The 112,598-nt window shown below is 71.5% G+C and carries 108 protein-coding genes (2 of these 108 running past the window's edge); 45 read left to right on the top strand and 63 right to left on the bottom strand.

Going from position 1 to position 112,598, the window contains the following annotated elements:
• Together AB0B50_RS04845 and AB0B50_RS04840 are read right to left on the bottom strand one after the other, a co-directional pair.
• On the bottom strand, positions 1-937 hold the 5' portion of the coding sequence (locus AB0B50_RS04845; protein ID WP_362325641.1) for a phenylacetate--CoA ligase family protein. It extends 440 nt beyond the left edge of the window; only the first 937 of its 1,377 coding nucleotides appear in the window; it begins with the start codon at positions 935-937; its stop codon lies beyond the left edge, outside the window.
• Complete coding sequence (locus tag AB0B50_RS04840) at positions 934-1,581, bottom strand: TetR/AcrR family transcriptional regulator (RefSeq protein WP_362325638.1); 648 nt, start codon at positions 1,579-1,581, stop codon at positions 934-936. The genes AB0B50_RS04845 and AB0B50_RS04840 overlap by 4 nt, the downstream gene beginning before the upstream one ends.
• 96 nt (positions 1,582-1,677) lie before the next feature.
• On the opposite strand from AB0B50_RS04840, the gene AB0B50_RS04835 reads away from it, so the two are divergent.
• From AB0B50_RS04835 to AB0B50_RS04820, 4 genes are all read left to right on the top strand, one after another.
• Entirely contained in the window at positions 1,678-2,712 is a 1,035-nt protein-coding gene (locus AB0B50_RS04835) for an Rv2578c family radical SAM protein (protein WP_362325635.1), read from the top strand.
• A 161-nt stretch (positions 2,713-2,873) separates the two neighbouring features.
• On the top strand, positions 2,874-4,433 hold the full coding sequence (locus AB0B50_RS04830; protein ID WP_362325632.1) for an alpha/beta hydrolase: 1,560 nt from the start codon (positions 2,874-2,876) through the stop codon (positions 4,431-4,433).
• Positions 4,430-4,828, top strand: a complete 399-nt coding sequence (locus AB0B50_RS04825) for a RidA family protein (protein ID WP_362325629.1) — start codon at positions 4,430-4,432, stop codon at positions 4,826-4,828. Before AB0B50_RS04830 ends, AB0B50_RS04825 begins: the two co-directional genes overlap by 4 nt.
• A complete protein-coding gene (locus AB0B50_RS04820; RefSeq protein WP_362325626.1) occupies positions 4,829-5,350 on the top strand; it encodes a GNAT family N-acetyltransferase in 522 nt (173 codons plus the stop codon). It abuts the gene before it with no gap.
• A 12-nt stretch (positions 5,351-5,362) separates the two neighbouring features.
• On the opposite strand, the gene AB0B50_RS04815 is transcribed toward AB0B50_RS04820, so the two are convergent.
• The gene (locus AB0B50_RS04815) at positions 5,363-5,932 is read right to left on the bottom strand and encodes an adenylosuccinate lyase (RefSeq protein WP_362325623.1); all 570 of its coding nucleotides are present in this window, start codon (positions 5,930-5,932) and stop codon (positions 5,363-5,365) included.
• A 357-nt stretch (positions 5,933-6,289) separates the two neighbouring features.
• Here AB0B50_RS04815 and AB0B50_RS04810 point away from each other — a divergent pair, with 357 nt between their 5' ends.
• The 9 genes from AB0B50_RS04810 to pssA all read left to right on the top strand — a co-directional run bounded on the left by AB0B50_RS04810 (position 6,290) and on the right by pssA (position 17,181).
• The gene (locus AB0B50_RS04810; protein ID WP_362325620.1) at positions 6,290-8,071 is read left to right on the top strand and encodes a 3-hydroxybutyryl-CoA dehydrogenase; all 1,782 of its coding nucleotides are present in this window, start codon (positions 6,290-6,292) and stop codon (positions 8,069-8,071) included.
• A gap of 94 nt (positions 8,072-8,165) precedes the next feature.
• Complete coding sequence (locus AB0B50_RS04805) at positions 8,166-8,990, top strand: TetR family transcriptional regulator (RefSeq protein WP_362326802.1); 825 nt, start codon at positions 8,166-8,168, stop codon at positions 8,988-8,990.
• Between the two features lie 428 nt (positions 8,991-9,418).
• Positions 9,419-10,756 carry a crotonyl-CoA carboxylase/reductase gene (gene ccrA / locus AB0B50_RS04800; RefSeq protein WP_362325617.1) on the top strand — a complete coding sequence of 446 codons (1,338 nt, stop codon included), beginning with the start codon at positions 9,419-9,421 and terminating at the stop codon, positions 10,754-10,756.
• Positions 10,757-10,777: 21 nt separating this feature from the next.
• Complete coding sequence (locus AB0B50_RS04795; RefSeq protein ID WP_362325614.1) at positions 10,778-12,826, top strand: protein meaA; 2,049 nt, start codon at positions 10,778-10,780, stop codon at positions 12,824-12,826.
• Complete coding sequence (locus tag AB0B50_RS04790) at positions 12,823-13,788, top strand: CoA ester lyase (protein WP_362325611.1); 966 nt, start codon at positions 12,823-12,825, stop codon at positions 13,786-13,788. The genes AB0B50_RS04795 and AB0B50_RS04790 overlap by 4 nt, the downstream gene beginning before the upstream one ends.
• A gap of 5 nt (positions 13,789-13,793) precedes the next feature.
• Positions 13,794-14,306: a MaoC family dehydratase gene (locus AB0B50_RS04785; protein ID WP_362325608.1), complete on the top strand. Its 513-nt coding sequence runs from the start codon at positions 13,794-13,796 to the stop codon at positions 14,304-14,306.
• A gap of 2 nt (positions 14,307-14,308) precedes the next feature.
• The gene (locus AB0B50_RS04780; RefSeq protein WP_362325606.1) at positions 14,309-15,514 is read left to right on the top strand and encodes an acyl-CoA dehydrogenase family protein; all 1,206 of its coding nucleotides are present in this window, start codon (positions 14,309-14,311) and stop codon (positions 15,512-15,514) included.
• Positions 15,515-15,683: 169 nt separating this feature from the next.
• Positions 15,684-16,340 carry a phosphatidylserine decarboxylase gene (locus tag AB0B50_RS04775; protein ID WP_362325603.1) on the top strand — a complete coding sequence of 219 codons (657 nt, stop codon included), beginning with the start codon at positions 15,684-15,686 and terminating at the stop codon, positions 16,338-16,340.
• Positions 16,327-17,181 carry a CDP-diacylglycerol--serine O-phosphatidyltransferase gene (gene pssA / locus AB0B50_RS04770; protein ID WP_362325600.1) on the top strand — a complete coding sequence of 285 codons (855 nt, stop codon included), beginning with the start codon at positions 16,327-16,329 and terminating at the stop codon, positions 17,179-17,181. The genes AB0B50_RS04775 and pssA overlap by 14 nt, the downstream gene beginning before the upstream one ends.
• A 54-nt stretch (positions 17,182-17,235) precedes the next feature.
• Here the strand turns inward: pssA and AB0B50_RS04765 are convergent, their stop codons facing one another.
• Positions 17,236-18,252 (bottom strand): zinc-binding dehydrogenase, encoded by a 1,017-nt coding sequence (locus tag AB0B50_RS04765; RefSeq protein WP_362325597.1) that lies wholly within the window; start codon positions 18,250-18,252, stop codon positions 17,236-17,238.
• A complete protein-coding gene (locus AB0B50_RS04760) occupies positions 18,249-19,418 on the bottom strand; it encodes an LLM class flavin-dependent oxidoreductase (RefSeq protein WP_362325594.1) in 1,170 nt (389 codons plus the stop codon). The genes AB0B50_RS04765 and AB0B50_RS04760 overlap by 4 nt, the downstream gene beginning before the upstream one ends.
• A 137-nt stretch (positions 19,419-19,555) precedes the next feature.
• Between AB0B50_RS04760 and AB0B50_RS04755 the strand changes: the two genes are divergently transcribed.
• Positions 19,556-20,383, top strand: coding sequence for a PaaX family transcriptional regulator C-terminal domain-containing protein (locus AB0B50_RS04755; protein WP_362325591.1), 828 nt, complete (start codon positions 19,556-19,558; stop codon positions 20,381-20,383).
• Position 20,384: 1 nt separating this feature from the next.
• Here AB0B50_RS04755 and AB0B50_RS04750 read toward each other — a convergent pair whose 3' ends face one another.
• Genes AB0B50_RS04750 through AB0B50_RS04730 form a run of 5 tightly spaced genes read right to left on the bottom strand, consistent with a single transcriptional unit; the run spans position 20,385 to position 25,254 of the window.
• Entirely contained in the window at positions 20,385-21,653 is a 1,269-nt protein-coding gene (locus tag AB0B50_RS04750; RefSeq protein ID WP_362325588.1) for an ABC transporter substrate-binding protein, read from the bottom strand.
• The gene (locus tag AB0B50_RS04745; protein ID WP_362326799.1) at positions 21,650-22,723 is read right to left on the bottom strand and encodes a branched-chain amino acid ABC transporter permease; all 1,074 of its coding nucleotides are present in this window, start codon (positions 22,721-22,723) and stop codon (positions 21,650-21,652) included. The genes AB0B50_RS04750 and AB0B50_RS04745 overlap by 4 nt, the downstream gene beginning before the upstream one ends.
• A 25-nt stretch (positions 22,724-22,748) precedes the next feature.
• Complete coding sequence (locus AB0B50_RS04740) at positions 22,749-23,639, bottom strand: branched-chain amino acid ABC transporter permease (protein WP_362325585.1); 891 nt, start codon at positions 23,637-23,639, stop codon at positions 22,749-22,751.
• Positions 23,636-24,439 (bottom strand): ABC transporter ATP-binding protein, encoded by an 804-nt coding sequence (locus AB0B50_RS04735; RefSeq protein WP_362326796.1) that lies wholly within the window; start codon positions 24,437-24,439, stop codon positions 23,636-23,638. The genes AB0B50_RS04740 and AB0B50_RS04735 overlap by 4 nt, the downstream gene beginning before the upstream one ends.
• Positions 24,440-24,441: 2 nt before the next feature.
• On the bottom strand, positions 24,442-25,254 hold the full coding sequence (locus tag AB0B50_RS04730; RefSeq protein WP_362325582.1) for an ABC transporter ATP-binding protein: 813 nt from the start codon (positions 25,252-25,254) through the stop codon (positions 24,442-24,444).
• A 262-nt stretch (positions 25,255-25,516) separates the two neighbouring features.
• Here AB0B50_RS04730 and AB0B50_RS04725 point away from each other — a divergent pair, with 262 nt between their 5' ends.
• Positions 25,517-26,764 (top strand): helix-turn-helix domain-containing protein, encoded by a 1,248-nt coding sequence (locus AB0B50_RS04725; protein ID WP_362325579.1) that lies wholly within the window; start codon positions 25,517-25,519, stop codon positions 26,762-26,764.
• Between the two features lie 27 nt (positions 26,765-26,791).
• Here AB0B50_RS04725 and AB0B50_RS04720 read toward each other — a convergent pair whose 3' ends face one another.
• From AB0B50_RS04720 to AB0B50_RS04705, 4 genes are all read right to left on the bottom strand, one after another.
• Complete coding sequence (locus tag AB0B50_RS04720) at positions 26,792-27,547, bottom strand: hypothetical protein (protein ID WP_362325576.1); 756 nt, start codon at positions 27,545-27,547, stop codon at positions 26,792-26,794.
• Positions 27,544-28,143, bottom strand: coding sequence for a hypothetical protein (locus tag AB0B50_RS04715; RefSeq protein WP_362325573.1), 600 nt, complete (start codon positions 28,141-28,143; stop codon positions 27,544-27,546). Before AB0B50_RS04715 ends, AB0B50_RS04720 begins: the two co-directional genes overlap by 4 nt.
• Before the next feature lie 119 nt (positions 28,144-28,262).
• The gene (locus tag AB0B50_RS04710; RefSeq protein WP_362325570.1) at positions 28,263-28,769 is read right to left on the bottom strand and encodes a carboxymuconolactone decarboxylase family protein; all 507 of its coding nucleotides are present in this window, start codon (positions 28,767-28,769) and stop codon (positions 28,263-28,265) included.
• Positions 28,770-28,856: 87 nt separating this feature from the next.
• Positions 28,857-29,981, bottom strand: coding sequence for a glycerate kinase (locus AB0B50_RS04705; RefSeq protein ID WP_362326793.1), 1,125 nt, complete (start codon positions 29,979-29,981; stop codon positions 28,857-28,859).
• 241 nt (positions 29,982-30,222) lie between these two features.
• Between AB0B50_RS04705 and AB0B50_RS04700 the strand changes: the two genes are divergently transcribed.
• Positions 30,223-31,947 (top strand): BCCT family transporter, encoded by a 1,725-nt coding sequence (locus tag AB0B50_RS04700; protein WP_362325567.1) that lies wholly within the window; start codon positions 30,223-30,225, stop codon positions 31,945-31,947.
• A 25-nt stretch (positions 31,948-31,972) separates the two neighbouring features.
• Here AB0B50_RS04700 and AB0B50_RS04695 read toward each other — a convergent pair whose 3' ends face one another.
• Positions 31,973-32,191: a hypothetical protein gene (locus tag AB0B50_RS04695; RefSeq protein ID WP_362325564.1), complete on the bottom strand. Its 219-nt coding sequence runs from the start codon at positions 32,189-32,191 to the stop codon at positions 31,973-31,975.
• A gap of 118 nt (positions 32,192-32,309) precedes the next feature.
• Between AB0B50_RS04695 and AB0B50_RS04690 the strand changes: the two genes are divergently transcribed.
• Positions 32,310-33,398 carry an ADP-ribosylglycohydrolase family protein gene (locus AB0B50_RS04690; protein WP_362325561.1) on the top strand — a complete coding sequence of 363 codons (1,089 nt, stop codon included), beginning with the start codon at positions 32,310-32,312 and terminating at the stop codon, positions 33,396-33,398.
• Positions 33,399-33,417: 19 nt separating this feature from the next.
• A complete protein-coding gene (locus AB0B50_RS04685; protein ID WP_362325558.1) occupies positions 33,418-33,918 on the top strand; it encodes an NUDIX hydrolase in 501 nt (166 codons plus the stop codon).
• Positions 33,919-33,957: 39 nt separating this feature from the next.
• Here AB0B50_RS04685 and AB0B50_RS04680 read toward each other — a convergent pair whose 3' ends face one another.
• From AB0B50_RS04680 to AB0B50_RS04650, 7 genes are all read right to left on the bottom strand, one after another.
• The gene (locus AB0B50_RS04680) at positions 33,958-34,461 is read right to left on the bottom strand and encodes a methylated-DNA--[protein]-cysteine S-methyltransferase (protein ID WP_362325555.1); all 504 of its coding nucleotides are present in this window, start codon (positions 34,459-34,461) and stop codon (positions 33,958-33,960) included.
• 32 nt (positions 34,462-34,493) lie between these two features.
• Positions 34,494-35,975: an AlkA N-terminal domain-containing protein gene (locus tag AB0B50_RS04675; RefSeq protein WP_362325552.1), complete on the bottom strand. Its 1,482-nt coding sequence runs from the start codon at positions 35,973-35,975 to the stop codon at positions 34,494-34,496.
• Between the two features lie 89 nt (positions 35,976-36,064).
• Positions 36,065-36,604 (bottom strand): O-acetyl-ADP-ribose deacetylase, encoded by a 540-nt coding sequence (locus tag AB0B50_RS04670; RefSeq protein ID WP_362325549.1) that lies wholly within the window; start codon positions 36,602-36,604, stop codon positions 36,065-36,067.
• A complete protein-coding gene (locus AB0B50_RS04665) occupies positions 36,601-38,013 on the bottom strand; it encodes an NAD(P)/FAD-dependent oxidoreductase (RefSeq protein ID WP_362325547.1) in 1,413 nt (470 codons plus the stop codon). The genes AB0B50_RS04670 and AB0B50_RS04665 overlap by 4 nt, the downstream gene beginning before the upstream one ends.
• Before the next feature lie 89 nt (positions 38,014-38,102).
• Positions 38,103-38,930, bottom strand: a complete 828-nt coding sequence (locus AB0B50_RS04660) for an inositol monophosphatase family protein (protein ID WP_362325544.1) — start codon at positions 38,928-38,930, stop codon at positions 38,103-38,105.
• 90 nt (positions 38,931-39,020) lie between these two features.
• Positions 39,021-40,868: a gamma-glutamyltransferase gene (locus tag AB0B50_RS04655; RefSeq protein ID WP_362325542.1), complete on the bottom strand. Its 1,848-nt coding sequence runs from the start codon at positions 40,866-40,868 to the stop codon at positions 39,021-39,023.
• Positions 40,869-41,003: 135 nt separating this feature from the next.
• Positions 41,004-41,975 (bottom strand): MerR family transcriptional regulator, encoded by a 972-nt coding sequence (locus tag AB0B50_RS04650; protein ID WP_362325539.1) that lies wholly within the window; start codon positions 41,973-41,975, stop codon positions 41,004-41,006.
• 99 nt (positions 41,976-42,074) lie between these two features.
• Here AB0B50_RS04650 and AB0B50_RS04645 point away from each other — a divergent pair, with 99 nt between their 5' ends.
• Positions 42,075-42,719 (top strand): sigma-70 family RNA polymerase sigma factor, encoded by a 645-nt coding sequence (locus AB0B50_RS04645; RefSeq protein ID WP_362325537.1) that lies wholly within the window; start codon positions 42,075-42,077, stop codon positions 42,717-42,719.
• Positions 42,720-42,746: 27 nt separating this feature from the next.
• Positions 42,747-43,400, top strand: a complete 654-nt coding sequence (locus AB0B50_RS04640) for an SDR family NAD(P)-dependent oxidoreductase (protein ID WP_362325534.1) — start codon at positions 42,747-42,749, stop codon at positions 43,398-43,400.
• 46 nt (positions 43,401-43,446) lie between these two features.
• On the opposite strand, the gene AB0B50_RS04635 is transcribed toward AB0B50_RS04640, so the two are convergent.
• Positions 43,447-44,820, bottom strand: a complete 1,374-nt coding sequence (locus AB0B50_RS04635; RefSeq protein WP_362325531.1) for a deoxyribodipyrimidine photo-lyase — start codon at positions 44,818-44,820, stop codon at positions 43,447-43,449.
• Between the two features lie 351 nt (positions 44,821-45,171).
• Between AB0B50_RS04635 and AB0B50_RS04630 the strand changes: the two genes are divergently transcribed.
• Positions 45,172-46,236 (top strand): biotin/lipoate A/B protein ligase family protein, encoded by a 1,065-nt coding sequence (locus AB0B50_RS04630; RefSeq protein ID WP_362325528.1) that lies wholly within the window; start codon positions 45,172-45,174, stop codon positions 46,234-46,236.
• A 72-nt stretch (positions 46,237-46,308) separates the two neighbouring features.
• Here the strand turns inward: AB0B50_RS04630 and AB0B50_RS04625 are convergent, their stop codons facing one another.
• The 3 genes from AB0B50_RS04625 to AB0B50_RS04615 are packed head-to-tail and all read right to left on the bottom strand — an operon-like array spanning position 46,309 to position 48,781.
• Positions 46,309-46,980 (bottom strand): DUF4232 domain-containing protein, encoded by a 672-nt coding sequence (locus AB0B50_RS04625; RefSeq protein ID WP_362325525.1) that lies wholly within the window; start codon positions 46,978-46,980, stop codon positions 46,309-46,311.
• Positions 46,981-47,030: 50 nt separating this feature from the next.
• A complete protein-coding gene (locus tag AB0B50_RS04620) occupies positions 47,031-47,699 on the bottom strand; it encodes a response regulator transcription factor (protein WP_362325522.1) in 669 nt (222 codons plus the stop codon).
• The gene (locus AB0B50_RS04615; protein WP_362326790.1) at positions 47,696-48,781 is read right to left on the bottom strand and encodes a sensor histidine kinase; all 1,086 of its coding nucleotides are present in this window, start codon (positions 48,779-48,781) and stop codon (positions 47,696-47,698) included. The genes AB0B50_RS04620 and AB0B50_RS04615 overlap by 4 nt, the downstream gene beginning before the upstream one ends.
• Before the next feature lie 406 nt (positions 48,782-49,187).
• Here AB0B50_RS04615 and AB0B50_RS04610 point away from each other — a divergent pair, with 406 nt between their 5' ends.
• From AB0B50_RS04610 to AB0B50_RS04595, 4 genes are read left to right on the top strand one after another with little or no spacing between them, the layout of a single operon-like run.
• Positions 49,188-50,186 carry a class I SAM-dependent methyltransferase gene (locus AB0B50_RS04610; RefSeq protein ID WP_362325519.1) on the top strand — a complete coding sequence of 333 codons (999 nt, stop codon included), beginning with the start codon at positions 49,188-49,190 and terminating at the stop codon, positions 50,184-50,186.
• A 60-nt stretch (positions 50,187-50,246) separates the two neighbouring features.
• On the top strand, positions 50,247-50,903 hold the full coding sequence (locus AB0B50_RS04605; protein ID WP_362325516.1) for a TetR/AcrR family transcriptional regulator: 657 nt from the start codon (positions 50,247-50,249) through the stop codon (positions 50,901-50,903).
• A 12-nt stretch (positions 50,904-50,915) separates the two neighbouring features.
• A complete protein-coding gene (locus AB0B50_RS04600) occupies positions 50,916-51,515 on the top strand; it encodes a DUF2867 domain-containing protein (RefSeq protein ID WP_362325513.1) in 600 nt (199 codons plus the stop codon).
• 10 nt (positions 51,516-51,525) lie between these two features.
• Positions 51,526-52,350: a helix-turn-helix domain-containing protein gene (locus AB0B50_RS04595; RefSeq protein WP_362325510.1), complete on the top strand. Its 825-nt coding sequence runs from the start codon at positions 51,526-51,528 to the stop codon at positions 52,348-52,350.
• Between the two features lie 143 nt (positions 52,351-52,493).
• On the opposite strand, the gene AB0B50_RS04590 is transcribed toward AB0B50_RS04595, so the two are convergent.
• The gene (locus AB0B50_RS04590) at positions 52,494-53,738 is read right to left on the bottom strand and encodes an MFS transporter (protein WP_362326787.1); all 1,245 of its coding nucleotides are present in this window, start codon (positions 53,736-53,738) and stop codon (positions 52,494-52,496) included.
• A gap of 124 nt (positions 53,739-53,862) precedes the next feature.
• On the opposite strand from AB0B50_RS04590, the gene AB0B50_RS04585 reads away from it, so the two are divergent.
• Positions 53,863-54,771 (top strand): PfkB family carbohydrate kinase, encoded by a 909-nt coding sequence (locus AB0B50_RS04585; RefSeq protein WP_362325507.1) that lies wholly within the window; start codon positions 53,863-53,865, stop codon positions 54,769-54,771.
• On the opposite strand, the gene AB0B50_RS04580 is transcribed toward AB0B50_RS04585, so the two are convergent.
• The 7 genes from AB0B50_RS04580 to AB0B50_RS04550 form a co-directional block, all read right to left on the bottom strand.
• Positions 54,746-55,252 carry an NUDIX domain-containing protein gene (locus AB0B50_RS04580; RefSeq protein WP_362325504.1) on the bottom strand — a complete coding sequence of 169 codons (507 nt, stop codon included), beginning with the start codon at positions 55,250-55,252 and terminating at the stop codon, positions 54,746-54,748. The genes AB0B50_RS04585 and AB0B50_RS04580 overlap by 26 nt on opposite strands.
• Positions 55,253-55,293: 41 nt before the next feature.
• Positions 55,294-56,589 carry a UbiD family decarboxylase gene (locus tag AB0B50_RS04575; RefSeq protein WP_362325501.1) on the bottom strand — a complete coding sequence of 432 codons (1,296 nt, stop codon included), beginning with the start codon at positions 56,587-56,589 and terminating at the stop codon, positions 55,294-55,296.
• Positions 56,586-57,452, bottom strand: a complete 867-nt coding sequence (locus AB0B50_RS04570) for a phosphoribosyltransferase family protein (RefSeq protein ID WP_362325498.1) — start codon at positions 57,450-57,452, stop codon at positions 56,586-56,588. The genes AB0B50_RS04575 and AB0B50_RS04570 overlap by 4 nt, the downstream gene beginning before the upstream one ends.
• On the bottom strand, positions 57,449-58,606 hold the full coding sequence (locus tag AB0B50_RS04565; RefSeq protein ID WP_362325495.1) for an IMP dehydrogenase: 1,158 nt from the start codon (positions 58,604-58,606) through the stop codon (positions 57,449-57,451). The genes AB0B50_RS04570 and AB0B50_RS04565 overlap by 4 nt, the downstream gene beginning before the upstream one ends.
• An 18-nt stretch (positions 58,607-58,624) precedes the next feature.
• Positions 58,625-59,269, bottom strand: a complete 645-nt coding sequence (folE, locus tag AB0B50_RS04560; RefSeq protein ID WP_362325492.1) for a GTP cyclohydrolase I FolE — start codon at positions 59,267-59,269, stop codon at positions 58,625-58,627.
• Positions 59,269-59,877 carry a 7-carboxy-7-deazaguanine synthase QueE gene (locus AB0B50_RS04555; RefSeq protein WP_362326784.1) on the bottom strand — a complete coding sequence of 203 codons (609 nt, stop codon included), beginning with the start codon at positions 59,875-59,877 and terminating at the stop codon, positions 59,269-59,271. Before AB0B50_RS04555 ends, folE begins: the two co-directional genes overlap by 1 nt.
• Positions 59,878-60,052: 175 nt before the next feature.
• Positions 60,053-60,460 (bottom strand): 6-carboxytetrahydropterin synthase, encoded by a 408-nt coding sequence (locus tag AB0B50_RS04550; protein ID WP_362325489.1) that lies wholly within the window; start codon positions 60,458-60,460, stop codon positions 60,053-60,055.
• Between the two features lie 527 nt (positions 60,461-60,987).
• Here AB0B50_RS04550 and AB0B50_RS04545 point away from each other — a divergent pair.
• From AB0B50_RS04545 to AB0B50_RS04525, 5 genes are all read left to right on the top strand, one after another.
• On the top strand, positions 60,988-61,311 hold the full coding sequence (locus tag AB0B50_RS04545; RefSeq protein WP_362325486.1) for a helix-turn-helix transcriptional regulator: 324 nt from the start codon (positions 60,988-60,990) through the stop codon (positions 61,309-61,311).
• Positions 61,311-61,991, top strand: a complete 681-nt coding sequence (locus AB0B50_RS04540) for a hypothetical protein (protein WP_362325483.1) — start codon at positions 61,311-61,313, stop codon at positions 61,989-61,991. The genes AB0B50_RS04545 and AB0B50_RS04540 overlap by 1 nt, the downstream gene beginning before the upstream one ends.
• Before the next feature lie 2 nt (positions 61,992-61,993).
• Positions 61,994-62,179, top strand: a complete 186-nt coding sequence (locus tag AB0B50_RS04535) for a hypothetical protein (RefSeq protein WP_362325480.1) — start codon at positions 61,994-61,996, stop codon at positions 62,177-62,179.
• Positions 62,180-62,181: 2 nt separating this feature from the next.
• Positions 62,182-62,490 carry an SDR family oxidoreductase gene (locus tag AB0B50_RS04530; protein WP_362325478.1) on the top strand — a complete coding sequence of 103 codons (309 nt, stop codon included), beginning with the start codon at positions 62,182-62,184 and terminating at the stop codon, positions 62,488-62,490.
• A 92-nt stretch (positions 62,491-62,582) separates the two neighbouring features.
• The gene (locus AB0B50_RS04525; RefSeq protein ID WP_362325475.1) at positions 62,583-62,906 is read left to right on the top strand and encodes an antibiotic biosynthesis monooxygenase; all 324 of its coding nucleotides are present in this window, start codon (positions 62,583-62,585) and stop codon (positions 62,904-62,906) included.
• A gap of 180 nt (positions 62,907-63,086) precedes the next feature.
• On the opposite strand, the gene AB0B50_RS04520 is transcribed toward AB0B50_RS04525, so the two are convergent.
• The 7 genes from AB0B50_RS04520 to AB0B50_RS04490 form a co-directional block, all read right to left on the bottom strand.
• Positions 63,087-65,300, bottom strand: a complete 2,214-nt coding sequence (locus tag AB0B50_RS04520; RefSeq protein WP_362326781.1) for an MMPL family transporter — start codon at positions 65,298-65,300, stop codon at positions 63,087-63,089.
• Between the two features lie 201 nt (positions 65,301-65,501).
• The gene (locus AB0B50_RS04515; protein ID WP_362325472.1) at positions 65,502-66,521 is read right to left on the bottom strand and encodes a TIGR03842 family LLM class F420-dependent oxidoreductase; all 1,020 of its coding nucleotides are present in this window, start codon (positions 66,519-66,521) and stop codon (positions 65,502-65,504) included.
• 36 nt (positions 66,522-66,557) lie between these two features.
• Positions 66,558-67,961: a dihydropyrimidinase gene (gene hydA / locus AB0B50_RS04510; protein WP_362325469.1), complete on the bottom strand. Its 1,404-nt coding sequence runs from the start codon at positions 67,959-67,961 to the stop codon at positions 66,558-66,560.
• A 132-nt stretch (positions 67,962-68,093) separates the two neighbouring features.
• Positions 68,094-69,377, bottom strand: coding sequence for an aspartate aminotransferase family protein (locus tag AB0B50_RS04505; protein WP_362325466.1), 1,284 nt, complete (start codon positions 69,375-69,377; stop codon positions 68,094-68,096).
• The gene (locus AB0B50_RS04500) at positions 69,374-70,216 is read right to left on the bottom strand and encodes a nitrilase-related carbon-nitrogen hydrolase (RefSeq protein WP_362325463.1); all 843 of its coding nucleotides are present in this window, start codon (positions 70,214-70,216) and stop codon (positions 69,374-69,376) included. Before AB0B50_RS04500 ends, AB0B50_RS04505 begins: the two co-directional genes overlap by 4 nt.
• A gap of 202 nt (positions 70,217-70,418) precedes the next feature.
• Positions 70,419-71,720 (bottom strand): hypothetical protein, encoded by a 1,302-nt coding sequence (locus AB0B50_RS04495; RefSeq protein WP_362325460.1) that lies wholly within the window; start codon positions 71,718-71,720, stop codon positions 70,419-70,421.
• A gap of 530 nt (positions 71,721-72,250) precedes the next feature.
• Positions 72,251-72,502: a helix-turn-helix transcriptional regulator gene (locus tag AB0B50_RS04490; protein ID WP_362325457.1), complete on the bottom strand. Its 252-nt coding sequence runs from the start codon at positions 72,500-72,502 to the stop codon at positions 72,251-72,253.
• Between the two features lie 48 nt (positions 72,503-72,550).
• Here AB0B50_RS04490 and map point away from each other — a divergent pair, with 48 nt between their 5' ends.
• Both map and AB0B50_RS04480 read left to right on the top strand, forming a co-directional pair.
• Complete coding sequence (gene map / locus AB0B50_RS04485; protein ID WP_362325454.1) at positions 72,551-73,318, top strand: type I methionyl aminopeptidase; 768 nt, start codon at positions 72,551-72,553, stop codon at positions 73,316-73,318.
• Between the two features lie 46 nt (positions 73,319-73,364).
• Entirely contained in the window at positions 73,365-75,242 is a 1,878-nt protein-coding gene (locus AB0B50_RS04480; protein WP_362325451.1) for a hypothetical protein, read from the top strand.
• Between the two features lie 70 nt (positions 75,243-75,312).
• Here the strand turns inward: AB0B50_RS04480 and ggt are convergent, their stop codons facing one another.
• Positions 75,313-77,121: a gamma-glutamyltransferase gene (gene ggt, locus AB0B50_RS04475; RefSeq protein WP_362325448.1), complete on the bottom strand. Its 1,809-nt coding sequence runs from the start codon at positions 77,119-77,121 to the stop codon at positions 75,313-75,315.
• 105 nt (positions 77,122-77,226) lie between these two features.
• Here ggt and AB0B50_RS04470 point away from each other — a divergent pair, with 105 nt between their 5' ends.
• From AB0B50_RS04470 to AB0B50_RS04460, 3 genes are all read left to right on the top strand, one after another.
• Positions 77,227-77,982 carry a hypothetical protein gene (locus AB0B50_RS04470; RefSeq protein ID WP_362325446.1) on the top strand — a complete coding sequence of 252 codons (756 nt, stop codon included), beginning with the start codon at positions 77,227-77,229 and terminating at the stop codon, positions 77,980-77,982.
• A 188-nt stretch (positions 77,983-78,170) separates the two neighbouring features.
• Positions 78,171-79,304 carry an Ig-like domain-containing protein gene (locus AB0B50_RS04465; protein WP_362325443.1) on the top strand — a complete coding sequence of 378 codons (1,134 nt, stop codon included), beginning with the start codon at positions 78,171-78,173 and terminating at the stop codon, positions 79,302-79,304.
• A 127-nt stretch (positions 79,305-79,431) separates the two neighbouring features.
• On the top strand, positions 79,432-81,027 hold the full coding sequence (locus tag AB0B50_RS04460; RefSeq protein ID WP_362325440.1) for a CocE/NonD family hydrolase: 1,596 nt from the start codon (positions 79,432-79,434) through the stop codon (positions 81,025-81,027).
• Positions 81,028-81,063: 36 nt separating this feature from the next.
• Here the strand turns inward: AB0B50_RS04460 and AB0B50_RS04455 are convergent, their stop codons facing one another.
• The 5 genes from AB0B50_RS04455 to AB0B50_RS04435 form a co-directional block, all read right to left on the bottom strand.
• Positions 81,064-81,933 (bottom strand): amino acid ABC transporter permease, encoded by an 870-nt coding sequence (locus AB0B50_RS04455; RefSeq protein ID WP_362325437.1) that lies wholly within the window; start codon positions 81,931-81,933, stop codon positions 81,064-81,066.
• Positions 81,930-82,574 (bottom strand): amino acid ABC transporter permease, encoded by a 645-nt coding sequence (locus tag AB0B50_RS04450; RefSeq protein ID WP_055697800.1) that lies wholly within the window; start codon positions 82,572-82,574, stop codon positions 81,930-81,932. The genes AB0B50_RS04455 and AB0B50_RS04450 overlap by 4 nt, the downstream gene beginning before the upstream one ends.
• Before the next feature lie 9 nt (positions 82,575-82,583).
• Complete coding sequence (locus tag AB0B50_RS04445; RefSeq protein ID WP_362325434.1) at positions 82,584-83,504, bottom strand: glutamate ABC transporter substrate-binding protein; 921 nt, start codon at positions 83,502-83,504, stop codon at positions 82,584-82,586.
• Between the two features lie 15 nt (positions 83,505-83,519).
• Complete coding sequence (locus AB0B50_RS04440; protein WP_362325431.1) at positions 83,520-84,263, bottom strand: amino acid ABC transporter ATP-binding protein; 744 nt, start codon at positions 84,261-84,263, stop codon at positions 83,520-83,522.
• A gap of 144 nt (positions 84,264-84,407) precedes the next feature.
• Positions 84,408-84,854 carry a DUF6278 family protein gene (locus AB0B50_RS04435; RefSeq protein WP_362325428.1) on the bottom strand — a complete coding sequence of 149 codons (447 nt, stop codon included), beginning with the start codon at positions 84,852-84,854 and terminating at the stop codon, positions 84,408-84,410.
• A gap of 261 nt (positions 84,855-85,115) precedes the next feature.
• Here AB0B50_RS04435 and AB0B50_RS04430 point away from each other — a divergent pair, with 261 nt between their 5' ends.
• Genes AB0B50_RS04430 through AB0B50_RS04420 form a run of 3 tightly spaced genes read left to right on the top strand, consistent with a single transcriptional unit; the run spans position 85,116 to position 86,395 of the window.
• A complete protein-coding gene (locus AB0B50_RS04430; RefSeq protein WP_362325425.1) occupies positions 85,116-85,262 on the top strand; it encodes a hypothetical protein in 147 nt (48 codons plus the stop codon).
• A 42-nt stretch (positions 85,263-85,304) separates the two neighbouring features.
• Positions 85,305-85,925: a PRC-barrel domain-containing protein gene (locus tag AB0B50_RS04425; protein ID WP_362325423.1), complete on the top strand. Its 621-nt coding sequence runs from the start codon at positions 85,305-85,307 to the stop codon at positions 85,923-85,925.
• Positions 85,925-86,395 carry a hypothetical protein gene (locus AB0B50_RS04420; protein WP_362326778.1) on the top strand — a complete coding sequence of 157 codons (471 nt, stop codon included), beginning with the start codon at positions 85,925-85,927 and terminating at the stop codon, positions 86,393-86,395. Before AB0B50_RS04425 ends, AB0B50_RS04420 begins: the two co-directional genes overlap by 1 nt.
• Here AB0B50_RS04420 and AB0B50_RS04415 read toward each other — a convergent pair.
• The gene (locus tag AB0B50_RS04415; protein ID WP_362325420.1) at positions 86,370-87,230 is read right to left on the bottom strand and encodes an ABC transporter permease; all 861 of its coding nucleotides are present in this window, start codon (positions 87,228-87,230) and stop codon (positions 86,370-86,372) included. The two genes, AB0B50_RS04420 and AB0B50_RS04415, sit on opposite strands and share 26 nt — an antisense overlap.
• Positions 87,227-88,138, bottom strand: coding sequence for an ATP-binding cassette domain-containing protein (locus AB0B50_RS04410; protein WP_362325417.1), 912 nt, complete (start codon positions 88,136-88,138; stop codon positions 87,227-87,229). Before AB0B50_RS04410 ends, AB0B50_RS04415 begins: the two co-directional genes overlap by 4 nt.
• A 132-nt stretch (positions 88,139-88,270) precedes the next feature.
• On the opposite strand from AB0B50_RS04410, the gene AB0B50_RS04405 reads away from it, so the two are divergent.
• From AB0B50_RS04405 to AB0B50_RS04395, 3 genes are all read left to right on the top strand, one after another.
• Positions 88,271-89,632: a histidine kinase gene (locus tag AB0B50_RS04405; RefSeq protein ID WP_362325414.1), complete on the top strand. Its 1,362-nt coding sequence runs from the start codon at positions 88,271-88,273 to the stop codon at positions 89,630-89,632.
• Complete coding sequence (locus tag AB0B50_RS04400) at positions 89,629-90,291, top strand: response regulator transcription factor (RefSeq protein WP_362325411.1); 663 nt, start codon at positions 89,629-89,631, stop codon at positions 90,289-90,291. Before AB0B50_RS04405 ends, AB0B50_RS04400 begins: the two co-directional genes overlap by 4 nt.
• Before the next feature lie 235 nt (positions 90,292-90,526).
• Positions 90,527-92,299, top strand: coding sequence for an SGNH/GDSL hydrolase family protein (locus AB0B50_RS04395; protein WP_362325408.1), 1,773 nt, complete (start codon positions 90,527-90,529; stop codon positions 92,297-92,299).
• A 24-nt stretch (positions 92,300-92,323) separates the two neighbouring features.
• Here AB0B50_RS04395 and AB0B50_RS04390 read toward each other — a convergent pair whose 3' ends face one another.
• The 5 genes from AB0B50_RS04390 to AB0B50_RS04370 all read right to left on the bottom strand — a co-directional run bounded on the left by AB0B50_RS04390 (position 92,324) and on the right by AB0B50_RS04370 (position 99,778).
• Positions 92,324-93,103 carry an exodeoxyribonuclease III gene (locus AB0B50_RS04390; RefSeq protein ID WP_362325405.1) on the bottom strand — a complete coding sequence of 260 codons (780 nt, stop codon included), beginning with the start codon at positions 93,101-93,103 and terminating at the stop codon, positions 92,324-92,326.
• Between the two features lie 30 nt (positions 93,104-93,133).
• Positions 93,134-93,802, bottom strand: a complete 669-nt coding sequence (locus AB0B50_RS04385; RefSeq protein ID WP_362325402.1) for an MBL fold metallo-hydrolase — start codon at positions 93,800-93,802, stop codon at positions 93,134-93,136.
• 12 nt (positions 93,803-93,814) lie between these two features.
• Positions 93,815-95,110, bottom strand: a complete 1,296-nt coding sequence (gene pcaC / locus AB0B50_RS04380; protein WP_362325399.1) for a 4-carboxymuconolactone decarboxylase — start codon at positions 95,108-95,110, stop codon at positions 93,815-93,817.
• A gap of 148 nt (positions 95,111-95,258) precedes the next feature.
• On the bottom strand, positions 95,259-97,343 hold the full coding sequence (locus tag AB0B50_RS04375; protein ID WP_362325397.1) for a tetratricopeptide repeat protein: 2,085 nt from the start codon (positions 97,341-97,343) through the stop codon (positions 95,259-95,261).
• On the bottom strand, positions 97,340-99,778 hold the full coding sequence (locus AB0B50_RS04370; RefSeq protein ID WP_362326775.1) for an FxsB family cyclophane-forming radical SAM/SPASM peptide maturase: 2,439 nt from the start codon (positions 99,776-99,778) through the stop codon (positions 97,340-97,342). Before AB0B50_RS04370 ends, AB0B50_RS04375 begins: the two co-directional genes overlap by 4 nt.
• Positions 99,779-100,134: 356 nt before the next feature.
• Here AB0B50_RS04370 and AB0B50_RS04365 point away from each other — a divergent pair, with 356 nt between their 5' ends.
• Positions 100,135-100,686, top strand: a complete 552-nt coding sequence (locus AB0B50_RS04365; RefSeq protein ID WP_362325394.1) for a GNAT family protein — start codon at positions 100,135-100,137, stop codon at positions 100,684-100,686.
• 57 nt (positions 100,687-100,743) lie between these two features.
• Here the strand turns inward: AB0B50_RS04365 and AB0B50_RS04360 are convergent, their stop codons facing one another.
• Positions 100,744-101,067 (bottom strand): hypothetical protein, encoded by a 324-nt coding sequence (locus AB0B50_RS04360; protein ID WP_362325391.1) that lies wholly within the window; start codon positions 101,065-101,067, stop codon positions 100,744-100,746.
• 275 nt (positions 101,068-101,342) lie between these two features.
• Here AB0B50_RS04360 and AB0B50_RS04355 point away from each other — a divergent pair, with 275 nt between their 5' ends.
• Together AB0B50_RS04355 and AB0B50_RS04350 are read left to right on the top strand one after the other, a co-directional pair.
• Entirely contained in the window at positions 101,343-103,352 is a 2,010-nt protein-coding gene (locus AB0B50_RS04355) for a TerD family protein (protein WP_362325389.1), read from the top strand.
• Between the two features lie 32 nt (positions 103,353-103,384).
• Positions 103,385-104,359: an ornithine cyclodeaminase family protein gene (locus AB0B50_RS04350; RefSeq protein WP_362325387.1), complete on the top strand. Its 975-nt coding sequence runs from the start codon at positions 103,385-103,387 to the stop codon at positions 104,357-104,359.
• Between the two features lie 14 nt (positions 104,360-104,373).
• On the opposite strand, the gene AB0B50_RS04345 is transcribed toward AB0B50_RS04350, so the two are convergent.
• The 8 genes from AB0B50_RS04345 to AB0B50_RS04310 form a co-directional block, all read right to left on the bottom strand.
• Positions 104,374-105,567, bottom strand: coding sequence for an MFS transporter (locus AB0B50_RS04345; protein ID WP_362325384.1), 1,194 nt, complete (start codon positions 105,565-105,567; stop codon positions 104,374-104,376).
• Between the two features lie 33 nt (positions 105,568-105,600).
• The gene (locus AB0B50_RS04340; RefSeq protein WP_362325381.1) at positions 105,601-106,206 is read right to left on the bottom strand and encodes a TetR family transcriptional regulator C-terminal domain-containing protein; all 606 of its coding nucleotides are present in this window, start codon (positions 106,204-106,206) and stop codon (positions 105,601-105,603) included.
• A 59-nt stretch (positions 106,207-106,265) separates the two neighbouring features.
• Positions 106,266-107,945 carry an ATP-binding cassette domain-containing protein gene (locus AB0B50_RS04335; RefSeq protein WP_362325378.1) on the bottom strand — a complete coding sequence of 560 codons (1,680 nt, stop codon included), beginning with the start codon at positions 107,943-107,945 and terminating at the stop codon, positions 106,266-106,268.
• A 67-nt stretch (positions 107,946-108,012) separates the two neighbouring features.
• Positions 108,013-109,326, bottom strand: coding sequence for a sulfite oxidase (locus tag AB0B50_RS04330; RefSeq protein ID WP_362325375.1), 1,314 nt, complete (start codon positions 109,324-109,326; stop codon positions 108,013-108,015).
• Between the two features lie 129 nt (positions 109,327-109,455).
• Complete coding sequence (locus tag AB0B50_RS04325; RefSeq protein WP_362325373.1) at positions 109,456-110,058, bottom strand: sugar kinase; 603 nt, start codon at positions 110,056-110,058, stop codon at positions 109,456-109,458.
• Positions 110,059-110,062: 4 nt separating this feature from the next.
• The gene (locus AB0B50_RS04320; protein ID WP_362325370.1) at positions 110,063-111,220 is read right to left on the bottom strand and encodes an ROK family glucokinase; all 1,158 of its coding nucleotides are present in this window, start codon (positions 111,218-111,220) and stop codon (positions 110,063-110,065) included.
• A gap of 188 nt (positions 111,221-111,408) precedes the next feature.
• Entirely contained in the window at positions 111,409-112,200 is a 792-nt protein-coding gene (locus AB0B50_RS04315; protein ID WP_362326772.1) for an ATP-binding cassette domain-containing protein, read from the bottom strand.
• A gap of 20 nt (positions 112,201-112,220) precedes the next feature.
• Positions 112,221-112,598, bottom strand: partial view of an ABC transporter permease gene (locus tag AB0B50_RS04310; RefSeq protein ID WP_362325367.1) — the 3' portion only. 696 nt of this gene lie beyond the right edge of the window; 378 of the gene's 1,074 nt are visible here — the last part of the coding sequence; its start codon lies beyond the right edge, outside the window; it ends in the stop codon at positions 112,221-112,223.

Below are 112,598 nucleotides of genomic sequence, written 5' to 3'. Positions count from 1 at the left end.
TGAGCAGGACGGTGTGCGAGAACCGTCCCGGCGGGGTGGGGCTGTGGTCGGCCTCGACCGGTTCGAGGACGGCCCAGTCGCTGTTGACGTGGTACCAGCCCTCGGCGCAGCTGTTGCTGAGGTAGGTGCACTCGGTCGCGCCGTAGATCGTGCGGACCGTGCTGCCGAAGGCGTTAGCGATGCGGGCGGTGTCCTGCGCGGTCATCGTCTCGCCCGCGGGCTGGATCAGCAGCGGGTCGATGCGCAGGCGGCCCGCCTCCCGCTCGGCGGCGAGCAGCGTGATCACGCCCGCGTAGCCGATGAGGACGGCGGGGCGGTAGGCGTTGAGGCGGGCGACCAGCTCGGGCATCGGCACGTGCACCGAGAAGGCGCGGACCAGCTTGCCGCGCACGGCGGACTCGCGGACCGTGCGGGAGTACCCGGCGTAGCCGACGTAGTGCCCGCCGGTGGCCACGAGTTGGGCGAAGCGCCCGCCGCGGACGGCGGCCCTCAGGGTGCCTGCCGTGCCCAGGCAGGAGGTGAGGGCGCGGGTGCCGAGCGCGGCGCCCACGTTCATGGACCGGTCGTCGAGCACGAACAGGCCGCGCCGTCCGCTGGTCCCCGAGGTGGTGGCCACCAGGTACTTGCCGAGGAATCGCTGTCCGATGAGGTCGGGGTCGCCGGTGAAGGCGCGCACCTTCTGCAGGGTGATGTCGCGGTCGGTCGCCCAGTCGTCGAAGTGCTCCATCAGCCGCTTCTTGTCGGTGACGGGTAACAGCGCCGGGTCCGTCACCCGCTCGGGCAGGCCGCGGTACAGCTCGCGACAGTGGGGCGACGCGGCGCGCGCGTGGGCGACGAGGTGGGCGAGGCGCTCGCGCTGCCGCCGGGCGATCGCGGGCATGCCTTCCTTGCGGGCCAGTCGGATGTCCCGGCCCAGCCACGACATGGTGTCGGTCATCGTTGCGCACTCCTTCGGGTGGCGGGCCCCGCCGACAGGCCGACCTGCCCGAGGACCGCGTGGAAGTAGGCCTCGATCTCGTCCGCCCCTGTGGTGTCGGGGCGGGAGGCGAGGTGCTGCAGTGCCGCGCCGCTGAGCATCTGCCGCAGGACCTCGGGGTCGCTGCCCGGGGGCAACTGCCCGGCCGCGCGGGCGCGTTCGAGGGCGGTGAGCACCGCCGTGTCGCGGTGGCGGCCGTGGGCCTCGTGGTATGCGCGCAGCAGTTCGGGGAGGTCGTCCACCGTGCCGTAGAGGCGGCGGATCAGGCGGCGGGCCCGGGGGTTGCCGAGGTGTTCCGCCCACTCCGCGACCATGCCGTCGAGGTCGGCCCGGTCCAGCGAGTCCGCGGCCACGTCCCGGTACTCCCACTCGATCGCCCGCACCAGCAGGTCGGTCGGGGTCGGGAAGCGCCGGTACACGGTCGCGCGGGTGACCCCGGCGCGGCGGGCGACCTGCTCGATGCTGAGGAGCGCCGCGCCGCGCTCGATGAGCAGGTCGAGCGCGGCGGCGAGGATCGCCTCGTCCGCCTCTCGACTGCGGGGGCGGCCCGGGGGTCGCGTGGCGGTGCGGCTCTCGTCGCCATTTTCATCTCCGTCGAGCGTCACCCGAAAAACAATACGACACAGCTCTGTATTGTATCTAGCCGCACGATCAAGTGAACACGTGTTCTATTCTGTGGTCGGAGCTACAGAGGAGGCGTCATGCGCTGGGAGAATCTCTCCGACGGGCCGCGTCAGGGCACCACGGACGCCGCGCTCTTCGGCGCGGACGTGGTCACCACGCGAACGTTCGACACCCCTGAGTTCAGGGGGATCACCTTCCACGAGATCCGTGCCAAGTCGATCGTGAACCGTGTGCCGGGGGCGTCCCGCATGCCGTTCGAGTGGACGGTCAACCCCTATCGGGGGTGCACGCACGCGTGCGTCTACTGCTTCGCGCGCAAGACGCACAGCTACCTCGACCTGGACACCGGCCTCGGCTTCGACAGCCAGATCGTCGTCAAGGTCAACGCCGCCGAGCTGCTGCGGCGCCACCTCGCCTCGCCGCGCTGGCACGGCGACCACATCGCCATGGGCACGAACGTGGACTGCTACCAGCGGGCGGAGGGCCGCTACCGCCTGATGCCGGGGATCATCGCGGCGCTGCGCGACCAGGGGAACCCCTTCTCGATCCTGACCAAGGGCACGCTGATCCTGCGCGACCTCGACCTGCTGCGGCAGGCGGCCGCCGTGACCGACGTCGGGATCTCCGTGTCCGTGGGCTTCACCGACCACGAACTGTGGCGCACCGTCGAGCCGGGCACGCCCGCCCCCGAGCGCCGCCTGGACGTCGTACGCACCCTGACCGAGCACGGCATCGGCTGCGGGGTCCTGATGGCGCCCGTCATCCCCTTCCTCGGCGACCACCCCGACCAGTTGCGCGCCACGGTGCGGGCCGTCGCCGCGTCGGGCGCCACCTCGGTGACGCCCCTCGTGCTGCATCTGCGGCCGGGCGCACGCGAGTGGTTCATGGCGTGGGTCGCACGGCACCACCCCCATCTGGTGCGGCGGTACGAACGGCTGTACGCGGAGGGCGCCTACGCCCCCAAGTGGTACCAGCGCCGCATCACCCGCCATGTGCACGAGCTGGCCGAGGAGTTCGGCATCGGCCCCACGCGCGCGGGTGCCGCGCGGCGGATCCGCGTCCGCGAGGAACCGGAGCCCGCGGCGGGCCCCACCCAGCTCACGCTTCTGTAGGCCGCCCGACGGATCTCCCCGTGAACCTCCTCCGGAAGCGCTTCCCCTTTCGGGTCATCCCTCGGCCGAACCCGCCCTCCCCCGCCGGGCTTCCGGAACGATGCGTCCGGGGTCGTGGCAGGCACGTGCCCCGCCCCGTAGCCCCAGCCCCGGGAGGCCGGATGAAGAAGCGCGCCGTCGCACTCGGCTCGGTCGCCGCCGTGGTGGCCGCGGCCCTCACGGCGGTGCCGCACGCCGCTTCCGCCACGAGCACCGCGCTCACGTGGAAGAAGTGCGCCACCAAGGACCGACCGACGCTCCAGTGCGCGTCGTTGGAGGTCCCGCTGGACCACGACCGTCCGCACGGCGAGCGGATCGCCCTCGCCCTGTCCCGCGTCCCGCACACCGCGAAGACCTTCCAGGGGCCGCTCCTGGTGAACCCCGGCGGACCCGGCGGCAGCGGCCTGGCCATGGCGGGACCCTTCGCCGACGCGCTGCCGAAGAAGGTCGCGGCGCAGTACGACGTCATCGGCTTCGACCCCCGCGGCGTCGGAAAGAGCGAGCCCGCGCTGAACTGCCGCCCCGGGCACTTCTCCCCCACACGCCCCACCACCGTCCCGGCCACGCCCGCCCTGGAAGAGGCCAACGTCGACAGGGCACGGGCGTTCGCGCGGGCGTGTGCCGCGAAGTACGCGGATGTCCTGCCGTTCATCGACACCGTCAGCGCGGCGAAGGACCTGGACGCCATCCGCACCGCACTGGGCGCACGCCGCATCAACTACTTCGGCTACTCGTACGGCACTTACCTGGGCGCGGTCTACGCCAAGCTCCACCCGCACCGGGTGCGCCGCATGGCACTCGACTCCCTGGTCGACCCGACCGGCACCTGGTACGCGAACAACCTCCGCCAGGACTATGCCTTCGACGCCCGCCACAAGGCGCTCATGGCCTGGATCGCCCGCCACGACACCACGTACGAACTGGGCAAGGACCCCGCGAAGGTCGAGGCCAGGTGGTACGCGATGCGCAAGGCGCTCGCCGAGAAGCCCGCGGGCAGGAAGGTGGGCCCCGCCGAACTGGAGGACACCTTCCTCCCCGGCGGCTACTTCAACGGCTACTGGCCCCACCTGGCCGAGGCGTTCGCGGCGTACGTGAACCGCGGCAAGAGCGCCCCGCTCGTCGAGGCGTACGAGAACCTCGGCGCGGTCGACGCCGCCGGCGAGAACGGCTACAGCGTCTACACGGCCGTGCAGTGCGGGGACGCCGCGTGGCCGCGCGACTGGCGGACGTGGCGTGAGGACAACGACGCGGTGCACGCGAAGGCGCCGTTCTCGACCTGGAACAACGCCTGGTACAACGCCCCGTGCGCGTTCTGGCCCACGCGCGCCCTGACCCCGCCGGACGTCGGCAACTCCGCGCTGCCGCCGGTCCTGATGTTCCAGGCGACCGGCGACCCCGCCACCCCCTACGACGGCGCCCTCACCCTGCACCGCAAGCTGCGCGGCTCCCGCCTGGTGGTCGAGCGGGGCGGCGGCAACCACGGCGTCACGCTGAGCGGGAACGCCTGCCTGGACCAGCACTTGGCGGACTACCTGGCCACCGGCGAGGTACCGGTCGGCGGCGGCGGGATCGACGCGGTGTGCGAGGCGCTGCCCGACCCCGAGCCGCCGAGCGGCAAGGACGGGGCGTCCGGGACCGGGCGCGGGGCACTGTCAGTGCCATGGTCCACCATGGGGGCATGAGCCGACTGACCCACATCAGCGCCCCCGAGGGCGTCGCCCCCGCCACCGCGTACACGCACGTCGTGATGGGGACAGGCCGATTCGTGGCGATATCGGGCCAGTTGGCCCTCGACGAGCAGGGCAAGCCGGTCGGCGTGGGCGACGCGGCGGCGCAGGCCCACCAGGTCTTCGAGAACCTGCGGCGCTGCCTCGCGGCGGCGGGCGCGACCTTCGACGACGTCGTGAAGCTGACGTATTTCGTGACGGACATGGCCCACATGGCGGCGGTGCGCGCCGCCCGGGACGCCTTCCTGGACCCCGAGCGCCTCCCCGCGTCCTCGGCGGTGCAGGTCGCCTCGCTGGTCGCCCCCGAATTCCTGATGGAGATCGAGGCGTTCGCGGTGGTGGCCGAGTAGATGTCCGACCTGCGCATCCGGACGATGACCGAGGCCGACTGCGAGGCCGTGGCCGGACTCCGCGTCCTCGGCTGGCAGTCGGCGTACGCGGATCTGATGCCCCGGTCGTTCCTGGCCGCGCTCAGCGTGGAGGACGGCGCGGCCGACCTGCGCGAGCGGCTCGCGCGGGGCAGCGCCGCCACGGTGGACCTGATCGCCGAGCGGGCGGACCGCACCGTCGGCTGGGCCGCCTTCGGCCCGGCGCGCGACGACGACCTCCCGCCGGGCGAGGCCGAGTTGTACGCGTTGTACGCCCACCCGGAGCACTACTCCACGGGCGTGGGCCGCGCCCTCACCGAGGAGTGCGTGACCCGCTGCACGGCTTCCGGCCACCCGCGGCTGCGCCTGTGGGTCGTCGAGGGCAACGCCCGCGCCCGCCGTTTCTACGAGCGCGCGGGCTTCGCACCGGACGGCGCCCTCGCCCCCCAGACGGTGGGGGACATGCCCGTGCCCGAGCTCCGCTACAGCCGCGACCTGCGCTGAGCCGCGGCCGCCTCACTCCGGCAGCCGCGCCAGCGCCGCCGAGGCCGCGGCCGCGAGACGGGGGTGGGCGCGTGCCGCCGTCAGGACCGGTCTGGCCCGGCCGTCCCCGAGCGCGCCGAGCCCCTCCACGCACGCGAGCGCGATCTTGCCGAAAGGATCGTGCGGCGCGAGCCTGCGCTCCAGCGTGGTGATCAGCGCGGGCACGGACTCCGGGGCACGCAACTCCGTGAGCAGACGCACCGGGTGCAGGGCGTAGGCGACGCGGAGCTCATTGGTCGCGAGGGCGGCCGCCGCGCGCGCCGTGCGCGGGTCGCCGAGCCGCGCCAGGGCGTAGGCCGCGGCGGCGCAGCGCGGCGGATCGCGGTGGTTGAGGAGCAGGACGAGGGCCTCGAAGGCCCTGCGGTCGCCGGCGACTCCGAGCCTGACGGCCGCCAACTCCCGCGCCCACAAGGGCTGCCCGGGCGACACGAGCACTTCGGCGAGCTCGTCGAGGTCGTCGGCGCCGATCAGCCTCTCGTACTCCTTACCCCCTCCCGACTCACCGCGTAAACGTTCCGTCACCGTCCGCAACTCCTGATCCATGGCCGCGAGCCTAAGCCTTACCCAGCGGTCGCGATGTAGATCACAGACATCGGACAACATCGAGGGCTGGCGCGCTCATTACTCGCGGGTTAATCTCAGGTGAGCGGGGCACACTCCCCTCAAGTACTTCCTCGCGACGGCCTGGTGACGCAGCCGTCGCGGATGCAGGTCGGTTCGGTACCTCAGGTACCTCTCAGTACGACATGGCTCCGGGACAGAGCCGGTCGGTTCCTTCACCGGGCGCTGCCCTCGCGCCGCCCGGGGCACGAGACCCACCACTTTCCGCACGCCGCACGGCCGTTGGCCGTCCCGCGTGCGCCCCTCAGTCGTCACCCTCTTCCTTCCTGGAGTCCTCGCATGGACGCTCCCTTGAACACCGTCGCCGTCATCGGCCTGGGCACGATGGGCACCGGCATCGCCGAGGTCCTGGCCCGCGCGGGCCGCGAGGTCATCGGCATCGACATCAGCCAGGCCGCGGCCACCCGGGCGGTCGCCGCCCTGGAGGTCTCGACCGCCCGCGCCGTGCGCCGCGAGCGGCTCACCGACCAGGAGAGGCGCGACACCCTCGCCCGCTTCCGCACCTTCACCGACCTGCAGGCCGCGGCCGACGCCGACCTGGTGATCGAGGTCGCCCCGGAGTCGTACGAGATCAAGCAGCAGATCGTCCGCGAGCTCGACTCGGTCGTGCGCCCGGACACGATCATCGCGACCGGCACCAACGCCCTGTCCGTGACCCGCCTGGCCGCCGAATCGGCCCGCCCCGAGCGCGTGTTGGGCCTGCACTTCTTCAACCCGGCGCCCGCGATGAAGCTCGTCGAGGTCGTCTCGTCCGTGCTCACCGCGCCCACCGCCGTCGCCGCGGTCACCGAGCTTGCCCACGCCCTCGGCAAGGAGCCCGTGGCGGTCGGCGACCGGCCCGGCTTCGTCGCCGACGGCCTGCTCTTCGGCTACCTCAACCAGGCCGCCGCGATGTACGAGGCGAAGTACGCCTCCCGCGAGGACATCGACGCCGCGATGAAGCTGGGCTGCGGCCTGCCGATGGGCCCGCTCGCGCTGCTCGACCTGATCGGCGTGGACACCGCCCGCACCGTCCTGGACGCCATGTACGCGGAGTCCCGCGACCGTCTGCACGCCCCCGCGCCCGTCCTCAAGCAGCTCAGCGAGGCGGGCCTGACCGGACGCAAGTCGGGCCGCGGCTTCTACACGTACGCCGAGCCGGGCAGCGCGGAGGTGGTGCGCGACGCGCTGACCCCGCTGGAGGGCGAGCGGCGCACGCCGGGCCGGGCGGTGCGCGCGGTCGGCGTCGCGGGCTCCGGCACGATGGCGTCCGGCATCGCGGAGGTCTTCGCCAAGGCCGGGTACGACGTGGTGCTCGCCGCGCGCAGCGAGGAGAAGGCGCAGATCGCCAAGTCCCGTATCGGCACGTCGCTTTCGCGCTCCGTCGACAAGGGACGGATGACCGCCGAGTCCGCGGCGGAGACCCTGGAGCGGATCACTCCGGCCGGTTCGTACGACGCGTTCGCCGATGTCGATCTCGCGCTCGAGGCCATCGCCGAGGACCTGGAGGTCAAGCAGCAGCTGTTCGCGACGCTCGACAAGGTCTGCAAGCCGGGCGCGATCCTCGCGACGACGACGTCCTCGCTGCCGGTCGTCGCCTGCGCCCGCGCCACCTCGCGCCCGCGCGACGTGATCGGCATGCACTTCTTCAACCCGGCCCCGGCGATGAAGCTCGTCGAGGTGGTCCGCACCGTGCTGACCGCGGACGACGTGCACGCCACCGTCCGGGAGGTCTGCACGGCGATCCGCAAGCACCCGGTGGACTGCGGGGACCGCGCGGGCTTCATCGTGAACGCGCTGCTCTTCCCGTACCTGAACAACGCGATCAAGATGGTCGAGGAGCACTACGCCTCGCTCGACGACATCGACGCCGCGATGAAGCTCGGCGGCGGCTACCCCATGGGCCCCTTCGAGCTCCTGGACGTCGTCGGCCTGGATGTCTCGCTGGCCATCGAGAAGGTCCTGCACCGCGAGTTCCGCGACCCGGGCCTGGCCCCCGCGCCGCTGCTCGAGCACCTGGTGGCCGCGGGCTGCCTCGGCCGCAAGACGGGCCGTGGCTTCCGCGAATATGCCCGCCGCTGAGCCCTCCGAGGGACTCCTGGGCGTACGGACGGACTGGGGCGGGCTGCTCGATCCCACGGGCGGCCCCGTCCCGCAGGAGCAACGCGGCGCGCATATGCAGTACGTTCATGGCATGTCCAAGGCCGCCAAGTCCTCACGTAACGCCACCCCCGACGCTCCGGAGAGCGCCGCGGGCAGCCGTGCCGCAGCCCAACGGCTCAAGATGCGCCGGGAGCTGGCGGCGGCGGCCATGGAGCTCTTCGCGTCCAAGGGGTACGAGGCGACGACGGTCGACGAGATCGCCGCCGCCGCGGGCGTCGCCCGCCGGACCTTCTTCCGGCACTTCCGCTCCAAGGAAGAGGCGATCTTCCCGGACCACGACGACACCCTGATCCGCGCGGAGGCGGTGCTGAACGCGGCCCCGCCCCACGAGCACCCGCTGGACACGGTGTGCCGCGGCATCAAGGAAGTCATGAAGATGTACGCGGCGCAGCCCTCCGTCTCCGTGGAGCGCTACCGCCTGACCCGCGAGGTCCCCACGCTCCGCGAGCGCGAGATCGCCTCCGTGGCCCGGTACGAGCGGCTTTTCACCCGCTATCTCCTGGGCCACTTCGACGAGCAGGCCCACCACGACGGCAACGACGACCCGCTGCTCGCCGAGGTGGCCGCCTCCGCGGTCGTCACGGCCCACAACCACGTCCTGCGCCGCTGGCTGCGGGCCGGCGGCCAGGGCGACGTGGAGACCCATCTGGACCACGCCTTCGCGATCGTCCGCCGCACCTTCGGCACGGGCATCGGCGCGGGCCGCGACACCTCGCCCACGGCGGCCCCCGCGGCGGTCTCCGCGCAGGGTGAGGTCCTCGTCACCGTCGCCCGCACGGACGCACCGCTGGACGAGGTCATGCGCACCATCGAGAAGGCGCTGCGGGAGCGTTCGTAACCGTCGATCACCGGCTTCGCCGGGTTCGTCCTCAAGCGCTGGACGGGCTGGAATATCCAGCCCGTCCAGCGCTTTTCGCATGCTCGGCAGCGCCACGCGGCGCGGCGCGCAAGGCCCTGACCTGCACTGATCGATCATCGGTCAAAAAATATTGGCACCCAGTGTCTTGCCCACTGGCACGCGGTGCCATACGTTGATGTTGTCCGGGCGGCCGGCGTGCAGAGATCATCCGTACGTCGGCTGTCCCCTCAAGCCACGGCTTGTGCGCCCGGACGCCTGCGTCACAGGCACCTCCCACGCCCCACCAAGGCGTTGCCGAGCACCACCCTTCGCCGAACCGACGGCACACCTCCACAGCACCATCAGCACCCCGACGTAACCCTCAAGACAGCGCTCCCGCAGGGCGCTTCTTCGCCGGAGGCAAAACCGTGAAGGAAATCCTGGACGCGATTCAGTCGCAGGACGCCAAGTCCGCCGACTTCGCCGCTCTCCCCCTGCCCGACTCGTACCGCGCGATCACCGTGCACAAGGACGAGACGGAGATGTTCGCGGGCCTGGACACCCGCGACAAGGACCCCCGCAAGTCCCTCCACCTGGACGAGGTGCCGGTCCCCGAACTCGGCCCGGGCGAGGCACTGGTGGCCGTCATGGCCTCCTCGGTGAACTACAACTCCGTGTGGACCTCGATCTTCGAGCCGCTGTCGACCTTCGGCTTCCTGGAGCGGTACGGCAGGCTCAGCGAGCTCACCAAGCGCCACGACCTGCCGTACCACGTCATCGGCTCCGACCTCGCGGGCGTCGTGCTGCGCACCGGCCCCGGCGTGAACTCCTGGAAGCCCGGTGACGAGGTCGTCGCGCACTGCCTGAGCGTCGAGTTGGAGTCCAGCGACGGCCACAACGACACGATGCTCGACCCCGAGCAGCGCATCTGGGGCTTCGAGACCAACTTCGGCGGCCTCGCCGAGATCGCCCTCGTCAAGTCCAACCAGCTCATGCCGAAGCCGGACCACCTGAGCTGGGAGGAGGCCGCCGCTCCCGGCCTGGTGAACTCCACCGCGTACCGCCAGCTGGTGTCCCGCAACGGCGCCGGCATGAAGCAGGGCGACAACGTCCTGATCTGGGGCGCGAGCGGTGGACTCGGCAGCTACGCAACGCAGTTCGCGCTCGCGGGCGGCGCCAACCCCATCTGCGTCGTCTCCAGCGAGCAGAAGGCAGACATCTGCCGCTCGATGGGCGCCGAGGCGATCATCGACCGCAGCGCCGAGGGCTACAAGTTCTGGAAGGACGAGCGCACCCAGGACCCGAAGGAGTGGAAGCGCTTCGGCAAGCGCATCCGTGAGTTCACCGGCGGCGAGGACATCGACATCGTCTTCGAGCACCCCGGCCGCGAGACCTTCGGCGCCAGCGTCTACGTCACCCGCAAGGGCGGCACCATCACCACCTGCGCCTCCACTTCGGGCTACATGCACGAGTACGACAACCGCTACCTGTGGATGTCCCTGAAGCGCATCATCGGCTCGCACTTCGCCAACTACCGCGAGGCGTGGGAGGCCAACCGCCTGATCGCCAAGGGCAAGATCCACCCCACCCTCTCCAAGGTCTACTCGCTGGAGGAGACGGGACAGGCGGCCCACGACGTCCACCGCAACGCCCACCAGGGCAAGGTCGGCGTCCTCGCGCTCGCCCCCAAGGAGGGCCTGGGAGTGCGCGACCCGGAGACGCGGGCCAAGCACATCGACGCCATCAACCGCTTCCGGAACGTCTGACCCCTCTAGGAGCACCGGAACATGACAGAGCGTCAGAAGGACCGGCCGTGGCTCATGCGGACCTACGCCGGTCACTCCACGGCCGAGGCGTCCAACGAGCTGTACCGACGCAACCTCGCCAAGGGGCAGACGGGCCTCTCGGTCGCGTTCGACCTGCCCACGCAGACCGGCTACGACCCCGACCACATCCTCGCCCGCGGCGAGGTCGGCCGGGTCGGCGTGCCGGTCTCGCACCTCGGTGACATGCGACGCCTGTTCCAGGACATCCCCCTGGAGCAGATGAACACCTCGATGACGATCAACGCCACGGCCATGTGGCTCCTGGCGCTCTATCAGGTGGTCGCGGAGGAGCAGGGCGCGGACATCACCAGTCTCCAGGGGACGACGCAGAACGACATCGTCAAGGAGTACCTCTCGCGCGGGACGCACGTCTTCCCGCCGGGTCCGTCCCTGCGCCTCACCACCGACATGATCACGTACACGGTGGCGAACATCCCCAAGTGGAACCCCATCAACATCTGCAGCTACCACCTCCAGGAGGCGGGGGCCACTCCGGTCCAGGAGATCGCGTACGCGATGTCCACCGCCATCGCGGTTCTCGATGCCGTACGCGACTCCGGGCAGGTCCCCGAGGAGAAGTTCGGGGACGTCGTGGCCCGCATCTCCTTCTTCGTGAACGCGGGTGTCCGCTTCATCGAGGAGATGTGCAAGATGCGGGCGTTCGGGCGGATCTGGGAGCAGATCACGCGCGAGCGGTACGGCATCGAGAACCCGAAACAGCGCCGCTTCCGCTACGGCGTGCAGGTCAACTCCCTGGGCCTGACCGAGGCCCAGCCGGAGAACAACGTCCAGCGCATCGTCCTGGAGATGCTGGCCGTCACGCTCTCCAAGGACGCACGCGCGCGCGCCGTGCAACTCCCCGCCTGGAACGAGGCGTTGGGGCTCCCCCGCCCCTGGGACCAGCAGTGGTCCCTGCGCATCCAGCAGGTTCTCGCCCACGAGAGCGACCTGTTGGAGTACGAGGACATCTTCGCCGGGTCGCACGTCATCGAGAAGAAGGTCGACGAGCTGGTCTCCGAGTCGCTCGCCGAGATCGACCGGATCCAGGAGATGGGCGGCGCGATGGCCGCCGTCGAGTCGGGCTACCTCAAGTCCCAGCTCGTCTCCTCGCACGCCGAGCGCCGGGCCAGGATCGAGGCCGGCGACGAGAAGATCGTCGGCGTGAACGTGTACGAGTCGACCGAGCCGAACCCGCTCACCGCCGACCTGGACGCCGCGATCATGACGGTGGACCACGCGGTCGAGGCGAAGGTCGTGCGGGCCATCGGCGACTGGCGCACCACGCGCCAGGAGTCATCGGACCGGCAGGGCATGGGCGACCCGTACCACTTCCCGACCACCCAGCAGGCCCTGGAGCGGCTCAAGGAGGCGGCCGAGGGGACGGAGAACCTCATGGCGGCCACCCTGGAGTGCGCCCGCGCCGGGGTCACCACCGGCGAGTGGGCGGGGGCGCTGCGCGAGGTCTTCGGCGAGTTCCGCGCACCCACCGGCGTCTCGTCGGCGCCGGTCGCGGTGACCGCCGAGGAGGGCACGCCGCTGGCCGAGGTCCGGCGGAAGGTCGACCGCACGGCCGACGAGCTCGGCGGCAGGCTCCGTCTCCTCGTCGGCAAGCCGGGCCTGGACGGCCACTCCAACGGCGCCGAACAGATCGCCGTGCGGGCCCGCGACGCCGGGTTCGAGGTGGTCTACCAGGGCATCCGGCTCACCCCGGAGCAGATCGTGTCCGCCACGCTCGCCGAGGACGTGCACTGCGTCGGCCTGTCGATCCTGTCCGGGTCGCACGCCGAACTCGTGCCCGACGTCCTGGACCGGCTGCGCGAGGCGGGCGCCACCGACATCCCCGTGATCGTCGGTGGCATCATCCCCAACGCCGACGCCGAGGACCTGAAGCGTGCGGGTGTCGCCGCCGTCTTCACGCCCAAGGACTTCGGCATCACGGAGATCATCGGCCGTATCGTCGACGAGATCCGGAAAGCGAACAACCTCGACCCTCTGGAGGTCCCCGCATGACCGCGCCGATCAACCGCCTTCGCCCGCGACGCTCCTGTCTCGCGGTCCCGGGAAGCAACCCCCGCTTCCTGGAGAAGGCCCAGGGCCTCCCCGCCGACCAGGTCTTCCTGGACCTGGAGGACGCGTGTGCGCCGCTCGCCAAGCCGGAGGCGCGCCACACCATCGTCAAGTTCCTCAACGAGGGCGACTGGACGGGCAAGACGCGGGTCGTGCGCGTGAACGACTGGACGACGGAGTGGACGTACCGCGACGTCGTCACGGTGGTCGAGGGCGCGGGCCAGAACCTCGACTGCATCATGCTGCCGAAGGTCCAGACGGCCGACCAGATCGTCGCCCTCGACCTGCTCCTGACCCAGATCGAGAAGACGATGGGCTTCGAGGTCGGCAAGATCGGCATCGAGGCGCAGATCGAGAACGCGCAGGGCCTCAACAACGTCAACGCGATCGCCGAGGCATCGCAGCGCGTGGAGACGATCATCTTCGGCCCGGCCGACTTCATGGCGTCCATCAACATGAAGTCCCTGGTCGTCGGCGAGCAGCCGCCCGGCTACCCGGCCGACGCCTACCACTTCATCCTGATGAAGATCCTGATGGCCGCCCGCGCCAACAACCTCCAGGCGATCGACGGCCCCTACCTCCAGATCAAGAACGTCGACGGCTACCGCGAGGTCGCGAACCGCGCCGCCGCGCTCGGCTTCGACGGCAAGTGGGTCCTGCACCCCGGCCAGGTCGAGGCGGCCAACGAGGTCTTCTCGCCTTCCCAGGAGGACTTCGACCACGCCGAGCTGATCCTGGACGCGTACGAGTACTACACGTCCGAGGCGGGCGGCAAGAAGGGCTCGGCGATGCTCGGCGACGAGATGATCGACGAGGCGAGCCGGAAGATGGCGCTCGTCATCTCCGGGAAGGGCCGTGCGGCGGGCATGCAGCGCACGTCCAAGTTCGAGGCTCCGGAGGCGTAGGGCACATGCAGTTCGGCCGCACTTACGAAGAGTTCGAGATCGGCGCCGTGTACAAGCACTGGCCCGGCAAGACGGTCACCGAGTACGACGACCACCTCTTCTGTCTGCTCACCATGAACCACCACCCCCTCCACATGGACACCAACTATGCGGAGAAGACGACGGACTTCGGGAAGAACGTCGTCGTGGGCAACTACATCTACTCGCTGCTCCTCGGCATGTCCGTCCCGGACGTCTCCGGGAAGGCCATCGCCAATCTGGAGATCGAGTCGCTCAAGCACGTGGCACCGACCTTCCACGGCGACACGATCTACGGCGAGACGACCGTCCTCGACAAGACGCCGTCGAGGTCCAAGAGCGACCGCGGGATCGTCCACGTGGAGACCAAGGGCTACAAGCAGGACGGCACGCTGGTCTGCGTGTTCCGCCGCAAGGTGATGGTGCCCACCGAGACGTACATCAAGGAGCGCGGCGGCGAACAGCCCGGCCGCCCGGAGCTGAAGCAGCAGGAGAAGTAGCCATGAGCCGACTCGCGCAGACCGCCGGTCTCACCGACATCCAGCAGGAGATCCTGTCCACCGTCCGGGACTTCGTCGACAAGGAGATCATTCCTGTCGCGACGGAGCTGGAGCACCGCGACGAGTACCCGCAGCAGATCGTCGACGGCCTCAAGGAATTGGGCCTCTTCGGCCTGATGATCCCGGAGGAGTACGGCGGCCTGGGCGAGTCGCTGCTCACCTACGCACTGTGCGTCGAGGAGATAGCGCGTGGCTGGATGTCGGTCTCCGGCATCATCAACACCCACTTCATCGTCGCCTACATGCTCAAGCAGCACGGCACGCAGGAGCAGAAGGAGACCTTCCTTCCGCGCATGGCGGCCGGCGAGGTGCGCGGCGCGTTCTCGATGTCGGAGCCGGGGCTCGGCTCCGATGTGTCGGCCATCACGTCGAAGGGCGTGAAGGACGGCGAGGAGTACGTTCTCAACGGTCAGAAGATGTGGCTGACCAACGGCGGCACGTCCACTTTGGTGGCCGTCCTGTGCCGAAGTGACGAAGGACACCCCGAGGGCACGGCGCCGCACAAGTCGATGACCACCTTCCTCGTCGAGAAGGAGCCCGGTTTCGGAGAGGTCCGCCCCGGCCTCACCATCCCCGGCAAGATCGACAAGATGGGCTACAAGGGCGTCGACACCACCGAACTCATCATGGACGGGCTGCGAATTCCGGCCAATCGCGTGCTCGGCGGCGTCACGGGCCGTGGGTTTTACCAAATGATGGACGGTGTCGAAGTCGGCCGCGTCAATGTCGCGGCGCGTGGCTGTGGCGTCGCTCAGCGTGCATTTGAGCTCGGTGTCTCATATGCCCAGCAACGTCACACTTTTGGGAAGCCGATCGCCCAGCACCAGGCAATCCAGTTCAAGCTGGCCGAGATGGCTACCAAGGTCGAGGCCGCCCATGCGATGATGGTCAACGCAGCGCGCAAAAAGGACTCCGGGGAACGAAACGACCTCGAAGCAGGGATGGCGAAGTACCTCGCCTCCGAGTACTGCAAAGAAGTCGTGGAGGACGCGTTCCGGATTCACGGCGGTTACGGCTTCTCGAAGGAGTACGAGATCGAGCGCCTCTACAGGGAGGCTCCGATGCTGCTGATCGGTGAAGGTACCGCCGAGATCCAGAAAATGATCATTGGTCGTCGACTGCTCGAAGAGTATCGATTCCAGGGCTAGATGCCCGGTTTGGGGTGTTTTCTTCGCGAAGAAGATCACACCCTGTCAACACTCTTCGGCCGCCGACTCGGCTTCCTGGCTTGCCCAGTTGTGGCTCGCAACCGATAGCATCCGGAGAAAGCCGCCGTCCCCCGTTCATGCGCGGCATCATCCGCTACGAAGGTCATCCATGCCCCACAGCCAAACCTCTGCACCACGCGACGGCATTCTTAAGGGACGCCTTGCTCGCGGAGCATCGCCGTGGCTCCTGCCGACCGTCGCCACCGCGGCACTCAGCCTCGCCCGCGCGCGCCGCTCCAAGGGCGCCGCGGCCGTTGCCGTACCCGCCACCGCTCTGGCGGCGGGCATGCTGTGGTTCTTCCGCGACCCCGAGCGCGAGATCGCTCAGGGCCGGGTCATCTCCCCCGCCGACGGCGTGGTGCAGAGCATCATGCCGTGGAAGGACGGGCGTACCCGCGTCGCCATCTTCATGAGCCCGTTGAACGTCCACGTCAACCGCGCGCCCCTCGCGGGCACGGTGACGTCCGTGGAGCACGTGCCCGGCGGGTTCGTGCCGGCGTTCAACAAGGAGAGCGAGAACAACGAGCGCGTTGTCTGGCACTTCGACACCGAGCTCGGCGACATCGAGATGATCCAGATCGCGGGCGCGGTCGCGCGGCGCATCGTGCCGTACGTGCCGCAGGGTTCGAAGGTGGAGCAGGGCGAACGGATCGGCCTGATCCGCTTCGGCTCCCGCGTCGACATCTACCTCCCCGAGGGTGTCGAAGTGGACGTCGAGGTGGGTCAGAAGACCGTGGCTGGGGTGACTCGAATTGACCGTGGTTGATCCGGAGACACAGGCCGGCTGGGTGCCGGAGGCGGCGGAGGACGAGGCCGAAGAGGAGATGCCTCTGTCACTGCGCCTCTCAATAGCGGACACCCTCACGCTCGGTAACGCCACGTGCGGGTTCATGGCGGTGTACTTCACCACCACGGGCATCCTCATCCCGCACCTGCAGGGCAGCGAGGAGACCGGCATGGCGCGGCACTCCGCCGCGACCACCGTGATCCTGATGCTCTGCGCGGCCGTCTTCGACCTCTTCGACGGCCTGGTGGCCCGCAAGCTGCGGTCCTCGCCGATGGGTGCGGAGCTGGACAACCTCTCGGACCTGATCAGCTTCGGCCTGGCCCCCGCGTACTTCGTCCTCGTCTACGGCATGGTCGCGAACGACGCGCATCAGCGGGTGGCGGCGGTGGGCGCGATCGTGGTGCTGTTGGCGGTGGTGCTGCGGCTTGCGCGGTTCTCGTGCGTGACCGTGAAGGACGGCACCTTCCAGGGCATGCCATCCCCCTTCGGCGCGCTCACGGTCGTCTCGATCGTGCTTCTGGAGCTGCCCTTCTGGGCGACGCTCCTCGCGATCGTCGGCACGGCATGGCTCATGGTCAGCCGGGTCGAGTACCCCAAGCCGCGGGGTCCCCTCGCGGTGGCCATGCTCTCCTGGATCGTCGCGGCCATGGGGCTGCTCGCGGCCTGGGCGTTCGACGCCCCGGGCGGCCTGCTGCTCCTGCAGACCGGCTGCGCGCTCCAGGTCGTCCTCGGCGCGGTGATCCCCCTCTTCGCCACGGCCCGACGGGTGAACAACTTCCGCGACAACCGTCGCGAGGCCAGGGCGGCGCAGCTTCCCTAGCCTGTTGTACGTAGCTCTGGGGCCCGGACCTGACGGTTCGGGCCCCTTTGTGTTTCACGGGCGCACCAGCACCTTCACGTGGTCATCAGGTGAAGCCAGCATCGCGAAGGCTTCCTCGATCCCGTCGAAGCCCACCTCGCCCGTGATCAGCGACTCCGCGTCCACCCGGCCGTCCGCGATGCGCCGCAGCGTCGCCTCGAACTCCTCCGGCGGGTACGCCATGCACATGGTCACCGTGATGTCCTTGTAGATCCCGACCACGGGACGGAACGTGTCCTCCGTCATACAGGCGCCGATCAGCAGGACCCGTGTGGTGCGCGGGGCGCGGTGGAGGATCGTGTTCAGCATGCCGGGCCTGCCCGAGCACTCGTACACAGTCAGTGACTGGCCGGATCCGCTCGCCTCCCGCCACGCGTCGAAGGGGTCGCGCATGGCCGGATTCACCACCACGTGCGCTCCGAAGCGCTCTGCCAGCTCTCTGCGGCGCCCAGAGGGCTCCGAGACGACCACAGGGGCCACGCCCCGCTCGACGAGCGCTGCCGTGGCGCCCAGGCCGATGGGGCCCGCGCCCAGGACCACGGCGCCCGTGCCGGGGGCAGGGGCCGCGCGGGCGACGTTGCCGAAGCCGACGGCCAGGGGCTCGGTGAGGGCGGCGACGCGTGGCGGGACGTGGTCGGGGACCGGGATCAGGGCGGCCTCCTGGAGAGTCATGCGTTCGCCGAAGCCGCCGGGGAAGCGGGTGGAGTAGCCGATCGTGCGCAGGGTGGCCGCCGGGTCCAGGGCCCAGGGCAGACCGACCACGGTCCTGCCCTGCCACGGGCCGGGGCTCAGCACCCGCGCGCAGAGCTCGTGGCCCATCACCAGGTCCTGGTCCGGGTCGAAGAGGAAGGCCTCCGTGCCCGAGTCGCGCGAGGCCGCGAGGAAGTCGTCCGTGTGGCGGGCCGCCGAGAGGTCCGAGCCGCAGATGCCGGTGGCGAGGGTCTCGGCGAGGAGCTGACCGGGGCCCGGTGCCGGCGGCTCCGGAACCTCGGCCTCGACGAAGCGGCCGCCCCGCAGGACCGCCGCCCTCACCGTGCCTCCCCCGCGTCCCGGACGGCCGCTTCGACCGCCGCCCGCATCGCCCCCACGAAGCGCCCGCTGTTGGCGTGGGCCCACGCCATGGACGCCTCGCGGCCCCGGTTCGCTCCGGTGAAGTGCGGTGTCACGTACTCGGCGAAGAGCTCGTAACTGCGCCGCTTCGCCTCCGGTGTGCCGGTCGGCAGGTCGAGCAGGAGCAGCGTGCCGAAGCCGCCCGAGGCCTCGGCCAGGGCCTCGATGCGGGCGACGGCGTCCGCGGGCGTGCCGATGGTCGCGACGCCGAAGACGGGGAAGCCCTCGCCCGTCCAGCGCTCCAGCGCGTCCGCCGCGGTGCGTCCCCACGGCATCGTCGCGCCGGAGAGGCCCTCGATGTAGCGGACCAGGTGGAGCACGCCGTACGCGGCCTGGGCGCGGGCCTCGGACTCCGTGTCCGCGAGGTGCATCGGCACGACGAGCCGCCACGCGCCCCGGTCGGCGGTGTGGCCGTGCTCGGCGCAGGACTTCTCGTACGCGGACCAGTTGCCGTTCAGCGCGGCGAGCCCCGCGGGGTCGGCGGCCGCGAGGGAGAGCAACCCGATGCCGTGCCGGCCCGCCTGCACGGAGCCGGAGGGGGAGACGGTCGAGGCGACCGCCATCTCGATGCCCTCGGGGCGGCAGGGGCGCAGCTGGAGGCTCGCCTCGGCGAGTTCGAACCAGTCCGTGCGCCGGGTGACGGTCTCGCCGCGCAGGAGGCGTACGACGGCGTCAAGGGCGTCGGCCATCATGGCGCGCTGCCGCATCGGGTCGATGCCCATCATGAACGCGTCCGAGGCGAGCTGGCCGGGGCCGACGCCCAGCATCACGCGGCCCATGGTCTGGTGGTCGAGCTGGAGGATGCGGTCCGCGAGGATCAGGGGGTGATGGTAGGGCAGCGAGTTCACGCCCGTGCCGAGCCTGATCCTGCGGGTGTGCTCGGCGGCCGCGGCGACGAAGACCTCCGGCGAGGCGATCGTCTCGTACCCGGCGGAGTGGTGCTCGCCGATCCACGCCTCGTCGAAGCCCAGCGCGTCGAGGTGGCGCACGAGGTCGAGGTCGCGGCGGATCCGGAGTGCGGGGTTGCCGTCGAGGCCGTGGTACGGGGCGATGAAGGTGCCGAAGCGGGTGGGGCCCTGGTGATCCATGCGTACGCCTTCCGTGGGCGATGACAGGGCGATGACATTGGACGTAACATCGAGCACTCGAATTCTTACGTCCTATACCGGGGCGTCGAAGAGGTCAACAGAGCCGAAGAGGTCAACGGACAGGAGGGGCCCGGACGGTGGAGACGCCGCGCACCCGTCGCCGCACGGACGGTTCGCCCAGCGCGCGGACGCTGGTCCTGACCGTCCTCGGCGAGTACGTCCGGTACGCGGGCGACGTACACGTCTGGTCCCGTGCCGTCGTCGGCGCACTCGCTGCCTGCGGGGTCGGCGAGGCGGCCACGCGGCGGGCGCTCGCGCGGCTCGGGGCGGAGGGCTGGCTGCGGACCGAGCCGGTGGGCCGCTGGACCTGTCTCGTCCTGGAGCCGCGCCTGGTCGCGCTGCTCACGGCGTGGACGCACCGCCTGGAGCGCGCGGTCGAGGAGACGCCGTGGCGCGGCGAGTGGCAGCAGCTGCTGCTGCGCGGGCCCGCGCAAGGCCGGGCGCTGGTCGAGGAGCAGCTGGCGTTCGAGGGGTTCGGGCGGCTCGGCGGCGGAGTGTGGATCGCGGCGGACGCGGGGGGCGTGGGGGCGATCGAGGAACTGCTGCGGGAGCAGGGGCTCGCCGCGGACGCGACGTGGCTGGTCTCGCGCGCCGCCGCCGACGGCGACGCGGAACTGGTCGCCCGCGCCTGGGACCTGGCGGCGGTGCGGGCCGCGCACGAGGAGTTCACCTGGCGGTTCGGCGGGGTGCGTGCCGGGTCGGACAAGGAGGCGTTCGTGCTGCGCACGCGGCTCGTGCACGCGTGGCGCGGCACGTTCGAGCGGGACCCGCGCCTGCCTCAGGAGCTGTTGCCGCCCGGCTGGCCTGGGCTGGTGTCGACGAAGCTGTTCGTCGACACCTGGCGTGCGCTGCGGGGTCCCGCGGACCGCCACTGGCGGGAGCTGTCGCGGGACCCGCGCCCGTGAGTCACTCCCCCGCCGTGTATCCCTGCGCGGCGTCGGCGGCGCCCGGTGCGCGGACGACCTTCATGCCGCCCGTCGCCTTCTTGTCCGGCTTGAGGATCACGCTCTCCTTGGAGGACGGCGCCTTGGGATCGGTGAAGTCCTGGGTGACGCCGAAGCCCGAGTCGAAGTCGTCGATGGTCAGCAGGGCCTTGGCCACGCTCTCGCGCGTGAGGTCCTTGTCCGCGCACGCCTTCTTCAGGGCCTCGCCGAAGACCGAGGCCGCCGTCCAGCCCGCGACGACTCCGTTGTCGAGGGAGTCGTCGGGGTGGGCCTTCTCGTAGTCGGCGACGAGCTTCTTGGCCGCGGCCGTGTCCGCGCCGATGGGCAGGGTGGGCGAGGCGACGTAGTAGTTCTTCTGCAGGGCCGGGCCCGACTGCGTGGCCAGGAGCTGCGGGGCGAACGCCGAGTTGTTGCCGATGACCGGGACGTCGAGGCGTCCGGCCGCGGCGACGCCGACGAGGGAGGCGGCCTGGCGGGGGCCCGCGCTGATCACGACGGCCTTGACGCCCGCCTTCTTCAGGGCGGAGACCTGCGCGGTCATGTCGTTGTCGGTCGGCTTGATCTTCTGCTCGACGACCGTGAGGCCCGCCTCGTCGGCCATGTGCTTCGAGCCCTTGAGGGCGTTCTCGCCGTAGTCGCCCTCGAAGTAGACGTGGCCGAGCTTGTCGCCCTTCCTGAGGCCCTTCTCCTTCATCAGGAAGTCGATCGCATTGATCGTCTCCAGGTCGTACGTCGATCCGACGACGCGCACGTACGGGCTGCCCAGGAGGTTCGCCGACCAGGCCTGCGGCAGGACGAGGCCCTTGTCGGCGTCGACGCGCTTCTCGACGGCGGCGACGAACGGGGAGCCGATGAACTGGGCGAAGCCGAGGACCTTCGGCTCCAGTTCGGTGTACGCGGCGACGGCCTTCTGCGGGTCGTAGCCGTGGTCGCGGACGGTGAGCTTCAGCTTGCGGCCGCAGATGCCGCCGCCCGCGTTGACCTGGTCGACGTAGAGCTGCTGGGCCTGGGTGACGCTCTTGCCGAGGGTGGCGTAGACGCCGGTCATGTCGGTGAGCACGCCGAGCTCGATGGTCTCGCTCGTCACGCCGTCGCCGGTCTTCACCCCTCCCGCGCCCTTGCCGCCCTCGTCGTCGTTCTTCGCCTTGGAGCTGCACGCGCTGAGCGCGAGGAGCGCGGCGAGGGCGGTGGCGGCCGCCGTGGCTCTGGTCAGCGAATGGATGGATCTCATGCTTCCTCCCCTGGAGTGCCTGGACGTGGCCTGTTGCGCCGGGCGGCGATCCTCACCAGGCCGCCGGGCAGGAAGAGCACCACCGCCACGACGGCGGCGCCGTACAGATACCGCGATGCCTCGCCCGGTGAGACGCCGCCGGTGCCGGGCGCCGAGACGAAGGGCAGCGCGTCGCTGTACCGGGTGAGCAGCTGGGGCAGCAGGGAGACGAGGGCGGCGCCCGCGACGGCTCCCGCGACCGAGCCGAGACCGCCGATGACGATCATGGCGAGGTATTCGAGGGAGAGCGTCATGCCGAAGTAGTCGGGCACGGTGCGCTGGAAGACCAGGGCGAGCAGCACTCCGGCGAGGCCCGCGTACATCGACGACAGGACGAAGACACCGGCGCGGTAGCGGGCCACCGGCACGCCCATGACGCCGGCGGCGACGCGGTGGTCACGGATCGCGTTCATGGCGCGTCCCGGGCGGCCGCGCAGCACGCCGCGGGCGAAGAGGCCGCAGGCCAGGAGCAGCACGAGACCGGCGTACCAGAGCTTCTCGGCGGAGCCGAACGGCACGTCGGCGACCAGGACTTCGCTGTCGTCGAAGGCGAAGCCGAAGAGGTTCAGGGGCGGGACGTCGCGGCCGTTGGAGCCGCCCGTCAGGTCGTGCGCGTTGAAGAGCACGTGCTGCCCGATGAAGATCAGCGCGAGCGTCGCTATGCCGAGGTAGGCGCCGCGCAGGCGTCCGGCGATGGGGCTGAAGAGGCCGCCCGCGAGTCCGGCCACGGCCACCGCGAGGGCGGCGGCGAGCCAGGTCGGCAGGCCGAGCCCGGTCAGGCCGTCGCCGCCGTCCGCGGCGAGGACGCAGTATCCGTACGCCCCGATGGCGAGGAAGAAGGCGTGCCCCATGGAGAGTTGGCCGGTCGCGCCGGTGAGGAGGTTGATGCCGATGGCGCCGATGGCGGCGGCCATCGCGAACAGGCCCGCCTGGAGCCAGAAACGGTCGAGGTAGAAGGGCACGGCGAGCAGGACGGCCGCCGCGGCGAGCCACGCGTGGGTGCGGCGGCGTTTGAGGAGCGTACGACTGATGGAGCGGGCGGAGCGGGCGACGACGTCAGACACGGGCGAGCTCCTTGGTACCGAAGAGCCCGGCGGGCCGCACGAGCAGGATGGCGGTCATGACGAGATACGGCGCGAGGTCGCCCAAGCCACGCCCCAGGAAGGTGAGTTCGCTCTGGTAGCCGGTGGCGAGGGACTCGGTGACGCCCACCACGAGCCCGCCGACGAGGGCGCCCGTGGTGGAGTCGAGGCCGCCGAGGATGGCGGCGGGGAACGCCTTCAACGCGGCCAGGGAGGTGGCGCGTTCGAGGCCGGGCGTCGGGAACACGGTGAGGAACAGCGCGGCCACGGCGGCCAGCGCGCCCGCCACCGCCCACGCGCCGAGCGAGACCCTGCCCAGGCGCACGCCCATCAGCGCGGCGGTCTCGGGGCTCTCGGCGGCGGCCCGCATGGCCACGCCCCAGGAGGTGTAGCGGAAGGCGAGCAGGAAGGCGGTGATGAGCAGCGCGGCGGCGACGAACGCGGCGATGCGGGTGTGGGCGATGGAGATGGGCCCGACGGTGAGCACGTCGTCGCCCCACGGGTCGCCGAGCGGCAGGACGTCCGTGCCGAGGCGGCGGGTGAGTTCGGTGGTGAGCAGGATGTCGACGCCGATGGTGACGATGGCGAGCACGCTGTGGTCGGTGCCGCGGTAGCGCCGCATGACCAGGAACTCGACGGCGGCCCCGACCACGGCCGCGCCCGCGATGCCGACGAGCAGCGCCGCCCAGAAGCCGAGGTCGTCCTGGAGGGAGGCGGTGATGTAGCCGCCGGCGAGAAGAAGCGAGGCGTGGGCGAAGTTCACCACCTCGGTGGCGCGGAAGATGACGACGAAGCCGAGGGCGATGAGGGCGTAGACGGACCCCAACGAGAGCCCGTTGAGGAGGAGTTCGACGAAGGTGGTCATGCGCGACCCTCCTCTTCACCGGCGTGCGCGCCGCCCTCCCCCAGATACGCCCGCACCACCGCCGGGTCGTTCTGGATGTCCGTCGGGGCGCCGTCGGCTATGCGGCGGCCGAAGTCGAGTACGGTCACCGCGTCCGCGAGCCGCATCACCACCCCCATGTCGTGTTCCACCAGGACGATCGAGATGCCGAGGCTGTCGCGGACACCCGCGATCACGGCCGCGGTGCGGCGGCGTTCGTCGGCGGTCATGCCCGCGACCGGCTCGTCCAGGAGCAGCAGGCGCGGCTCCATGCACAGGGCGCGGGCGAGCTCGGCGAGTTTCTGCTGGCCGTAGGGCAAGGCTCCTGCGGGCAGGTCGAGTTGGCGCTCCAGGCCGACGAACGCGGCGATCTCACGTACGCGTTCACGGTGGCGGCGCTCCTCGCGGGCCGCCGCGGGGAGCCTGAGGCCCGCGGCCACGAACCCCGCGCGCGTGAGCCGGTGACGGCCCAGGAGCAGACTGTCGGCGACGGTGACGCGCGGCGGCAGGGCGAGGTTCTGGAAGATCCGGGCGACGCCGAGCTGCGCGATGCGGTGCGGGCGCATGCCGGTGAGTTCGTGGGCGCCGAAGCGGACGCTGCCCGCGGTGGCGCGGTAGACGCCGGACAGCACGTTGAAGCAGGTGGACTTGCCCGCGCCGTTGGGCCCGATGACGGCGTGCACGGTGCCGGGGCGGACGGTGAAGCTGACGGTGTCGAGAGCGGTGATCCCGGCGAAGCGGACAGTCAACTCGCGTACTTCCAGGGGTGGTACGGGGGTCATGGTCACCGTCGGCCCTCCCAGCGCGGCAGCACCGGCAGCGCGCCCAGGCCCCGGGAGGCGTCGGCCGCCGCGCCCTCGTCGACCACTCCGAGGTAGCGTCGGCGCACCTCGTCGGAGGCGGCGAGCTCGTCCGCCGGGCCCGACAGGGCGACTTCGCCGACGTCGAGGACGTACGCCGTGGAGGCGAGCCGCAGCGCGAGGGCTGCGTTCTGCTCGACGAGGAGCACCGAGGTGCCCTGGGCGTTGATCTCCCGGATGGTGTCGGCGATCCGCGCCGCCATCAACGGCGCGAGCCCCAGGGAGGGTTCGTCGAGCAGGAGCAGGCGCGGGGAGGCCATCAGGGCCCTGCCCACCGCGAGCATCTGCTGCTCGCCGCCGGAGAGCAGCCCGGCCCGTTGGGCGCCCCGCTCGGCGAGGACCGGGAAGAGGGCGTGGACGCGCCGCAGGGCGTCCGCCTTGGCGGCGCGCGAACCGGTGGAGCCGAGCGCGCCCGCCCGAAGATTGTCGGTGACCGTCATGCGGGCGAACACCCGCCTGCCCTCGGGCACTTGGGAGATGCCCGCGGCCACCACGCGGTCCGGCGCGAGGGCGTCGATGCGCCTGCCCTCGAAGTGGACGGTGCCCGAGGTGAGCCGTCCTCCCTGGAAGGCGAGGGTGCGCGAGACGGCGCGCAGGAGCGTCGACTTGCCCGCGCCGTTGCCGCCGAGCACCGCGACGACCGCGCCGTCCGGCAGGTCGAGCGAGACCCGGCGCAGGGCGCGCACGGGACCGTAGCCGACCGACACGTCCCGTACGACGAGTCCGGAACCGTCCACGTACCGACCCCCTTGTCCCGCACGGCCGTCCGCCGTCGCGTGGCGCTCACCCCAGCACCGCGGGACCGGCCCGTCCACGGGCAGCGGACGAAACGCTGCGGGAGACCAGCGGGGGCGCCCCGCCGTTGTGCACGCGCACAACACCGCGTGTCAGGGGCCTGCCGGAGGGAGCCGAGCAGTGGCATCCTCCGCACCAACGACGTCCGGACGACCGGCCGACGACGCCCCGGAGGCGTCCTGGAGCGCAGCTGCGGGGGTATCCATGACCGGGCCCAAGAACGGGCGCAGGCCTCGGACCGGGCACGACTGGAAGCTGCTCAAGGAGGCGTGCACGGCGCTGCTTCCGCGCCTGCCCGAACTGGTCGAGGAGCATCTGCGGCAGCTCACGGAACACTCGTCGGTGTACGGCCGCGTCCTGCCGTACGACCAGCAGTGGCGCGAGGCGGAGGAAGCCATGCGCATCGGCATCGAGACGATCTCGGCGCCGCGGGCCTCGCCGCGCCGCGACCTGGAGTACGCGGAGGAGGCGGGGCGGCGCCGGGCCCAACAGGGGCTTCCGCTGGACCTGTTGGTGCACTCGTACCGCAACGCGGGCTATCTGGTATGGGATTCGCTCCTGGAGGGCGCCGCGGGCAAGGACCCCGAGAAGCTGCGGGTCCTGATGCGCTCGGCGACGATGGTGTGGTCGGCGGTGGACGCGCAGGCGGCGGTGGCGTCCGACGCGTACCGCGCGACGGAGCTTGAGCTGCGCAGGCGCACCGACGAGCAGTTGCAGGCGCTGCTCGACGCGCTCCTGGAGGGCCGGTCGGCGCCGGGCCTCGCGGCGCGCGCCGCGGCCGGGCTCGACCTGCCCGAGCGCGGCCCGTACGCGGTGGTGGTCCTGCGCGTGGACCGGCGCGACGGGCGCGAGGCGTTCCACCGGCAGATCCAGCGGGCCGGGTTCCGTTTCATCTGGCGGATGCGGACGGACTGCGAGGTCGGTGTGGTCGCGCTCGGCACGGCGGTCGGTGAACCGGGCGGCGAGCCGGGCGGCCTGGACGACCTCGCCGGGCTCCTCGACGGCCGCTGTCCGGGCCCCGGCGGGATCAGTCCCGTGGTCGGCGGCCTCGCGGAGCTGGGCCATGCGCGACGGCTCGCGGAGCTGGCGCTGCGCACCTGCCCGCCGGGCGCGACCGGCATCGTACGCCTGGACCAACGGATGCCGACGGCCCTGGTGGTGAGCCAGCCGGAGCTGGCGGAGCGCTTGGTGACAGGGGTGCTCGGCGAGGTCCTGGCCCTCGAACCTGCGGACAGAGCCGTGCTGTTGGAGACGCTGGACGCCTGGCTGGCCTGCGAGGGCTCCGCGGGGCGGGCGGCCGGGCGGCTGTACTGCCACCGCAACACGGTGTTCAACCGCCTGCGCCGCCTGGAGCAGTTGACCGCGCGCTCGCTTGCCCGGCCGCGGGACCTGGTGGAGGTGGCGCTGGCGGTGGAGGCGCACCGGCTGACCCGGGGGGCGCGCCCGGCATGACCGAACGCGCCTTGTGCATACGGCTGTTCAGGCAGCGAGCAGATCCTGGAAGGCGCCGGCCGACTCGGTCGCGGACCTGCCGAAGGGCGCGTCGAAGTTCCAGACGAGGAAGAGCAGGAAGGCGATCAGCGCGCTGAAGGTCCCGGCGAGCAGCAGCTCCCTGGCGGAGCGCCTGATCTGCAGGGTGAAGATCAGGCCCACCGTGACGAGTGCCCCTGCGACCAGGCCGAACCAGACGACGCCGGGGAGCGTCTCCTCCGCGTTGTCGGCCCTGGCCCTGCGCGCCTCGTCGGCGGCGGCCACCTGGTCGAGCAGCGGCTGGTAGGTCTGGGCCTCCAGTTCGTCGGCGGGCGTGCGTTCGGCGATGTCGCGGCGCAGGGTGTCGAGCAATTCGGTGCCGCGGTCGGTGAGTTGGTGCTGCTCGATCATGAGCGGCCACTCGACGGTGGTCACGTGCTCGGTGTAGCTCCGTACATCTTCCTGAATGCGCTGCTCCGCGTCGGCCGGGTAGATCTGCGCGCGCCTGCTGATCTCGTGCAGCGCCTGGGCCTCCTGGCGGACGCCGTCCTCGGCGGCGCCGCGGGCCTCCCAGACGCCGGCGATGGCGAGGCCGAGGACGATCGCGTACACGACGCCGACCATCATCACCATGTACTCGATGACGTCGGGTGTCTGGCTGGGATCGTCGTCCGCGGGCACGCGGCGGTGCCTGATCACGGTCACGGTCAGGACGACCGCGCAGGCCAGCGCCATGGCGACGCCGAGGACGAGCCATTCCGTCACGAAGGGCCTCCGGTAGAGGAGTTGGGGCGGGATCGGGTGCCTGACGAGCCGCCCGCGGCGGAGCGCGAGCGCGGCCGCAGCAGAGCCGCGGCGAGCACGGCGGGGGTGGTGACGACCATCGTGGTGGTCACCACGGACCGCCCGCCCTCGCGCTCCCGCTCAGCGGCGGCGTGGTACGGCGGCGCGGTGAAGGAGGGCGGGGGCGGCGGCGAAGGACGGGGCTCGGGCGGCCGGGGCTGCGGCGCGCTCGTCAGACGTACGGGGATGAGGAGCTCGCGGACGCGGGGCGGGGCCGGAGGTGGGGGCGGCGGTGCCGCTGCCGGGCGGCTGCTCGGCACGGCACGGGTCGCGGCAGGGCCGGGCGGCGGTCCGGGGTGCGGCGGCGAGACGGTACGCACTTCGCCGCCGGGCGCCGACTGCGGCGCCGACTGCGGCGCCGGCTCCTCCTCGGCAGCCTGCGGCTCCTCGCGACAGATCTCCACCTGCCCCGACAGGACCACACCGAGCGCCTCGACATGCGCACCGACGGACACGGCACCCACCGGGCACAGCGTCGCGACAACACCGAGCCCTCCGAGCTGCGCCCACCCCGTCAAGATCGACTCCTCATCATGTACTGAAGAAACGATCAAGTTCCCGGTTCGATACGGGTGCCCGGAAGGCGGGTCCCGCCCGGGCAGGACACCCCGGGCAGGACCCGCTCACGGAGGTGGACCTACTTCCACGGATCGGTGAACGAACGGCCGGGCACCGGCTTGGCGATGAGCGCCACGGCGGCAAAGAAGTTCACCTGGCCGATCGCGCACATCAGGGTGGCCAGCGCCGTGGGCTCGTACAGTTCGGCCGCCCTGGCGTACAGCTCGTCGGAGACCCTCTCGCCGTGCGCGGACGGCTGGAGCACGGCCTCCACCAGCGCGAGCGCGGCACGCTCCGCACCGGTGAAGTACGGCGAGTCCTGCCAGGAGGCCACCGACGTGATCCGCTCCTCCGACTCGCCGGCCGCCCGCAGGAAGCCCGTGTGCAGGACGGTCAGATAGGTGCTGCCGACGATCTGCCCGGCCCGCAGGTGGACCAGGCTGATCGTGGCGCGCGGCACCGAGCCGTTGCCGACGGCCTTGAACAGGGCCGCCGACACCCCGCCCAGTTCGGGGAGGAGCTCCGCGGGGTCCTCGGTCATCCGCGGGGCCATCGGGATCTCGGCCGTGATCGAACGTGTTTCCATCGTCATCTCCTCAGGGCTTTCGTGCTGCTTTCACTGCCCTGACGCGGCCCGGCACGGATGTGTGACAGGGGCCCGCGAGGAAATCGTTCAGACGGCCAGGAAGTCCCTCGCGATTCCCTCCGCCACCGTCTCCAGGATGGGACCCGCCTCCGCGATGCAGCGGGTCACGTCCGGTTCCACGTCCGTGAGGGCGTACGCGCGGCGGATGCCCGCCTTGCCGAGGGTCTCCGGGGGCAGGGCCAGGCGGCCGCAGACCGCGACGACCTCGATGCCGGCGGCCCTGGCCGCGGCGGCCACCCCGGCGGGCGCCTTGCCGTGCAGGGTCTGCTCGTCCAGTGAGCCCTCTCCGGTGATGACCAGCGTGGCCCGCTCCAGCGCGGGCGCGAAGCCGAGGACGTCCAACATGACCTCGATGCCGGGGCGGAAGCTCGCGTCGAGTCCGACCAGTGCGCCGTATCCGATGCCGCCCGCGGCACCCGCGCCCGGCGACTGCGCGTACTCGGCGGCCCTGGGGCCGATCGTCTTCTCCAGGACCGCGGCGAAGTGGGCGAGGGCCGCGTCCAGGGCCTCGACGTCCTCGGGGGACGCGCCCTTCTGCGGGCCGTAGACGGCGGGGGCGCCCTTCGGTCCTGTCAGCGGGTTGTCGACGTCGCTGGCGAGGACCAGCTCGATGTCCTTCAGACGTGGGTCCAGGCCCGAGAGGTCGGCGCTCGCCAGGCCCTTCAGCGGGCCGCCGCCGGGCGCGACGGGCCTGCCGTCCGCGTCCAGGAAGCGCGCGCCGAGCGCGGCCAGCATGCCCGCGCCGCCGTCCGTCGTGGCGCTGCCGCCGACGCCGAAGACGATCGTGCGGGCCCCCGCGTCGAGCGCGGCGAGGAGCAGCTCTCCGGAGCCGTACGTCGTGGAGGTGAGCGGCGCGAAGACGCCATCGGGGAGCAGCTGGAGGCCCGAGGCCTCGGCCATCTCCACCACGGCGGTGCCGTCCTTGAGGGCGTACGCCGCCGTCACCTGCTCGCCGATCGGCCCCGTCACGCGGACCTCCCGGCGCTCGAAGCCGCCCGCGACGGCCGCGGCGACCGTGCCGTCACCGCCGTCGGCGACCGGCAGCGCCTCGACCGACACGTCGGGGGCGACCCTGCGCAGCCCGGCCGACACCCGCTCGGCGACCTGCACGGCCGTGAGCGAACCCTTGAACTTGTCCGCGGCGATGAGCACGTGCTGCGCCTGTCCGCGCGGCGCCCCCGCGCCCCGCACCTGCGCCTGCCGCTCGCTCCCCGCCGTCCCTGCAGCGTCCGCCACCTTGCATTCCCCTTGCTTTCCGGGCCTTGCTCGCGTCAAGGCAGTCGCGCCGCTGCGACCATAACCGCAGATGGGGCCCCCTGCCCATGGCCACCTGCGGGATGAGACGGCGCGCCCCGCCCAAAAATGCCCCTATATCGCTCCATAGTGGTGCGCCATGAGCACGGAAATGATCGATCAGCCCCAGCCCGGCGAGGGCCCGCCTGGCCCCCCGTCGACCGGTCACGACCCCGAGCACGACTCACCCCCCGACGGCACCCCCGACTTCGCGGTCGTCGGCATCGGCGTGGCCGCCGTCCTCGGTGTGGTCGCCTGGGCGGCGCTCGGCAAGAAGTCCTTCGAGAAGGCATCCGACAGCGCGCTCGCCTGGGTCCTGGACAACTTCGCCTGGCTCTTCGTGATCGCCGCGGACGTCTTCCTCGTCCTGTGCGTGTTCCTCGCCCTCAGCCGCTTCGGCCGGATCAGGCTCGGCAAGGACGACTCCGAACCGGAGTTCACCAACCTCGCGTGGATCGCGATGATGTTCAGCGCGGGCATGGGCATCGGCCTGATGTTCTACGGCGTCGGGGAACCGCTGACCCACTACCTCAACCCGCCCCCGTCCTCGCCGGCGGAGCCCCGCACCGGAGCCGCCGCCCGCACCGCCCTCGAGTACTCCTTCTTCCACTGGACGCTGACCCCCTGGGCGATCTACGGCATCGCCGGCCTCGCCCTCGCCTACGCGGGCTTTCGCAAGGGCCGCGGCAACCGCCTCAGCTCGGTCTTCGTACCGCTCATCGGCGCCCGTCGCGCCGCGGCCTGGCCGGGCCGGATCATCGACCTGCTCGCGGTCTTCGCCACCGTCTTCGGCACCGCGACCAGCCTCGGCGTCGGCGCGCTGCAGGTCGCCACGGGCCTCAACCTCACGACGGGCGTGGAGAGTTCCACCACCCTGCAGCTGATCATCATCGTGTCGCTCGGCGCCGCCTTCGTGGTCTCCGCGTTCTCCGGGGTGCACAAGGGCGTGAAGTGGCTCAGCACCCTCAACATCATGCTGGCCGCCTGCCTGATGCTGTTCGTCTTCGTGCTCGGCCCGACCGTCTACATCCTGGACGCGATCCCGGCGAGCCTCGGCGGCTACCTCCACCAGCTGCTCCCGATGGCCTCGCGCACCGGTGCCTTCACCGACAGCAGTTGGCTCGGCGCCTGGACGATCTTCTACTGGGCGTGGTGGCTGTCGTGGGCGCCGTTCGTCGGCACGTTCATCGCCCGCATCTCCCACGGCCGCACCATCCGCGAGTTCCTCATCGGCGTTCTGCTCGTGCCGAGCGGCGCCACCGTCGTCTGGTTCTGCGTGATGGGCGGCACCGGCATCCGCCTCGACGCCACCGGCAAGGTCGACATGGCGGAGAAGGTCAAGGAGGGCGCCGAGGCCTCGCTCTTCGCGATGCTGGACGCGCTGCCGCTGGGCACGATCACGTCCTGGGTCGCGATGATCCTCGTCATGACGTACTTCGTCACGAGCGCGGACTCCGCCTCGCTGGTGATGGGCTCGCTCAGCAGCCGCGGCTCACTCCACCCGCCCACGTGGCTGGTCGTCACCTGGGGCGTCCTGATGGCGGCGGTGGCCGCGGTGCTCCTGGTCGCGGGCGGGCTGAACTCCCTGCAGAGCGCGACGATCCTGGTGGCGCTGCCGTTCGTGGTGGTGATGCTGACGCTGTGCTGGGCGCTGTTCAAGGAGTTGCGCGAGGACCCGGGCGCGGGCCCCGCGCGCGGCCACGCGCTGCACGGGCTGCGGGACGCGGTGCGCATGATGGTCGGCGACGCGATCACCGAGCAGACACCGGACCGCCACCACCGGCTGCGACGGATCGTCAGATCACGCAGCCACGATGGGGATTGAGCGGTTCGGTTCGAGGCGGAATCGCTCACTTCCCGGAGCGGCCGCCGGTCCGGGAGTCGTAGAGCTGGTGGATGGTCTTGCTGCCGTCCCCCACCGGCACGCTGATGTGCTCCAGGACGTCCTCCAGGAGGTCGATGTCCCCGGTGCGCACCAGCGGATCGGGCCCCGCCGCGTGGGCGGGGCCCGCCGCCGACAGAACTCCGAGGACCGCTGCCGCCGCCAGCACGGTCGTACGTTGCTTCATGGCACTCCTCTGTCGTGGCTGCACACACTTGGCCGAAAACACGACAAACGTCTCATGAGCCGCGCCACGTCGACGCCGGGGCCGCGCGGAACCGCCCCGAATTCGGTAGACCGGACGCATGACCTCCACGACCCCCGCGGGCACGGGGCCCAGCGACGTCGCTCTCGCCGACCGCGTGCTCGGCGGCTGGCTCGGCAGGATCGCGGGCAACATGCTCGGCAAGCCGGTGGAGCGCGGCGACCACTGGACCCGCGACCGCATCGACCGCTATCTGAAGCGCGCCGACGCCCTGCCCCTCACCGACTACCTGCCCGAACCCCCCGAAGACGACGGCGAGTTCGAGCTGCGCCCGGAGTGGCCCCGGTGCGTACGCGGCCGGATCCACGGCAGCTGCCGCGACGACGACGTCGACTACGCGATCCTCGGCCTGCACCTGCTGGAGACCCACGGCTTCGCGTTCAGCACCGAGCAGGTCGGCGACCTGTGGCTGCTGCGGCTTCCGTATCTGCAGACGTTCACGGCGGAGCGCGTCGCCTACCGCAACCTCGCCAACGGGCTGCGGCCACCGCTCACGGCGACGTACGAGAATCCGTACCAGGAGTGGATCGGGGCACTCATCCGCGCGGACGTCTTCGGCTGGACCTCGCCCGGCGACCCACGCCGCGCGGCCGCGCTCGCCCGCCGCGACGCCGTCCTCTCCCACACGGGCAACGGCGTCTACGGCGCGATGTGGGCGGCGGCCCTGATCGCGGCGGCGTTCACCGCGGGGTCCGCGCGCGAGGCGGTGGACACGGCGCTCACCGTCGTCCCCGCGAGCTCCCGCCTTGCCCGCACGGTGCGGCGCGCGACCTCGCTCCACGAGGCGGGGCTCGGCTGGGAGGACACGCTCACCACCCTGGCCGAGGAGACGGCCGGCCTCGGCTGGATCCATGTCGTGCCGAACGCCGCCGTCCTGACCGCCGGGCTCCTGTACGGCGGGGGCGACTTCACCCGCACCATCGCCCTGACGGTCCGCGGCGGCCTGGACACCGACTCGAACGGCGCGACGGCGGGCTCGGTCGCGGGCGTCCTGTGCGGCGCGACGGCCATCGGGCCCCAGTGGACCGACCCGCTGGAGGACCGGGTCAGCAGCGCGGTGTTCGGCTTCGACGGGGTGCGCGTCAGCGAACTGGCCGAGCGCACCGTGGAGTTGATCGAGACCCCTTGACCCGGGCTAGGCTTCCCCGGTGACCACTGACGACTTCGCCACGTACATCGCGGGGCTGCCCCGCGTCCTCGTCGGGGCCGCCGCGCTCTTCCGCGACGCGGAGGGCCGGGTCCTGCTCGTCGAGCCCAACTACCGCGAGGGCTGGGCGCTGCCCGGCGGGACTGTCGAGTCGGACGACGGCGAGACGCCGCGGCAGGGGGCCCGCAGGGAGACGCTGGAGGAGATCGGGCTCGACGTCGTGCTCGGGCCGCTCCTCGCGGTGGACTGGGTACCGCCGGGCCCCGTGCGGCCCAGGCCGCCGCTGGTGGCCTATCTGTACGACGGCGGGATCCTGGACACCGGCCGGCTGAAGTCGATCAGACTCCAGGAGGAGGAGCTGATCTCCTGGCGCCTGGTGGCCCCCGAGGACCTCACCGAGTACCTGCCCGACGAGCTGGGCCGCCGGGTCGCCGCCGGGCTCGACGTGCTGACGCGGGGCGGCGGGCCGGCGGAGCTGGAGGACGGGTACCGGGTCGGCTGAGGTCCTTGCCCCTTCGAACCGTCCGTCGGAGGAGCGTGTCTAGAACAGCGCGTCCTCCCCGCCGTTCGCCCTCCCGCCCTCGAACGCCAGCAGCCGCCGCTTGCGGTCGAGGCCGCCGCCGTAGCCCGTCAGGCTGCCGTCCGCGCCGACGACGCGGTGGCAGGGGACGATGACGCCGATCGGGTTCTTGCCGTTGGCGAGGCCCACCGCGCGTGAGGCGCCCGGCTTGCCGAGGGCCTCGGCGAGGTCTCCGTACGTACGGGTCTCGCCGTAGGGGATCTTCTGGAGCTCGTGCCAGACCATGCGCTGGAACGGTGTGCCGTCGAGCCGCAGCGGCAGGTCGAACTCCGTCGAATCCCCGGCGAAATAGGCCGCCAGCTGGCTGATCGCCTCGCCGAACGGTGCGGGGTCGGGGGCACCGAAGCTCTCCTGCGGCGGGCGGTGGCGCTGCTCGGTCATGTAGAGGCCGCTGAGGACGCCGTCGGTGGCGACGAGCGTGAGCGGTCCGTAGGGGCTGTCGATGAGGGTGTGCAGACGTTCCATGAGTGATGTCCTCGGGTATCCCTTGTGATGCCTTACGCGGGGATGAAGTTGATCGGGTGGTCGTCGACGGCCCACAGGTACTGGACCGCGTACGCGCGCCAGGGCCGCCAGGCCGCGGCGCGCGCGGTGAGCGCGGCGGGGGTGTGCGGCAGGCCCAACTCCTGGGCGGCGCGCCGGATGCCGAGGTCGGAGGGGAGGAACGCGTCCGGGTCGCCGAGCGCCCGCATCGCGATGACCTCGACCGTCCAGGGGCCGAATCCCGGCAGTTCGGTGAGGCGGGCGCGGGTCTCGTCCCAGCCGCTCTCCACGCCGAGCCGGAGGCTGCCGTCGGCGAGATGACGTACGAGCGTCGTCAGCGTGGTGCGACGGCTGCGGGGCAGGGCGAGGGACTCGGGGTCGAGTGCGGCGAGCTCCTCCGGGGCGGGGAAGAGGTGGGTGAGGCCGCCCTCCGGGTCCTCGACCGGGCGGCCGTGCGCGGTCACGAGGCGCGCGGCGTGGGTGCGGGCGGCGGCCGTGGAGACCTGCTGGCCGAGGACGGCGCGCACGGCGAACTCGGCCTCGTCGACGGTGCGCGGCACGCGCCGTCCCGGTGCCTTGTCGACGAGCGGAGCGAGCAGCGGGTCGTCCCTCAATTGGCCGTCGACGGCGGCCGGATCGGCATCCAGGTCGAGCATCCGGCGGCAGCGGCTGATGGCGATGGTGAGATCGCGCAGGTCGGTCAGGCTCAGCCGGCAGCCGATGTGGTCGGGGTGCGGGGTGAGGGCGACGACACCGTGCCCGTACGGGAGGCTCAGTGTCCGCCGGTAGGCGCCGTCGCGCCACTCCTCGACGCCCGGCACGGCCGTCGCGATCAGATGCCCGAACAGGTTGTCGGGGTTGAGCGGGGCGCGGAACGGCAGGCGCAGGGAGAGGACGCCGCCGACGGCTCCGGACGGCGCGGCTCCGGTGTGCCGGGGCGCGCGGGCGCGCAGCTCTCCGGGGGCGAGCGCGAAGACCTCGCGCACCGTGTCGTTGAAGGTGCGGATCGAGGAGAACCCGGCGGCGAAGGCGATCTCCGCCATGGGCAGCGCGGTCGTCTCGATGAGCAGCCGCGCGGTCTGCGTGCGCTGGGCGCGGGCGAGCGCGAGCGGTCCGGCGCCCAGCTCGGCCAGCAGCTGGCGCTCGACCTGCCGGGTGCTGTAGCCGAGGCGGGTCGCGAGGCCGGGCACGCCTTCGCGGTCGACGACGCCGTCGGCGATCAGGCGCATGGCGCGGGCCACGAGGTCGGCCCGCTGGTTCCACTCGGGAGAGCCGGGGCTGCTGTCCGGGCGGCACCGCTTGCAGGCCCGGAATCCTGCTTGCTGGCAGGCGGCGGCGCTCGGGTAGAACGTCATGTTCTCGACCTTGGGCGGCACGACCGGGCAGCTGGGGCGGCAGTAGATCCGCGTGGTGAGGACCGCGGTGAAGAACCAGCCGTCGAAGCGGGCGTCCTTCGACTGAACGGCGCGTACGCAGCGCTCTGTGTCGGTGTGCATGCCCTCAAGCATCGTGGATCCCACCCGGCGGGGCTGGCGAGAATCCGACATCGACCTCGCGCGACCTGGCGGGCCCCACGACGCCTCCGCTACCCCTTCTCGTACCCCTTCTCGGCGACCGCCGCGGCGAACGCGTCATGGGCGTCCTTGCCGAAGAGCACGAACCGCACCTCGTCGAAGAGCGCGGGGTCGGCGGCCTGACGCACGGTGCGCACGGCGATGCGGGCGGCGTCGTCGAGGGGCCAGCGGTAGATGCCGGTGGAGATGGCGGGAAAGGCGACGGTGCGCGCCCCCAGCTCGGCGGCGACGCGCAGCGCCTCGCGGTGGCAGGAGACGAGCAGCTCCGAGCGGTCCTCGGTGGCGGACCAGACGGGGCCGACGGTGTGGATGACGTGCTCGGCGGCGAGGCGCCCCGCGGTGGTGGCGACGGCCGCTCCTGTGGCCAGGCCCTTTCCGTAGTGCGATGCGCGCAGGCGGCGGCAGTCGGAGAGGATGTCGGGCCCGCCCTTGCGGTGAATGGCGCCGTCGACGCCTCCGCCGCCGAGGAGCGAGGAGTTCGCGGCGTTCACGATGGCGTCGGCGCGCTGTTCGGTGATGTCGCCCTGGACCAGGGTGATGGCCACGGTCATGACTGGCTCCTGAGCCGCTTCCACACGGCCTTCGCCGCGTTGTGCCCGGACATTCCGTGCACGCCAGGACCCGGCGGGGTCGCGGACGAGCAGATGAAGACGGCCGGGTGCTGGGTGGCGTACGGGAAGAGGGAGAGCTTGGGGCGCAGCAGCAGCTGCAGTCCGCTCGCGGCGCCGCAGGCGATGTCGCCGCCCACGTAGTTGGCGTTGCGCGCGGCGAGTTCGGGCGGGCCCGCGGTGGCGCGGGCGATGACGCGGTCGCGGAAACCGGGCGCGAAGCGCTCCAGCTGCCGCTCGATGACGTCCGTGAGGTCGCCGTCCCAGCCGTTCGGGACATGGCCGTACGCCCAGAAGACATGCTTGCCCTCGGGGGCGCGGGAGGGGTCGACGACGCTGGGTTGCACGGTGATCAGGAACGGCGCGTCCGGTGCCCGGCCCTCGCGCGACGCGGCGCGCAGGGCGGCGCCGATCTCCTTGCTGCTCGCCCCGACCTGCACGGTCCCGGCGACGCGCGGTGCCTCGGCGGTCCAGGGGACCGGGCCGTCGAGGGCGTAGTCGATCTTGAAGGCGCTGGCCCCGTACCGGTACCCCTCATAGGCGCGGCCCAGGCCCGCGATCCGGGCGAGCGCGGTGGGGGCGGTGTCGAAGACGTAGGCGCGGGCGGGCGGCAGGTCGTCGAGGCGCTTGACCTCGTAGTCCGTGTGGACGGAGCCGCCGAGGTCCTTGAGGTACGCGGTGAGCGCGTCGGAGATCGACTGCGAGCCGCCGCGCGCGACGGGCCAGCCGCGGGCGTGCGCGGCCAGCGCGAAGACCATGCCGACGCCGCCGGTGATGATGCCGTCGAGCGGCGCGATGACGTGGGCGACGAGGCCCGCGAACAGGGCGCGGGCCCGGTCGTCGCGGAAGCGGCGCATCAGCCACGTCGACGGCGGAAGACCGGCGAGCCCGAAGCGGGCCAGCGTCACCGGGTCACGGGGCAGCGAGCTCATCGGCAGCGCCATGAAGTCCCGCAGCAGGGTGTCCCACTTGGGCAGGAAGGGCTCCACGAGGCGTCGGTACGCCCCCGCGTCGCGCGGCCCGAAGGAGGCGGCGGTCTCGGCGACGGAACGGGAAAGGACGGCGGCGCTGCCGTCCAGGAAGGGGTGCGCCATGGGCAGCTCGGGCTGGAGCCACTCCAGGCCGTACCTCTCCAGGGGCATGGTGCGGAACGCCGGGGAGTTGATGCCCAGCGGATGGGCGGCGGAGCAGGGGTCGTGCCAGAAGCCGGGCAGCGTCAGCTCCTCCGTGCGCGCCCCGCCTCCCACTGTGCTCTTGGCCTCGAACACGGCCACGGAGAAGCCCCTGCGGGCCAGCTCGACGGCAGCGGTCAGCCCGTTCGGCCCCGCCCCCACGACGACGGCATCAAGCATCGACGGCACCTTCGGACTCCTTTGTCAGCCGATGGCCACTGCCGCCCAGGATAGGACGGGGCACCGACACCCTCCCCGGAGCCCCTCCCTCAGGCGGCGTCCGCGAGCAGTTCGACGACGCGCCGGGCGGTGGCGGCGTCGCGCGCCGCCGTGAAGGGCAGGGCGTTGCCCCCGCCGATCCGGAACGGCTCCCCCGTGAGCGTCAGGTCGGCGCCGCCCGCCTCGGTGACGAGCAGCAGCCCCGCGGCGTGGTCCCAGGCCAGCTCCCACGAGAAGGCGACGGCGTCCAACTCCCCCTTGGCGATGGCCAGATACTCCAGGCCCGCCGAACCGCACGGCCGGGGCCGCACGCCGTCCACCCGCAGGCCCAGCAGGGACCGCTTCTGCTCCTCGGTCGTGAAGTCCGGGTGGGAGGTGGCCACTTCGAGGTCGGCGCCGGCCTCGGGCGAACCGGCTACCAGGGGCCGTCCGTCCAGCCAGGCGCCCTTGCCGCGCACCGCCACGGCGCATTCGTCGAGGACGGGTGCGTACGTCCAGGAGGCCTTGACCTCGCCGTCCACGGCGAGGGCGACGAGCATGCAGAAGCCCGGGTCGCCGTGCACGAACTGGCGCGTGCCGTCGACGGGGTCGACGATCCAGACAGGGGCCTGTCCGCGTATCGCCTCGTACGTGGACGGGTCCGCGTGCACCGCTTCCTCACCGACGACGACCGAGCCCGGCAGGAGGGCGGCGAGGTCGGCGGTGAGCAGCTCCTCCGCGCGGCGGTCGGCGACGGTCACCAGGTCGTGCGGGGCGCTCTTCTCCACGATGTCGCTCTCGCCGAGCTGCCGGAAGCGGGGGATGACCTCCGCCGCGGCGGCCTTGCGGAGAGCCTCTTCCACGTCGCGAACACCGTGCGTCAGAAAGTCTTCGATCATGCCTCCATGAGAGCACGCCGCACTGACATCCCGTACGCCCAGGCCGAACGGCCTCTGAACCCTGGGTGAACCCGTGGGGCCACGGTGGGACTACCGCCCCACCGCATACCCCTGCATCCCCCGAGGATTCGCCGCCGCCGAGAGCACCCCGCTGCGTGGGTCCCGTGCCACCGCGCACAAGCGGCCCTCCGACCACGGGCCTCCCACCATCACCTCGTGGCCCCGTCGGCGCAGCTCGTCCACCACGTCCGCGGGCATCCGCGACTCCACGGCGAGGCTTCCGGCGCGCATGCCGCGTGGGTGGAACGAGCCGGGGAACGCCTCCGTGTGCCAGTTGGGCGCGTCGATCGCGCCCTGCAGGTCCGGGCCGCCCCGCACCGCGTCCCGCATCACCACCCCCAGGAAGAAGTGCACCTGCCACTGGTCCTGCTGGTCGCCTCCCGGCGTCCCGAAGGCCATGACCGGCACGCCGTCCTTCAGCGCCAGCGACGGGGTCAGCGTCGTCCGCGGCCGCCGGCCCGGCGCGAGCGAGTTGGGCAGGCCGTCCTCCAGCCACGCCATCTGCAGCCGCGTCCCCAGCGGAAATCCCAGCTCGGGCACGACGGGGTTGGACTGCAGCCACCCTCCGCTCGGCGTGGCGGCGACCATGTTCCCCCAGCGGTCGACGATGTCCAGGTGGCAGGTGTCGCCCCGGGTTCCGCCGTCCCCCGCCACGGTCGGCTCCCCCGCACCGGCCGCCGCGTCGAAGCCGACCGTCTCCGCCTCTCCCGAAGCCACCGCGAGCGCATGTGCGCAGAGCCGCGGCTCGCGCCCGCCCGGCGCCCCGGGCCGCAGCTCGTACGAGGCCTTGTCCTCGACGAGGCGGCGCCGCAAGGCGTTGTACTCGGGAGAGAGCAACTCCCCTACCGGCACGCCCTCCGCGCCGCCGGGGCCCGCGTCCCCGTACCAGGCCTCCCGGTCGGCCATGGCCAACTTGCAGCCCTCGACGAGCAGATGGACGTACGCGGCGGACCCGTACTCGGGAAGGTCCGCGATGTCCGAGGGCAGCAGCGCGAGTTGCTGGAGGAAGGCGGGCCCTTGGCTCCAGGCCCCGGCCTTGCACAGGGTCCAGCCGTTCCAGTCGTACGTGACCGGGTCCTCGTAGGAGGCGGACCACCCGCGCAGGTCCTCCGCGCGGAGCGTGCCCACGTGACGCTCGCCGCTCGTGTCCAGCGTGGGCCGCCCGGCCTGCCGTACGAGTGCCTCGGCGACGAACCCGCCGCGCCACACCTCGCGCGCCGCGTCGATCTGCGCGACGCGCAACGCCTCGCCCGACAGGTCCCCGGAGCCCGCGTCCGCCTCCGCCTCCCGTATCAGCCGCCGCCACGTCGCGGCGAGCGCGGGGTTGCGGAAGAGTTCTCCGGGCTGGGGGGCGCACCCGCCGGGCAGGTAGACCTCGGCGGAGGACGGCCACTCCGCCTCGAAGAGCTCCCGCACGGTCTCCACCGTCTCGGTGACGCGCTCGACGGGCGCGTGCCCGTCCTCCGCGTACCCGATGGCGTACGTGAGGACGTCGGCGAGCGACTTCGTGCCGTGATCCCGCAGGAGCAGCATCCACGCGTCGAAGGCACCGGGCACGGCGGCGGCGAGCGGACCGGTGCCGGGCACCAGGTCGAGGCCGAGGGAGCGGTAGTGGGCCACGGTGGCACCGGCGGGCGCGCCGCCCTGGCCGCAGAGCACCCGTACGTCGCCGCCGGTGGGGGCGAGGATGATCGGGACCTCGCCCGCGGGGCCGTTGAGGTGCGGTTCGACCACGTGCAGGACGAAGCCCGCGGCGACCGCGGCGTCGAAGGCGTTGCCCCCGTCCTCCAGTACGGCCATCGCGGACTGGGAGGCGAGCCAGTGGGTGGACGACACCATGCCGAAGGTGCCCTGCAGTGTGGGACGCGTCGTGAACATGATCCGCAGGCTAGCCCCGGTGCCGGGCCCCGTCAGCGGCCCCCGGCACCGGAAGTCACGACGCGCACCCGGAAGTCACGACACGAACCCGGAGGTCCTGACACGAACCCGGAGGTCATGACGCGAACCCGGAAGTCACGACGCGAACAGTGCCTCGATCCGGTCCGCCGCCGTCCGCAGCCCCGTGAGGCGCTCGACGCCCGGCGCGTACGCCCCCGCCGCCGTCGACCACCCGGGCCCCGCGACCAGCACAGCGGGGTGTGTTCTCGCGCCTCGTACGCCCCATTCCACTCCCGTGACGAGGTGCACCAGCGCGCGGTCGGCGGTGCCGCGGGAGTGGGCCCACAGGACCACCGCCGACGGGCCGATGCGCCGCACCGCCTCGTACAGCGCCTCCGCGGGGAGCGCGGCGCCGAACATCCTTGTGGGCAGGCCCCGTTCGCCGAGGACCGCCGTGAGGGCTTCCAGTGGCAGGGTGTGCTGTTCACCCGGCACGCAGGTCAGCAGCACCGGCGCGACGGCCGCCGGGGCGGCAGCGCCCGTGCCCACGGGGCGGCGCAGGACGGAGGAGACGTGCCAGGAGAGCAAGTGCTCGACCTCCACGTACCGTTCGCCGGAGGACGCCCACTTGCGGCCGATGGCGTGCAGGGCGGGCGCCATCACCTCCTCCCAGCCCGTGGTGAAGCCGTGCTCGCCCAGCGTGGACCTCAACTGCGCCTCCACGGCGGGCGCGTCGAGACGCACCGCCGCGCGGGCGAGGCCTCGGCACTCCTGGCGGACGTTGCCCAGGGAGAGCGCGCCCGGCTCGCCCCCGTGGCGCGAGCGCGAGGCCTCGGCCTCGGCTCCCTGCAGGGCGACGCGCGCGGCCTCGGCCGGCGGCACGCCGAGCGCGGTCAGCCTGCACATCTCCTCGACGCGCCCCACGTCCTGGGAGGTCCAGCGCCGGTGGCGGCCCTGCTCGCGGTGGACGGGACCGATGCCGTAGCGCCGCTCCCACGAGCGCAGCGTGGTCGGCGCGACGCCCAGTCTGCGCGCGACGGTTCCCGTGGTCAGAGCGGCCCCGACATCGCTCGGCCAGGAGGATCCCGGCGTCCCTGAAGCACCCATGGGGCGACCATACGACGCACAAACGCTGCGAGTTGGCGTCTCTTTCCGGCTGTCACCAATCTGAGGGGACCTCCGGCCCTCGTACGAGGAGTACGCATCATGGTGGCGCTCAAGTCCCCTGCCTCCCAAGGCTCTCCGCATCCGCTTTGCCCCGATGACCCGCTCTCGGACGAACAGTTGGCGGCAGGCTTCGCCGCCGGTGACGAACGCTGCCTCGCGGCGGCCTACGACCGCTGGGGACCGCTCGTCCACCGCCTCGCGGGACGCGCCCTCGGCGAGGGCCCCGACGCCGAGGACGTGACGCAGCAGGTGTTCCTCGCCGCCTGGCGGGGCAGGCACGGATACCGGCCGGGCGCCGGCGGCCTGGGCGCCTGGCTGGTGGGCATCACCCGCCACAAGGTCGCCGACGCGCTCGCCGCACGGACCAGGCGCGCCGTGCTCGTGGCCGCCGTGGGCACCCGGCAGGAGGCGACCCCCGTGGCCGGGCCGTGCCCCGAGCAGGTCCTGGACCGGGTCCTCGTCCAGGACGAGCTCGCGAACCTGCCGTCGGCCCAGCAGCTGGTGCTGCGCCTGGCGTTCTACGCGGATCTGACGCAGACCCAGATCTCGGAGCGGACCGGTCTGCCGCTGGGCACGGTCAAGAGCCATACGCGGCGGGGGCTGCGTGCGCTCAGGGAGGGCCTGGGCCCGGCAGCCGACGAAGCAGCCGACGAAGCAGTCGCCCCCTCCGCCTGCCCCAACTGACCCATGTCCCGCCCCGGGAGGCACGATTTGGAACTCTTCGGCGCACGTGTCCTGGTGGTCGGCGCCACCGGCACCCTCGGCGGTCTCGCCGCCTATGCCCTGGAGGAGCGCGGGGCGCACGTGGCGCTCGCCGGGCGCAACCCGGTCCGGCTCGCCGCGCTCGCACGCGAACTGCGCGACTGCCCCGCCCGGTCCTTCGAGGCGTACGACCTGGACCAGTGCTCCGCGCTCGCACCCTGGGCGGAGCGCTCGCTCGACGGGCTCGACGGGGTGCTCGTGGCGGTCGGGGCCGCGGGCTTCGGCGCCGTCCAGGACGTGTCGAACGCGGCGGCGGGCCACCTCCTGACGGTGAACGCGCTGTGCCCCATGGCCGTCCTGCGGGGAGCCGCTCCGGTGGTGGCGGACAAGGGGTTCCTGCTGGCGGTCACCGGCTCGGCGGCGGACCCGCCGGGCGAGGGAACCGCCGACTACACCGCGTCGAAAGCCGCGTTGAGCCGCTGGCTCGAGGCCCTTGCGGAGGAGCTCGTGCCGCGGTCGGTCGCGGTGCTCGACATCCGCTCCCCGCGTCTCGACACGGGCTTCACCGAACGGCCGGTCACCGGCAGCCCGCCCCCGCTCCCGCCGGGGGCGGACGCGCTGGAGGCGGTGCGGTCCCTGGTGGACAGGATCGCCTCGGCCTGAGGCGGGCCTCTTGCCGGGCGCCGCGGCTGCCCACCCGGCGCTCCGGTCAGTCGATGCCCCGTGCCCGCTTGAACCGGCCGAGCCCGTCGGCGAGTTCGACGAGCGGGTCGGGGTAGTCGTGCCGCGCACGCTCCAGGCCCGGCAGCTTCCACGGTTCGTGCACCGCGGCCCCCTTCAGCCCTTCGAGCTCGGGCACCCAGCGGCGTACGTAGGCGCCGTCGGGGTCGTAGCGCCTGGCCTGGAGCACGGGGTTGAGGACGCGGTTGGGGCGGCTGTCCGTACCGGTCCCTGCCATCCACTGCCAGTTGAGCTGGTTGTTGGCGATGTCGCCGTCCACCAGGAGCCGCTGGAAGTGGCGGGCTCCCACGCGCCAGTCGACGTAGAGCGTCTTGGTCAGGAAGCTCGCGGTCAGGAGGCGGCCGCGGTTGTGCATCCACCCCTCGTGCAGCAGCTGGCGCATGGCGGCGTCGACGACGGGGTAGCCGGTGCGCCCCTCCTGCCACGCGAGCACGTCCTCCGCCGCCGACTCCTCGGTGCGCCAGTGGTCGCCGCGCGTGCGGTAGTCCTCGGCGGCCGCGTCGGGCCGTGCGGCGAGCACCTGGTGGTGGAAGTCGCGCCAGCACAGCTGCCTGACGAAGTCCCCTGCGCCCTCGCCGCCCCTGTGGCGCGCGGCGTGGACGAGTTCGGCGCTGGAGAGCGTGCCGAAGTGCAGGTGCGGCGAGAGCTTCGACGTGGCGTCGCCCGCCAGGTCGTCGTGGCGGTCCCGGTAGCCGTCGATGCCGTCACGCAGCCACGCCTTCCACCGCGCGCGGCCCACGCTCTCACCGCCGCGCGCGAGCCCCGGCGACGTGCCGGTGACGTCGTCGCGTTCGGGGAGGGACTGCGAGTGCACGTCGTCCGGTACGCGCACGGTGCGGGGCGCGGCGAGCACGGCTCGTACTCCTTGTGCGGACCAGCGGCGGAAATACGGGGTGAAGACGGCGAAGTGGTCGGAGTTCGCGGGGGTCACGGCGCCGGGCGCGACCGCGGTGACCACGGCCTCGTGGACGTACAGGCGCCGCCCGTCCCACTCCAGTGCCTCGCGCAGGCGCCGCTCCCTGGCGTGCGCGTACCGGCTGACCCCGGCGGCCATGTGGACCTCGTCGGCGTCCGTCGCCGCCACGACGGCCCGCACCTCCTCGACGAGGTCGCCGGTGCGCACCACGAGCCAGCCGCCGCGGTCCCGCAGCTGCCGGTCGAGGTCGGTCAGGCAGTCGGCGAGGAACGCCTCGCGGTTCGGCCCCGCGAATCCGGTGTCGGCGATGGCCCGGTCGCGGACGAAGAGCGGCACCACGGCGTCCGCGCTCGTGACGGCGGCGCGCAGGGGCGGGTGGTCGTGGACGCGGAGGTCGGAGGTGAACAGGACGACCGAGACATTCATGGGGGGACTCCAGTGGTGCGGTGGCGGCGCCGACAGTTCTCCCTGCCGGTTCGTACTGCCAGATCTCCTGCCTCTGCTCTCCTTCTCTCTGCTCTCCTTCTCTCTGCTCTCCTTCTCTCTGCTCTCCTTCTCTCCGCTCTCCTTCTCTCCGCTCTCCTTCTCTCTGCCTCTCTGCTCTTCTTCTCTCTGTGCTTCGGCCGGTCGGGCCTCCAGGGATGCGCCCTACGGTGTGCTGTCCGGCGCACCGCTGGACATTCCGGGTCTCGGCTAGCGTTGGGGGACGATTCGGAAACGACGATTCGGAAACATCGAGCCGAGGGCGCTGCGTCCCGCGGGCATGGAGGAAGCACGGTGCACGGTGAGTACAAGGTCCCCGGCGGCAAGCTCGTCGTGGTGGACCTGGACGTCGAGGGCGGCGAGTTGCGGCACACGCGCGTGGCGGGTGATTTCTTCCTCGAACCCGACGAGGCGCTCGACGCGATCAACGGCGCCCTGGACGGCGCTCCCGCCGACACCGACGCCGCAGGCCTGGCCGCCCGCATCGATGCCGCGCTCCCCGAGGGCACCGTCATGTACGGCCTGACGTCCGAGGGCGTCGGCATCGCCGTGCGCCGCGCCCTCGCGCACGCGACGGACTGGACGGACTACGACTGGCAGCTGGTCCACGCGGGCCCGCAGCCGCCCGCGCTGCACATGGCCCTGGACGAGGTGCTGACGCAGGAGGTCGCGGCGGGCCGGCGTCCGCCGACGCTGCGCGTGTGGGAGTGGGCGTCGCCCTCGGTGATCATCGGCAGCTTCCAGTCGCTCGCCAACGAGGTCGACCCGGAGGGCGCGGCCCGGCACGGCATCGACGTCGTGCGCCGGATCTCGGGCGGCGGGGCGATGTTCGTGGAGCCGGGCAACACCATCACGTACTCCTTGTCCGTGCCGGACGCCCTCGTGCAGGGGCTCTCCTTCCAGGACAGCTACGCCTACCTCGACGACTGGGTCCTCGGCGCCCTCGCCGACATGGGGATCAAGGCGTGGTACCAGCCGCTGAACGACATCGCGACGGACGCGGGGAAGATCGCGGGCGCGGCGCAGAAGCGGATGGTGGCGCCCGGGGGCGGGGCGGGCGCGGTGCTGCACCACGTGACGATGTCGTACGACATCGACGCGGACAAGATGCTGGAGGTGCTGCGCATCGGCAAGGAGAAGCTGTCCGACAAGGGCACGAAGAGCGCCAAGAAGCGGGTCGATCCGCTGCGCCGCCAGACGGGCCTGCCCCGCGAGGCGGTCATCGACCGCATGATCGACTCCTTCCGCGGCCGCTACGGCCTCACCCCGGGCAAGGTCACCGACGAGGAGATGGCCCGCGCCCAGGACCTCGTACGCACGAAGTTCGGGACGTCGGAGTGGACGGCTCGGGTGCCGTGATCCGGGGGGGGGGCGTCGGGCGCTCGGATCAGGAGGCGCCAGATGCTCGGGGCAAGGGCGGACCCGGCCCCCTCAGCGGGCCACGTCGTCCGACGGGCTCTTCTGCCAGGCCGTCGTGCCGAGCATGCCCGTCTCTCCGATGTCGAGGCCGCCGTCCGGCTCGATGGTCTGGCGAGGGGCTCCCTCGGCGGGGCCGATCTCCACGTAGACGCCGCTGCCCCGCTGCGTGGAGGCGTCGACCGCCGAGTAGCGCCAGACCAGAGAGGTGTACGCGGACTCCCCCGGTTTCAGGGTGACCCGGCTCGGGCCCGGGTCGTCCATGGTGGTGACCGGCTCCGTGCCCTTGAGGACCGTCACGTCGAAGAGCTCGCGGTCCACGCCGCGGACGCGGATGTCGGGGTAGCCGTTGACCTCGCGCGTGCCCTTGCCGCAGTTGGTCAGCGTCACGGACATCGCGCGCAGCCCCATCGCGGCGGTCACCATCCCGGGGGACATCGTGACGCCCGACTTCGGGCAGCGCTCGGCGGCGTCGGGCGGGGTGTCGGGGCCGCGCGGCGGATCGGTGGGCCGCGCGGTCGCCGAGGGGGCACTCGGGGCGGGGGCGGGCGACGTCGCCGTGGGAGTCGGCCTGCGTTCCGGGTTCGCCTCGCGGTCGAGCTCCTCGGAGAGCCCGCAGCCGGCCAGGAGCAGCGCGCCCAGCGACAGGGCGGCGGCGTGTCCGAGCGGTCTCGATGCGGCAGTCACGCAGAGATCATGCCATGGCCATCGTTCAGGGCCATTTCGGGCAATTGCCGCTAGGGCTCGGCGTTCCGCACCGCGACGAGGCCCGACTCGTAGGCGAAGACGACCAGTTGGGCCCGGTCGCGCGCGCCCAGCTTGGTCATCGCGCGGCTCACGTGTGTCTTCGCCGTGAACGGGCTGATGACCATGTGCGTGGCGATCTCCTCGTTCGTCAGACCTCGCGCCACCAGCGCGGTCACCTCGCGCTCGCGCCGGGTCAGCCCTTCGAGGCCGGGCGCGGTGGCCCGGTCCGGTGGGCGCGCGACGAACTCGCCGATGAGCCTGCGGGTGACCGACGGCGACAGCAACGCCTCGCCGCGCGCGACGACTTCGACGCCCTGAAGGAGGTCGGCGGGCTCGGTGTCCTTGAGCAGGAAGCCGCTGGCCCCGGCGCGCAGCGCGTCGAATACGTACTCGTCGTGGCCGTAGTTGGTGAGGATCACGACGCGCACGGCCGCGAGGCGGGGGTCGGCGACGATCCTGCGGGTCGCCTCGATGCCGGTCATCACGGGCATCTGTACGTCGATGAGGGCGACGTCGGGCACCTGCTCGCGCACGACGGCGACACCTTCCGCCCCGTCGGCGGCCTCCCCCACGACCTCGATCCCGTCCTCGGCGTCCAGCAACGCGCGGAACCCGGCCCGCATCAACGCCTGATCGTCCACCAGCACGACCCGGATCACGCGGGCTCCCTCTCCGCCGTGACAGCGGTTCCGATCGTCGCCGTCGCCCCGTCCGCCACCCCGTCCGTCCCCACCGGCAGCTCCGCCCGCACCTCGAAGCCGCCGTCCTTCCTCGGCCCCGCCCGCAGCGTGCCGCCCAGGGCCGTGACGCGCTCGCGCATGCCCGTCAGGCCCGTGCCCTCCCGCGGTGGGCGCTTCGGGTCCGCCGGGCCGTCGTCCTCGACGCGGATGCCCAACTCCCGCTCCCCGTAGCCGATGCGGACGCCCACCCGGGCGGAGCCGCCCGCGTGCCGGGCCGCGTTCGTCAGGGCCTCCTGCACGATGCGGTACGCGGCGCGGTCGAGCGCGGGGGTCAGGGGGCGCTCCCTGCCGGTGACCGTCAGCTCCACGGCGAGCCCCGCCGCGCGCGCCCGCTCCACGAGGAGGGCGGGGCTGCCGGTGGGCTCGTCGGTGCGCAACACGTCCAGCGTGGCGCGCAGTTCACGCATGGCCTCGCCGCTCGCCTCCTGGATGGCGAGCAGCGCGGGCGGTATCTCCTCGCCCCGCTTGCGCGCGAGGTGGACGGCGACGCCCGCCTGGAGCTTGACGATCGAGATGCTGTGCGTGAGCGAGTCGTGCAGCTCGCGGGCGATCCGCAGGCGCTCCTCGCCCGCCCTGCGCAGCGCCGCCTCCTCGCGGGTGCGCTCGGCCTCCAGGGCGCGCTCCTCGGACTGGCGCAGATACGCCTGCCACGTCCTGCCCGCGATGCCCGTGGCCACGGCACACACGAACCATCCGGCGAGCAGCACCGTCCGCTCGACGATGCCGTCCGCTCCGGGGGAGCCCCCGAGGAACCCCGCGAGGAACACGGCGCTCGCCGCGGCGGCCAGGAGCCTGTGCCCCTGGTGCGCGGCGGCGTGTACCGCGCCGAGCACCGGGAACGCCGCCGTCGTGCTGGGCTCGGCGTGCAGCACGAGGCCGGTCATGCAGGCGGTGGTGACGGCCGGCGCCACGCGCGGTGCGGCGCGGTGCCCGGCCAGCGCGAGGCAGCCGGTCGCCGTCAGCGCGAAGTCGAGCGGGGCGACCCCGCCCTCGTACGCCATCGCGAGCAGCACGACCGCCGTGACGAGCACGCCGAGCGTCACGTCGGCCCACCGCCGCCGCGCCGCATGCGTCCCCGCGGGCCGCGCGTCCCCGCCCCGGCACCTCACTCCGTCCCCCTCATGCTCCGCACCCTAGCCCGCGGCACTGACACCGGCGTCCCTCCCTCGGACCGCTCCCCCGCTACTCCCGCGGCAGTAGTCCCGCCGCGCGGCGACCCCGGCGACGTAGATCCAACTCCCTTCCGCCGTACGACGACCGGGGGCGTACGGGGCGGCGAGCATCGGCAGCTCAGGGACCCGCGATCCACGTGATCCATGCAATCCACGTGATCCATGTAGTCCACGTAGTCCACGTAGTCCACGTAGTCCACGTAGTCCACGTACTCGCCGAACGAGGGAGACCACCGTGAGCACACGCCCCAACGCCCGTCAGGAAGAGATCTGGAACGGGCCCGTCGGCCGCCACTGGGCCGAGCAGCAGGACCGCTACGACGCGATGGGCTCCGCCCTGAACGGCCGGCTCTTCGAGGCCGCAGCGATCCGCGACGGCGACCGTGTCCTCGACGTCGGCTGCGGCGCGGGAACCCTCACGCGGTCCGCGGCGCGCCTCGCGGGGCGGGGGCACGCGGTCGGCGTGGACATCTCGGCGCCGCTGCTCGAACGGGCCCGTGCGCGCACGGAGTCCGAGGGCGTCACGAACGTCTCGTACGAGAGGGCGGACGCCCAGACGCACCCGTTCCCCGAGGCCGGGTACGACGTGGCGATCAGCCGGGGCGGCGTGATGTTCTTCGCCGATCACGCCGCGGCCTTCGACAACATCGCGCGGGCCCTGCGCCCCGGCGGCCGCCTCGTGTTCGCCTGCCCGCAGCCCCCGGGCGCCGGCACAGAGGAGTCCCAGGCGCTCGGCCTCCTCTCGAAGATGCTGGGCGAAGTCGCCCCGGAGACAGGCGAGTCGGGCGGCTCGGAGAGCTCGGGCGGCTCGGAGAGCTCGGGCGGCTCGGGCGGTGCCGAGAGCTCGGGCGGCTCGGGCGACTCCGACGGCCACACCGCCGACGCCCGCACCGCGATGGCCTCCCTCTCCGACCCGGACCGCATCCACCGGGCCCTCGGCTCCTTCGACGAGGTGACGGTGACGCCCTTGACCATCGACACGTTCTGGGGCGAGACCCCGGCGGACGCCGTCGACTTCCTCCTCTCGCGCCCTCCGGCCCGCACGGTCCCCGCCGACAGGCGCGCCGCCCTGGAGGAGACGCTCCGCCCGTACGCGACCGGCACGGGGGTCCGGTTGCGGGGCGCGGTCTGGCTGGTGACGGCGGTGCGGCCGGAGGCACCGCACCGAACGGGACGGCTTCTGACGCGCTGCGCACGGCTGCTCCCGCGCGCGTGCCGCCCGTCGGGCTGGTAGTTCGGGGAGTTGGGGAGGGGCCGGGTGCGGGGCTTCTGGCCGGGCCAGTAACATACATACATGCATGTAGGTGCTGAGCGAATCACTCAGGCCGAGCGTCGCGCACGCACGCGTGGCGCTCTCCTGGAATCGGCCGCGCGAGGCCTCTCCCGCTACGGCTACGGGAATCTCGTGCTCGAACAGGTCGCGCGCGAGGCCGGGTTCACGCGGGGCGCGCTGTACCACCAGTTCAAGGACAAGCAGGACCTGACGCTCGCGGTCATCGAATGGATCGGCGAGACCTGGATGCGCGAAGTGGGCCCGCTCATCGAGCGGGAAGCGGACCCCGTCGCCGCCCTGCTGACCCTGGCGCGCGGCCACGCCGTGTACTGCCGACGCAACGGCGCGCGCGTGGCGACCGCGCTGCGCCTGGAGTTCAGCGGGCAGGACCATCCCGTCGGACATGAGATCGAGCGGGCGTACGAGAGTCTCGTCACGCGCTGCGAAGAGCTCATCGGCGCGGGACGCGAGGCGGGCACCGTGCCGCCGGGTCCGCCGGTCAGAACTCTCGCGCTCGCCTTCGTCGGCGCCCTGGACGGCACCGTGATCGCCCTGGCGGGACAGGAACCGCACGACGAGCACCTCACCGTCCGCGCCGTCGCGGGCGTCCTCGGGCTCGCGCCCCGCGCGTACCCCGCGGGCCCGGCCGACCTTCCCCGTACTCCCTCACTGGACTGACGGAGGTCCCTCATGAAGCTGCCCGACGCCGCGCACACATCGCGGCCCTGGAGGATCCACGAGATCACACCCGACTTCCGCCTCTACGACGTGTGGGCGCTGCCCACACCGGGCGGCCCCGACGACTTCCCTCTGCTGATCCAGGACACCGTCGGGGGCGACACGTCCCACTCCCCGTCCTGGATCGCCCGCACGCTCTTCGCGATCCGCTGGAAGCTGGGCGGGCTCCTCGGCTGGGACGGCGAGGACTCCGGCGTCGGCCGCCGGGTGCCCACGCTGCGCGACCGGCTGCCCGCCGATCTGCGCGAGGGCCCGACAGGGCCGGTGTTCAAGACTCTGCCCTTCAAGTCGGTCTTCCTGACAGACGACGAGTGGGCATCGGAGATCGCCAACAAGACCATGCACGGGGTGATGCACATGAGCTGGGTCCCGGACGGCAAGGGCGGCTACCGCGGCCAGATGGCCGTCCTGGTGAAGCCGAACGGCCTCTTCGGGAAGGCCTACATGGCCGCGATCGGGCCGTTCCGGCATCTGCTCGTCTACCCGCCGCTGATGCGGGAGATCGACCAGACCTGGCGGGCGCACGGCGCGCACGGTGTGCGCGGCACGTAGCCTGGAGCGCATGGAGGCTGATCCGTTCGAGGCCGAGCGGGCGAGCGGCTGGGAGGTCGTGCACCCGCTCGGCGGCACGCCCTTGGACGGCGTGGACGTCGCGGGATTCCGCGACCGGTACGCCGTCGGCCTCGACGCGCGAGTACTGCCCCAGCCGACCGTGACGGTCGTGATCGACCTCGGCGACCATCCCATCGCCCTCGAAGACCCGGGCGGGACACGGACGTTGAGCGGCCTGGTCGCGGGGATGTCGCCGAGGCCCGCCCGGGTGCGCGGACGGCACGTCGACTGCGTGGAGGTGCATCTGTCGCCCCTGACGGCCTACGCCTCACTCGGCGTCTCGCCCACCGACCGGGAGGACGGCGTGATCGACCTGGCCGATCTGTGGGGACGCCACGAAGCACTGCTCCGCGAGGAGTTGGCCGCGGCCGAGGGATGGGAGGCACGCTTCGCACTCCTCGACCGCTTCCTGGCCGAGCGCTGTGGAGCAGGGGCGTCCGTGGACCCGGAGGTGGCCGCCGCCTGGGAGCGGATCGCCTCCCTGGGCGGCCTGGTCGGCGTCAACACCCTTGCCGAGGCGTGCGGTTGGAGCCGCAAGCGGCTGTGGTCCAGGTTCACCTCCCAGGTCGGCCTCACCCCCAAGCGTGCCGCGATGCTCGTCCGCTTCGACCGGGCCGCCCGCGCCCTGGCGGCGGGCCTGCGCGCCGCCGAGGCCGCGGCCGTGTGCGGGTACGCCGACCAGTCCCATCTGCATCGCGACGTGCTGGCCTTCGCCGGGTGCGCGCCGGGCGCGCTGGGCCCGGCGCGGGTGCGGTGGTCGGCGCGGGAGGAGTAGTCGGCGCGAGAGCAGTGGTGAGGGTGAGGGCCGGGCGCAGTGGTCGCGCCGGACGCAGAGGTCGGGCCGGACGCAGAGGTCGGGCCGAAGGCAGCGGTCGGGCCGGACGCAGAGGTCGGGCCGGACGCAGTGGTCGGCGGATCTCACGCCGCCCGCGCCCGCCCGCCGCGCGTGGCCAGACACAGCAGCGCCGTCCCGGCCCCGCACCCCACGAGCAGGCACAGACCCACGGCCCACCAGCCGCCCGCGACCGTGACGGCGAGCCCCACCAGCGGCGGCCCCGCGAGCGCGCCGATGCTGCCGAGCTGCGCCACCAGGCCGTTCGCGGAGTCCATGTCCGAACTCGCCCGCACGGCAAGGGGAATCGCCGCGAAGACCGTCGCCACGACCAGTTCGTTGCTGAACGCCACCACGAGCGCGCTGCCCACCGAGCCCCAGGTGCCGCCCATCCCGCCGAAGGCGGCGAACGCCCCGGCCGGCATCAGCAGCGCGACCAGGAAGAGATACGTCACGCTCTTTCCCCTGCGCAGCAGCGCGCTCGCCAGGAAGCCGCCGGTCACGCCGACGAACGACACGACGCCGGTGAGCGTGCCCGCCGTCTCCGTGGGGACGTCGAACTCCTCGTGCAGATAGGTCGGATAGAGGGTGACGCAGGTGACGATCGCGCCGCTGATCGTGGCGAAGCCCGCGCCGAGCGCGATGGGCCGCGCCAGGCGGCGCACACGCGGACCGAACGCTCCGCGGCCCTCCCCGATGCCGCTCCCCCGCTCGGCGACCGGGCGGCCCTCGGCGCTGTCCGCGGGCAGCCTGGTCACCGCGAGCGCGACCACGACGGTCACCGCGGCTGCGATGGTCAGCCAGGCCCGCCAGTCGAACCACGCGGAGAGCACACCTCCCGCGAACGACCCCACCGCGAGGCCCACCGGCATGAACGTCCCCCAGATGGCGAGCGCGGTGGTCAGCCGGCTGCCGCTGCCGAGGGCGAAGAGCAGGACCGGCGCGACGATCACCACGACCACATAGCCGACGCTCTCCACGAGCCGCCCCGCCAGCATTCCGGCGAAGCTCCCGGTGTGGGCGCAGAACAGCCCGGCGGCCCCCATCACGAGCAGCCCGGCGATGAGCATCCGGCGGGCGTCATAGGGACGGAGCAAGTAGCTGACGGCCAGGCCGAGTACGGCGGCAACGGCCGTCACCAACGAAGTGACGAGGGCGACTTGACTGAGGGAGAGCGACAAGTCCGCGCGTAATTCCACGGATACCGGTGTCATCTTTCCCATGCTGGTGGCGGCGGTCACGCCCGCGAGATAGATTAACCAGAACTTCCACCAGAACGCCGTCGCCTCAGGCTCCGCTCCAGGCTCCTCAGAAGTCCCGTCAACTTCCATGCTGCGTACGGCGTTTGGCTTCTCTTCTTCCACGAAACTTCATTTCCTCTTGTTCTGGGGGCTCGATCCGGTGCGGAAAAGGCTCGGTGAAATCGACGAAGGTGAAATCGACGAAGTCGTCGTGATGGGTTCGCTCGTCATGGACCGCAAGTTCTTCACCGCGGGAACTTACCGCTTCGGTGCGGAGAGCACGACGGGAACGGTCTGGAGCGTGGAGCGGCACCACGGCGGAGTGGGACGCAATGTCGCCGTCAACATGGCCCGATTAGGGGCTCGGCCCACCTTCGTCGGCCTCTCCGGATTCGGCCCCGACGCCATGGACCTGGAAAGGGAGATGACCGGGCTCGGCATCAGGATCCAGGCGCACCGCACGGCCGACGGCGTCGGCCGCTTCGACGTCGCGCTGGACGCCCTGCGCCGCCAGATCTCCTCCCGCATCGCCCTGCCGGACCCCGCGGCGGCCACCCCGCTCGCGGGGCCCGCGCTCGACGCCCTCGTCGCCCGCGCGAAGGCGGTCGTCACCGAGGGCGGGCTCGACGAGAAGTTGCAGGCCCGTGCCTCGCGCCAGGCGAGGAAGCACGGCGTGCCGATGTGCTGCATGCCCACCCGGCAGGCCGACTTCGGCCCGCGGGCCCACCTCCTGCCGCTGTACGACGTACTGATTCTCAACGCGCGCGAGGCCGAGACCCTGTCGGGTCGGGCCGCCGAGCCCGCCGAGCAGGCGGCCCTGCTCCGTCACCGGGGCCCCCGGATCGTCGTGGTCACCTCGGGGGCGGACGGTGCGGCCGTGGCCACCGCCGACGCCCCCGAGCCGACGGTGCTCCCGGCCGAGGACGGCGCGTGCGCGGACGACACGGGCGCCGGTGACGCGCTGGCCTCCGCCTTCGTCCTCGGCCTGGTGCGCGGCGCGAGCCCCAGGGACGCCCTTGCCCGGGGGCTGCGGGCGGCCCGCGTGACGCTCGGGTGCCGGCAGAGCACCTGCCGCACGCTGTCGCAGGCCACCGGGCTCAAGGTGCCAGGAAGCGCGTGGTAGAGCCCACCCGGTGCGCGTGCATGGTGATGCCGTCCTCGGCGAGCCCTCGCGCGATGGTCTCGTCGTCGTACGAGGCCAGGCCCGCGTCGGTGAGGATCTGCAGGTCGGTGGAGTGCATGGCGATGTCGTCGATGCGGGCCTGGCGGATCTCGCCGACGTTGTGGCCGTCGTATCCCACCGGCAGTTCGTACGCCCGGTCGGCGCGGAAGGCGAACATCAGCAGGTGGTAGTGGCCCTGCTCCCACTTGCCCGTGAACTCGTAGACGGCGGAGAGGGAGCAGGACTCCACGGCGATGCCGGTCTCCTCACGGGCCTCCCGCAGGGCCGCGGCCTCGGCGGCCTCCCCCGGCTCGATGCCTCCGCCGGGGAGCAGCCAGCTGCCCGCGTACGGTCCCTTCAGCTGGTGGACGAAGGTCACGGTCCCACCGGGGCCGGGGATCGCAAGCAGGGCTGCGGGCAGGGCGCGTGAGAATCGGTTCATCGTCGCGTGTCATCCTCGTTCGGTGCTCGGTCGGCCGCACATCAGTACTCGGTCGGCCATCCGTCGGGCGGGATGACCAGGGCGAGGCCGATGCGTTCTCCCTCCACCCTGCCCTTGCGGTAGTACGGCTCGGTGCGGGTGGTGAAACCATAAGTTGCCAGCGCCTGGCCCGGGTTGGCGAGTTCGGGGCCACAAATGATCACCTTCGAGCGTACGTCGAAGGCCATCGCCTCCCGCACCAGCGTGTCGCTCGGCTCGTCCGTCTCGATGTACGCGACGAACTCACCCCGGGCGCGCAGGGAGTAGCGCACGGACCTGATCGGGTACCCGGCGCCCCGCAGGTGCGCGTACATCAGGTACTCGTTCTGGAAGCTCATCAGTGTCAGGCCCGACTCGGCGCCCGCAACGATCGTCGGGAACGGCGCCCCTGGCGTCGCGGAGACGGTCGAGACCGAGAGGACGTTGCTGCGCCGGGCCTCGGCGTAGTAGCCCTTGAACTCACCGAAGGGGCCCTCGACTTCGGTCTCCTCGTGGACCGTGCCGGTGATGACGTGCGTCGCGTCGTCGGGCACCGGAGGGCTGCCGCCGATGCCGATGCGGTGGCCGACGAGGCGGGACGCGATGTCGTAGTCGTCGCCCTCGGCCGGCAGCCGCGACGCCGCCACCACGGTGACCGCCGGATCCGCGCCGAGGAAGATCGAGACCGGCATGGGGCGGCCGGTCTCCAGCCAGGCGAGGAGGTTGCGGTGCCCGTCGGTGCGTGGGTCCAGGAAGATCCGCGCCCGGTCGGGGCCGACCACCTGGATGCGGTAGAACCCCAGGTTGACGCCGCTGCCGTCCGGCCGAGTGGTCACCCCGACGCCCGCGGTGACGTACGGGCCCGCGTCGCCGGGGCGGTGCTGGAGGATCGGCAACTCGTCCAGCAGACCGGGCAGTTCGAGCCGCTTCACCGGTTCCCCGCCGGGTGCGGGGGCGGTGGGGACCGGGCCCGCGAGGCGGTCCGACATCTCCGCCAGGTGCCGCTCCTCGGTGGTGGTCAGGGCGGCGAGCAGGACGTCGCGCGGATAGGGGTGGCACAGCACGCGGGCACCGGGGCGCTCGGTGAGGTGCGTGAAGACGACCGTCGGCCGGCTCCCGTGCGCCTTCTCGATGTCGGCGAGCGTGCGGGCCGCCTCGACGCGGGTGCTGATCGGAGCGTCGTACGTGTACAGGTCGACGGCGTCGTAGCAGGCGGGCAGGCCCAGGTCGGCGGCGGTGGCCGCGCGGGTCAGGCCGCTGCCCGGGAAGGCGCCGCCGGTGGGCGACGCCTCGTGGGGTCCTGTGGTGCTCGTACTCACGTCCTCACCCGCAGTTCGGCCGGGAACGGGCGGCAGTCCGCCGTGGACTCCCTGGCCGTCTCCCAGGGGAAGACGATCCAGTCGTCGATGACGGCCGGGCAGTAGTCGGGCACGTAGGAGCTCTGGTGGTTGCGGACGACCGCCGCGAACCGCACGTCGCCCGGGCCGACGCCGGCCGCCGCGAGGTATTCGAGCACCGCGTCGGCGGTCGCGCCCGTGCCGACGATGTCGTCGACGACCAGGACCCGGCCGCCGGGCATCGGGCCCGCGCCCTCCACGACGGGGCGCTGCTTGTCCGCGTACCGGCTGTCGTCCTTGGTCCTGCGGACGCGGATCGTGTGCATCGCCGGGACATCGAGCGCGCAGGTCAGATGGCCCGCCGGGGTGAGGCCGCCGCGGGCGACGGCCAGCACGGTGTCCGGCACGAAGCCGTCGGCGCGGATCGCGTCGGCGAGGTCGTCGAGGAGGGTGCCGAAGGAGTTCCAGTCGAGCAGGTAGGGGCCTTGCCGCGACCACATGCCGGGACGTCCGTCCGGCTCCCGCGCCGCACCGGACTGCCTGTCCGACTCCGGCGCGCCGGGCTCCCCGACCGACTCCCGCACGTCGGGCTCCCCGACCGACTCCCGCGCACCGGACCGACCGACCACCTCCGGCGCGAGGGCCCGCTCGACCGGCTCCCGCATGCCGGGCGGCCCGGCCGGCTCTTGCGTACCGGAAGGCCCGGCCGACTCTTGCGCACCGGACCGACCGACCGGCTCCCGCGCACCGGACCGACCGACCGCCTCCGGCGCGAGGGCCCGCCCGACCGGCTCCCGCATGCCGGGCGGCCCGGCCGGCTCTTGTGTGACGGGTGATTCAGTCATCCTCGTACCGCCTCCGCGACGTGGTCGACATCGATCTGCACCGAGCGTTCGCGGGCGTGCGGGCGGTTCTCCGCGCGGCCCGCGCCGGTGACCCGGATGAACTCGGCCTTCTCCCGGAACGCCGCCAGGTCGGGCGCCCCCGAGTAGCTCATCGCCGACTGCACGCCGCCGGTGAGCGCGCGCAACGTGGTGGACAGCGGGCCCGAAGCGGGGAAGGTCGCCTCGACGCCCTCGGGGACGTAGTCGTCGACCTCCTCCTGCGTGACCTTGCCGCCCGCGGCCTTGCGCAGCGTCAGCTCCATGCCGAGGGAGACGAAGCCGTTGCTGATGCGGTACTTGCGACCGTCCCGCTCCACCGGCGTGGCCTCGCTCTCGTCGGCGCCCGCGAGCGCGGAGCCGAGCATGACGGCGTCGGCGCCCGCGGCCAGCGCCTTGGCGATGTCGCCCGCCTGCCGGATCCCGCCGTCGGCGATGATCCGCACACCGGACCCGACCGCCGCGGCGGCGCAGTCGAGTACCGCCGTGAGCTGCGGCACTCCGGTGCCCGCGACCAGGCGCGTGGTGCAGACACCGCCGGGCCCGATGCCGACCTTCACCACCTGGGCCCCGGCCTCCGCGAGGTCGCGCACGCCGTCGGCGGTGGCCACGTTGCCCGCGATCAGCGGAACGTGCGGGTACTCCTTGCGCAACTCCCGCACACTGTCGATGACTTGGTCGCTGTGACCGTGCGCGACATCGACGAGGAGGATGTCCACGCCGTGCTCGACCAGCACGGCGGCCCGCTCACGCCAGTCGCCGGTGACGCCGACCGCCGCGCCGGTCAGGAGCCGTCCGTCGGCGGCCAGCGTCGCCCGCTCGGCCGCTTCCCCTTCGGGGCGCAGGGACTTGACCGCGTCGAGCTGGATGACCTGCTGGTCCAGGGTCTGCATCCGGTGCAGGATGCCGAGGCCGCCCTGCAGGGCCATGGCCGCGGCCATGCGGTCGCCCGTGCACCACTGCGTGTTGGCGGAGATGATCGGTACGCGCAGCCGCACGCCCGGCAGCAGCTCCGACGTCGTGTCGGCCTGGCGCCTGCTGGTCAGCGAGGTGCGCTGCGGCACGAACAGGACGTCGTCGAAGCTCAGCCCGGTCCGCGGTGGTTCAGTGATCCGCATCGTCGGCTCTCTCCTCCGTCAGCCGCGCGTGTCGGCGGTCAGTGCGGTCAACTCCTGGCGCAGCACGGGCTCCTGGAGCGCGCCGCGCCACACGGCGGTGGTCATCGTGGCGGGTGTGCGGATGCCGCGCATGGCCATGCACAGGTGCTCGCCTCGGGCGATGACGGCCACGTCCGGCGAGCCGGTCAGCTTCTCGACGTCGTCGGCGATGTCCTGCGAGAGCTGCTCCTGGGACTGGAGCTTGTGGGCGTGCAGATGCGCGATGCGGGCGAACTTGCTGAGGCCGAGCATGCTGCCCTGCGGGAGATAGCCGATGGTCACCCGGCAGGAGAAGGGCAGCAGGTGGTGCTCGCACAGCGACCAGACGCTGATCCCGGAGACCGCGACCAGGCTGCCGCTCGCCGTGGTCTCGAAGACGGTGTCGACCGAGCCGGGGTCGTACTGGGTGAACTCCCGCCACCAGCGGGCATAGCGCGCCGGCGTCTCGCGCAGGCCCTCGCGCTGCGGGTCCTCGCCGATCTCGACGAGCAGACGGCGGGCGATCTCCTCCAGCGGGTCCGCGCCCGGGGCGGCCGTACCGCCGTTCAGTAACGACTCCCTGGTCAGGGCCTGTTCCTCGGTCAGCACTTCGTTGTCGGTCAGCACTTCGAAGCCGTTGCTCATCAAACCCCCCGCTTGCTTCCCCAGATGTTCACGTGCAGCCTTCCCGAGAGATTCCACTTGCGTGCGATCACCGCGTCCGCCAGGTTCCGCATCCCGGAGTCGATCTCCTCGGGAGACTGTCCCCGCGGCATGATCCAGACGTTGCGCAGTGCGAACTCCTCGACGAGCGTGTCGACCTCATCGAGGTCGGACGCGTCGCCGCAGACGAACTTGAAGGCCACGCGCGGCAGTTGCCCGAACCTCTTCAGCACCTCCGGTACGAGCCGGCGGTCCTTCGCCACTCCGGAGTGCGCGAGCTTCGGCGACACGTTGAAGCCCGCACCCGCCTCCACCAGCGCGTCGCCGGGGGCCACGGTGCCGTTCGTCTCGAACTCCACCGCGATGCCCCGCTCGCGCAGCGCACGGACCACGGGCAGCACCCGGGCCTGCTGGCTGAGCGGTTCACCACCGGAGATCACGATCAACTCGACGCCGAAGTCGAGCAGTTGGGCCGTCACCTCGTCCGGTGGCAGCGCGTGCAGCTCGTCGGCCGCCCGATAGGCGACGCCGGTGTCCGACTCGCCCTTCCAGTCCCAGGTGTACGGGGTGTCGCACCACCGACACGTCAGGTTGCAGCCACCCAGCCGCAGGAACGCACACGACCTTCCCGTGGAAGGCCCTTCGCCCTGTACGGCGCTAGGTGGGCCCGAAGATCTCGTTGACCACGAGCTTCGGAACCGCCATGCACACCACCCCCTTCGCGCCCTTTCGGGCCCGCGTCGGATCCAGCATCAAGATGAGCGGTCAGTGGTCCCGCAGACCCGACCGGGCCGCGTCGGCGTCCGCCGCTTGCGGCCGGTACGTCGCCCAGGTCTTCGGCGTCTCGGAAACCCGCACGGCGGTGAGCTCGGGGTATTCCTTGGACCACGCCTGGTGGATCCACATGCATAAGTTCTCCGCCGAGGGATTCCGGCCGTCGAGAACGTCATTCAGGTGGCGGTGGTCCAGCGTCTCGTCCATCCACTTCTGGAATCGGCCGAGCTCGCCGTAGTCGCGTACGAATCCGGCCTCCGTCAACTGATCCGGGGCGGCGGAGAGTTCGAGCACCACGACGTAGTTGTGACCGTGCAGCCTGCCGCAAGGGTGTTCCGCGGGCAGATGGGCCAGTTGATGGCTGGCCGAAAAGCGAAACTCTTTCGTGATGGAAAGCAAGGCCCCAGCACCTTTCTCCGTGTGCACACCGAAAGCAGTGTGGCGACATGGCAGTTGAGTGATTGTGAGTGAGCTCTGACGCCCACCGCAAGACCGCCATGTGAATGCCTTCACTTTTGAGCGGGGTCAGCGGGACCAGAATTCGACGCCCCCGGACGGCCGTTGACCACAGGGCCGCGCATTCGCTGACGGGATCACGCCACGGCCGCGCGCCGGGCGCACAGCCCCTCCCGCGTGTCATATGCCCCGAGGAACGCGCCTGGTTCGACGCTCAACTCCCTTAGCACCCGCAACCTTCGGCCAAACACCCCTGCCGGGCGTTTGAGACGGAAGAGGCCGACGGCCCCGTCCGTGACGCGTGCCGCGCCCTGCATGTGTCTTGATGCGGTCGGTGGCAGAGCAACCTGGAAGTCGCGGCGTCACCTCGTCTTTTCCTACGCTTTCCCACAGGCCCGGCGGAGGGGAGGGCGCATGGCGCCCGCACGGCACGTGTCCGTCCACGGCCCTGATGTGTAGTGTGGCTAGACATGAAGGCAGAAACCCTGAGAGGCAACCTGGAAGGGATGCTGCTGTCCGTGCTGGAGCCCGGTCAACTGCACGGCTACGCGGTCATCGAGGAGCTGAAGCGACGCAGCGGCGAGGCGATCAACCTCCCCACCGGCACGGTCTATCCGGCCCTGCACCGGCTGGAGGCCGCGGGCCTGGTCGGCAGCGAATGGGGCCGGCACAACGGCCGCCGCCGTCGCAACTACTACCTGACCGCGGCCGGACAGCGAGCCCTCGCGGACAAGCGCACGGCCTGGCAGGAGGTTTCCTCGGTCATCTCCGTAGTCCTTGGAGGACAGGCGTAATGGAAGCGGCGGTACTGCAGCGCTACACGGACCACTTGGCCGAACACCTCGTGGGCACGGGATCCCGGCGCACCGCGATCCTCGACGAGGTGATGGACGGGCTGCAGTGTGCCGCGGAGGACAACCTGGAGGAGTGCCCCGACCCGGAGTCGGCCGCGCACCGCGCGGTCCAGGAGTGGGGGCCGCCCAGCGAGGTCGCCCGCGCCTACAACGAGGCGACGCTCCGACTGAGCGCCAACCGCCTCTCCTTCCGTGCCGTCTGCATGCTGCCGCTGCTCGCGGCGACCTGGGCGTACGCCCTCCTGGGCGGGCCGCCGGGGCCCTGGGCGGTCCAGCACCCGCCGACCCTGCTCGTGGGCCTGTCCCTGGTGATGTTCGGCTGTGTCCTGTGCCTGGCCGGCGCGGTGTCCGGGCTGCGCAAGGGCAGCGGGTTCGCGGCGGCGGCCGAGCGGTGCGCCCGTGGCGTCACGACCGGGACGCTCGGCGCCCTCATCGGGCTGCTCTGCGCCCTGGGCGCGCTCGTGGTGCTCCTGCTCAACCGAGGGCTGAGCCATCCCGAGTCCCTGGACTGGGAGTTGGTGTCCGTGCCCGCCACGCTGACCGTGATCGCGGGCGCGTATTTCGGGTGCTCCCTGAGGAGGTTCCTCGCCGTGATGCGCGGGGCGGAGACGCGCTCCTAACCGTGCCCCTCACCCGCGTCCCGACCCGCGCCCCGCCGTGTGCCGCCTCTCGCATCGACTCCCGCTTCGGCTCCCGCTCCCGCATCGACTCCCGCTCCTGCTCCTGCCGCCCCGCGTCGATCAGGACGCCCGCGATCACGACGGCCACCGCGAAGACGGCGGCCCCGCCGAGGAAGGCCCTGGTGTAGCCGTGAGTCATGGCCTCGGCCGCGCGGGCCACCAGGGCGTGGCGTCCAAGGCCGGGGTGATGGGTCTGACCCGCGCGCTCGCCAAGGAGCTCGGCCCGCGGGGCGTCCGCGTCAACTGCGTCGCGCCCGGCCTGGTGGAGACCGACCAGATGAAGGCGGTCGCGGCCGAGGGCCGGGCGCGCTACGAGCGGATGATCTCGCTGCGCAGGCTCGGCAGGCCCGAGGAGATCGCGAACGTGGTGCTGTTCCTCGTCTCGCACGCCTCGCGCTACATCACCGGCGCCACGCTCGACGCCGACGGCGGCATCTGACCCGTCACGGATCACCCCGTCGCGGATCACCCGTCGCAGATCACCCCGTCACGGATCACCCGTCACAGATCACGGAGAGGAGTGCAACCACCGTGCTGCGCGCCGTACTTGAGATGACGGTCCGCGCGGGATACGAGGGCGAGTTCCGCGCCACCTGGCAGCAGACGGCGCAGGCCGCCGCCCTGATGCCGGGCAGCGTCTCCCAGACGCTGCTGCGGGACCCCGACTCCCCGCGCACCCACCTGCTCATGGCCGACCGGGCCGACAGCGCCTCCCTCGAGGCGTTCCAGAAGAGCCCCGAGCGGGCCGAGCTCAGCGCCCGCCTGGAGACGTTCCGCGAGTCGGCGCACAAGCGGGTCCTTGAGGCCGTCCACCACATCCCCGCCCGCGCCGCCCGGGAGCCCCAACCCCGTTAGAAATCACGAGAATTGAGAGGTGCAGGTCATGGCCGTACGCATCATGGTGTCCGCCCGTATCGACGACAAGGACAAGGAGGCCTTCGATGCCCCACCAGGAAGGTGAGCCACGGCCCCGGACCGGCGTGAGCCACCGCGCGGGGGTCGCGGTGGCTCACGGTCCTGGGTGGGGCGGATCGGTCAGACGCGGCTCTCCCTCTCGTCGGCCTCACTCGGCGCGGCCTGTCCGGGGTCCTTCGCAGCGGAGCCCGCCACGGTCCTGCTCTCGCTCGGCACGGGTCCCGTGGCGGCCAGAACGCGTGCGAGGCCGTTCGGGAACCACCAGTTGGACCGGCCGAGGAGGGTGACGAGGGCCGGTGTCAGCAGGCCCCTGACCACCGTGGCGTCGATGATGATGCCCGCCGCGAGCGCGGTCGCGAAGACCTTGACGTCGGTGATGGGGATGCCGGCGAGGGCCGTGAAGGCCAGGAACAGGATCAGGGCCGCCGATGTGACGAGCCGTCCGGTGCGGCTGATGCCGGTCACCACGGACGGGACCGTGGTGTCGGTCTGGCCCTTGGCGAGCAGGTCGAGGTGGGTCTCCCTGATGCGGTGGAGGATGAACACCTCGTAATCCATGGAGAGTCCGAAGAGGAACGCGAAGACCGCCATGGGGATCCAGATGGTCACCGCGCCGATCGCCGGGGTGTCGAACAGCAGCTCGCTGCCGTATCCCTTCTGCCAGATGAGGACGACGACGCCGTACGCGGCGCAGGTGGAAAGGGCGTTGAGGACCAGCGCCTTCAGCGGCAGCACGACCGAGCGCAGGGTGCGCGCCAGGACGATGAAGGTGAGCAGGGCGACGAACAGGACGATCAGGCCGAGCTTTCCGTAGACCGCGTCGATGAAGTCGCCGTCGGCCGGTGGGCCGCCGCCCGCCAGCGTCCCTGGCGTGCCGGTGGCGGTGTCGACGACGGAGTCGACCGTGTCCTTGCCGCCGCTGCTGGAGGGGTCGTCACTCGTCCATACGTCGATGACGCGGCTGCCCTGGCGGTTCCAGTCGTCGGGGGCGACGGTGCCCGCGACGCCGTCGATGCGGCTCAGTTCGGTCTGCATCGCCTTGGCGTCGGCCGCGTCGACGACCACCTCGACGGGGCGTGCGATGCCCTCGCCGAAGCCCGCGTCCACGATCTTCTCGAAGGCCGCGGCCGGCTTGCCGCCGTGGGCGAGGGTCGACGTGGCGGGCTGTCCGAGCCGCAGGGCGAGCACCGGGGCGGCGAGGGCGAGCAGCAGGGCGCCACTGAGGATCGCGCACAGGGCGGGCCTGCGCGTGGTCACCCGGGCGATCCTGCCCCACAGCCGGCTGTCGGCGCGGTGGGCGCGGCGCGGCCGGTCCAGCTTGTCGCCCCACGCGTACAGCAGCACGGGCAGCAGGGTCAGGGCGACGGCGACGCTGACCAGCGGGATGAGCAGTCCGGCGTACCCGACGCTGCGCAGGAACGGCACCGGCAGGACGACGAGCGCGGCGAGCGAGATGGCGACCGTGGCACCGCTGAGCATCACGGCGCGGCCCGCGCTGGCCACGGAGCGCTCGACGGCGAGCTTGCGCGCCTCGGGTTCGGGCCCGTCGGCGCCCGGCTTGGCGCGCTCCTCGCGCCAGCGGGTGACGACGAGCAGGGCGTAGTCGATGGCGACGCCGAGGCCGATCAGCGCCACCAGGTACTGGACGATGAAGGAGACGTCGGTGATCCCGGTGACCCCGCGCACCAGCAGGAAGGTGGTGGGGATGGCGACGGCGGCCATCAGCAGGGGCACGATCGCAAGGCCGCTGGCGAAGACCAGGGCGAGGACGACCAGGGCGCCGACGGCGCCGATCAGCGTCTCGTAGATGGGGCTGCGGGCGGCGCCGCTGTCGCGCCCGGAGAGCACGGGCTGTCCGGTGAGTTCGACCTCCGCGCCCGCGATCTTCGCCTGCTCGACGGTCTTCTTGATCGCCGGCAGGGACTGGTCGTAGGGGGCGTTGGTGGGGTTGGCGCGCGGGTAGACGAGCACGACGGTGGTGCGCTTGTCCTTGGAGAGCAGCGCTTCGTCGCCGGTGCTCGCGTACGAGACGCTGCGGCCGCCCTGCGGGGTGACCTTGGTGATCAGGTCGCCCCACTGCTCGGTCACGTCCGCACTGTCGACGGTGGTGCCCTTCGGCACGGTGACGGTGAGCAGCAGCGGTGCGTTCTTGCCGCCGGTCTGCGCGAAGCGCTGGGCCAGGGTGTCGTTCGCCTTCTGGGCCTGGCGGTCCGGTAACCGCGACTCGAAGGTGAGCTTGTCGATGGTGCTGCCCGCCATCGCGCCGCCGACGAGGGTGAACGCCACCCAGATCAGGACCACGGGCCACCGGTGAGCGAGCACCCACCGTGTCATGCGCTCCACGGGACCAACCTCCTGTAGGGACACTATTGTGTAGCCGTGCTACTTATCGCAGTCACGGTAGCCAGATCCCAACGACCGTGCAAGACACCGCAGTTCACGCGTGTTGAATGGGCGGGCACGCGGAAGGCCCCCTGCGCGTGGTCGCAGGGGGCCTTGAGGGATCGTCACCGCCGTCGGCGGGCGGCGTGTCGGTCAGTCGCGCAGGGCGGGAATGACGTCCGTGCCGTAGGTGCCGATGACGCCTTCACGGGCGTCGTGCATGGCGTAGAGGGCGAACTGGTCGATGCCCAGATCCCTCAACTGCCGTAATTTGGCGATGTGTTGCTCGGCAGTGCCGATGACGCAGAAGCGGTCCACGATGTCGTCCGGGACGAACGCCGTGTCGGGATTCCCCGTGCGGCCGTGGTGGGCGTAGTCATAGCCCTCGCGGGCCTTGATGTAGTCCGTGAGGTCGGCGGGGACGGCATCCGAGGTCTCGCCGTACTTCGCCACCAGGTCGGCGACGTGGTTACCGACCATGCCGCCGAACCAGCGGCATTCGTCGCGGGCGTGGGCGAGCGCGGCGGGCGATTCGTCCTCGGTGACGTAGGCGGGGGCGGCGACGCAGATCGTCACGTCCGCCGGGTCCCGGCCCGCCGCGACGGCCGCGTCACGGACCGCCTTGACCATCCACTGGGTCAGATACGGGTCGGCGAGCTGCAGGATGAAGCCGTCGGCCTCCTCACCCGCCATCTTCAGGGCCTTGGGGCCGTAGGCCGCCATCCAGACCGGGACCTCCGCGCCCTCGCGCACCCAGGGGAACTTGAGCACCGTGCCGCCCAGATCCACCTCGTCGCCGCGCCCCAGAGCCCGGATCACCTTCATCGCCTCGCTGATCCGCGCCAGCGTGTTCGGCTTGCGCCCCGCCACGCGCATCGCCGAGTCGCCCCGGCCGATGCCGCACACGGTGCGGTTGCCGTACATGTCGTTCAGCGTGGCGAAGGTCGACGCGGTGACCTCCCAGGTGCGGGTGCCCGGGTTGGTGACCATGGGGCCGACCTTCAGCGTGCTCGTCTCCGCCAGAATGCGGCTGTAGATGACGAACGGCTCCTGCCACAGCACGCACGAGTCGAACGTCCACCCGTATGTGAACCCCACCCCCTCCGCACGCTTCATCAGGTCGACGACCCCAGCGGCGGGCGGGTCGGTCTGCAGGACGAGTCCGAAGTCCATGTGAAGCCCCTTCCTGATCGAGCCGTGGCCCGGGGTCTAACGCAGGTACTGACAGGTGCCGCGCGGTACGAACGCGCCGTGGCCCGCACGCCCGGTGAACTCCCGCTCCGTGATGACGGGTTCACCGCGCGAGAGGACCGTCTCCACCTGTCCGGTGAGACGCTTTCCCTCGTACGCGGAGTAGTCGACGTTCATGTGATGCGTCGCGGCGGAGATGGTCTGCTCGGCAGTCGGGTCGTACACGACCACGTCCGCGTCCGCGCCCGGCGCGATGGTGCCCTTCTTGCCGTACAGGCCGAACATCCTGGCCGGGTTGGCGCAGGCGATCTCGATCCAGCGGCGTCGGCTGATGTGCCCGTCGACGACCCCCTGGTGCAGCAGGTCCATGCGGTTCTCCACGCCCGGCATGCCGTTGGGGATCTTCGAGAAGTCGCCGCGGCCCAGTTCCTTCTGCCCCGAGAAGCAGAACGGGCAGTGGTCGGTGGAGACCACCTGGAGATCGTCGGTGCGCAGGCCGCGCCAGAGCGCCGCCTGATGTTCCTTCGGCCGAAGAGGCGTCGAGCACACGTACTTGGCGCCCTCGAAGTCCGGCTCGGCGAGATTGTCCGTGGAAAGGAAGAGGTACTGCGGGCAGGTCTCGCCGAATACCGGAAGCCCGTCGTCCCTGGCGCGGGCCAGCTCGGCCACCGCCTCCTGCGCCGACACATGGACGACGTACAACGGCGCGCCCGCGACCTGCGCGAGCCGGATCGCGCGGTGCGTGGCCTCGGCCTCCAGCAGCGCCCTGCGGACCTCGCCGTGGTAGCGGGGGTCGGTGCGCCCCGCCTGCAGGGCCTGCTCGACCAGGACGTCGATCGCGATGCCGTTCTCGGCGTGCATCATGATCAGCCCGCCGTTGGCGGACGAGCGCTGCATGGCGCGCAGGATCTGCCCGTCGTCGCTGTAGAAGACGCCGGGATACGCCATGAAGAGCTTGAAGGAGGTCACCCCCTCCTCCACGAGCAGGTCCATCTCCTTCAGCGTCCGCTCGTTCACATCGGAGACGATCATGTGGAAGGCGTAGTCGATCGCGCACTTCCCGTCCGCCTTCTTGTAGTAGGCGTCGAGGCCCCCGCGCAGGCTGTGCCCCACCGACTGCACCGCGAAGTCGACGATGGTGGTGGTGCCGCCCCAGGCCGCGGCCCGGGTGCCGGTCTCGAAGGTGTCCGACGAGAAGGTCCCGCCGAACGGGAACTCCATGTGCGTGTGCGCGTCGACGCCGCCCGGGATCACGTACTTGTCGGTGGCGTCGATGACGCGCTCGGCGGTCCACGCCCGCGCGGCGTCACTGCCGCTCGCGGCGAGGGCGGCGATCCTGCCGTCCTCGATCAGTACGTCGGCGTGGGCCTCCTCGGCGGCGGTGACGACGAGTCCGCCGCGGATCAGGGTGCGGGTACTCATGGGGTGCGCTCCCTTTCCTGAGTTGTACGGGTGAACCAAGCCGCGCCCCGAAGGGGCGCGGGGAACTGCGCGACCAGCCACCATGGCGCCGCAGCCGACCGACGGCACATCGCGTCACGACCAGCGGAGCGCCTACGCGCTGCGCAGGGCCCGTTCGAGGATCGCGGCGCCCTCCTCCGCCTCCGCGACGGTCAGCGACAGCGGTGGGGCGACACGCAGCACGCTGGTGTCGTGCCCGCCTCCCTTGCCGATCAGCAGGCCGCCCTCGCGGGCCGCTTCGAGCACGGCGGCCGCCGCCTGCGGGTTCGGCCGGTCCGTGCCGGGCTCGACCAGTTCGATGCCGATCATCAGGCCGCGCCCGCGCACCTCGCGTACGACGGGCAGCTGGGCACAGATCGCCCGCAGCCGCTCGATGAGCAGCCCGCCGACGCGCCGCGCGTTGCCCTGGAGGTCGTGCTCCAGGAGGTACGCGAGGTTGGCGAGGCCGGCCGCCATGGTGACCGGGGAGCCGCCGAACGTCGAAATGGAGTTGGCGTCGAGGGAGTTCATCACCTCGGCGCGGGCCACCACGCCGCCGATCGACATGCCGTTGCCGATGCCCTTGGCGAAGGTGAGGATGTCCGGCGGGCCGTTCTCCGCGTGCGCCTGCCAGCCCCAGAAGTGCTCGCCGGTGCGGCCCCAGCCGGTCTGCACCTCGTCGGCGATCCACAGGATGCCGTGCTCGTCCAGGACTTCGCGGAAGGCGGCATACAGACCGTCGGGCGGCGAGGTGAAGCCGCCGACGCCCTGGATCGGCTCGGCGATCAGCGCCGCCACTCCCCCGCGCGCCTGCCCGAGCATGTCCCGCAGGTCGGCGACGCAGGCCGCGGTGAACTCGGCGTCGCTCAGCGCCGCGTACGGACCGCGGCTGCGGACTCCGCCATGGACGTACAGCGTCTGGAGCGGCGAGAGGCTGGTCGGCGACCACGCCTGGTTGCCGGTGATGCCGACGGCCGTGAAGGAACGGCCGTGGTAGCTGTTGCGCATCGCCAGGATCTGGTTCGAGCGGCGGTGCGAGGTGGCGAGCAGCAGCGCGGCGTCGTTGGCCTCGGTGCCCGAGGTGGTGAAGAAGACGCGGGCGTCGGGGATGCCCGACAACGAGGCGACCCGCTCGGCGAGTTCGACCATCGGGCGGTCGAGGTAGAGCGTCGAGGAGTGGATGATCCGGGCCGCCTGCTCGCTCACCGCCTTGGTGACCTCGGGCAGGGCGTGCGCGGTCATCGTGGTGAGGATGCCGCCGAAGAAGTCGAGGTACTTGTTGCCCTCGGCGTCCCAGACGTGGCGGCCCTCGCCGTGGGTGAGCTCGATGGGCCGCCGGTAGTAGAGCGCGAGCCAGTCGGGCAGCACGGCCCGGTGGCGGTCGTACAGGTCGGTCACGGCTGCACCAGTCCTTCGTAGGCGTCGGGTCGGCGGTCGCGGTAGAACGCCCACTGCTGGCGTACTTCCTCGATGAGGTCGAAGTCGAGGTCCCTGACGAGGAGTTCCTCGGACTTGTCGCTCGCGGGGTCCCCGACGAACTGGCCGCGCGGGTCGACGAAGTAGCTGGTGCCGTAGAAGTCGTTGTCGCCGTACTCCTCCTGGCCGACGCGGTTGATGGCGGCCACGAAGTACTCGTTGGCGACGGCGGCCGCGGGCTGTTCGAGCTGCCAGAGGTACGCGGAGAGACCGCGGGAGGTGGCGGAGGGGTTGTACACGATCTGGGCGCCGCCCAGCCCCAACTGCCGCCAGCCCTCGGGGAAGTGGCGGTCGTAGCAGATGTAGACGCCGACCTTGCCGACCGCGGTGTCGAAGACGGGCCAGCCCGCGTTCCCCGGCTTGAAGTAGTACTTCTCCCAGAAGCCCTTCACCTGGGGGATGTGGTGCTTGCGGTACTTGCCGAGGTAGCTGCCGTCGGCGTCGATCACGGCCGCGGTGTTGTAGTAGAAGCCGGACTGCTCGACCTCGAAGACGGGGGCGACGACCACCATGCCGGTCTCGCGGGCGAGTTCCTTCATACGCGTGACGGTCGGCCCGTCCGGCACGGGCTCGGCCCAGCGGTAGTGCTCGGGCTCCTGGACCTGGCAGAAATAGGGGGCGTTGAAGACCTCTTGGAACCCGATGATCTTCGCCCCTTGGCGGGCCGCCTCGCGGGCGTGGTCCTCGTGTTTGGCGATCATGGATTCGGTGTCGCCTGTCCAGGTCGCCTGGACCAGTGCGGCGCGTACGACGTTGACCATGAGCTGCTCCTTCGCATGTCCTTGAGAGGACGTCAGAGAGCCTCTACGCCCGTAGACTTGGTGCGTAGACAGGAAAACGTATGCCTCCTCCGCGGGCTGAGCAAGACCATCTCCGTCAACCGCCGGAGTCGATCATGTTTCGCACCCGAGCGGGCGAGAAACGGGCGGAAAGGGGCGGGGGCGACCGGGGCGAGCGCCTCGGTCAGGCACTGAATCCCGCCACGCGCAGGGCGTGCACCAGATCCCAGTGGTGCTCCTCCGAAACACCCTTCGCCGTCTCCAGGAGCAGGGGTATGAGGCGGTAGGGGTCGGTGTGCGCGCAGCGGGCGGCGTCCTCGGGGGTGCGGCAGCGGAGGTAGGAGTCGAGGAGGGCGCGGGCCTCGCGCTCACGGCCCGCGTCGATCAGCGCGAGGATGGCCTCGGCGATCTCCGGCGCGGGGCGCGCGACGCCCTGCCGCAGCAGCTTCCTGCAGTCGTCGGCGCGGCCGGCCCCGGCGAGCGCGTCCGCGAGCGCGACGAGCCGGTCGGGCGGCAGCGAGGCGGCCTCCCAGAGCAGCGTCGCCCAGTCGGCGGCGAGCCCCGCGCGGTGCAGCTCCACGGCGAAGTCCGGCAGCCGGGCGGCGGGCCACCCCGTGGCCTCGACGAGCACGCCGTGCGCTTCCCCGCTGCGGCCTTCGGCGCGGAGCCGGAGGAGGTCCTGGACGGCGTCGGCGGTGGTGCGGGGGGCTTCGCCGTCCGCGTCGGCCTCCTCTTCGGGGACGGCCCAGGACGGGGCGGAGGCCTCCGTGGCGGGGGCGAAGCGGGCGCCGCGGGGTGCGGCGGGGGTCTCGGCGGCGGGGGCGGGGGCGGAGGCGGCCAGGGGAGCGCCTTCCCCGTACTCCCCCGTGTCCGGCTCCGTGTCCTCGATACCGGCGTACCGGGCGCCGCGGGGGCGGCGGTGGCTCTCGGGCGAGGAGGCCTGCTCGGGCACGCGGTGACTCTCGGGCGCTCCGTAGCCCTCGTGCGCCCCGTGGTTCTCGTGCGCCCGGTGGCTCCCGGGCGCCCGGTGATTCCCGTGCGCCCGGTGGCCGAGGTCCACCCACGACGGGCGTTCGGCCTCGTCGAGCCGGTCCATGCGCTCCTGGAGCTCGGCGCAGCGGGCGGTCGCGCGCTCGTGGTCGTCCCGTACCCACGCCAGGTCGAGGTTGATGCGGTCGACCTCGTCGGCGCCGGTCGCCTCGGTGAGGCGGCGCGTGAGGTCCGCCTCGCGCTCCAGGGCGATGCGTTGCTCCGTGAGCATCATGTCGAGCCGGTCGCTCAGGAGCTCGCGGCCGCCGGGCCGGGAGTCGTAGGCGTCGAGGGAGGCGCGGTGCAGGGCGCGCGCGGGGCCCGTCTCACGCTCGGCCTCGGGGATGCCTCGGTCCGCCGCGAGGTCGTGGAGCAGCGCCTGCACCACGTCCCAGGGAGGGACCTCGGCGCCGTCCAGGCAGGCGCGCATGCCGTCCGGGTCACGCTGCCAGAACACGCCACACCATCCGGCGTCCTGGTCGAGCCTTCCCAGGAGCTCCCTCAAGTATCTTGCGAACTCCCTTACATGATCCGGGAGTTGTCCCACTGCCATCTACCCAGCACCACCCCGTGGAGACAGGAGTCTTCCGCTCCGGAAGATAACACCAGACGTGTTACGGGACGACTACACGCAGTTTTCCGCGACGGCGTGGGGGGCGGGCGTCTACGCCTGTTCTTCGACTGTGGGGCGGGGCCGCGGGGGTATGTCCGTACTCGCCATCTTTGTTGCGGGGGTTGGTTGCTGCGGCTGTGCGTGGCGTTGTGCGCGGTGCTCCGTTCGGACATACCCCCACGTCCCCTCCCGCGCGTACGCGGTCACGGGTGAGCGGGGGGGGCGCACCCTCCACCGGCTGCGCGTGACGCGCCCTCCGCCGGCTGCGCGTGAGTAGAGCTTGCGCCACCCCCGCCCCCTCTACCCCTACTCGCACGAGTCCGCCGCCGCGGAGCGGCGGTTCAGGAGATACCGCCGAGCGCAACGATCCCCGCTCAGGCCACAGCCAACTCGCACCGCACCACGATCTCGTCCAACGAAAGCCCGAGCACAGAAGCCAGCGCCGCCACCGTGAACAACGCAGGCGTAGGCGCCCGCCCCGTCTCGATCTTGCGAAGCGTCTCCGCGGAGACCCCCGCCTCCGCCGCCACCGACACCATGCTCCGCGCCCCCCGCGCGTCCCGCAGCAGCATCCCGAGCCGCTCACCGCGCTCGCGCTCTTCGGAAGTCAAAGGAGTCCGTACCATGCGGCCATCCTAGCCGACCCCCATTCAAATACCGGTATAGTAATTGGCATGGTGGAACTCAAGACGGAACAGTCGATCGAAGCGATGCGCGAAGCAGGCCGCGTCGTGGCACAGGCCCTGACCGCCGCCCGCAAGGCCGCGGCCGTAGGCGTCTCCCTGCTGGAGCTGGACGCCGCCGCGCACGCCGTGATCCGCGAGGCCGGCGCCACATCGCCCTTCCTCGGCTACAAACCGCACTTCGCCCCGACCCCCTTCCCCGCCGTCCTCTGCGCCTCGGTCAACGACGCGATCGTGCACGGCATCCCCGACTCCTACCGCCTGCGCGACGGCGACCTCGTCTCCCTCGACTGCGGCGCCACCCTCGACGGCTGGGTCGGCGACTCGGCCATCAGCTTCATCGTGGGCCGCCCGCGCCCCGAGGACGCCCGCCTCATCGAGACGGCGGAGCGCGCCCTGGCGGCCGGCATCGCCGCGGCCGTCGTCGGCAACCGCATCGGCGACATCGCGCACGCCATCGGCACGGTCTGCCGCCAGGAGAAGTACGGCGTCCCGGAGGACTTCGGCGGCCACGGAATCGGCCGCCAGATGCACGAGGACCCCGGCGTCCCGAACGAGGGCCGACCGGGCCGCGGCATGCCCCTGCGCCCCGGCATGGTCCTGGCCATCGAGCCGATGGTGACCGCGGGCGGCCGCGACGACTACCACGCCGCCCCGGACGGCTGGACCCTGCGCACGAACGACGGCAGCCGCGCCGCCCACGCGGAGCACACCGTCGCCATCACGAAGGACGGCCCCAGAATCCTCACGGCACTGTGACCCCTCGGGGACATTTTCCGACGTAGATCATCCGTACGATTCTCCGGTGACGCCAGAGATCATTGATTACGGACAGTTCGCGGAACGGCTGAGGGAGCAGCAACAGGGGCGCCCGCGTTGGGAATTGCTCGACGCGGTGCAGCGGGAGTGGGGCTATGAAGACCCGGGCGGTGAGCCCGGCCACTCCCGGTGGGGCGGCGAGAACCGCACCGACGGCATCGACTGGGCGCTGCCCGTGCCCCAGGCCCTCAACGAGTGGTGGGACTCGGCGTCCTACAACTCCTTTGCCTTCAAGCCGCGTCTGTACTGGGTGCACACGCAGTGGCCGCCGAAGATCTCCGACCTCGAAGTCGCCCCGGACAGCGGCCTCGTGGCGGACGGCGGCGACGCGCGCGTGTGCGTGTTCATGTCCGAGTACCACTACAGCCACGAGTGGGGGTACCTCGCCGCCGAGGCCGAACTCCCCGACCCCCGGGTCGTCGTGAGCGTCGGCGGCGAGTGGGTCGTGCAGAGCCGGTCGCTGTCGGAGTTCCTGATGCAGCTGGCCTTCGAGCGGATGCCCGCGCACTACGGCTGGACGCTGCGGGTCCGCCGCGCGACCGTCGACGCCGACCCGGAGGTCGTCCGGCGACTGGAGTCCTCGTACCGCGAACTGGGCCTGCTGCCCTGGCAGGAGATGGGCACGGACGCCCTGTCGTACGGCGCCCCCGACGCCGTCATACGCCACGGCCGCGGCCCCGGCGCCGACTTCCGCATCGTCATCAACGCCCGCACCCGCGAGGCGCTGATCGCGGTCGCCGAGACACTCGGCGTCGACTGGTCCGGCGACAAGGCGATCCGCCCGCCGGCCGAGGTCCCCGCGCCCCTGGAGGACCTCGGCCCGCTCTCCCTCGCGGAGGGCGAGACCGACGCGCGCGGCCGCTGGACCGTCCTGTCCCGCGGGTACAGCAACCCGCCCTCCGTGCCCGGAGCCGCCGCCTCGCTCGTCGAAGCGCCGGGCGCCCTGCGGTCGGTGGCCGCCGACCAGGACGGTACGACACTGGCCGCGGGCGACACGGAAGGCTTCGTACACGTACGGGAAACCGACGACGAGTCCCCCGAGACCATCAGCCTGGCCCTGCACCGCGCCCCGGTGAGCGCGCTCGCCTGTCTGAAGCTGGGCAGCGGCAGGCGCCTCGTGCTGAGCGGCGACGAGAACGGCGTGATCCGCTACTGGAACACCCGCCGCAAGCCGATGCGCGCCCCCTTCGCCCGCCGCAGCACCCCCGTACGGGCCCTGGCCGCAGCCCAGTTGGAGACCGGGCCCGCGCTCGCCGCCGCCTGGGACGACGGCCTGGTCCGCGTCTGGGACCTGGGCTCCGACGCGGTGGCCGGACTGCGCCTCGGCACCGGCATCACGTTCCTCGGCATGGACGACGACGCCACCCTGCACGTCACCGATGCGAACGGCACCGCCTCGCTCGACCTGGACACGGCGAAGCTCTGGCCGCACCGCGACCTCCAACTGCGCCTGGACGGCGTCGACTGGGGCTCCCTGTGGACGGCGCGCGGACCCGGCCACATGATCCCCGAGCTGATCGGCAAGGTCACGTCCGACGACAAGAAGACCGCCATGGACGCGGTCCACGACCTGTACCGGCTCCTGGTCTCCAAGGAGGCCGCGTCGACCGCGGCGGTCCCCGCGATCCCGTTCCTGGTCGAGCTGATGACGGACCCGGACAACAAGTCGCGGAGCACGCTGCTGCTGCTCATCGCCGACCTCGCCGACGTCCGTCAGGCCCGCGGCGGCCGCGGCGACGCCCAGCTCGCCGCCGTCCGCGAGGCGCTGCCCACGCTGCGGTACCTGCACGACGACCCGGAGTCGGCGATCCGCTGGGCGGCGAACGAGCTGGAGCAGAACTGCGCGGCGTCGCCCGCCTCGTAGCGGCCTCGCCCGCCTCGTAGACGTACGCGCTCAGGGGCCTCCTGTACGCGAGGCCCCTGAGCGCGCCCCGTCACTTGGCGGGGTGCACCACCATCGCCGAACCGCCGCCCCTGCGGACCTTCTCCGCGGCGGCGAGCCACTTGCCGTCCGGCAGCCGCTGGACGCCCGTGGCCGCCCCGATCTCCGGGTTCTCCTTGAAGGAGTGCCCGATGGATTCGAGCGACTTCTTCAACGGGCTGTTCCACAGGCCGGGTTCGAGCTCGGTCTGCGCGGCGTTGCGCTGGCTGGCGCGCGGCGCCGCGATCGCGTCGACCAGCGGCAGGCCCCGGTCGACGAAGCCCGTCAGGGTCTGCAGGACGGTGGTGATGATGGTCGACCCACCGGGCGAGCCGAGCGCCACCACCGGCTTGCCGCCCTTGAGCACGATCGTCGGCGCGAGCGAGGAACGCGGGCGCTTGCCGGGGCCCGGCAGGTTCGGGTCGTGCACCGCCGGGTCGGCGGGCGCGAAGGAGAAGTCCGTCAGTTCGTTGTTGAGCAGGAAGCCACGGCCGGGGACGGTGATGCCGCTGCCGCCCGTCTGCTCGATCGTGAGGGTGTACGCGACGACGTTGCCCCACTTGTCGGCCGCCGTGAGGTGCGTGGTGTTCTCGCCCTCGTACGTCGTCGGGGCCGCCTTGTCACCCTCGGCGCAGGACCTGGGCTTTCGCGGATCGCCGGGCGCCAGCGGGCTCTTGAGGACCGCGTCGTCCTTGATCAGGCACTCGCGCGAGTCGGCGAACTCCTGCGTGAGGAGTTCCTTGGTCGGTACGTCCTCGAAGGCGGGGTCGCCCACCCAGCGCCCCCGGTCGGCGAACGCGACGCGGCTGGCCTCGATGTAGCGGTGCAGGTACTTCTTCTCGGACGCCTTCGACAGGTCGGTCCGCTCCAGGATGTTGAGCGCCTCGCCGACGGTCGTGCCGCCGGAGGAGGAGGGCGCCATGGAGTAGACGTCCAGGCCGCGGTACGCGGTCTTCGTGGGCTTCTGGCGCTTCGCCTCGTATGTCGCGAGGTCCTTGAGCGAGAGGTCGCCGGGCCGGGCCACCCGTCCTGAGCCGGGGTCGACGGGCGGCTTGTTCACGGTGCGCACGATGTCCTTGGCGAGCTTGCCGTGATAGAGCGCGTCGACGCCCTTGCGGCCCAGCTCCTCGTACGTACGCGCGAGATCGGGGTTCTTGAGCGTCGAGCCGACCACCGGCGGCTTGCCGCCCGGCAGGAACAGCTTCGCCGTGGCGGGGAAGTCCTTGAACCGCTGCTGGTTGGACTCGGTCTGCGAGCGGAAGGTCGCGTCGACCGTGAAGCCGTCGCGGGCGAGGCGCTCGGCGGGCTTCAGGACCGTGCCGAGTCTCTTGGTGCCCCACGCGTCGAGCGCCGACTGCCAGGTGGCGGGCGTGCCCGGGGTGCCGACGCCGAGGCCGCTGGTGACCGCGTCGGCGAAGGGGATGGGCTTGCCGTTCTCCAGGAAGAGCCCGGAGTCGGCGGTGCGCGGGGCCGTCTCGCGGCCGTCGATCGTGCTGACCTTGCGGGTCTTCGCGTCGTAGTGGACGAAGTATCCGCCGCCGCCCACACCCGCCGAGTACGGCTCGGTGACACCGAGCGCAGCGGCGGTGGCGACGGCCGCGTCCACGGCGTTGCCGCCCTTCCTCAGGACCTCGATGCCGGCGGCCGAGGCGTCCGGGTCGACGCTGGCGACCGCGCCGCCGTGGCCGACGGCGACCGGCGTCTTCTCCGGTGTGGCCGGTTCCGCTGAGCGCGTAGGCGAAGGGGGCGCGGCCGCACCGACCGACACCAATACCCCTCCGACCGCCCATAGCGTCAGATTACGTACGACAGCGCGCCGCATTCGTACCTCCAGTCAACAGCCGTCTGCGCAGCGTAACTTCGGGGCCCCATCCGCGTCAGGGCCTGGCTCGAACACGGATCCGACGGGCCGCTAGCATGCGCCCCCATGACTGAAGACGTGCGCAACATCGTCCTCGGCCTGATCGCGGTCGGCATCGCCGCCGTCCTTGGCTGGCTCGCCCGCGGCTACCTCGCCAAGCGCAGGCTCCGCCGCAAGCAGGCCTTCTTCGGGCTGCCCGACAACTCCGAGTCGCTGCTCGTGGTCAACCGCGACGCGGGCGGGCCCGAGCTGACCGTGGTGCGTCACGACGTGTTCGCGCTCATCGAGCTCGCCGCGGTGATCAAGGAGTGCGGGGCGCACGCCCAGATCGTCGCGCACGACGCGGCCCAGCAGGGCTTCGGCGAGCGCACCGAGTTCTGCGTCGGCAGCCCGGTGGCCAACCGCAGGATGGCCGCGCACATGCACTCGCTGCTCCCCGGCGTGCGCGTGAACACCGAGCCGGAGCCGATCCCGGACCGCGGCGCGTTCCAGATCGGCAGCGAGCGCTACCGCCTGGAGGCGGGGCTCACGGAGTACGTGATTCTCGCGCGGCTCACCGCCGACCAGGGCCAGGAGGCGAGACCGGTCTTCCTCTTCTGCGGCCAGCGCGCGGTCACCAGCCAGGCGGCCACCCGCTACCTGGCCCGCCACCACGAGAAGCTCGCCCGCAAGCACGGCAACAACTCGTTCGTACTGCTCCTGAAGATCGTCAATTCACAGGCGTACGGACCCGACGTCGTCGAGCTCGTCGCGGACGTGACGCGCGCGGCCCAGACCCCCATCCCCACGCCGTCGCCCCGCAACTCCCATCGCGCCAAGTGACGGGGCACTCACCGTGCGCCGACACCATCCGGACCCTTCTGTGACCTAGCGGCCAATTTCCGGACATCAGGCAACCTGTGGCCGCCGTCAGGACTCTCTCCGTGCAGTCCACATTCGCACGGAGGTACGTTTCCTTGACGCCGCAGCGCTCTTCGAGCCGCCGACGCCCCCTTCGCACCCGTCACGCGGTGACCGCGGGAGTCGCGGTCCTTGCCGCCGCTCTGAGCGCCTGTTCGGGCGGCAGTGACGGATCGGGCGACGACAAGGCCGCCGAGAAGCCGAAGATCTCCGTGAACCTCACGGGACAGCAGGCCAAGGCCGGCGAGCCCGTGAAGGTCAGCCTGGCCGACGGCAAGCTGAAGCAGGTCACGGTCGCCGACGACAAGGGCGCGAAGCTGCCCGGCAGGGTCTCGGCGAACGGCACCACCTGGACCTCGCAGCGCAAGGCGGCGCCCGGCACCGCCTACCGGGTCGAGGCCACCACGGACGGGGGCGGCAGCGCCAAGTCGTCGTTCAGGACGGCCGCCCCCGCCAAGGTCAACAAGGTGACGCTCGCCCCGGGCAAGAACACCACCGTCGGCGTCGCCCAGCCCCTGTCGATCACCTTCGACAACCCGGTGCGCAACAAGGCCGAGGTCGAGAAGCACCTCAAGGTGACGACCTCGAACAACACGACAGGGTCCTGGGGCTGGATCAAGAACTACGACGGCAAGGACCGCGTCGACTGGCGCCCCAAGGAGTACTGGAAGTCCGGCACGAAGGTGAAGCTGGACGCACAGCTCAACGGCATCGACTCGGGCGGCGACGACTGGTTCGTCCGCGACTACTCCACGAACTTCACCGTCGGCAAGAACCAGGTCGTCAAGGTGAACCTGGACAGCAAGACGGCGACGCTGGTGCGCGACGGCAAGACCCTCAAGTCGCTGCCGATGTCGGCCGGCACACCGGGCGGCGAGAAGGCCTCCTGGGGCGGCACGTCCGTCCTGATGTCGAAGGAGGGCACGATCAACATGCGCTCCGAGACCGTCGGCCTCGGCGACGCCTACGACAAGATGGTCGACTACTCGATGCGCCTGACCTGGTCGGGCATGTACGCGCACGCGGCCCCGTGGAACGCCTCGTACTTCGGCAACACCAACCACAGCTCCGGCTGCGTCGGCATGAGCGACGGCGACGCGGGCTGGCTCTACGGCCAGGTCCAGATAGGCGACCCCTTCGAGGTCACGGGGAGTGGCTCGAAGGGCGTCCCGGATCCCGGCAACGGCTACGGCGAGTGGAACATCTCCTGGTCCGACTGGCAGGCCAAGAGCGCACTGAAGTAACCACAAGCGGAACACAGGACATTCAACTATCGTTACCGGGGCGTAACTTACCGACGGGTTACCTCCGGTAAAGGATCACGGTTACCGTCGGGTCACTTTGCACTTTCAACGAGTGAGGAAGTGACCCGTGAGCCACCCGCACCGTGCCCTGCGCACCACCGCCGTGGGCGCCGTCTCCGCGAGCCTCGTCGCCGGCGCCGCCCTCGGTCCGGCCCCGGCGGCGCAGGCGGCACCGGCCGCCGCGCCGCGGGCCGCGAGCTCCACCGCCGTACGCTTCGTCGACATTCCCGGCGACGGCGGCACGATCCTCAAGGCGAACGTCTTCACCCCGAAGGACGCGAAGTCCGGCGCCGCCTACCCGGCGATCGTCCTGCCCACCAGCTGGGCCATGCCCCAGATCGAGTACGTGGCGCAGGCCCAGAAGCTCGCCAACTCCGGCTATGTCGTGGTCAGTTACAACTCCCGCGGCTTCTGGCAGTCCGGCGGCAAGATCGAGACCGCGGGCCCCGAGGACATCGCGGACGCCTCCAAGGTCATCGACTGGACCCTGAAGAACACCCCGGCCGACCCGAAGAGGATCGGCATGGCGGGCGTCTCCTACGGCGCGGGCATCAGCCTGCTCGCCGCGGGACACGACAAGCGGATCAAGGCCGTCGCCGCGATGAGCGGCTGGGCCGACCTCATCGACTCGATCTACAGCGGCCGCACCCAGCACTCCCAGGCCGCCACCCTGCTCGGCGGCCTGGGCGCCCTCACAGGACGCCCCAGCGCCGAACTCCAGCAGACCCTCAAGGACTTCCTCGGGTCCAACCTGGACAAGGAGGACGAGATGATCGCGTGGGGCAAGAAGCGCTCCGCCGCGACCTACCTCGACCGGATCAACAAGAACGGCGCGGCCATCATGCTCGGCAACGCCTGGGGCGACACCCTCTTCCCGCCGAACCAGTACGCGAAGTTCTACGAGCGTCTGACCGGACCCAAGCGCCTGGAGTTCCGCCCCGGCGACCACGCGACGGCGGAGGCGACCGGCCTGCTCGGCCTGCCCAACGACACCTGGACGAACACCCAGCGGTGGTTCGACCGCTACCTCAAGGGCCAGGACAACGGCATCGACAAGGAACAGCCGGTCCAGCTCAAGTCCCGGTCCACAGGCGACTACGAGGGCTACCCGGACTGGAAGTCGGTGGGCCCCACCCAGAAGAAGATCGCCATGTCCGGCACCACCACGATCCGCACCAACGTCGACTCGGGCGCCAACGGCGGCATCGCCATCCTCTCGAACGCCCTCGACCAGTTCCTCAAGATCCCCCCGATGGCCTCGGTGCCGCTGCTCCCGCGCCGCTACACGGGCGTGTGGCAGTCGGAGACGTATACGACGCCCCAGCGGGTGCGCGGGACGGCCGAGCTGCACACGACGCTCACCAGTACCAAGGAGAGCGGCACCCTCGTCGCGTACCTCTACGACGTGGGCCCGCTCGGCCTCGGCAAGCTGGTCAGCAACGCGCCGTACACCTTCCACGGCAAAACGCCCGGCAAGCCGTTCGGCGTGGACCTGGAACTGTTCTCCACGGCCTACGACGTACCGGCAGGACACAAGCTCGCCCTGGTGGTCGACACGGTCGACCCGCTCTACATCGAGCACAACCCGTCCGGCGCGCAGCTGACCTTCTCCTCGCCACAGGCAGACCCGTCGTACGTGTCCGTCCCCCTGCGCGAGCAGTGATCTCCGGCTGCTGCCGGGTGGGCCTGGCCCTTTCAGCTACTGCGCTCCCGGCAGCAGCGTCCCTGGTTCGGCCGGGGCGACTTCCGCGGCCTCGGTCTTGGGATTGCGCCGCTGACGCTTGGACACCCACTGGGCGAACCACGACAGCAACATGCACATCCCGATGTAGATCGGTGAGATCACCATGACCACGGGGATGAAGGGCAAATCGTAGTCGAGATTCGACGCGATGAGCTTCCCGGCGTGGAGGAACTCCTCATAAGTGATCAGATAACCGAGCGACGTGTCCTTCAAGGCCACCACCAACTGGCTGATGATGGCGGGCAACATGGCGCGAACGGCCTGCGGTACGAGGACGTGTCCCATGACCTGTGTCTTGCGCATGCCGAGCGCGTACGCCGCCTCCCGCTGCCCCCTCTCCACGGAATTGACGCCGGATCGGAAGACCTCGGCGAGCACGGAGCCGTTGTAGAGCGTGAGCCCGGCGACCAGCGCGGGCAACGGCTGGACCTTCAGTGCCACGAAGACGAAGAAGATCATCACCAGGACCGGCATCGCGCGGAAGAACTCCACGACGAGCGTGGCCACCCAGCGCACGGGCCGGTGGTCGGAGAGCCGCCCCATGGCGAGCAGTCCGCCGAGCGCGAGCGAGAGGACCGCGGCGATCGCGAAGGCCTTGAGCGTGTTGCCGAGGCCGCGCAGGAGCAGCTCCTGGATGCCCTTGTACTCGAAGGGCGTCCACTTGGTGGCGGTGAACTGGTCGGTGTCGAAGAGCAGATACAGGATCCACGCGACGAGCCCGAGCACCACGAGCGTGGAGAGCACCCCGTACAGCTTGTGCCGCCGCACGGTCTTGGGCCCCGGGATGTCGTACAGGGCGGTGGAATCGTGGGAGAGGGCTTTCATCGGGCGACTCCCCAGCGCTTCTCGAGGACATTGAAGATCGCGCTGATGGCGAGGGTGATGATGAGGTAGCCGAGGGCGATCCAGACGAACGTCCAGATGATGTTGTAGCCCAGCTCGCTGAGCGTCTTGTAGGTGCCGAGCAGTTCGGTGACGCTGAACGCGCCGGCGATCGCGGAGTTCTTGGCGAGCGCGATGAGGTTGGAGCCGACCGGCGCGATGACGGACCGGAAGGCCTGCGGCAGCACGACCATCGACAGGGTCTGACCGAAGGTCATGCCGAGGCTGCGCGCCGCCTCGCCCTGCCCCTTGGGCACGGTGTTGATGCCCGACCTGAGCGCCTCGCAGATGAAGGCGGAGGTGTAGCAGCCGAGCGCGAGCACGGCGAACACCTTGAAGGGCAGCACCAGGCCGAAGCGCGGAAGCCCGAGCAGCACCGCGAAGAAGAGCAGCGTGAGCGGGGTGTTGCGCAGGACCGTGACCCACACCGTGCCGAAGACCCGGAAGGAGCCGACGGGCGCGACCCGGAACGAGGCCATGACGAAGCCGAGCACGAGCGCCAGGATCGAGGCGTAGACGGTGAGTTCGACGGTGCCGAGGAACCCGTCGCCGAACGTGGAGAAATTGTCTGTCAGTACGTCCACGACGCCTCCTCAGCTCGCCGGGTAGCGGTCGATGGCGGGCGGCTGCGGCGCCGGGACCCCGGAGAGGCCGAGCGTGGCGTCGTAGGCCTTCTTCCAGTCGCCGTCCTTCTCGCGGGCCGCGAGCGCGTCGTCGATGGCGAACCGCAGGGCGTTGTCGCCCCGGGGGACGCCGATGCCGTACGGCTCCTTGGAGAACGGCTTGCCGACCAGCTTGAGTTCGTCGGGCACCTTGGCCGCGTAGCCGATCAGGATCGCGTCGTCGGTGGTGACGGCGTCGACCTGATAGGTCAGCAGGTTGTCGACACAGACCGAGTACGTGTCGTACGCGACGAGCGTGGCCTTCGGGTAGTCCTTCTGGATGCGCTGGTACGGGGTCGACCCGGCCGCGGAGCAGACGCGCTTGCCGTCCAGGTCCTGGGGGCCGTTGATGTCGTCCTCGTCCTTGCGGACCAGCAGGCCCTGGCCCGCCATGTAGTACGGGCCGCCGAAGCCGACGAGCTTCTTGCGGTTGTCGTTGATGGTGTAGGTGCCGACGTAGTAGTCGATCTGCCCGTTCTGCAGGGCGGTTTCGCGGTTCGCCGACGCGATGGTCTTGAACTCGATCCGCTGGGGGTCCAGGCCGAGCGACGCCGAGATCATCTTGGCGATCTCGATGTCGAAGCCGGAGTACGTCCCGGTCGCGGGGTCCTTCTCGCCGAGGTAGGGCTGGTCCTCCTTGGCGCCCACGATGAACCGGCCGCGATTCTTGGCCTTCTTCCAGGTCCCGGAGTCGGGCAGCTGGAAGCCGGTGGCCACCTGGTACTTGGGCAGCTGTTCGGCCGAAGGGCCCTTGGTCGGCGGGCTGCCGTCCTTGCCGCAGGCCGCGGAGGCGCAGGCGGCGAGGACGAGCGCCGCGAGCAGACGTGTCGTACGCGTGGTGTGTCGCTTCATGAGCACGTCCCCCCGTCAGTGCTTGAGGATCTTGGAGAGGAAGTCCCTGGCGCGCTCGCTCTCCGGGTGGGTGAAGAAGTCCTCGGGGGCCCTGTCCTCGACGATGCGGCCGTCGGCCATGAACACGACGCGGTTGGCCGCGGAACGGGCGAAGCCCATCTCGTGGGTGACGACGACCATCGTCATGCCGTCGCGGGCGAGCTGCTGCATGACCTCGAGGACCTCGTTGATCATCTCGGGGTCGAGGGCCGACGTCGGCTCGTCGAAGAGCAGCGCCTTGGGGTCCATGGCCAGCGCACGGGCGATGGCCACGCGCTGCTGCTGGCCGCCGGAGAGCTGCGCCGGGTACTTCTCGGCGTGCGCGGACAGGCCCACGCGCTCCAGGAGTTCATGGGAGCGCTTGTCGGCCTCGTCCTTCTTGCGGCCCCGTACCTTGACCTGCGCGAGCGAGACGTTCTGGAGGACGGTCTTGTGCGCGAAGAGGTTGAAGGACTGGAAGACCATGCCGACCTCGGCGCGGAGCTTCGCGAGGGCCTTCCCCTCCTCGGGCAGCGGCTGCCCGTCGAGTCTGATCTCTCCCGACTGGATGGTCTCGAGCCGGTTGATCGTCCTGCACAGTGTTGATTTGCCCGACCCCGACGGGCCGATGACCACGACCACCTCCCCCTTGCCGACGGTGAGGTCGATGTCCTGGAGGACATGCAGCTCTCCGTAGTACTTGTTCACATCACGCAGCTCGATCAACGGATCGACGGCCATGGCAAGACCTGCCCACTCTCAGCTGTGTACGTCCGCGCAAACTATCCACGTGAAAACGGGACTTACTGGACGACACGCACGTATGGGCATTAACCGTATTTGAGGCAATTACGGCCGCTTCGACTGCGTTCACGACCGCGTCGGTTACGTTTCGGAGGCCTCGGCGTAGACCTGGGACAGCTCGGGCGCCCCCTGCACCGCCCAGTCGAGGCCCGCCTCGACGACCGGGATGTCCCGGCCCGACTTCAGCCGCACGACCGGGCTGCCGCCCGGCCACACGTGCCAGGCGGCGCCCGGCACCGTCCGCACGACGACGGTGCCCAGGTAGAGCCCCGCGTCGTTGCCGAGCCAGGGCAGCATCTCGGGGTCGTCGCGCCAGCGCGGCAGGAGCTGGTCGAGGGCGGCCAACGACGCCGGGGAGTCGTCGAGTTCGAGGCCCGCGGCGTTCGCCTGGGAGCGCAGCAGCTCGCACTCGGAGAGCAGTTCGGCCACGCCTTCGGGATCCTCCGCGAACACGGCCGCGAGCCCTTCCTCGGCCCGCTCCGCCGCCGAGTGCCGCCTGCGCCAGTTGTCGAGGAACGGGATGTGCATGATCGGCCTCTCCGTCGGGGGCGCCGCCGGATGCGCGGCCGGGCGCGGATTCCGTGTGTCCAAGAATGTATCTTGCATCAGTTCATCACGGAATCATGCGAATCACGCCGTACGCTCACGCGCCATCCGCAGGGGCGAGGCGGAGGGGCGGCACGTGCCGACTGCCTTCAACTCCCGGGTGCGCTCCGACCGCTGGGTGACGGGTCGGCCCTGAGGGGTACCCGCGGGTGCCCGAGGGTCGAACCGGGAGGTGGACGGTCGATGGAGTGGTGGGTCTGGTTCGTTGCCGTGGTCGTCGTGGTGGGGCTGCTGGGGGCCGCGGTGTTCGGGGTGCAGGCGCGGCGGCGCGGCGGGGGTGTGGTCGTGGTGCGGCGCGGCGGGCGGCCCGGCCGGAGGCGTGTGCGATGAGCTTCCCGAGGGGTGCGCGATGAGTGTCCGGAGGGGTGTGTGATGAATGTGCTGATGCGGGCCTCGCGGCTCACCAAACGCCCGGTGGTCACGCTCGGCGGCGAGGCGGTCGCCCAGGTCAAGGACGTGGTGCTCGACGCGGCGGGCGGCCGGATCGCCGGGTTCACGCTGGCCGGGCGCGGCCTGCTTTCGGGGCCGCTGCGCAAGAGCCTGCCGTGGGCGGGCGTGTACGCGCTGGGCGTGGACGCCGTGATGATCGCCTCGGCGGAGGCGCTGGAGGACAGGTCCGCCGTGGCCTCCGGGGAGGAGGCATCCGGCGGCCTGGTCCGCGGGGCCGGTGTCCTCACGGACCAGGGGGTGCGTGTGGGCACCGTGGTCGACGTGGTGGTCGAGGCGGGCGCGGAGGGCCGGATCGTCGGCGTCGAGATGTCCGCCGCCGAGTCGACGGGGCGTCATGAGCACACGCTCTTCCTGCCGTTGGACAGCCGGCCCGCCATGACGGGCGACACCTTGATGGTCCCCGCGCACGACATGGAGCGTGCCGTCGAGGACCTGGACGGGCTGGCCGCCGCGGTGCGCCGCAAGCGGCTCACCGAGAAGGAAGGCGACAACGGCAAGGACGGGCCCGAGGTCATGGGTACCGGTGAGGGGCGGATGCCGTGATGCTGCTCAGCGAGACCGTGGGACGGCCGGTCGTCAGCGCGTCGGACGCCACGCGCGTCGGCACCGTGGCGGGCGTCGTCGTCGCCCCGGAGGCCGCCCGGATCACGGCCGTCCGCCTGGACGGCGTCAAGGGCAGGGGCGACGTCGTGGCCTGGGCGGACGTGAGCGCCCTTGGCCCGGACGCGGTCGTGGTCGGATCGGCCATGGCGGCCCGCTACTCCTCCGCGGGCTCGGCCAAGGCCCAGAACCTGCTCGGCAAGCGCCTGTTGACGGAGCTGGGCGAGTCCGCGGGGACACTGGCCGACGTCTCCTTCGACCCGGAGTCGGGCCTCGTCGAGGCACTCCACACCTCACGCGGCGTGCGGCTCCCGGGCGGTGGCCTGCTCGGCATCGGGGCGTACGCGGTGGTGGTGCGTGCCCTCACACACCCCGGCGGTCCACCCCTCACACGTCCCGGCGGTCCACCGTGACCACGGCGGTCGCGGCCGCCGCCAGGGGCCAGAGGGCCAGGACACCCCACGCGCCCGTGGACGTCCACGGATAGAGGGCGTCCGTGGTGTTGATCTCGGCCAGGCGCAGCCACGCCTTGTACGGCATCGCGTGGCCGACGACGGCCGTCCAGTAGCGATCGTCGCTCAGGGCGATGGGGAGCAGGAGCAGCAGGACGAAGCAGGAGACGAGCGTGGCGCCGCTGTGCCGCAGGACGGCGCCGAGCGCCATGCCGACCAGCGCGGAGACCGGTGCGAGCAGCGCGGAGGCGACGACCAGATGCCAGGCTCCGGGGTGGTCGATCGGGACGCCGACGCCCTTGGTGGACAGGATCGCCTGGGTCAGCCAGAAGGAGCAGCACGCGACGAGCGCGCCGAAGCCGGTCATGACGGCGGCGACCACCAGGACCTTGGCGGTCATCAGCGACCGCCGGGCGGGCACGGCCGCGAACGTCGTCCGGATCAGCCCGGTCCGGTACTCCGCGACCAGGCAGAGCGCGCCGATCGCACCGGTCGAGAGCATCAGGACCACAACCGCGTTGACCGTGAAGGCCTCCTGCAGCGGGATTCCCGCCCTGATGAACTCCGCCGCGTCCTCGGCGCTGTTCCGCGACCAGTAGCGGTGCGTGTCGTACGCCGTACCGGCGTTGATGGCGACGACCGCGAGCCCGGCGATCAGCAGGGACCAGAGCGTGGAGCGCGGCGCCCACAGCTTCAGCCACTCGGCGGCGAGGAGGTCTCCGAAGCGGGGGCGCTCCTGTGCGGCGGCCCCGGCGGGAGCGCGGCCCGCGTCCCGAGCGGTCGTGGTGGACGTCATCGGGGCTCCCCTGCCAGGTATTCGACGCTGTCGGCGGTCAGTTCCATGAACGCCTCCTCCAAGGAGGCGGTGCGCGTGGTGAGTTCGTGCAGCAGGACGCGGTGCCGCAGGGCGAGTTCGCCGACGCGCGGCGCGTCCAGGCCGGTCACCACGAGCCGTCCGTCCGCCTCGGCGGCCACCGACGCGCCCTCGGCGCGCAGCAGCCGTGTCAGCGCGGCGGCGCCGGGTGTCCGTACCGTCACGGCCGCGCGCCCGGAGCGGGCCGCGAACGCGGCGAGGTCCTCCGCCGCGATGAGTTCGCCACGGCCGATGACGACCAACTGGTCGGCGGTATGCTCCATTTCGGACATCAGGTGACTGGAGACGAACACGGTGCGCCCCTCGGCCGCCAGTCGCCGGAACAGCCCGCGGACCCACTGCACGCCCTCCGGGTCGAGGCCGTTGAGGGGCTCGTCGAAGAGCAGCACCGGAGGGTCGCCGAGCAGCGCGGCGGCGATCCCGAGGCGCTGACGCATGCCGAGGGAGAAGCCCCCGACGCGGCGCCGTGCCGCGTCCGCGAGGCCGACCTCGCCGAGGACCGCGTCGACCCGCGAGCGCGGGATGCGGTTGCCTCGGGCCAGGACGGACAGATGGGCCCGCGCGGTGTGGCCGCCGTGCACGTCGCCCGCGTCCAGGAGCGCGCCGACGTGCCGCAGGCCGCGCGCCCGGTCCCAAAACGGCCGCCCCTCGACGGTGACGGATCCGCCGCTGGGGGCGTCCAGGCCGAGGATCAGGCGCAGGGTGGTGGACTTCCCGGCGCCGTTCGGGCCGAGGAAGCCGGTCACCAGGCCCGAACTCACGTGGAAACTGAGGCCGTTGACGGCGGTCTTGGTGCCGTATCGCTTCGTCAGTTCGTTGACTTCGATCACGGGACCACGGTGCCGCGGACCGCCCGCACCCGTCGTCGGACCTGTGCCGACACTTGGGGCGGACGGCTGTCGACCGTGGTTGTACACCCCTGGGCCGATGCTCCGTGCGCGCCCCTTGCCTACGATCGGCGCATGCCAGCCATACCGTCGTCCGCCCTGTCCAGGTACGCCACGCCGGGCGCATGGGCCGCCGCGTCCTGGTGCGTGGGGATGGCCTCCGCCGCGCGCGCGTACACCGGGGCGCCGCTGATGCCGACGGCCGCCGAGGAGAGCCCCACCGGCTGGGACTGGCTGATCGTCGTCGCCGCAGCGGGCGTCGCGCTGTACGGCGGCCGGCTGCTGGGCCGCCGCCCGCTGACGTCCCTCGGGCTGCTGATCGTCGCCTCGTACACCTCGACGCTGGCGATCGGCGAGACGGGCATCGCCTTCCTGCAGTACGCGGCCGTCGACATCGCCATGTGCTACATCGTGGCGACCGGGACGCGCCGGTCCCGCGCCGTCGCCTTCGCCCTGGCGCTCTGTGTCCTGCCCGCGTTCGCGATCCTGCGGCAGCTGCTCGGGCTGCCGTTCCGGCTCCCGCACTCCATCGAGAGCAGCTGGTCGGACTGGCAGATCTACACCCTGCTCGCCGCCGTCGCCTGGCTGGTGGGCAACTCCGTGCGACAGACCCGGGCCTACGCAGAACGGCTCGGCGCGCAGGCCGCCGAGCAGGCCGTCACCGCCGAACGGCTGCGCATCGCGCGGGAGATGCACGACACGGTCGCGCACAGCATCGGCATCATCGCCCTGCAGGCGGGCGCGGCGGCCCGGGTCGCCGAGACCCAGCCGACCGCGGCGCGCGAGGCGATGATCGCGGTGGAGCAGGCGGGCCGGGAGACCTTGGCCGGGCTGCGCCGGCTCCTCGGCGCGCTGCGCGAGAGCGACGCCGGGCAGCCGCGGGACACCGCCGGGGCCGCCGGGGCCAGGGCCGGAACCACCGGGGCCGGAACCGCCGCGGTGGAGTCCGCGCCGCTCAGGCCTGCCGCAGGCCTCGCCGACGTGGACCGGCTCGCCGCGGCGACGACGGCCGCGGGGGTGCGCGTGGAGGTGCGGTGGCGCGGCGAACGGCGGCCGCTGCCCACGGACTTGGACCTGTCGGCGTTCCGCATCATCCAGGAGTCGGTCACCAACGTGGTGCGGCACGCGGCCACCACGTCGTGCACGGTGACCGTGGACCACCGCGAGGAGGAGATCGTCATCGAGATCGAGGACGGCGGACCGGGGCACGCCTCCGGCTCCGGCCACGGGACGGGGTACGGCATCATCGGCATGCGCGAGCGAGTCAGCCTGCTGCACGGCGAGTTCAGCGCGGAGGCACGCCCCGGGGGCGGCTTCCGGGTGAGCGCGCGACTGCCGCTTCCGGCCGCGGCGGTGGACACGGCGGGTGCCGACACCGCGGGTGTGGACACGGCGGGTGCCGACACGGCGGGTGCCGACACGGCGGGTGCGCGATGACGATCCGTGTCCTGCTCGTCGACGACCAGCCCCTCGTCCGCACCGCCCTGAGCATGGTCATCACCGAGGCCCCCGACATCGAGGTCGCGGGCGAGGCCTCGACGGGCGACGAGGCGGTCCTGCGCTGCGCCGAACTGCGCCCGGACGTCGTGGTGATGGACATCCGCATGCCCGGCATGGACGGCATCGAGGCCACTCGCCGGATCACGTCGGGCCCGGCCCCCGCGCACGTCGTCGTGCTGACCACGTTCGACGACGACGAGTACGTGTACGGGGCGCTGCGCGCGGGTGCCGCGGGCTTCCTCGTCAAGGACATGGCCCTGGACGACATCCTGGCCGCGGTGCGCGTCGTCGCGACCGGCGACGGCCTGATCGCGCCGAGCGTCACCCGGCGCCTCATCAGGGAGTTCGCCGGGCACCCCGCGTCCGCTCCTTCGCGCGGCGCGGCACACGTCGCAGGCATCACGGACCGCGAGCGCGAGGTCCTCACGCTGGTGGGCCGCGGCCTGTCGAACACCGAGATAGCCGAGGAGCTCTGCCTCAGCGTCGCCACCGCGAAGACGTATCTGACCCGGCTGCTCGCCAAGCTCGACGCCCGTGACCGGGTGCAGCTGGTGATCATCGCGTACGAGAAGGGGCTGGTGTCGGCCGATCGCTGAGCGGACGGCAGTCGAGCGGCCCGCCACCCGGCGCGGACCTCGGCCCCTTGCCCTCCCTCGCCCTCTTGCCCCCTCGGCCCCTTGCCCCCTCATCCCCTCCCCTGAACCCCCGCCCCGTCAGGGCGAGTTCGCGCGCAGTTCACGCGCGACTCATTGACGCGCCTCCGACGCCTCCTTAGCTTCATGGCGCATCCGTCGTCATCACCCGGATCACCACACGCGGGAGGGGTCTGTCGTGCGCCGACACATCTGGGGAACGGCCGCCGTGCTCACCCTGTTCACGGGCCTCGTCCCGGTGGCATCGGCCCAGGCCGCGGCCCCGCACAGACCCGGGCCGCTCCCCCTGGAGCGGCTCTTCGACAACAGCGCGGTCAGCGACGACGCCCGCCCCGCCGAGGCGGACTTCGACGGGTCGGGCGGCTCGCTCTCCGCGCGTGACCTGTCCGCCGCCGGCTGGACTCCCGGGCGCCCACTGGCCGTTGACGGGGCGCGGCTCACCTGGCCGCGCACGGCGCCGGGCGCGCCGGACAACGTGCGCGCCGACGGCCAGTCCGTGCGGGTGCGCGGCCGCGGCGACGCCCTGGCCTTCCTCGTCGCGGGCACGGGCGGCGAGGCGAGCGGCACCGGCACGGTCCGCTATCGCGACGGCTCGCGCGGCACCTACCGCCTCACCGCGCCGGACTGGCGCTCGGGCCCGCAGGCCACGAAGGCCGTCGCCCTGCCGCACATCAACACGCCCGGGGGCCAACTCGCCGAGAAGGCACGGCTGTACGTGGTGACGGTGCCGCTCGCCCGGGGGCGCGAGGTCGCCTCGGTGAACCTGCCGCGCGATCCCGGCGCCGCCGACCTGCATGTGTTCGCGCTGTCGGTGCGGGCGCCCGCCAAGGGCTGGACGGGCACCTGGTCGGCGTCGACCGCCGGATACACGGCGGTGGGCCCCTGGAGCGACCGGACCGTACGCCTGGTCGTGCACACGAGCACGGGCGGGCCGCGGGTGCGGATCCGGCTCGACAACACCTTCGCGGCGGCTCCGGTGCGGATCGGCAGTGCGACGGTGGCGGTGCAGGAGTCCGGGGCGGCGGCGCGGGGCGAGCCGCGGCGGCTGTCCTTCCGGGGCTCTCCCGGCACCGAGATCCCCGCGGGCGCCCAGGCGTTCAGCGATCCCCTCGACTTCGACGTGCCCGCAGACGCGAACCTCCTGGTCAGCTTTCATCTGCCCGACCATGTGACGACGGCACCCGTGCACAGCCAGGCCATCCAGCGCTCGTACGTCAGCGGCCCCGGCGACCACGCGGCGGACGGCTCCCCCGCCTCGTACACCTCGACGATCACGACCTGGCCGCTGCTCACGGGCGTCGACGTGGGCGGCGGGCCCGGGTCGGTGGTGCTGCTCGGCGACTCGATCACCGACGGCGTGAAGTCGACGCAGGACGCCAACCACCGCTGGCCCGACGTGCTGGCGACGCGCCTGTTGAACCAGTCCGACGTGCCGCGCTACGGCGTGCTCAACCAGGGCATCTCCGCGAACCGCGTGGTCGCCGACCGCTACCCGGGCGACGGCGTCTCCACCGACACCGGCGGCGTGAGCGCGCTGCACCGCCTGGACCGCGACGTCCTGGCCCAGACATCGGTGCGCACGGTCGTCGTCTTCGAAGGGGTCAACGACGTGCGCTGGGGTGCCGGTTCGGACCAGGTGATCGCAGGGCTGCGGGAGATCGCGGACCGCGCCCACGCGCGGGGGCTGCGGGTGGTCGCCGCGACGATCGCGCCGTGCGAGGGCGAGAGCCTGTGCACACCGGCGGCCGACGCGCGGCGCCGGGCGGTCAACGACTACATCCGCGACAACGACGACTACGACGCCGTGCTCGACTTCGACGCCGTGCTGCGGGATCCCGCGCACCCGGCGCGGATGTTGCCCGCCTATGACAGCGGGGACCATCTGCATCCGGGCGACGCGGGGCTCGCGGCGCTGGCGGAGTCGGTGGACCTCAGGAAGCTGGCTCCCTGAGGCCGTGCTCACCGAGACCGTGGGTCACACGTCCAGGTCCACCACGACCGGCGCGTGGTCGGAGGCACCCTTGCCCTTGCGCTCCTCGCGGTCCACGTACGAGTCGGTGACGGCCTTCGTGAAGGGCTCGTTTCCGTAGACGAGGTCGATGCGCATGCCCTTGTTCTTGGGGAAGCCGAGCTCGCGGTAGTCCCAGAAGGTGAACGGGTGGGCGTACTTGAGGGGGCGCGGGACGACGTCCGTCAGACCCGTCCCGCGCAGGGCCGCGAGGGCGGCGCGCTCGGCCGGGGTGACGTGCGTGGCGCCGACGAAGCGGGCGGGGTCCCAGACGTCGTCGTCGGTCGGCGCGACGTTGAAGTCGCCGAGGACGGCGAAGGGGCGCGGGCCCGCCGCGTCCTCGGTGACGGCGGCCTTCAGGGCCTCGAACCACTGGAGCTTGTAGGCGTAGTGGGCGTGGTCGACCTCGCGGCCGTTGGGCACGTACACCGACCAGACGCGGACGGGGCCGCAGGTCGCGGAGATGGCGCGGGGTTCGTCCGCGCCGTCGTACGCGGGGCCGCCCGGGAGGCCCTTGACCACGTCTTCGAGGCCGACCTTGGAGACCAGCGCGACGCCGTTCCACCGACCTGTCGCGTTCACCGCCGACTCGTAGCCCAGCTCGCGGAGCTCGGCGGCGGGGAACTGCTCGGCCGTCGTCTTGGTCTCCTGGATGCACAGCACGTCCGTGCCGGTGCTCTCCAGCCAGGCCAGGAGCCTCGGCAGACGTGCGGTGATCGAGTTCACGTTCCAGGTCGCAATGCGCATGCCTCACAACCTACCGGGCGGCACTGACAGTCACAGATCGGCCGACTCCCCGGGCGTCAGCCTCAGGTGCTCGGCGCCGCCCAGGGCACCGATCTGGTTGTCGTAGATCGGCCGGGCGAGGTCGGTGAGGAGCGCGTCGTGGATGTCGTAGGCGCGCCGCGGCTTGATCTCGCGCACGTAGTCGATGACCTCGGAGATCTTGTTCCAGGGGGCCATGACGGGAAGCATCAGCGTCTCGACGGGGTGGTCGGGCACGGTCAGCGCGTCGCCGGGGTGGAAGACCGAACCGTCGACCAGGTAGCCGACGTTGGTGATGCGGGGGATGTCCGGGTGGATGACGGCGTGCAGCTCGCCGTGGACCTGGACGTCGAAGCCCGCGGCCGTGAAAGTGTCGCCGTGCCCGACGGTGTGCACGCGCCCGGGGAAGGTCGCCGAGATCTGGTCCGCGACGGACTTCAGGGTCCAGATCTCGGCGCCGGGGCGGGCCGCCATGGCGGCCCGCAGCCGGTTCTCGTCGAAGTGGTCCGGGTGCTCGTGCGTGACGAGGATCGCGTCGGCACCGAGCGCGGCGTCGTCCTCGCTGAAGACTCCGGGATCGATGACGAGCGTGCGACCGTCCTTGACGAGACGCACGCACGCGTGGGACTTCTTCGTGAACGTCGTGCGAGGGCCGTGGTCGTTGCTGGGGGAAGTCGTCATGCCCCCATCCTGCTACTCCTGCGGCGTGGTTTCCTCGCGGATCACGGTCTGCGCGACCTTGAACGCGGCGTTGGCCGCGGGGACGCCGCAGTAGACGGCGGCCTGGAGCAGGACCTCCTTGATCTCGGCCGGGGTGAGGCCGTTGCGCAGCGCGGCCCGGGTGTGGAAGGCCAGCTCGTCGAGGTGACCGCCGGCGACGAGCGCGGTGAGCGTGACACAGCTGCGGGAGCGGCGGTCCAGTCCGGGACGGTTCCAGATCTCGCCCCAGGCGTAGCGCGTGACGAGCTCCTGGAAGTCCCCGGAGAAGTCGTCGGCGGAGGCGAGCGCCCGGTCGACATGCGCGTCGCCGAGCACCTCGCGGCGGACCTTCATCCCGGCGTCGTACGGATCGGCCCTGACCCCTGCGGCCTCGGGCTGCTCCCTGGGGGCGGCGATCTCGGCCATGGGGGCGACGGTCGGCGGGGCGAGGACCGGTTTGACGGGCGGCGCGGTGATGGCGGACTGCCCCGCCATCGTGTCGCCCGTGGCCTGCCAGGCGGACGAGAAGTGGCGTACGAGGAGATCGGTGACCGCGACGGGCTGCTCGACGGGCGCGAGGTGCGAGGCGCCGGGCACGACGGCGAGCCGCGCATCGGGGATGCCCGCGACGAGGGTGCGGGCCTCGCCCTGCCCGGTGACCTGGTCCTCGGACCCCACGAGCACCAGCGTCGGCACCCCGACCCTGCCGAGCTCGGCGCGGACGTCGAAGGCGGCGAGCGCCTCGCAGGCGGCGATGTAGCAGCCCGGGTCGGTGGTGCGCACCATCTGCACGGCCCAGTCGGTGATCGCGGGCTGCGCCGCGGCGAAGCCGGGCGTGAACCAGCGCTCGGGGGCGGAGCGCGCGATGGGATCGAGACCATTGCTGCGCACGATGACGCCCCGCTGGCGGAACTCGTCGGCGGTGCCGAACCGCGGCGAGGCGGAGATCAGCGCCAGCGAGGCGACGCGCTGCGGGTGCCGGAGGGCGAGCTCGACGCCTATGGCACCGCCGAACGCGCATCCCGCGTACCCGAAGCGCTGCACCCCCAGCTCGTCGAGCGTCGCGAGCAGCCGCTCGGCGAGCTCCCCCACGGACCCGCAGGGGTGCGCGGGCGCCCCGCCGTGGCCGGGCATGTCGAAGCGGAACACCCGCCAGTGCCGGCTCAGCTCGGGTATCTGCCGGTCCCACATGTGCCATGTGGTGCCGAGGGAGGAACCAAGGACCAGGACAGGGGCATCTTCTGGGCCGTCAAAGCGGTATTGCAGGGTTTCAGTCTTCGTCTCGCTCACCTGCTCACGCTCCCACATCCCGCGAAGTCCCACGGGCGGGGGTCGTCGGCCTCTACCGAACCACCCCCAGGTTTCCACCGCGAGGCACGCGTCGCGGGCGCCCCGCAGCACACGCGATTCGCGCTCAGTCCGCACTTCAGTCCGCACTTCAGTCCGACGAATCCTCCATGCCCTCAAGACAGCGCCGGACGTCCTCGACGAGCGGATCCTGGAGTTCGGCGAGGATGACAACCGCCTGGGACAACGCCTCGGACGCCTCGGCGGGGCGGTCGGCCGCGGCGAGCTGTTTGCCCAGCGCGAAGAGCGAGCAGGCCAGCCCGAAGCGGTCGCCGACCCGCTGACGTACCTCGATGGCCCGGCGGTACCACTCGATGGCCTCGCTCGCCCGGCCTGCCTCGCGGCACACGTCGCCGAGCCCGTGCAACGACTTGGCCTCCGTGGGCAGATCGGCCGTCGCACGTGCCCCGTCGAGGGCCCGTTCGAACTCGATGTACGCCTGGTCGGGCCTGCCCAGGGCGAGTTCCAGGGCACCGATCTCGGTGAGCGTGATCGAAGCGCCCCGCTGGTCCCGGGTCTCCTGCTGGATCGTCAGCGCCTGACGCTGCCGTTCCAGCCCTTCGGCGTGCCGTCCCAGCAGCCTCAGCGTCCAGCCCAGGTTGTAGATGCTGATGGCCTCCCAGTGGCGGTCCTCGATGTCCCTGCTGATCCGCATCGCCTCGGTGAAGTGCCCGAGCGCGTCCTCGTGGCGCTCCAGGTCGGATTCGGCCCCTCCGAGGCAGATCAGGCTCCAGGTCTCGGCCCATCGGTCGTTCTCCCTGCGCGCCGCGTCGACCGCGATCGCGCACAGTTCGTACCGGTATGTGCCGCGCCTCTGCAGACGGAGGAAGTAGACCAGCGCCACCGGAAGCTTCCACGCCACGTCGTCGAAGCCGAGCTCGACGGCCTGGTCGACGGCGCGCACGAGGTTCGGCAGTTCGGCATCGCACCAGGCGAGTGCCGGAGCGGGACCGGGGAAGGGCGCGGCGGCCGGGTCCGTGCCGCGGTCCAGCGGCACGTGCTGCCGTTCAGGCGCCAGTACGCGATCGCAGGCGTCCACTCTCCGGAGGTAGTAGGAGAACTCCCGGCGCAGCGCGCCCAGCCTCTCCGAGGGCGTCTCCTCGTCCGCCGCCCGCTCCCGGGCGTAGTCGCGGAGCAGGTCGTGATACCGGTAGCGCCTGCCGCCCAGTTCCTCGAGCAGGTTGACGGCGCCCAGCGTCTCCAGGATGCGACGGGTCTCGTTCTCCGGGCGGCCGATCAGCGCGGCGGCCGCCGGGAGGGAGAAGTCGGGTCCGGCGTGGAGGGCGAGCAACCGGAATGCCCTGCCGACCGAGGGGGGCAGCCCCTGGTAGGACCACGAGAACACGATGCGGGCCTCCGTTCCGCTGTCCAGCGTGGAAAGCGTTTCGAGTCGATCACTGTCGCGGGTCAGGTCCTCGACCAGCCCTGTCAGGCTGGTCGCCGCGCTCGCCCTTTCGGCGGCGATCCTGACGAAGAGCGGCATACGACCGCAGCGGAGCACGAGTTGCGTCGAACTCCGCTCGTCCTGGTGGCCCGAGAGCCGCTGGAACAGCTGAACCGCCTCCGGGGTGGGCAGCGGCATGACGCGCAGCGGTGTGGCCCCGTCCACCGCGGTCAGGCTGTCCAGCCGGTTTCTGCTGGTGACGAGCGTGAAGCAGCCCGGCGACGACGGGAGCAGGGGGCGTACCTGGTCGGCGCTCCGTGCGTTGTCCGCCACGACCAGCAGCCGCTTTCCGTTGGCCAGGGAGCGGAAGAGCGCCGACAGGGCGTCCAGATCCCCCACCGCCCAGTCGGCCGACGAGTTCAGGGCGAACAGGAAGCTGTGGAGCACGCCCTCGGGCCGCAGGGGAGCCAGCTGGTCGTATCCACAGAGGTTCACGTACAACTGGCCGTCGGGGAAGGACTCCTGGCTGGCGTGCGCCCAGTGCACGGCGAGGGCGCTCTTGCCCACCCCGGCCGGACCGGAGATCACGGCGATGCCGTTCTCGGCCGCGGCCAGCTCGGTCAGCCTGGCGAAGGCGTCGGTGCGGTCCGTGAAGTGGGTCGCGGCCCGGGGCAGTTGCCTCGGCACCGGCACGAGGCGGTGTCCGCTGTTCACGCCGCCGTAGATGTTCCCGGCCTGGACGACGTTGGTGGCCTGTCCTGTGAAGGCGTGGGGAGTGCCGTCCGCGCTCATGCGCCTTCCCTGGGAGGCCTGCCGCTGGTACGTGTCTTGCCTGTGCCCGCTCCTTCGTACGTACGCGATGCGCCCGAACGGGCAGTGGATGCCAGCCTGTCGACGGTGGCACGCAGGCCGGCCACGAAGCGGCGGCCTGCCGGTTCCATGGGCACCTCGGCCGCGAGGGTGTCCACGGTGATGTCCGCCCGGTTCAGGTACCGCTGGTGGGCCTTCGCGGCGGCATCTCGGTGCTCGCCCCGCCCGATCGGGCGCGTGTTCCGGACCGAACGCGCCTGCCACAGCTCCGCGAGAGCCACGTGGCCGTACAGGGCGTGCAGGGCCTGCCGGGCGGGCAGCGGTTCGGGCCACCACGGCAGGGACACCAGGGCGGTTTCCGCGGTGGTCTTCGACGCTGCCTCCGGGGCAGTCGTCGGGGCGTTTTCCGCGGCCGCGAAGAACGCGTACGCGTCCAGCACCGCGGACAGCTTGGCGTGCTGGAACTCGCACAGCAGGGTGGCGGCGGGGTCCGCGGCGGCGCCCCGGGCGGGGCCCGAGGGCAACCGCAAGCCCACCCCTCCGAACGCCCGCCTCGCCACCTGGTGTTGGTGGCAGGCGCCCGGTTCCGGCGCCGTGTCACGGAGCGGGACGACCGCGCGCAGCCCCGCCCTCAGCGTCGCGGCGTAGGCGGGAACCAGCCGCGAGAGTTCGCTTCCCGCGCCGACCAGCGCGGTCCGCCACACCTCCCATTCCGCATCGGAGAGGCGTCCGCGAGCGAGCCGTCCGCCGTCGGCGCGGTACGGGTCGAGGTCCTCGACGGCGACGGGCAGGGGGAAAGCGGTCAGCCGTCTGGTCATGACCGGCTCGCCACCGGTGAGAACGGCCTTCCCGAGCGAGACACCCGCGGTGGGCCCGTCACCCCGTACCCGTAACGCGCCCACGCCCGGCAGGTGGGCCAGTCCGGCCCGCACCGGCAGCGGCAGGCTCGCCGTCACGCCCCCGCGCCAGGCGATGGCAGCGGCGACGCCGGCGATGTGCGCTCTGTCCCGTTCGGCCTCCACCCCGCTGATGAAACATCGGCACCGGTCCGCCCACGCCTGCACGAAGGGGTAGCGCAGGACCTCCAGGGTCTCGTCCGGGCAACGGCCCTCCAGATCGATCAGCAGGTCCAGGCCGTCGGACGCGGCGACGCCCAGGGCCGAGCGGCTGCCCGGCCGGGCAACTGCGCCCGCTATCAAGGTCTTTGTCAGTGTGACCTGCATGTCCTGGAGCGCACGGATACCGTCCGCGGTCCCCGGACCGGCCGCGAACGCGTCGAACGCGCCCTCCGGGAGGTGATCGGTGACATGCGCCCGACCGGCAGCGCGGGAACCGGTCGTGCACGCGAGCTGGGCCGCCGGAATCCGCGCCGACAGGGCCAGGAGGTCGGCGCAGTACACGGAGGGGTTGTCGAAGCCGGTCCCGCGGCGGTAGCGGTGGGCGTAGAGACCTCCGCCGCAGGTGCGCACCACGGGGCAGTCCCTGCAGGTGGCGCACAGGTGCGCGTGGCGCTCGTTGCGCGCCGCGATGCCGGGGTGGGTCACGAGGCTGTCCACGCTGTCGGTGAAGACGGTCATGCCGGTGGCGGGGGCGCCCGCGTAGGCGGTCTTCAGGGAATCGGCCTGTTCCCACGAGCCGTCGGTGTCCACCACCGCGAGACCGACGGGTCCGAGTCCCACCGCTTCGCTCCCGCTGGGTTCCCCCAGGGACGCGGCCGTCAGAGCGTCGAACAGCCGGATGGGAACCGGCATGCCGTCGGCGAGCCAGCGGTCGTGGATACGGCACAGCCAGGTGGCATAGGGGGCCGGTGATTCTCCGTACCGGGGTGGTGGGTGCTCCCATGTCGCGTGCGGCAGCAGGAAGTCGACGCGGGGAGGTGACTCGGCCAGCAGTGCTTCGTAGACGGATATCGGGTCGTTCGCCAGATCGACTGTGCACAGCACCCCGCCGTAGAGATGACGGAAATGTGGCCGCCTCAGCAGTTCGAGAGCCCTGAGAACCCTCGCATGACTGCTGCGACCATTCGCGTATCGACGGTGGAGGTCGTTCGCCACCCGGTCGCCGTCGAGCGATATTCCGACCTGCACCCCGAATTCGTCGAAAAGGGAGCAGAATTTCTCATTGAGCATCACACCGTTGCTCTGGACGTGCAGGCTGAGCCGCACCCTGCCACCCACGACGTCGCGCAGAGTCATGGCTATCTCGCGCAGCCTTTTCACACCGAGAAGAAGCGGCTCTCCCCCGTGCAGACTGATCCGCACGACCGGTGGCCGATGAATTCCGACATGCTCCGCGATACGGAATGCCGCTTGCGCCACGACGTCACGACTCATTGTCCGTGGCTTGTCCCGCCAGCTCTGGTCGGCGTGTTCGTATACGTAGCAGTGGTCACAGGAGAGATTGCAGCCGCCGTGCACCTTCAGGATGAACTGGTCGATGCGGGGAAGCACTCGTCGTCTCCGATTTCCGAATTGAACGCAGCCATCCGCGCGGGCGGTTCGGGGCACGAGAGCAGAGTTTCGGGGTACGAGAGCAGAGTGCGGAACCGCGCAGCCATTGCGGCCGAATCGGAGTCGGAGAGAAGGTCCGCCAGGGTGGCATCTGCGATGTCGGGCAGGGAGCGCCCGGAGACAGCGGTATCGCTCATGGTCACCTTCTGTCACGGAGGAAGGCTGGATCCACGGATTTAGAAGGCCTCAGAATAGCACCGGTTTCCTCTTCTCCACTAGACTTTGCGGGTATTTCAGCATCCCTGCGGCGTAGACTTGATCCGATGAGCATCGAATCGGCACAGGCGTCACAAGTCGCTCTCCGGCTGGTCACGGCAGAGGACGAGGAAAGATTCATCGAGCTGGCCAGGATGAGCGTCGATCTCCATCATCCCTGGGTGGGAATACCGCGTACCCCGAACGGATTCTCGAAATATCTGGCAAGGTCCGACCAGACGAACGCCGCCTGCATGGTGGCCTGCCTGCGGGACCCGGACGACCTGGCCGGAATGATCAATATCAACGACATCGTTCGAGGCTCTTACCAGCGGGGCGTGCTCGGTTTCGCCGCATTTCTCCCCTATGTAGGACGGGGCTACATGTCCACGGGGGTCGCGCTCGCCGTGCATTACGCCTTCGACCAGTTGGGTCTCCACCGACTGGAAGCCGATATCCAACCGGACAACAGGGCCTCGCTGAGGCTCGTTCGACACCTGGGATTCCGAAAAGAGGGCTTCTCTCCCGGTTTCATCAAGATTGACGGAGTCTGGCGCGATCACGAACGGTGGGCCATCACACGAGAGATGAAGCTCCCGCCGGTCGGCGGCGGCGAGTGACGGACCCGCCCCACCGGCCCTACGGTCCCGCCCCACCGGCCTACGGGCCGGCCCGCCCTACTGGATCGTGAACCCGCCATGGATGTCACGGGCCTGAACGACGTTCTTGGCCTGCCCCTGGAACACGTTGGCCACTCCGTCGTTCGCCGCCTGGTTCCACAGGGCCTGGCACTCCTGCCGGAACGCCGGGTCGCGCGTGAACTCCTCGTCGAGGGCCGCCGCCAGTTGCGCCTCGGACTCCGGTTCGGCGGGCGAACGGGAGGCGAAGCGCTCTCTGACCCTCCGCAAGAGGGCCGGCAGAGCGGCCCCGGTGGACTCACCCGCTCCGGTCGCGAAGCCGGCGGCGAGCGCCCCGGCGATAGCAAGCGACAAAGGGTCCATGCGAGCCTCCGAAGTGAGGGCGGCGTGTCCATCATGGGTCCGCGCCACACTGAAATCCATAGGCTCCGGGGCCCTTCCGGCGATTCGTACAGCTGTCGGGGCCCGCCGACCGGCGGAGTTCACGCGGGAGTCGGAGAAGGCCGAAGTCTTGTCATAGTGGCTGGTCCCGCCTCAAGCTCCTATGACAGAGGAGTATTCAACTTCCGTCACCAGGAGGGTCGTTCGGCCTTCGACCGCACCGCCCTTCCCTGCCTCGGGGGGCTCGCGTGCGCGAAATGACCAAAGGTGCCAACACCGCTCTTCCAGCACTGGCCGACGGAGTCGGTTCTCTCATGGTGCGGCTCGGCTGGAGCAGCGCGAGCGGCGAGGGCGACTCCGACGTATCCGTCCTCCTGCTCCGCGAGAACGGGAAAGTAGGCGGAAACGACGACTTCTACTTCTACAACCACCCGGTAGCGACGGACGGATCCGTACAACTGCTGGGCCAGATACCGACGGACAACGGAAGCGAGGACAGGATCAGGCTCGACTTGTCGGCGCTGCCCACCGCGGTGGAGTGCGTCGTCATCGCCGCCAGCCGCTACCGGCGCGCCGTCTTCGGCGAGTTGCAGGACCTTCGCCTCGTCCTCACCGGTGGTTCGGGCGAGGACCTCATCGGCTTCACGATCACGGGGGCGACCGTGGAGAGCGCCTTCGTCTTCGCCGAGATCTACCGACGAGCGGGCGAGTGGAAGTTCCGCGCGGTCGGGCAGGGATACGAGACCGGCCTGGCGGGACTCGCCACGGACTACGGCATCCAGATCGACGAGGACGAAGACCAGGACGTACCGCCACAGCCCGCGTCTGCCGCTCCGGCGACGGCCACGGATCCGCCCCCGGCCCAAGCCGCTACGACACCGGCCCCCGCACCGGCCCCGGCTCCCGACGTCGCCTCCTCCGCGCCTGCTCCCCAGCCTCGTCGTCTGCGTACGGCCAAGAAGAAGGCCCGGCTGCCGAAGGGCCCCGCCAAACCGTCCCTGGCGGAGAACTCCGAGTGGAAGTCGGCACGTCTCTTCCCTCTCTCGTCCTTGAAGAGCGACAAGGACCGTGAGGTGCGGGCAACCTCCATCCTGCTGTCGGTGATGGCTCAGGTGCCGGAGTTCGGCCGCAGGCTCACGGCCGCCTTCGGCGCTCCGGCAGGCCGTATGGAAACCTTCACCGAGGTCGCGCTGCCGAACTCGGACCGCCCACGTCGTCCCGACGGCATCCTTCGTGTCGAACGCGCGGGAAAACTGTGGACTGCCCTCGTGGAGACGAAGACCAACGGCAACCCCCTGAAGGCCGAGCAGGTGCAGGACTACCTCGACATCGCCGTGCGCCGTGGCTACGAAGCCGTCATCACCCTCTCCAACGACGTAGCGCTGGACGGCAGCCCGCTCGTGGAGGTCAGGACCGACTCCCGACGCAAGAACAAGGTCGCGCTCTGGCATCTGTCGTGGGCGGACGTGACGCACCAGGCACAGATGCTCATTCACCATGAAGGCGTCGGCCAAGAGCCGCACGCCTGGCTGCTGCAGGAGCTTCTCCACTATCTGCAGCACGAGAACTCCGGCTGCCACGGCTTCCAGAACATGGGCGCCGACTGGGTCTCGGTACGCAACGGCATCGACGACGAGACCCTCGTACCGGGTGATCCTCGCGCGGTCCGTGTGGTGGAGAGCTGGGAACGCCTGATCCGGCAGGTGTGCCTGCGCCTCGGGGGCGAACTCGGCGAGAAGGTCGTCCCGGTCCAGCGCGCCAAGCGCGGCACCGATCCGCAGTCACGCCGCGCGGTCCTCGCCGAAGCACTGTGCGAGGACGGCCGACTGCACGCCGAGATCAGGATCGACAGCGCCCCCGGCCCCCTGCACCTCACGGCCGATCTGCGGCTGAGCCGACTGCGGACATCGGTCGAGGTGCCCGCGCCCGATCAGGGCTATCCCCTGACCTGGGTGAAGCGCCTGATGAAGCAGCTGGCCAATGCCCCTGCGGATCTGCATGTCCAGACGTTGATGCGTGGTGAAGTACCCGGCCCACGCGGCACGTTGGACAAGCTCCGCCCCGAACCGGCGGATCTGCTGCCGCCCCCCGGTCCCACGGCGGGAGCGGGCTCGGGTTCCGGGTCGGCCGCCAGGATCATGGGCTTCCGTCTCTCGCTCTCCCGGCCCCTGGGCGCCACACGCGGCAATGCCGAATCAGGCTTCATCCGGAGCGTCGATTCGGCAATCGACGTGTTCCATAGAGGAGTGATCACCAGCGTGAGCTGACCCGCACGGACGAAAGGACGGCCCGACTTCCCATGAAGACCCCTCTCTCGCACCAGGAGCAGCCTTCACCGCCCCGTGCCACCCCTCACATCGACGCCGACTCCATGACCCGTCTCGTCCCCATGTCCGCCGCGATCGACGCGCTGGAGGCCGTGCTCGTCGCAGGGCTCGATCCGGCGGCGGAGCCGGCCCGTGGGGTCGTGGAGGTGCCCGGGGGGCAGTTGCTCCTGATGCCGTCGGCCACCGCTTCGTACACCGGCGTGAAGATCGCCACCGTCACGCCGGGCAACGCGGAGCGGGGGCTGCCGCGTATCCAGGGGCTGTATCTCCTCCTTGACGGGGTGACGCACGCGCCGCTGGCCCTGCTGGACGGCATCGCGCTGACGTCGCTGCGTACGCCCGCCGTGTCCGGGGTGGCGATCCGGCATCTGGCCGTGCCCGAGGCCGAGCGGCTGCTGGTGTTCGGGACGGGGCCGCAGGCGTGGGGGCACGTCGAGGCGGTGCGGGCGGTGCGTCCGGCGCTGCGGCACGTCGACGTGGTGGCGCGGAACGCCGAGCGCGTGGCGGCCTTCGTCGAGCGCTGCCGTGCCGCCGGCCTCTCGGCGTCGGCGGCTGCGCCGGAGGACGTGGCCCGCGCGGACGTGGTCTGCTGCTGCACCACCGCGCGCGAACCGCTCTTCGACAGCGCCCTGCTGCCCGACCACGCGACGGTCGCCGCGGTCGGCTCACACGAGCCGGACGCCCGCGAGGTCGACGCCCGACTCGTGGCCCGCGCCACGGTCGTCGCGGAGTCCGCCGACGTGGCCGGGAGGGAGTGCGGCGACCTGGTGCTCGCTGTCGAGGAGGGCGCCTTCGACATGGAACGGCTGCGGACGTTGGACGCCCTGGTGCGCGGCGAGGTGAAGGCCGCGGACGGGCGGCCCCGGCTGTTCAAGTCGGCGGGAATGGCCTGGGAGGACCTGGGCGTCGCGGCGGCCCTCTACGAGGGGTGGAGCGGGGAGAACTGAACCTGGGCGGGGCGTCAGCGCTCCGCGGCGGCTGTCACGTCGTACCGCGTCGTCCTTGATGCGCGGACCGCCAGGGCGAGCAGGGCCCATGCGGTCAGGCCGAGGACGCCCGCGACGGCCGGCAGCTGTCCGGCCCCCACGCCGTTCACGGTCAGGCCTCCGACGGCGCCGCCCAGCGCGACCCCGAGGTAGGTGCCCGACGTGTTGAGCGCCAGCGCCTGGGCCGCGGACGGCCCGGCGAGCAGGTGGAGGCGCGCCTGGATCGCCGGGGAGTTCCAGAAGGCCATCCCGCCCCAGACCGTGCCCACCACGACGAGGACGGGGAACGGCACAGGCCGGACGAACCAGAACGTCCCCATCAGCGCCATGACGCCGACGAACGTGCCGATCCCGATGGCCAGGCAGCGGTCAGGGCCCCACCGGTCGACGGCCCTGCCGCCCGCCCAGATGCAGACGATGCCCGCGACCCCGGAGAGGCTGAACGCCAGCGCGCGCTGGTCCACCCCTGCCTCGCTCACCGCGTCGAGGTAGGGGGCGGTGTAGGTGAGCATCATCATGGAGCCGGTCATGAGGACGGAGTTGGCGAGGATGCCGAGGGACACCGGAGCGGCGGCGAGGGCCCTCAGCTGCTCGGCGACGCTCGGCACCTCGGCGGACCTGTCGCCCTCGCGCGGCAGCGTCACGAGCAGGAAGACGAGCGCCGCGGCCCCGGCCACCGCCATCGCGACGAACGTGGCCCGCCAGCCGAAGTGGCCGCCGATCCAGGTGCCGATCGGGACCCCGGCCGCGATCGAGCCCGTGACGCCGAGCGCCACGACGGCGACGTACCGGCCGATGTGGCTCCGCGGGGCGCGCTCGGCGGCGTGGGCGAAGACGGCCGGGGTGGACGCCGCCGCCGCGCACGCCGCCACGATCCGCAGCGCCATCAGCGCGCCGAAGCCGTCCGTCGACGCCGCCATGAGGTTCGCCGCGACGAACAGCGCGAAGGAGGCGGTGAACAGGCGCCGCCGTGACACCCGCGCCAGGGTGACGCCCGCGATCGGCGCGACCACGGCGACGGTGAGAGAGAAGACGGTCACGAGCTGCCCGGCCTGCGCCTCCCCGACTCCCAGGTCCCTCGCCATCTCGGGCAGGACCCCCGCGATCACATAGTCGTCGGTGTAGAGGACGAAGGCGGCGGCGAGCAGCGCGAACAGCCACGCGGGCACAGCGGGACTCCAGACATCAGTCGGGCAGTGGCATCAACGGTCGGGCAGCGGCAGCAACAGCGCGCGCAGGTGCGCCCGCAGGGTCGTGCGGAGGCGGTCGACGCAGAGCGATCCGTGCGGCGTCACCGCGTCGATGACGAGTCCGCCCAGGACGGCGACGACGCGTTCGGCCTCCTCGGCGGCTTCGGGCACGCCGAGCACGTCCAGGGCGTCCGTGATCACCAGGCGCATGTCGGCGGCCATCCGCTCGGTCACGGGGCGGAAGATCGGGTTGACCCGCGCGGCGACGATGAACTCCATCAGGACGATCGACTCGACGCGGCGCTCCTCGTCGACCGGGAGCAGCTCCTCCAGCAGAGCCTGCAGGGCGTCGACGGCGCGTTCGCCCGTGAGCCCGGCCAAGGTGTCGGTCGCGTACCGGGTGAGTCGCTTCCCCATGCGGTCGCCGACCTCGGTCACGGCCGCCACGAGGAGGGTGCGGTGGTCGTCGAAGTAGTGGCGGACCGAGCCGATGTTCCATCCGGACTCGGCGGCCACCTTCCGCAGGGATACGCCGGTGATTCCTTCGGCCACCACGAGACGGAAAGCCGCCTCGATGACATCTTTTCGGCGCTGTTCGAGGTCGATCCGAGCTGGCATTCCGGCACAATATCACAGGCGTGATAAGTGAAAGCCGGCCGGGGTATATGGAAACCCCTTCATTCGCGGTGCCGCACCACCCGCCTTTCGTCCCACACCGGTTCGGGCGCCTCGTAAACGGTTCCGTCCGAGCCGAAGACCAGGAAACGGTCGAAGTCCCGGGCGAACCAGCGGTCGTGCGTCACCGCGAGCACGGTTCCCTCGAAGCCGCGGAGCGCGTGCTGCAGGGCCTCGGCGGAGACGAGGTCGAGGTTGTCGGTGGGTTCGTCCAGCAACAGCAGCGTCGTGCCGCCGAGTTCGAGCAGGAGGATCTGGAAGCGGGCCTGCTGCCCGCCGGACAGGGACTCGAAGTTCTGCTCCGCCGCGCCCGCCAGTTCGTAGCGGGCAAGGGCCCGCGACGCCTCCTCGCGCGGCAGGCCCTCGCGGTGCTCGTCGCCGCGGTGCAGGATCGACACCAGCGTGCGGCCCGCGAGATCGGGCCGCCCATGGACCTGGGCGAACCAGGCGGGACGGACCCGCGCGCCGAGGCGCGCCGCCCCGGTGTGCGCCACGGGCTCGACCGGCAGGTCGCCGACCGGTTCGTGTTCGGACTCGGGGGCGCTGCCGCCGCCGGCGAGCAGACGCAGGAAGTGCGACTTGCCCGAGCCGTTGGAGCCGAGCACCGCGACCCGGTCGCCGAACCAGACCTCCAGGTCGAACGGCCGCATCAGGCCGGTGAGTTCGAGCCCTGCGCAGAGCACGGCCCGTTTGCCCGTGCGTTCGCCGCGCAGCCGCATCGCCAGATGCTGCCTCCGAGGCCGCGCGGGAGGCGGCCCCGCCTTCTCGAACCGCTCCAGACGCGTCTGCGCCGCGCGGTACCGCGAGGCCATGTCCGAGTTGTAGGAGGCCTTCTGCTTGTACATGTGCAGGAGCGCCTTCAGCTTGGCGCGCTCCTCGTCCCAGCGGTTGCGCTGTTCGTCGAAGCGCTCGAACCGCTCGGTCCGCGCCCGGTGGTAGGTGTCGAAGCCGCCCGGATGCACCCAGGCGGTGTTCCCCGCCGCGCCGAGTTCGACCGTGACGGTGCTCTTCGCGGTGCGGGCGAGCAGTTCGCGGTCGTGACTGACGTAGAGGACGGTCTTCGGCGTCTCGATCAGACGGTCCTCCAGCCACCGCTTGCCGGGCACATCGAGGAAGTTGTCCGGTTCGTCGAGCAGCAGGACCTCGTCGGGGCCGCGCAGCAGGGCTTCGAGGACCAGGCGCTTCTGCTCGCCGCCCGAGAGGGTGCCGACCGCACGCCGCCGGCACCGGTCGAAGGGCACGCCGAGGGCCTCGGTGGCGCAGACATCCCAGAGCACCTCGGCGTCGTAGCCTCCGGCGTCGCCCCATTCGGCGAGCGCGTCCGCGTAGCGCATCTGGGCCGCGGCGTCCCCGCTCGCCTCCATGGCCGCTTCGGCCGCGTCCAGGGCGGCCGCGGCGCGGCGGACGCGCGGGGCGGCCACCGAAAGAAGCAGATCGCGCACCCGGTCGCCCTCGCGGGCGACGAACTGCCGCATCACGCCGAGGCTTCCGCCCCGGTTCACCGCGCCGCCGTGCGGCGCGAGGTCTCCGGCGACGATCCGCAGCAACGTGGTCTTGCCCGAGCCGTTGGCTCCGATCAGCGCGGCCTTGGCACCCTCTCCGACGCGGAACGAGATGTCGTCGAGGAGCACCCGGCCGTCCGGTAGTCCGTACGAGATGGAATTGACGTCGATGTATCCCACGACGGTGAAGTTATCACAGGCGTGATAAAAAGAAACAGGCGAATAAAATTCGCTGCTGTCCCCCCATTCACTCCACGGTCACCGCGTGCCGCACCACGGCGTCGAACAGATACCCCTGGGTGTTGTACGCCGTCGTCTCCGGCTGGACGCGCCCCGTCGTGTCGGTGGCGCGGGACAGAAGGGCGGTGGGCCCCGGGGCCGTGGGGCGCCACGGGAAGGACCAGCGGGTCCAGGTGTCGCGCCGCGGGGTGTCGTGGAGGCGGGCGCGGTGCCAGGTGGCGCCCCCGTCCGTGCTGACCTCGACCCGGTCGATGGCGCCCGCGCCCGACCAGGCGCGGCCCGTGAGGCGGTGGCGCGTGCCCGCGGACAGGCGCGCGTTCCAAGGGAGTTCGAAGGCCGACTTGAGGGTCTGACGGGTGAGCGGGGCGCTGCCCTCGGGCGGGTGGCCCGCGCCGTACAGGCGGTAGAAGTCCGTGTTCCAGGGCGAGTAGAGCGGCGTCGACGAGACCTCGATGTCGCCCAACCACTTGATCGAGGCGATGCCCACCCAGGACGGGACCAGGACGCGCACCGGGTGGCCGTGGTCGGGTGGCAGGGGTTCGCCGTTCATCTCGTACGCGAGGAGGACGTCGTCCAGGGCCTTGGCGAGCGGCAGGGGGCGGCGCACCCGGCCGAGGTTCGTGCCGTCCGCCGTGACGTAGTCGGCGTCGAGACCGCGCGGCATCACGTCGACCGCGCGGCGGGAGAGGCCCGCCCTGCGCAGGACCTCCCGAAGGGGTACGCCGCGCCAGCGTGCCGTGCCGATCGCGCCGAGGGTCCACGCCGTACCGGTGGCCGGCCGGTTTTGCTGGGTCGCGAAGAAGTCCCTGCCGTTGCCCGCGCATTCGACGAACGCGGTGCGCGTCGCCGAGGGGAGGTTCTTCAGGTCCGCGAGCGTGAAGTGGCGGGGACGGCCCGTCAGCCCGTCCCCCCACACCTCCAGCCGCCATGCCGCCGCTTCCAGCCTCGGTGTCACCGTGTGGTTGCGTACGAAGAAGTGGGAGACGGGCGTGGTGTGGCCGGTGCCCGCCAGGGAGTCGAAGCGCGTCTCGGCGTTCGTGCCGCGGATCGTGAACCGCTCCGGGGGCAGGGGCTTGACGATGCCCGCGGCCGGGCCCGCCGCGCGCGCCCTCGGGGCTGCGAGGGCCGTCGGCGCCGTGGCGGCCAGGCTCGTGGCGGCCAGGCCCGTGGCGGCCGCGAGGCGCAGGACGTCACGGCGCGCCACGCCGTCGGCTCGGGCCTCCCCCGCGAGCCACTGGCTCAACCTGCGCCGGTCGTACGCCGCTTCGGACGTCCCGTCGGCGGTCCGGTGGTCGCTGCGTGCGCTGCGGTCTCTGCTCATGGCCACACGCTAGGAGCGCCCGCGCGGCCCCGCCGCCCGATCGGCGGCCGCTTCACACGGCGGCAATGCGCACGGCACGCACCGCAATGTGCGCGCCATGCCGCACCGCGTCGTGCGTCGGAACAGGGGTCAGGGCGTCGTCGTCGACACCACGTACACCATCGGGTGCTTGGCGTTCGAGCGGTCCACCACGACGTCCTGCGTCGGCGCCGGGTCGTCCTGGTCGTGGGTGAGGCCCGACCACGGGCCGGGTCCCGTGAACTCCCAGCCGACGACCTTCTGGTCGCGCTCGCTGATGGTGATGTCGTTCGGCTTGAGGTGGGGCCCGGTCGTGCCGATCTGCTCGAGGAACTTGTTCAGCCCCTCGTTGCTGGTGAGGAACTGGACGTACAGGCGGCTGGTGCGCCAGTTGTTCGTCTCGTAGTAGGCGACCTCTTCGGAGTACGGCGGGATCGGTACGTCGTACAGACGGCGCTGCACCTTGGAGGGCCAGCCCGCGGTGAGGCCCGTCGCGGAGTACTTGCTCTCCTTGTCGCGGCCGCTGTCGCGGCTCTGGTTCGCGGAGATCACCAGGTAGCCGGCGGGGATGCCGATCAGGAGGACGATGATCGTCGCCGTCAGCCAGCGGCGGCGGATCATGTGGCGGCGGTCCTCGGTCCTGCCCCCGTCGCGGCCCGACGGCTCGGGGGCTCCGGGGAAGTCCGGGGACGAGGGTTGGCGGGGCACGGTCATCTGCTTACTGGGTTCCCTGGGAGGTGCGGTCGTTGGTGCGGCGGGCCTCTGCGTACCGCTCGTAGCGTTCGTAGCGCTCCACGCGGCGGCGGTTGGCGCGGCGGAAGCGACGGGCGACCAGGCGGGCCAGGTCCGCGGCGCCGACCATGCCGGCCTCGGGGCCGAGCTGGGCACGGGCGATGCGGGCCTCGGGGCGGTAGCCGCGGCCCGTGAGGTGGCGGCGGAAGGCGTCGCGGGCCGGGCCGATCAGGAGGTCGTCGGCGGCCGAGACACCGCCGCCGATCACGAAGCAGGACGGGTCGAGGGCGGCCGCGAGGTTCGCGATGCCCACGCCCAGCCACTGGCCGATGTCCTGGAGGAGCTCGACGCACATGGCGTCGCCCTCGCGGGCCAGCTCGGTGATGAGGGGGCCCGTGATGTCGGGGACGTTGCCCTTGACGCGCTCGATGATGCCGTACGCCACCGGGGAGTCGGCGGCGGCGAGCTCGCGGGCCTCTCGGACCAGGGCGTTGCCGGAGCTGTACTGCTCCCAGCAGCCGCGGTTTCCGCAGGGGCAGCGGTGGCCGCCGGGCACGACCTGCATGTGCCCGAACTCGCCGGCGACGCCGAACTTGCCGCGCTTGACCTGGCCGTCCTCCAGGATGGCGCCGCCGATGCCGGTGCCGAGCGTGATCATGACGAGGTGGTCCTCGCCGCGGCCCGCGCCGAAGCGCCACTCGGCCCAGGCGGCGGTGTTCGCGTCGTTGTCGACCATCACCGGGACCGCGAGGCGGCCGGAGATGCGGTCGCGGAGGGGTTCGTTGCGCCAGGACAGGTGCGGGGCGAACAGGACGCGGTTGCGCTCCGCGTCCACCCAGCCCGCCGCGCCGATGCCGACCGCGTGCACGTCGTGCCGGTCGGAGAGGTCGAGCACCAGCTCGACGATGGTGTCCTCGACGACGCGGGGGCTCTTGGACTTGTCCGGGGTCTCCGTGCGGAGGGTCTCCAGGATGTTGCCGTCGGCGTCGACGACCCCCGCCATCACCTTCGTGCCGCCGATGTCGATGCCGACGGTGGGGACGCGGGGTGCCGTCAGATGGGACCGGCGCTCACGCGTGCCCACGGTCCGCAGGACGGTGGCTCGTGCGGAGCCGCGGTGGGCTAGGTCGCGGTAGGTGCTCATTGCCGCGATTCTGCCTCACTCTTGCGGGGGCGTGCACAACGGGCGCGGGGCGCCCCGATGGGGCGCGGCAAACTGCGCGAGCAACCACGAAAGAGCCGCAGTCGCGTCTGCCGGGTGACCGAGCAGACGCGACTGCGGCTTTTCTTGGGCTGAGCGCGCAGTTCCCCGCACCCCTGGCGGGGCGCTGCTCAGCGCCCCTCCAGTTCATGACGGAGGTCATCCAGCTCCGAGCCGCCCGCCATCTGGCGGGTCAGTTCGTCGAGGGTCACCTCGTCACGGGTGTAGCTGCCGAACATCGCGCCCCGCTTCAGGAGGACGAAGCGATTGCCGACCAGGTACGCGTGGTGCGGGTTGTGCGTGATCAAGACCACGCCCAGGCCCTGGTCCCGCGCCGCGGCCACGTACTTCAGGACGACGCCGGACTGCTTGACGCCGAGCGCCGCGGTCGGCTCGTCGAGGACGAGGACCTTCGCGCCGAAGTAGACCGCCCGCGCGATCGCCACGCACTGGCGCTCACCGCCCGAGAGCGTGCCGATGGGCTGGTCCACGTCGCGCAGGTCGATGCCCATGCGGAGCAGCTCCGCGCGGGTCGTCTCGCGCATGAAGTCGACGTCCATGCGGCGGAAGGGGCCGACCCCCTTCGTCGGCTCGGAGCCGAGGAAGAAGTTCCGCCAGACCGGCATCAGGGGGACCACCGCGAGGTCCTGGTAGACCGTGGCGATGCCCCGGTCCAGGGACTCCCGGGGCGAGGACAGCTTCGTCTCCTCGCCCTCGATGCGGAGCTCGCCCGCGTCGTGCTGGTGCAGCCCCGCGATGATCTTGATCAGCGTGGACTTGCCCGCGCCGTTGTCGCCGAGCACGCAGGAGATCTCCCCCGCGTGCACCTCCAGGGAGACGCCCTCCAGCGCGCGGATGTTGCCGTAGTACTTGCTGACGTCGTCGAGCTCGACGAGCGGGGTGCGGGACGCGGTCTCCGGCACGGCGTCGGTCGGTGTCTCGGTCACTTCGTCGCCTCCGCACGCTTGCGGACCCAGTGGTTGAGCAGGGTCGCCAGGAGCAGCATCACTCCGAGGAAGAACTTGAACCAGTCGGGGTTCCACTCGGCGAACACGATGCCCTTGCTGACCATGCCGAAGATCAGCGCACCCACGGCCGCGCCGACCGCGGAGCCGTAGCCACCGGTGATCAGACAGCCGCCGATGACCGCCGCGATGATGTAGATCAGTTCGTTGCCGACGCCTTCGCCGGACTGGACGACGTCGTACGAGAAGAGCAGGTGCTGGCCGGAGATCCAGGCGCCGAAGGCGACGCCCATGTACAGGCCGATCTTGGTCGCCGAGACCGGGACGCCGACCGCGCGGGCCGCGTCCTCGCCGCC

The organism is Streptomyces sp. NPDC041068 (genome assembly GCF_040647455.1).
Classification (GTDB): domain Bacteria; phylum Actinomycetota; class Actinomycetes; order Streptomycetales; family Streptomycetaceae; genus Streptomyces.
The sequence above is the reverse complement of the archived record's forward strand: the minus strand, read 5'-3'. Positions and strand labels throughout refer to the sequence as shown.

Coding starts and splice junctions, on each gene's coding strand:
- AB0B50_RS04835 (WP_362325635.1), top strand. CDS start 1,678: ATGCGCTGGGAGAATCTCTCCGACGGGCCGCGTCAGGGCACCACGGAC.
- AB0B50_RS04830 (WP_362325632.1), top strand. CDS start 2,874: ATGAAGAAGCGCGCCGTCGCACTCGGCTCGGTCGCCGCCGTGGTGGCC.
- AB0B50_RS04825 (WP_362325629.1), top strand. CDS start 4,430: ATGAGCCGACTGACCCACATCAGCGCCCCCGAGGGCGTCGCCCCCGCC.
- AB0B50_RS04820 (WP_362325626.1), top strand. CDS start 4,829: ATGTCCGACCTGCGCATCCGGACGATGACCGAGGCCGACTGCGAGGCC.
- AB0B50_RS04815 (WP_362325623.1), bottom strand. CDS start 5,932: ATGGATCAGGAGTTGCGGACGGTGACGGAACGTTTACGCGGTGAGTCG.
- AB0B50_RS04810 (WP_362325620.1), top strand. CDS start 6,290: ATGGACGCTCCCTTGAACACCGTCGCCGTCATCGGCCTGGGCACGATG.
- AB0B50_RS04805 (WP_362326802.1), top strand. CDS start 8,166: ATGCAGTACGTTCATGGCATGTCCAAGGCCGCCAAGTCCTCACGTAAC.
- AB0B50_RS04795 (WP_362325614.1), top strand. CDS start 10,778: ATGACAGAGCGTCAGAAGGACCGGCCGTGGCTCATGCGGACCTACGCC.
- AB0B50_RS04790 (WP_362325611.1), top strand. CDS start 12,823: ATGACCGCGCCGATCAACCGCCTTCGCCCGCGACGCTCCTGTCTCGCG.
- AB0B50_RS04785 (WP_362325608.1), top strand. CDS start 13,794: ATGCAGTTCGGCCGCACTTACGAAGAGTTCGAGATCGGCGCCGTGTAC.
- AB0B50_RS04780 (WP_362325606.1), top strand. CDS start 14,309: ATGAGCCGACTCGCGCAGACCGCCGGTCTCACCGACATCCAGCAGGAG.
- AB0B50_RS04775 (WP_362325603.1), top strand. CDS start 15,684: ATGCCCCACAGCCAAACCTCTGCACCACGCGACGGCATTCTTAAGGGA.
- AB0B50_RS04760 (WP_362325594.1), bottom strand. CDS start 19,418: ATGGATCACCAGGGCCCCACCCGCTTCGGCACCTTCATCGCCCCGTAC.
- AB0B50_RS04750 (WP_362325588.1), bottom strand. CDS start 21,653: ATGAGATCCATCCATTCGCTGACCAGAGCCACGGCGGCCGCCACCGCC.
- AB0B50_RS04740 (WP_362325585.1), bottom strand. CDS start 23,639: ATGACCACCTTCGTCGAACTCCTCCTCAACGGGCTCTCGTTGGGGTCC.
- AB0B50_RS04735 (WP_362326796.1), bottom strand. CDS start 24,439: ATGACCCCCGTACCACCCCTGGAAGTACGCGAGTTGACTGTCCGCTTC.
- AB0B50_RS04725 (WP_362325579.1), top strand. CDS start 25,517: ATGACCGGGCCCAAGAACGGGCGCAGGCCTCGGACCGGGCACGACTGG.
- AB0B50_RS04710 (WP_362325570.1), bottom strand. CDS start 28,769: ATGGAAACACGTTCGATCACGGCCGAGATCCCGATGGCCCCGCGGATG.
- AB0B50_RS04700 (WP_362325567.1), top strand. CDS start 30,223: ATGAGCACGGAAATGATCGATCAGCCCCAGCCCGGCGAGGGCCCGCCT.
- AB0B50_RS04695 (WP_362325564.1), bottom strand. CDS start 32,191: ATGAAGCAACGTACGACCGTGCTGGCGGCGGCAGCGGTCCTCGGAGTT.
- AB0B50_RS04690 (WP_362325561.1), top strand. CDS start 32,310: ATGACCTCCACGACCCCCGCGGGCACGGGGCCCAGCGACGTCGCTCTC.
- AB0B50_RS04680 (WP_362325555.1), bottom strand. CDS start 34,461: ATGGAACGTCTGCACACCCTCATCGACAGCCCCTACGGACCGCTCACG.
- AB0B50_RS04675 (WP_362325552.1), bottom strand. CDS start 35,975: ATGCACACCGACACAGAGCGCTGCGTACGCGCCGTTCAGTCGAAGGAC.
- AB0B50_RS04670 (WP_362325549.1), bottom strand. CDS start 36,604: ATGACCGTGGCCATCACCCTGGTCCAGGGCGACATCACCGAACAGCGC.
- AB0B50_RS04665 (WP_362325547.1), bottom strand. CDS start 38,013: ATGCTTGATGCCGTCGTCGTGGGGGCGGGGCCGAACGGGCTGACCGCT.
- AB0B50_RS04660 (WP_362325544.1), bottom strand. CDS start 38,930: ATGATCGAAGACTTTCTGACGCACGGTGTTCGCGACGTGGAAGAGGCT.
- AB0B50_RS04655 (WP_362325542.1), bottom strand. CDS start 40,868: ATGTTCACGACGCGTCCCACACTGCAGGGCACCTTCGGCATGGTGTCG.
- AB0B50_RS04650 (WP_362325539.1), bottom strand. CDS start 41,975: ATGGGTGCTTCAGGGACGCCGGGATCCTCCTGGCCGAGCGATGTCGGG.
- AB0B50_RS04645 (WP_362325537.1), top strand. CDS start 42,075: ATGGTGGCGCTCAAGTCCCCTGCCTCCCAAGGCTCTCCGCATCCGCTT.
- AB0B50_RS04635 (WP_362325531.1), bottom strand. CDS start 44,820: ATGAATGTCTCGGTCGTCCTGTTCACCTCCGACCTCCGCGTCCACGAC.
- AB0B50_RS04615 (WP_362326790.1), bottom strand. CDS start 48,781: ATGGCGTACGAGGGCGGGGTCGCCCCGCTCGACTTCGCGCTGACGGCG.
- AB0B50_RS04605 (WP_362325516.1), top strand. CDS start 50,247: ATGCATGTAGGTGCTGAGCGAATCACTCAGGCCGAGCGTCGCGCACGC.
- AB0B50_RS04600 (WP_362325513.1), top strand. CDS start 50,916: ATGAAGCTGCCCGACGCCGCGCACACATCGCGGCCCTGGAGGATCCAC.
- AB0B50_RS04595 (WP_362325510.1), top strand. CDS start 51,526: ATGGAGGCTGATCCGTTCGAGGCCGAGCGGGCGAGCGGCTGGGAGGTC.
- AB0B50_RS04590 (WP_362326787.1), bottom strand. CDS start 53,738: ATGGAAGTTGACGGGACTTCTGAGGAGCCTGGAGCGGAGCCTGAGGCG.
- AB0B50_RS04585 (WP_362325507.1), top strand. CDS start 53,863: ATGGGTTCGCTCGTCATGGACCGCAAGTTCTTCACCGCGGGAACTTAC.
- AB0B50_RS04580 (WP_362325504.1), bottom strand. CDS start 55,252: ATGAACCGATTCTCACGCGCCCTGCCCGCAGCCCTGCTTGCGATCCCC.
- AB0B50_RS04570 (WP_362325498.1), bottom strand. CDS start 57,452: ATGACTGAATCACCCGTCACACAAGAGCCGGCCGGGCCGCCCGGCATG.
- AB0B50_RS04565 (WP_362325495.1), bottom strand. CDS start 58,606: ATGCGGATCACTGAACCACCGCGGACCGGGCTGAGCTTCGACGACGTC.
- folE (WP_362325492.1), bottom strand. CDS start 59,269: ATGAGCAACGGCTTCGAAGTGCTGACCGACAACGAAGTGCTGACCGAG.
- AB0B50_RS04545 (WP_362325486.1), top strand. CDS start 60,988: ATGAAGGCAGAAACCCTGAGAGGCAACCTGGAAGGGATGCTGCTGTCC.
- AB0B50_RS04540 (WP_362325483.1), top strand. CDS start 61,311: ATGGAAGCGGCGGTACTGCAGCGCTACACGGACCACTTGGCCGAACAC.
- AB0B50_RS04520 (WP_362326781.1), bottom strand. CDS start 65,300: ATGACACGGTGGGTGCTCGCTCACCGGTGGCCCGTGGTCCTGATCTGG.
- AB0B50_RS04515 (WP_362325472.1), bottom strand. CDS start 66,521: ATGGACTTCGGACTCGTCCTGCAGACCGACCCGCCCGCCGCTGGGGTC.
- hydA (WP_362325469.1), bottom strand. CDS start 67,961: ATGAGTACCCGCACCCTGATCCGCGGCGGACTCGTCGTCACCGCCGCC.
- AB0B50_RS04500 (WP_362325463.1), bottom strand. CDS start 70,216: ATGGTCAACGTCGTACGCGCCGCACTGGTCCAGGCGACCTGGACAGGC.
- AB0B50_RS04490 (WP_362325457.1), bottom strand. CDS start 72,502: ATGGTACGGACTCCTTTGACTTCCGAAGAGCGCGAGCGCGGTGAGCGG.
- map (WP_362325454.1), top strand. CDS start 72,551: ATGGTGGAACTCAAGACGGAACAGTCGATCGAAGCGATGCGCGAAGCA.
- ggt (WP_362325448.1), bottom strand. CDS start 77,121: ATGCGGCGCGCTGTCGTACGTAATCTGACGCTATGGGCGGTCGGAGGG.
- AB0B50_RS04470 (WP_362325446.1), top strand. CDS start 77,227: ATGACTGAAGACGTGCGCAACATCGTCCTCGGCCTGATCGCGGTCGGC.
- AB0B50_RS04455 (WP_362325437.1), bottom strand. CDS start 81,933: ATGAAAGCCCTCTCCCACGATTCCACCGCCCTGTACGACATCCCGGGG.
- AB0B50_RS04445 (WP_362325434.1), bottom strand. CDS start 83,504: ATGAAGCGACACACCACGCGTACGACACGTCTGCTCGCGGCGCTCGTC.
- AB0B50_RS04440 (WP_362325431.1), bottom strand. CDS start 84,263: ATGGCCGTCGATCCGTTGATCGAGCTGCGTGATGTGAACAAGTACTAC.
- AB0B50_RS04435 (WP_362325428.1), bottom strand. CDS start 84,854: ATGCACATCCCGTTCCTCGACAACTGGCGCAGGCGGCACTCGGCGGCG.
- AB0B50_RS04430 (WP_362325425.1), top strand. CDS start 85,116: ATGGAGTGGTGGGTCTGGTTCGTTGCCGTGGTCGTCGTGGTGGGGCTG.
- AB0B50_RS04425 (WP_362325423.1), top strand. CDS start 85,305: ATGAATGTGCTGATGCGGGCCTCGCGGCTCACCAAACGCCCGGTGGTC.
- AB0B50_RS04420 (WP_362326778.1), top strand. CDS start 85,925: ATGCTGCTCAGCGAGACCGTGGGACGGCCGGTCGTCAGCGCGTCGGAC.
- AB0B50_RS04415 (WP_362325420.1), bottom strand. CDS start 87,230: ATGACGTCCACCACGACCGCTCGGGACGCGGGCCGCGCTCCCGCCGGG.
- AB0B50_RS04405 (WP_362325414.1), top strand. CDS start 88,271: ATGCCAGCCATACCGTCGTCCGCCCTGTCCAGGTACGCCACGCCGGGC.
- AB0B50_RS04400 (WP_362325411.1), top strand. CDS start 89,629: ATGACGATCCGTGTCCTGCTCGTCGACGACCAGCCCCTCGTCCGCACC.
- AB0B50_RS04390 (WP_362325405.1), bottom strand. CDS start 93,103: ATGCGCATTGCGACCTGGAACGTGAACTCGATCACCGCACGTCTGCCG.
- AB0B50_RS04385 (WP_362325402.1), bottom strand. CDS start 93,802: ATGACGACTTCCCCCAGCAACGACCACGGCCCTCGCACGACGTTCACG.
- AB0B50_RS04375 (WP_362325397.1), bottom strand. CDS start 97,343: ATGAGCGCGGACGGCACTCCCCACGCCTTCACAGGACAGGCCACCAAC.
- AB0B50_RS04365 (WP_362325394.1), top strand. CDS start 100,135: ATGAGCATCGAATCGGCACAGGCGTCACAAGTCGCTCTCCGGCTGGTC.
- AB0B50_RS04360 (WP_362325391.1), bottom strand. CDS start 101,067: ATGGACCCTTTGTCGCTTGCTATCGCCGGGGCGCTCGCCGCCGGCTTC.
- AB0B50_RS04355 (WP_362325389.1), top strand. CDS start 101,343: ATGACCAAAGGTGCCAACACCGCTCTTCCAGCACTGGCCGACGGAGTC.
- AB0B50_RS04350 (WP_362325387.1), top strand. CDS start 103,385: ATGAAGACCCCTCTCTCGCACCAGGAGCAGCCTTCACCGCCCCGTGCC.
- AB0B50_RS04340 (WP_362325381.1), bottom strand. CDS start 106,206: ATGCCAGCTCGGATCGACCTCGAACAGCGCCGAAAAGATGTCATCGAG.
- AB0B50_RS04330 (WP_362325375.1), bottom strand. CDS start 109,326: ATGAGCAGAGACCGCAGCGCACGCAGCGACCACCGGACCGCCGACGGG.
- AB0B50_RS04325 (WP_362325373.1), bottom strand. CDS start 110,058: ATGACCGTGCCCCGCCAACCCTCGTCCCCGGACTTCCCCGGAGCCCCC.
- AB0B50_RS04320 (WP_362325370.1), bottom strand. CDS start 111,220: ATGAGCACCTACCGCGACCTAGCCCACCGCGGCTCCGCACGAGCCACC.